This is a genomic window from Nocardiopsis oceanisediminis (assembly GCF_048595525.1).
Classification (GTDB): Bacteria; Actinomycetota; Actinomycetes; order Streptosporangiales; family Streptosporangiaceae; genus Nocardiopsis_A; species Nocardiopsis_A oceanisediminis.
In genome coordinates, this window is record NZ_JAFMZJ010000001.1 from 4,190,633 (window position 1) to 4,303,559 (window position 112,927).

The window sequence follows — 112,927 nt, forward strand, 5'->3', positions numbered from 1 at the left end:
CGTCTCCCCGGTCATCCGGGTGAAGCCGAGCAGGCCGTCGGGGTCCATCTCCAGGGTGGCGCCGATGATCCCGTCCACGTCCCCGCCGGAGCAGAAGCCGCGTCCCCGGCCGCGCAGCACCAGCGCCCGCACGTCGTCCCGGTGCGGCAGCTCCAGCAGCAGGTCGCGCAGGTCGGCGTAGACGTCGAAGGTGAGCGCGTTGAGCCGGTCGGGCCGGGTGAACTCCACCGTGGCCACGCCGCCGCGCAGCGACAGGTCGAAGTGCTCCCAGGAGTCGGTGAAGGGCGCGGACGCTCGGAACGGGCTCACTGCTGGACGCCTCCTCCGTCGAGGACGATGGTCTGGCCGTTGACGCAGCCCGCGGCCTCGGAGGCCAGGTAGCCGACGGCCGCGGCGACCTCCTCCGGCTCCACCAGCCTGCCCAGGGGCGCGGCGCCCGCCAGCGCGCGCTCGGCCTCCTGGGCGCTGCGCCCGGTGCGCTCGGCGATCCGGGCCGCCGACCGCTCGGTCATCGGGGTGCGGACGAACGCCGGGCAGACCGCGTTGCAGGTCACCCCGGTTCCGGCGACCTCCGCCGCGGTCGCCCGGACCAGGCCCACCAGGGCGTGCTTGGCCGCGGTGTAGGCCGCCGTGTAGGGGGTGCCGACCAGCCCGGCGGTGGAGGCCACCGCGACGATCCGGCCGCGGTCCCGCTCCCGCATGCCGGGCAGCACCGCCCGGGTGAGCAGGAACGCGGTGGTGGCGTTGGCGGCGAAGTGCTCGTTCCAGGAGGCCGCCGAGGTCCGGTGCAGCGGCGCCGATTCGGCCGCGCCGGCGTTGTTCACCAGCACCTCCACCGGGCCGTCCAGCCCGGCCAGTGCCCGCTCCACCTGCTCCTCGTCGGCGGCGTCGCAGACCGCTCCGCGCACGCCCGAGCCGTCCAGGTCGCGTTCGAGCCGGGCGAGGCGGTCGGCGTCCCGCCCCAGCGCGACGACCCGCAGCCCGGCGCGGGCCAGCAGCGCGCACACGGCGCGGCCGATCCCGCCGGCCCCGCCGGTCACCACGGCGATCCGCGCGGCGCTCTCCATGGGGCGCACGCTATCACTCGATCATGACCCCCGTCATGAAACCGACATGAAACGGCCGCCGGCGTCCGCGGCGGCCGCCCCGCCCGGAACCCGGACGGACCGCCGCACACCGGCCGCGAAGCCGCCGGCGATTACCGGGAACCCCGTGCGCCACGGGAGACTCCAAGGACCACAGGGCGGGAGAGGCCCGCCCGGCAAGCGAGAGGAACGCCCGTGGAGACGGTTTCCGCCGCCGCGATCACCGAGCGGTTCGGCAGGCTCTTCGACACGCTGGACTCCGACGGCGACGGCGCCATCGACTGGGAGGACTACCAGCGCCTCGTCGACCGCTACACCCGGGGCTACTCCCTGGAGGCCGAGGACCGCAGGACCCAGGCGCTCCGCACCTCCTACCAGATGCTGTGGCTGGAGCTGCTCCGCCACTCGGGGGTCTCCGGGGCCCGCCTCCCGGACCGGGAGGCGTTCGTCCGGGCCATGCACGCGGTGGCCGAGGACGGGAGCCGCTTCAACGCGACCGAGGGCCTGGCCGACGCGGTGTTCGACCTGCTCGACGATGACGACGACGGTTCGATCAGCGAGGCCGAGTACCTCCGGTACGCGGAGGTCCTGGGCGCCGGCGCCGAGATCGCGCGGACCCGGTTCAAGGCGCTGGACACCGACGGCGACGGGTCCATCGGCCGCGAGGAGTTCATCCAGTCGGCCCGGGAGTTCCTCTTCGGGGACGACACCGAGTCCGCGGGCGGCTTCGTCTTCGGGATGGTCTGAGCCCCGGCACGGCCTGAGGGCCGCCCCGCGCGGGCGTCCGCGCCGGCCGGCGGCGCGGATGCGCTCCCCCCGGCCCCGGCGCCGGACCGGCGTCTATCATGGGCCCATGGGTGAACTCGGAATCGCCGGCCTTATCGCGCTGGCGCTCATCATGGCGATCCCCGTCTCGATCTTCGGGGGCTTCGCCGTCTACTCCCTCCGTGTCGCGCGCAAGGGCCCGGAGGCCGTTCTCGCCTCCGCCCGCAAGCGCCGCGAACTGGCCTGAGAGAACGGCGGAGGGCGCCTCCCGTCCCCGGGAGGCGCCCTCCGCCGCGCCGGCCGCACTCAGTCCGCGTCGAAGGTCTCCGGGTCCGGGCCGAACCGCCGGCCCGCATCGAGCCCCGAGACATCCTCCATGTCGGCGCTGCTCAGCGTGAAGTCGAAGACGTCGAAGTTGGACCGGATCCGCTCCGGGGTGACCGACTTCGGGATCACCACGTTGCCCAGCTGCAGGTGCCAGCGGATGATCACCTGCGCGGGCGTCTTGCCGTAGGCCTCGGCGATCTTGACGATGGCCGGCTCGTCCAGCAGGTTCCCCTGGCCGAGCGGGCTCCACGCCTCGGTGACGATGCCGTGCTCGGCGTTGAACCCCCGCAGCTCCGCCTGGGTGAGCCTGGGGTGCAGCTCGATCTGGTCGACCATCGGCGTGATGCCGCCCTCCTCCATCACCCGCTCCAGGTGCGGGGCGTTGAAGTTGGAGACGCCGATGGCGCGCACCCGCCCTTCGGCGTAGAGCCGCTCCAGGGCCTTCCAGGTGCTCACGTAGGCGTCGTGCATCGGCAGCGGCCAGTGGATCAGGTACAGGTCGAGCTGCTCGACCCCCAGCCGCGACAGCGACGCGTCGAAGGCGCGCAGCGCCGGGTCGTAGCCCTGGTCGCGGTTCCACAGCTTGGAGGTGAGGAAGACGTCGTTCCTGGGCAGCCCGGAGCGGCGCAGCGCCTCGCCGACGCCCTCCTCGTTGCCGTAGGCGGCCGCGGTGTCGATGCTGCGGTAGCCGGCCTGCAGCGCGGTGCCGACCGCGTCGACGACCTCGTCGCCGCCCACCTGCCAGACGCCGAACCCCAGCTGCGGCATCCGGACCCCGTTGCCGAGCGTGACCTCAGGCATCTCGAACATGCTCTTCTCCCCCGTTGCGGTCGTTCGTCCGCCGCCCCTCGGCCCGCCCCTGCGGAACTCCTCCGGCGAGCGCGCCCCCGGCGCCCCCGCCACCCGCTCCGCCGGGCCCCTCGCCCTCCCCTGGCGGCCGGCCTCGGGCCCGACGCCCCACCTTGCTTCGAAATCACCGCCGGCCGCAACCGGAGCGGTCCGCTCGACACCCGTATGTGACCTGCTCGTCCTGTTTCCGAATCATTCCGTCATCCGGTAGACGACGCCGATCACCACCTCGTCCTCCGGGTGGGCCCCGGGAACCGCGCCGGGGAACTCCCCCGCGGCCCCGCACCGCACCGCGAACGGCGCCCCGGGCCACCGCTCCTCGATCTCCTCCGCCACCGAGGTCCGCCCGGCCGCCGCGGCGGTCTCCCGCTGCCCCGGCGTCTCCAGCTCGTCCTTGGGGTACCTCCGCGACACCGCGGCCACGAACCGCGCCTGCCGGGGCAGCACCCCCCGCCCCAAAGCGTCGAGCACCGCCACCTGCTGTTCTCTGCTTCGCTCCATGCTTCATCATGCCTCGCACGTCGCGCATTGTCACGACGGCGGCCACGCAGAGCGACGTCCCGGCACCGCCGCCCCCGCCCGCACACGTCACGGGAGCCCCTGGGAATGCGGTAGAGTCGTCCCTGTCGGCAGGCGGCGCACGGCGCCGCGGCGGGCACACGGGACGTAGCGCAGTTTGGCAGCGCACTTGACTGGGGGTCAAGGGGTCGTGGGTTCAAATCCCGCCGTCCCGACAGAGCGGTAGCGGTTCAGAAAGAGGTTCGCCGGTCGGCGGGCCTCTTTCTTCGTCTCCGGTGGGGTTGAACCGGGGCCGGGCGGGCCGTTGGCCGCGCGGGCCCGCAGTTCATCCCCGTGCTGGAGCGGATGCGGGTGCGCGGACCGGTGGGCCGCCCCCGCACCCGGCCCGGCGCGGCATCGCCACCCGCTCTGACAAGACCCCCGAGAGCTGTCCGGCCGGTCTCCGTCTCCGTGCCTGCATGAGCTGGATCAAGGACCTCATCCGAGCCGATCAATGACCACGACTCCCTACAGGGCCTAGCGGCGTTCCGGTACCAACGCGAGCACCCGGGCCCCGAGGGACTCCAGGGGGCCTCGGGCGAACCTGCGCGACCACATCCCGGCGGCGACGACCAGGACCAGGGAGATCGCGCAGTAGGCGGCCACGACCGACGCACCGATCACGAACGGCCCGGTCCCCCGCAGCAGCCCCGCCAGCCCCAGTCCCCAGCCGTAGAAGACCACCGACCCCAGCAGGTTCTGCAGGACGTAGCAGCTCAGTGCGGTCCGGCCCACTGCGGTCAGGGAGCGGACCACCGGCCCGTTCCCGCGCGCCCGGTCCATCAGCCACCCGGCCAGGCCCACGTACCCGAGCATCAGCAGGCCGGAGAAGGCGTACCGGTGCGCCGTGCCGAGCTCGGGGACCACCGATCCCAGGACGCACAGCGGTAGCCCCAGGCCCAGCCCCCAGGCCAGTAGCCGGCCCCGGATCCGCTGCCCTTCCGCGGAGTCGCCGAAGACGCCCGCCCGGTGGAGCCGCACCCCCAGCAGGAACAGGAAGAGGGTCATGGGGAAGGCCACGAGGATCTCGGCGCGCGTGCCCAGGAAACCCGACCACCGCTCGGCCACCTGGGCGGGGTAGGTGCCCTCGATGAAGAGGAGCTCCTCGCCCCCGACCGACAGGGGCCCGGGGTCATCCGCCGGGAACAGGGCGAACATCAGGGTGAACGCGCTCATGAGGGTGAGGTTCACCCCCAGCGCGGTCCACATCACCACCGACCGCACCCTCTCCGAACGCCCCAGCAGCCACACGACCACCAGAGCGGTGACGGCGTAGCCCATGAGGACGTCCCAGGCGAACAGCAGCACGGTGTGCAGTGCGCCCTCGACCAGCAGCAGGACCTGGCGCCACCCGTGGCGGCCGGGCCAGCGCCGACCGTGTGCGGCGGCAGAGCGGTACTGCACGGCGAGGCCGATGCCGAACAACATCGCGAGCATCGCGTAGAACTTGCCGTTGACCAGCGGGTCCAACACCGCCCTGAGGGCGCCCTCGGGCGCCACGCCGGGCAGGAAGAGCCAGACATTGACCGCGAGGGTGCCCAGGATGGCGACTCCCCGCAGCACGTCCAGGAGCGGCAGCCGGGAGCGGGACACGGGTCGGTCTTCGGATCGGGCCTGTGAGGCCCCGGATTCGGTTTCCATACCCGGCAGCCTTGGGGGTGCGGGGCCCAGCACGCGTCGCCCGAACGGCAGATGCGGCCCCTTATGCCGTTCGGCATACGACGGACGACGCGCCATGCACCACCATGAGGGGATGGAGACGACCCGGACCCGACCGGATTCGGGAGCGCCGCACCGCCGTCGGCACCGATCGCCCTCCCCCGCCCTCGACGTCCTGATCGCGGCGGGCTGGGCGGTGGCGGCGTTCGCCTGGTGGGGGATTCCCGACCCTGCCGCCGCACCGTGGTGGGCGCCGCCCCTGGCCGTGGTCTGCGCCTGCCTCCCTCTGGTGTGGCGGCGCCGGTACCCGGTGGCCGTGGCCCTGGCCACCGGCACCGCGGCGCTCACGGCCGCGGTCCTCCTCGGCGCGGGCGCCCCCATGCCGGAGGCGCTGGCGGCCTTCGCCGCCGGGTCGGCCGTTCTGCACCGGGCCCCGGCCGCCCTGGTGGGCGCGCTCTCCGTGCCGTGGATCCTGACCCTGTTCACCCTGAGCACGGAGCGACCGGAGGCACTGTGGGGGAGTCCGCAGCAGATCGTGATGATCGCCCTGACCGGGACCCTGCCCGCGCTCGTGGGCCTGCTCCTGCGCATGCGCGCCGAACGCGCCGGGCAGCGGCGCAGCGACGAACGCTCCCGGATCCAGCGCGAGCGCGCCCGGGAGCGGGTCCGGATCGCCCGGGACGTGCACGACATCGCCGGGCACCACCTGAGCGCGATCCGGCTGCTGGCCGTGGGCGGCCGCGAGTCGCTGCGCGGGCCCCAGGCCGACCCCGACCGGGTGCTGTCGGCGATCGCCGACACCGCCGGGCGGGCGGTGGCCGAACTACGGGAGCTGCTGGAGCCCCTGCGCGAGGAACGGTGGGAGGAGCCCCCGCCACCGCAGGTGCGCTTGGCGGACCTGCCGCGGTTGGCCGAGGCGGTGGAGGGGGCCGGCCTGGTCGTGGACCTGGTACCGCCTCCGGAGATGAACGTGGAGGTCCACCCCCGGGTGGCGGAAGGCGTCTACCGGATCGTGCAGGAGGCCCTGGGCAACGTGCTGCGGCACTCCTCCGCCCGTCGGGTGCAGGTGCGCCTGTCCCGGCAGGGCTCGGACGCGCTGCTGGTGAGCGTGGCGGACGACGGCGACCCCCCGCCGGGGCCGCCCGCGACGACCGGCCTGGGCCTGCGGGGGATACACGAACGCGCTCGGGAACTGGGCGGTCGCGCCGAGGCCGGGTTCCGGCCGGGCGGGGGCTGGCGGGTGCTGGCCGTGCTCCCCCTGACGCCCGCCGGCGACGGAGAGGAGGCGCGGACGTGATCCGCCTGCTGGTGGCCGACGACCAGCCTGCCGCACGGGAGGGGCTGCGGCTGCTCTTCGAGGCCGCCCCGGACGTGGCGGTGGTCGGCGCGGCCGCGCACGGCATCGAACTGGTCGCCATGGCGCGGCGGCTGCGGCCGGACGTGGTCCTCACCGACATCCGCATGCCCGGCATGGACGGGGTTGCGGCGGCCCGGGAGCTGGCCCGGCTGGACCCGCCGCCGCCCACGGTCATGCTGACCACCTTCGACCTGGACGAGTACCTGTTCGGCGCGTTGCAGGCGGGGGCAGCGGGGTTCCTGCTCAAGGAGAGCGAACCGGAGCTGTACATGATGGCGGTCCGGGCGGCGGCCCGCGGCGAGGGGGTGATCGACCCGCGTGTAACGCCCCGGCTGGTCGACCGGTTCGCGCGGACCTCCCCGCGGACACCGCCGCCCCGCGCCCGCGACCTCACCGCCCGGGAACGGGAGGTCCTGGGCCTGGTCGCGCGGGGGCACGGCAACACGCGCATCGGCCGGGAGCTGGGCATCACACCCGGCACGGCCAAGGTGCACGTGGCCCGCATCCTGACCAAGCTCGGGGTGGCGAGCAGGGTGCAGGCCGCCCTGTACGCCTACCGGTACGGTCTGGTGACCTGGTCCGACACCGCCGAGGAGCTCTGAGCCCCGATGCCCCCGGTACCGAGGCGACCTGGTCGCGCACCACCGGCGCCCCGGGCCCCTGCCGCGGAACCGGCCCGCACCCGACCACCGATTGGAGACCGGCCGGGTGGCTCGCGGGGGTCTTGCCGCGGCGGGTGGACGCAGGCCCGTTTCCTCGTCGGCCGACCGCGCGCGGGTCATGGGACTCGGGCTACCGGGCCCGCCCCGGCCGCAGGGGCGGATCCGGCGGATTGACCACGACCCGGCACAGGCCCTAGGGGGCGCCCGGTGCCGGCCCCGCCTCTTCGGGCGGGGGCGCGTCGACGATGGAGGGGAGCAGCCCCGGGAACCGCTCTTCGACTTCGCTCCATCGGACACGGCTCAGCCGGGAGGTGCCCTGCAGCCGCGTCGCCACCAGGCCGCTCTCCCGCAGGGTGCGCAGATGGTGGGAGATCGTCGAGCGGTTGACCGGAAGGTCCAGCGACCCGCACGACCCCTCCCCTCGCTCGACGAGCATGCGGACGATCTGCAGGCGCACCGGGTCGGCGAGCGCCTGGAGCAGAACGCCGATGTCCAGGGTCCGCAGGTCGGGGTGGGGCACCCAGGTGGATTCGCCGGGCGTGCCGGTGCGAGGCGTCATGAGTTCCATTACACCGCACCGATTGTTACGATGCCAATCAAAAATTTCGATGGCCATCGAAATTATCGGCGGCCGTCGAGACCGCCGGGCCCATGGACCCGGGCCCGACCGGCTCCGGGCCCCTCACTCCGCGGAGCCGCTCACCCCCCCTGCCCTGAGGAGTACGCATGTGTGGCATCGCCGGCTGGGTGGACTTCCACCGAGACGTCCGCACCGAGACCCCGGTGCTCGACCGGATGACCGAGACGATGGCCTGCCGCGGGCCGGACGACGCCGGTACGTGGGCCGACGCCCGCGCGGCGCTCGGCCACCGGCGGCTGTCCGTCATCGACCTCGAAGGCGGCCGCCAGCCGATGGCCGCGGACGAGGACGGCCGCCCCCTCTCCTGCCTGACCTACAGCGGAGAGGTCTACAACTTCCAAGAGCTCCGCACCGAACTGGCCGCGCGCGGGCACCGGTTCCGCACCCGCAGCGACACCGAGGTCGTCCTCCGCGGCCACCTGGAATGGGGCGAGGGCCTCGTCGACCGCCTGAACGGGATGTTCGCCTACGCGCTCTGGGACGCCCGCCGGCAGGAGCTGCTCCTGGTCCGCGACCGGATGGGCATCAAGCCCCTGTACTACTTCCCGCTGAGCGGCGGGGCCGTGTTCGGCTCCGAGCCCAAGGCCCTGCTCGCCCACCCGGAGGTTCCCCGCCGGATCGACGCGGACGGCATGCGCGAGGTCCTGGAGATGGTGAAGACGCCGGAGCAGGCGGTCTTCGCCGGCATGCGCGAGGTGCGCCCCGGGCAGATCGTCCGCATCCGGCGGGAGGGCATCACCCGGCGCACCTACTGGGCGCTGGAGGCGCGCGAGCACACCGACGACCTGCGGACCACCATCGCGGCGGTGCGCTCGCTCCTGGAGGACATCGTCGACCGGCAGCTCGTCGCCGACGTACCGGTGTGCTCGCTGCTCTCAGGCGGGCTGGACTCCTCCGCGATCACGGCCCTGGCCGCCAGGCGCCTCGGCTCCGAGCCCGTCCGCTCGTTCTCGGTCGACTTCGCCGACCACGGCACGGGCTTCCGCGAGGACTCGATCCACGGCTCCCCGGACACCCCCTTCGCCCGCGACCTGGTGCGCCACGTCGGCTCCGAGCACAGCGAGATCATCCTGGACAGCGGCGAGCTCGCCGACCGGGAGCTGCGCGCCGCGGTGCTCCGCGCCGCGGACCTCCCCCCGACCTACTGGGGCGACATGTGGCCGTCGCTGTACCGGCTGTTCCAGGAGATCAGGAAGGAGTCCACGGTCGCCCTCTCCGGGGAGTCGGCCGACGAGGTCTTCGGCGGGTACCCCTGGTTCCACACCCCGGAGGCCCTGAAGGCCGACACCTTCCCGTGGCTCGCCGCACCCACCAGGGCGCTGTTCGACGGGAAGGGCCTGTTCTCCCCGTCCCTGCTGGAGAAGCTCGACATGCCCGGCTTCCTCCGCGACAGCCACGCGCAGGCGATGGCCGAGGCCCCGGTGCTGCCCGGGGAAGGCGGGCGCGAGCGCCTGATGCGCCGCCTCACCTACCTCAACCTGACCCGGTTCAACCAGGCGCTCCTGGACCGGAAGGACCGGATGAGCATGGCGGTGGGCCTGGAGGTGCGAGTGCCCTTCTGCGACCACCGGCTGGTGGAGTACGCCTACAACGTCCCCTGGGAGATGAAGTCCTTCGACGGGCAGGAGAAGAGCCTGCTCCGCGCGGCCGTGTCGGACCTGCTCCCGGATTCGGTCCTGAAGCGGGTGAAGAGCCCCTACCCCACCACCCAGGACCCCGGCTACGAGGGCGCTCTGCGGGCGGAGGCCGCGGCGGTGCTGGAGGATCCGGACGCGCCCGTGCTCCCCCTGCTGGACACCGCCGCGGTACGGGCCCTGCTGGACACGCCCCTGGGCGACACCAGCCGCAAGTACGACAGGATGAACCTGGAGACGGTACTCGGCCTGAACGGCTGGCTCTCGGCCTACTCGGTCTCCATCGAGCTCTGATCCCCGCCGGCCGGGGCCTTCCCGCCCCGCCTCCGCCCGGCTCCGAGGCTCCGCCGGGCGGCCGCCCGAACCCCCGCCGCATCCGCCCGCTCACCCCTTGACACAGAACGGAACCGATCAGTACCGTTCTTGCCGAGTGGAAACGGTACCGATCGGTTCCGTTTCGGCGGACGCGGACCGGTCGGCACAAGGACGGCCCCCGGCAGCCTCCTCGGAGCTCCGCATCGAACACCTGACGACCGACACCGCCGGCCGAAGAGGCCGGCCAGGGAAAGGAACGGGTAGCGAATGCTCGGAGACCGATCCGCTCCGGATTCAGCGGCCCAGGCGCGGTCGCGGTGGAGCGTCCTGATACTGGCGTTCGGCACCTTCGCCATCGGCACCTGCGAATTCGTGCTCGCCGGCCTGCTCCCGCAGCTCTCCGCCTCACTCGACGTCACGGTGCCCACGGCCGGCCAGGTCGTCACCGTGTTCGCGCTGACCTGCGCGGTACTGGCCCCGGTCCTGGCCACTGCGACCGCCGGACTCCCCCGGCGGCGAGTGCTGCTCGCCGCGGCCGCCATCTACCTCATCGGCAATGCCGGCACCGCGCTCGCCCCCGATTTCACCGTGCTGCTCATCGCCCAGATGGTGGCGGCGGCGGGGGCCGGCCTGTTCATCCCGACCGCTTCGGTGACCGCGTCGGCCCTGGTCGCCCCGGAATGGCGCGGGCGCGCCATCGCCCTCGTCACCACCGGCCTGACCGCCGCGACGGCGCTCGGAGCCCCCATCGGCACCGTCCTGGGCGGGCTGTTCGGCTGGCGCAGCGCGGTGCTCTTCGTCGCCGCCCTGGCCCTGCTCGCCATGGCGGGGCTGGCCGCGCTGGTGCCCAAGAACGTGAACGCCCCCGCCCCCGAGACGCTGCGCGCCCGGCTCACCCCCCTGGCCGACCGCAGGGTGGTGATGATCCTGGTGACCACCCTGCTCGCGTTCACCGCCGTCTACATCCCCTACACCTACATCTCGGCCGTGTTCGCCCCGGCCACCGGGGGCGACAGCGTCCGCCTCGCCGTCCTGATGTCGCTGGTCGGCATCGTCGGCACGCTCGCCAACTACGTCGCGGGCTCGCTGGCCGACCGCATCGGCAGCCGGCGCGTCGTGGCGGGCGCCCTGGTCTGGCTGGCCGCCGCCCTGCTCCTCATCCCGCTGGCGACCGCGCTGTACCCCGCGGCGGTGCTCATGGTGGTCCTCTACGGCTTCGCCGCATTCGCGATCACCGCTCCGCAGCAGCACCGGCTCATCACCCTGAAGCCCGAGTCCGCATCCGTCCTGATCTCCTTGAACGCCGCGATCCTCTACCTCGGCATCACGATGTCGGGCGTGCTGGGCGGCGCCGGGATCGTGCTGGTCGGGGCCGGGAAACTGACCCTCATCGCCGCCGGCATCGCCCTCGCCGCCCTGCTCATGTCCGAACTCGCCCACGCCGCCGCCCGGCGCCGCGCGCCCCGGGCGGGCGGCGAGAGCGGTGAGGACGGCGGAGAAGCCCTCGAGCGGCCGGAAGCCCCTGCCCCCGGCCCCCGGCCCGTTTAGGCGGCGGTCCCGGCCGCGCCGCGGCCGGGACCGCCGCCCCCGCAGGGCGGGCATGCGTGCGGCCCCCGATCCGCGGATCGGGGGCCGCACGCATGCCCGCTCCCCCTCATCCGCACCGGGAAAATGGGCAAGGCATTTCCTTCGGCTGACTTCCCGGTCCGGTTAATGACAGGCGTCCCCACGCGGAACTCACCGCGAAGACCCGCGGTCGGCAATGGCACCGAGAAGGGATCCGCCCTTTCGAGTCAGAAGATTCCGGAATTGTCAACAGAATGGCCTTACCCGGCCTCGGTATCGCGGAATGCGACCGCGCGGGAATCCGGTCCCCCTTCGCCCCCGCCCCCCTTTTGATCATCTTCGACTTGACCTGCACGCAGGCGATGCACATCCCTGAATTTTGCAGTGCAAACAGATCCGAGCCCTCACACCGAGTGATGATGCCTGCTCGAAGAGGTCTTTACTTTCCTCGCCCACCCGCGTAAAAAGAACACGGCTGTGCGGGACATCGATCCACCGGGTTTGCCCTGACGCAAGCCCGCAAAAGTGTTCCCGCCCCGGTCGGACAAAGGTCACCCGAGTGATACGGAGATCATCTGTCATGGTGAGCAGGTTGATCGATGAGAGCGAGCGGCTGAAGAGCATCCTGGAGCGCCTGAACGAGAAGTCCATCGAGGACTACTACAACCCGTACCGCGTATTCGAATGGCCCGATGAGCTTCCCGGGGAAATGTGGTGGATGACCCCCGAGCTGACCACGACCCACGGGACACCGGTCGCCGATGAGCTGCCGGCCGAACAGCTCTACGCCCTCTCCCGCTATGAAAGCGTTAATTTCTACAGCCTCAACGTCCACGGAATCCGCGAACTGCTGATCGAGGTCACGAAGCGCATCCACACGGCGGACTTCCGAACCCCCTCGGAATTCTTCCACCACTTCATCGGCGAAGAGAACGAGCACATGTGGTTCTTCGCCGAGTTCTGCCTCCGCTACGGCGGAAAGATATACACGCAGCCGCGTGGCGGAGCGGAGACCATTCCGCCGAGCAACGCCGAGAGCCTTCTCGTGTTCTGCCGAATCCTGATCTTCGAGGAACTCGTCGACCACTTCAATTCGAAAATGGCCCTGGACCGGGATCTGCACGAAACGATCCGCCAGGTCAACCGGATCCACCACCAGGACGAGTCGCGGCACATCGCCTTCGGCCGAGAACTCGTCTCCGTCCTCTTCGATGACTTCAAGAAGACCGCGACCGAAGAGGAGATCTCCCAGGTCAGCGACTACTTGAAGCGATACATGGCGTTCAGCTTCGAATCGCTGTACAGCCCTCAAGTCTACCGTGACGCCGGAATCAAGAACCCGCTCGAGGTCCGGCGCCGGCTACTGAGCGACCCCAGAAGGAAAGAATTCGAGCAGCAGGTCTTCCGAAAGACGTTCTCCTTCCTGACCAAGACCGGCCTGCTCGGCGACCGCGACCTGTCCTCCTTTTCAGCAAGCAACTGAAAACCCGGAGAGATCATGGTGAACAGAATATCGAACGGCCTTGCGATCTTCGACCCCGACCATACGGAACTGCTCCGGGAACTGGACGCGGCTTTCGCCGGCTGGGCGGCCGAAGCAGGGGCGGACCAGATATCGGTCCCTCCGGTGTACCCGGTCGAGGACCTGGAGAAGTTCGATGTCTACGACAATTTCCCCCACCTGGCCCTGGTCGCCGGCGCGCTCGCCGACCCGGAGCGGGACAGGCCCGAAGGGCACCGCCTTCCCCCCGACCGACTGGCCGGAGCCCACCTGGGCCTGCCCACCGCCGCCTGCTTCGGCGCCTACCTCTACTTCGAGAACCGGCGGATCCCGCCGTCGACCCTGGTCACCCTGGTCAACCGCTGCTTCCGCAACGAGGAGTACTTCGACGGGCTGCGCAGGCTGCTCGGCTTCCAGATGCGGGAGGTGGTCGCGCTCGGCGACTCCGAGCACGTCTCCGAGGTCCTGGCCGGCTTCACCGGGCGCATCGCCGCGTTCCTCGACGCGCTGGACCTGGAGTACGGCTCCGCCGCCGCGACCGACCCCTTCTTCGACCGCGAGGGCGGGCGCGCGGTACTGCAGCGGCTCCAGGAGGTCAAGCGGGAGTTCATCGTCGACGACCTGGCCATCGCCTCGGTCAACACCCACCGGAACTTCTTCGGGGAGCGGTGCGGGATCACCGCCGGCGACGGCGGGAACGCCTTCACCGGCTGCGTCGCCTTCGGGCTCGAACGCTGGGTGAGCGTGCTCCTCACCCGGTACGGGAGCGCGGAGAAGGCGGCCGGGGCGGTCCGGTCCGCTTCCCCGGGGCCGGGGTGAGCCCCGATGCGGAGCAGAGTGGGGGTGGACCTCGTCCCGCTGGCCAGGGTCCGGCGGATGCTGGACGGCGGCGAAAGGACCGCCCTGGAGCGCATGGTCCGCCCGGACGAACTCGACGAATGCCGGCGCGAGGGGCTGATCGACGTGTCCGCGCTGGCCGGGCGCCTCGCCGCCAAGGAAGCCGTCTTCAAGCTCTTCCTCCGGGGGGACACCGTCCTTCCCTGGACCCTGATCAGGATCTCGGCGCCTGAACGCGCCTGGCCCGAGGTCGAACTGGAGGGGGCCGCCCGCGGCTATGCCCGCGACGCCGGGATCGACGGCCCCATCTCCGTGAGCATCACCCACGACGGCGACTACGCGATCGCGGTCGCCGCGGCCATGTCCGCTCCGGCCGAAGAGAGCCCGCAGCGGATCGCCTAGCCCTTCCCCCGCTCGCCCGGGCCCCGGCCGGCGCGGCCGAGAGCCGCGGGCGGGCTCCCCCCCGCCTCCGAGGAGGACCGACATGCCCGAATCCCCGACCACGGCGTTCGACGAGGTCACCGACTGGGTTCTCGCGAGGAACCCGGAGCGCGAGAGCGTGGGCGCAGACGAGGACCTGGTCGAGAACCGGCTCGTCGACTCCCTCTCCTTCGTCGAGTTCATCTTCACCATCGAGCAGGCCGCCGGCACGGAGATCCCGATGGACACCCTCGACCTCGACGACCTGCGGACCCTGAACAGCATCAGGAAGACCTTCTTCGATGGCCGCGACCCCGCGACCGGCTGAGGACCAGCGAAGGACGGACATGGAAGAGATCTCGTACACCGCCCAGTGGACGGCCGCCGCGCGGGCGCTCGAATCCGAGCGCCCGGAGGGCCGCCTGATCACGGACGAATACGCACGCGGACTCGCCGCCCCCCGCGGGTTCGAGCTGCTGGAGCGCTACAAGGGTGCGGGGGTGGCGGAGTTCATCGCCGTCAGGACCCGCTATATGGACGACTCGGTGACCCGGGCGCTGGCCGGCGGGGGCATCCGCCAGGTCGCCATGGTCGCCAGCGGCATGGACACCCGTCCCTACCGGCTGGACTGGCCGGAGGGGGCCGCGGTCTACGAAATCGACCACGGCGCGCTGCTCGACGAGAAGCGCCGGCGGCTGCGCGGCATCGCCCCCGACCCGGCGGTGCGGACCGTTCCCGTCGCCGCGGACCTCGCGGAGGACTGGCGCACGCCGCTGGCCGAGGCCGGGTTCGACGCCTCCCTGCCGACCCTGTGGGTGGCGGAGGGCCTGCTGTTCTTCCTCACCGAGGAGCAGGCGGCGGGCCTGCTATCGGACCTGGCCCGGGAATCGGCGCCCGGGTCCCTGCTGGCCACCGACATGACGAGCGCATCGCTGCTGAAGCATCCGATGACCCGGCCGTTCCTCGCCGCCCTGGCGGACGACGGCACACCGTGGCGGTTCGGGACCGACGACCCCGCCGGGTTCCTGGCCCGCTGCGGCTGGACGCTGCGCGACCTCAAGCAGCCGGGGGAGCCCGGTGCCGGGGAAGGGCGGTGGCCTTACCCGCCGCCGCCCCGGGACGCCCGGGGGGCGCCGCGGAACTGGCTGGTCCGCGCCTCCCTGGCGGCGCCCGCACCGAACGGGCAGGAGGTCCCGCGGTGACCGCGACCGCCACCATCGAGCGGATCGAGTCGGGCCTGCCCTCCTCCCGGGTGAAGATCGACGACCTGGCCGGGCGGCTGGGCCTCCGGCCCACCGAGATCGGCGTCTTCCGCAAGATCTACGGGCTGGACGAGCTGCGCTACGAACCGGGGGGCGGCCTGCTCGACCTCGTCCTGCCGCCCGCCCGCCGCGCCCTGGAGGCGCTGCCCGCGGGCCGGCGCGTCGACTACGTCGTCTTCGCGCACACCATGCAGATGCTCACCCCGCCCGGGATCGACGCCGCGCCGCTCATCCGCGACGCGCTGGGGCTGCACGGCGCCGAGGCGTTCGCCGTCAACCAGCAGGCCTGCGTGAGCAGCATGGGGGCGATCGACATCACCGCCGAGCTGATGCGCGCCGACCGCGGCCGGCGCGCCCCCGGCGGCTACGGCCTCATGGTCACCGGCGAACGCGCCTACTCCCCCCGGATCCAGCTCATCCCGCACAGCGCCATCATGGCCGAAGCCGCCGCGGCCTGCCTGTTCACCCTCGACGGGCCCGGCGACCCGGTGCTGTCCTACGTCGACCGGGTGCGCGGAGAGTTCGCCGACGGCCTGCTGATGAGCGACGACCAGATCAAGCGGTTCGGGGCCGCATACGCACCGGAGCTGGCCGACGTGATCCGCGCGGCGGTGGCCGAGGCGGGCCTGGAGCCGGCCGAAGTCGACCTGGTCATCCCGCACAACGTCAACACGATCTCCTGGCGGCACGTGATCAAGGAGCTCGAGATCCCGCCCGAGCGGGTGTTCCTGGACAACGTCCCCCGGCTGAGCCACTGCTACTCCTCGGACGTCTTCGTCAACTACACGACGCTCCGCGACGCGGGGCGGCTGAAGGCCGGGCGCCCCTACGTCCTGGCCTCCGTCGGCCTCGGCGCCACCTTCGGCGCCATGGTGGTCAGGCGGTCCGGAACGGGGGCGGCATGAGCGGCTCCGCGACCTCCACCGCCGCGCTCAAGGAAGCCCTCGTCGGCGACCGCGACGCGGAGTTCGTCTGGCTCTGCAACTTCGAGGTGGAGCATGAGTGGGCGCGGGGCCTCCCCGGGCTGCCCGCCGCGCAGGGCGCCGCCGCGCCCGTCGTGCAGCGCATGGAGCAGCTCGGCTCCCTGCTGTCCGACCCCGGGGACCACCTCCTCCTCGGGGCCCCGCTGGACCCCGGCCACCGCCGCTACCTCGAGGAGGCCGGGCTCACCCCCGCGCAGGAGATCCGCGTCGACGGCGCGGACACGGCGCGGGCGGTGCTCGATTCCCCCGCGGTACTGCGGCGGCTGCGCGAACTGGCCGACCGGGGCGCCTACCTGATGCCGATGGGGATGTCCCGGAGCATCGCGGAGATCGCCGCGGCGACCGGCCTCAAACCCGCCGCTCCGGACGCCGACACCGCCCGGCGGGTGAACAGCAAGACCTACAGCAGGGCGCTGGTCGACGAGCTCGGGCTGCGGGCCGTTCCGGGCCGCAGCTGCACCACCGCGGACGGGCTCCGGTCGGCGCTGCTCGGTGATACGGCCGAGGACCCGCCGGTCATCGTCAAGGACGCCTACGGGGTGTCCGGCAAGGGCCTGCTGGTCGTCGACTCGCGGAAGCGGGCCGAGGGCCTGGTGCGGATGGTGGAGCGCAGAGCCGCCCGCACCGGCGACCCGGCCGTGCACGTCGTCGTCGAGCGGTTCCTCCCCAAACGGTTCGACCTCAACTACCAGTTCACCATCGACCGCGCCGGACGCACCCGGCTCGACTTCGTCAAGCGGGCGCTCACCTCCGGCGGCGTCCACCAGGGGCACCTGGTCCCCGCCGGGCTGAGCTGCTCGCACATCGAGGAGATCGGCCGCGCCGCCGAGCTGCTCGGCGGCCGGCTGCACGCCGACGGCTTCTTCGGCGCCGTGGGGGTCGACGCGCTGCTCGGCGCGGACGGCCTGCTGTACCCGGTGCTGGAGATCAACGCGCGGTTGAACATGTCGAGCTACCAGGGCCGGGCGATGGAGCGCTTCCACCGCCCCGGCTCCAGGGCGCTGGCCAAGCACTACGCCCTGCGCCCGCGCCGCCCCATCGGGTTCGCCGAGCTGACGGAGGCGCTGGGCGGCCTGGCCGCGCCGCCGGAGGACGGCCACGGCGCACTCATCGCCTGCTTCGGGACGCTGAACGTCCGCGGCGGGGGGCGGGGCGATTCCGCCCGCCCCGCCGAGGGGCGCCTGTACACGATCCTGTTCGCCCCGGACGGCGAGCGGCTCGCGGAGCTGGACCGGCGCTTCGCCGAGCGGATCGACCGACTCACCGACCAGGAGGCCGGCGGATGACCCGTGAGCACACGCCCCGCGAGGAGGCGGCGGGAGGAACCCCCGCCGCGGAGGAATGGCGGGTCCAGGGCGTCCCGGCGAGCGAGCTCGCCCGCGCGTTCGGCACCCCCCTGTTCGTCTACGACGCGGATGTGCTGGAGGCCGCCTACACCGGCCTCCGCGACCGCCTCGACCCGGCGATCGACATCCTCTATTCGCTGAAGGCCAACCCGAACGTGAGCGTCTGCTCCTACCTCGCCTCGCTGGGGGCGGGCGCGGAGGTCTCCTCGGCGGCGGAGCTGCGCACCGCCCTGTGGGCCGGCGTCCCCCCGGAGCGCATCCTCTACCTGGGCCCCGGCAAGACCCGGCGCGAACTCGAGGAGTGCGCACGGGCCGGGCTGGGCGCCGTGGTCTGCGAATCCCTGGAGGAGCTCCGCGAACTCGACGGGATCGCCGCCGGGCTCGGAGACCGGGAGGTGCCGGTACTGCTCCGCGTCAACCCGGAGTTCCACACCAAGGGCTCGGGACTGGCGATGGGCGGCAAGCCCCGGCAGTTCGGCATCGACGCGGAGGCCCTGCGCGCCGCCGGGGGGCTGATCGCCGGGCTGCGCCGCGCCCGTGTGCAGGGGTTCCACGTCTACATGGGCACGCGGTTCCTCAACGCCGGAGACATCGTGCACAACACCGGGCGGATCCTCGGCACCGTGGCCGAACTGGCCGAGGCCCTGGGCATCGGGCTGAGAACGGTGGACTTCGGAGGCGGGTTCGGCGTCGCCTACTTCGACAACGAGACCGACCCGGACCTCGACGCGCTCACGTCGGGGATCAACCGGGCCGCCCGGGACTTCCTCCGGGACCACCCCGGCTGCCGGCTCATCAACGAGCTGGGCCGCTACCTGACCGCGACTTGCGGCACCTACATGGTGCGGGCGCTCTACGTGAAGGAGTCCATGGGGGAGCGGTTCGTGGTGGCCGACGGAGGGACCAACCACCACATGGCCGCCGTCGGCGTCGGCAGCTTCGTCAAGCGCAACTTCCCCATGCGGGTGCTGAGCCCCCGGCGCCCCGGCGAAACCGGCGCGTACACCGTCACCGGCCCCCTCTGCACGCCCAACGACGTCCTGGGCAAGCGCGTCGTGCTCCCTCCCGTCGCCCCCGGGGACCTGCTCGGGGTCGAGCGCTCGGGCGCCTACGGGCCGAGCGCCTCGCCGGGGCTCTTCCTGAGCCACGGCTTCCCGGGCGAGGTCCTGGTGCACGACGGCACCCCTCACCTGGTCCGCGTCCCCGACGGCGAGGGCGACCTGCTCGCCCGGCAGCGGCTGGTCGACTTCGCCGCCGGAGCGGAGCGGACCGCGGACCCGCTGGAGGAGGCCGCCCGTGGCTGACCCCGGCCGCGCAGGCGGCCGAAGCCCGGGGGCGGCGCGCATCGGCCGCGTCCGGCGCCCGCGAACACCGGAGCCCCGGTTCCGGACACCCACCGCTCTGAGGAGTCGCGCATGACCCGCGAAGAGATCGTCACCGCCGTCAGGAACGCCCTGGGCGCGGTCCTGGAACGCGAGGTTCCGGAGGCCACCGGGGAGACCCGGCTCTTCGACGAACTGCACCTGGACTCCACGTCCGTGCTCGAACTGCTGATGGCCCTCGAGGACTCCACCGGGATCGAGGTGGACCCGGAGGACATCGACATGGACGACTTCGCCACGGTGCACACGCTCGCGTCCTACCTGGAATCGCAGGGCGCCGCCCGATCCGCCGCCGAGCGCGGGTGAGGTGGTGGAGGTGCCTTCGCTGACGTCCGCCTGCGCGGTGGTCTCCCCGGAGGGGGAGACCGCCCCGGGCATCGATGAACTGACCGATTTCTACCGCGACCTCGCCGCGCCGTTCGGCACCGCCGTCGACGCGGAGCGGGTCCGCGCCGGGACCCGCGTCTCGCACCGGGACCTCGCCGACCGGCTCGCCTCGGCGCGGGACCCGCACCCCCCGCCGGGGCTGATCGTCCTCACCCACGCCCTGCCCGACCTGCACCCGTTCACGGCCGTCGCCCCCCGTCTCGACGCCCTGCTGGGCGGCGGCGCCACCGCCTTCGGGATCTCGCAGCAGGGGGTGTCCGGACCGTTCACCGCGCTGCGCCTGGTCGATCGCTTCCAGCGGTCGGGGCGGTGCACGACCGCCGCCGTGGCGGTGCTGGAGCAGTCGACGATGCCCTCCCCCCACCCCCATGCGCCGGCGGGCGGGCTCGTCGACTCGGGGGTGCTCCTGGAGTTCGGCGCCGGCGGCGGGCCGGTACTGGGCGCCGTCGAGGAGTTCGCCCCGTCGGAGCGGCCCGGTCCGCGGCTGGCCGCGCTCGCCGCCGAGTCCCCGGAGGGGACGCTGCTCGTGCTCGGCCCCGGGGTCGACGACGGCGGGAGCGGAACCGCCGACCGGGTGCGCGCCCGGGCGGACACCCACTGCACCGGGATCTGGCTCGCGCTGGCGGAGAACCTGTCCGCCTGGGCGGAGGAGTACCGCACGGTGCTGCTGTGCGACCGGGACCCCGGGTCGGGGCACGGCCACCTCGCGGTGTTCCGCTCCTCCGCCGAGGACTGAGCGCCGGTGGTCCGGATCGGCGTCGATGTCCTGGGCGTCGGAGAACTGGACGGCCTGCTCCAGCGCGACTGGTTCCGCCGCTACGCCTACTCCGGGGCCGAGCTGGCCGAAGCCCGCGGGCACGGCGCCGAGCGCGCCCGCGAGTTCCTCGCCGGCCGGTTCGCCTGCAAGGAATCGGTGGCGAAGGTGCTCGGCTCCGGGTTCGCCGGCGGGATGCGCCCCGGTCACGTGTCCGTCCTGCGCGGCCCCTCGGGGGCTCCGGAGGTCCGCTTGACCGGCCCCGCCGCAGAACGGGCGGCCGCTCTGGGGCTCACCGGGGTCCAGGCGTCCATCGCGCACAAGCGCGGGCTGGTGGTGGCGGTCGCGCTGGGGGTCGCCGGCGGCGCCCGCCCGGGGCCGCCCCTGTCCGCACCCGGCCTGCGCGCGCTGACCGCGGAGGTCGCCCTCCGGGCGGAGGCCCGGTCGGCGCCGCCGGCCGGGCTCGGGACCGACCACGACGACGAGAGGAGAGCGACATGGCGGAGATCCCCGCCGATCGGCCGGACCTCTGGATCCGGTGCCTGAAACCGGAGGCGGAGCCGCGGGCCCGGGTCCTGTTCTGCCCGCACGCCGGCGCGTCCGCCGACGCCTTCACCGCGCTGGCCCGGCGGCTCGCGCCCGGCGTCGAGGGGCTGGCGGCCCAGTACCCGGGACGGCGCGACCGGAAGAGGGAGCCGGCCGTGCGCGACGTCCGGGAGATCGCCGCGGCGCTCGCCGCGGCGGTGCGGCCGCGGGCGGGCCGGCGGCCACTGGTCGTGTTCGGGCACAGCCTGGGGGCGGCCGTGGCCTTCGAAACGGCCCTGGGCCTGAGCGGCGGTGCCGGCGGGCTCGCCCGGCTGGTGGTGTCCGGCCGGCCCGCCCCCGCCGACGGCCTGGGGCTCGCCCCTCCCGCCGGCGACGGCGACATCCTCGCCGAGCTGCGCAGGACCGGCGCCGTTCCGCCGCGGATGCTGGACCGCCCCGCCTTCCGCGAGTCGATCCTGTCGGTGCTCCGGCACGACTTCCACGCCAATGCGGCGTACCGGTGCCCGCCGGGCGAGCAGGTCCCCGTGCCCATCACCTTCCTGCTCTCCTCTGACGACCCCTACGTCGATGGCGAGCGCGCCGCGATGTGGGCGAAGCACACCGCGTCGGAGTTCCGCGTCGCGGCCTTCCCCGGAGGGCACGATTTCCTGTTCGACCACCCCGGGGCCGTTCTGGAAGAGGTCCAGGCGGGTCTGTAGGCGCGGGGCCGTACGGGGGGCGCCGGGGCGGGCCCGGCGCCCCCCGGCTCAGCCGGCGGGGTCGGCCGCTCCCCGGCCGCCGTCGGCTTCGAGCGCCTTGCGCAGCGCCGCCACTTCGAATTCCAGCGCCGCCTTGTCGCTGCGCAGGGACCTGATCTCGTTCAGGAGCGGTTCCAGGTCGGCGCGGGTGAACCGCTGCGGGATGTGCTGAGCGCAGTTCCAGCTGTAGGCCTCGACCCCGATGACCACCAGGCGCTCGACCCGGCCGTCGGTCCGCCGGGCGCACACCCGCTCCGCCAGCGCGGGCTCCTCGTCCAAGGAGCGGACCGCGGCGCGCCCGAAGACCTTGAGGCGGGTCTGCGCCGGATAGTCCATGAAGAACAGCGAGACGCGGTCGTTGGCGCGGAGGTTGCCGTTGGAGATGTACTGGCGGTTGCCGCGCACGTCGGCGTAGGCCAGGGTGCCCTCGTCGACGACGTGGACGAATCCGGGGGGACCGCCGCGGAACTGCACGTAGGGCCAGCCCGTTTCGCCGGCCGTGGCGAAGTAGAAGCCGTCCCGCTCGGCGATGAACGCGGCCTCGTGCGGCCCGAGGGGGTCGGGCTCCTCGCCGCCGAACGCCGGCCGGCCCGCCGCTCTGCGGCCGCCCTCCTCCGCTTGGACCTCGCGCACCGCTTCGGTGAACGCGATCTGCGCGTAGCGCCTCATTCGGAACCGCCCCTCCTGCCGCCGTGCCGGTCCGCCCCCGCGGCCGGGCGGGCCGGAGCCGGGGGCGGCTCCGGCCGCTCCCGCGCCGCCGGGGCCTCCTCGACGCCGGGCGGCCGTTCCATCAGCCCCCGGGCGATCTCCTTGGAGTCCCGGGCGGGAGAGGGGTCCCGTTCGCGCAGGGCGGTGACCGTGGCCCCGTCCATGAGCATCATGAACCGCTGCGCCATCGCCTCATGCCCGCTGACGCCGGCCTCCTTCAGCAGGCCGTCCAGGAAGGCGATCACCAGGTGCTTGTGCCGGACCGCGACCTGGTAGGCCCGGGATTCCGGGTCCGCCACCTCCACCATTGCGTTGATCGAGGCGCAGCCGCGGAACTCCGGGGCCGCGAACTGCGCGCCGAGCGCATCGAAGACCGCGAGCGGGTCCCCGGACTGCGCCTGCACCGCCTCTTCGAGCATGTCCCGCCAGCGGCGGTCGTACCGTTCGATGATCTCTACGACGAGATCGTCCTTGCTGGTGAAGTGGCGGTAGAAGGAGGCCCGGCCGACCCCTGAGACGGACAGCAGCCGGTCTACGCCGACGGCGTGGATCCCATCGCTGTAGAAGAGCTTCTCCGCGGCGGCGACCAGGCGTTCGCGAGCGTGCGTCGGCATGGCCCCACCCTAGCAACGCGAACCCCATAACGGAACCGGTCAGTACCGTTCTTCGGAGGCGCCCCCTGCGGCTGCGCGGGCGGCCTGCCGCTTCCCCCGGCGTCAGCACGGGGGCGATGGCGGTCCGGCGGGTCCGGGGCGAGGCGGGCCTGGGGCCGCGGGGTCGCGGGGTCGAATCCCGCCGTCCCGACGCAGTGCAGAGGGAGGATCCGGCTCTTCCGGGTCCCCTTCTCCGTGTTCGGCCGGGGTGGAGGGGCTCCGCTCTCCCGGCCGGGCCCCGCCCCGTCAGCGTCCTTCGGGGCGGACCGGCTCCACCGCCGGGGCCCTGCGGTGCTCGTAGACCACGCTGGTCTCGACGTCGGCGACCTCGGGGCGCTGGGTCAGCCGGTCGATGACGAAGGCGTACAGGCCGTCGGTGTCGGCCACCGCGACGTGCAGCAGGAAGTCCTGCCGCCCCGACGTGACGAACAGCCCCACCGTCTCGGGCAGCCGCGACACCCACTCCCGGAAGGCCTCGATGTTGCGGCGCGAGGGCGGCCGGATCCGCACCGAGATCATCGCCTGGACCGAGCGCCCCAGCCGCCCCAGGTCGACGTCGGCGCGGTACCCGCGGATGACGCCCTTCTCCCGCAGCGCCCGCACCCGCTCCAGCGACGTCGACGGGGCGACGCCCGCCGCGGCGGCGAGGTCGCGGTTGGTCTGCCGAGCATTCTTCTGCAGCTCCCGCAGAATCAGCCGGTCGAGTTCGTCCAGGTCCACCGAAACCGCCCCTCCGTCGAACTTCGTTCGCCACCGCTTTCGCCATGGCGCATGTTCCTCTAGCGTCGTGCCGGTCCGGCACAGGATATTCGCCGATCTTCCGCCATCCGCACACCAGAGGGGACCACCATGCCCGACCGCCCCACCGCGACCGCCCCCGCGCCGCCCCGCTTCGAGTTCGCGCCGGAGGACATCCGCCCCGACCTGCCCACCCGGGAGAACCGGATCAAGTGGGTGATGCTCATCGACCCGGCCCTGGGCCCCGGCCTGGCCGCCAACACCGCCGGCTGCCTGGCCGCCGCCGTCGGCAAGGAGCTCCCCGCCATCATCGGCCCGGGAGCCGAGGACGCCTCCGGCGCGGACCACCCGGGGCTGCCCTGGACCGGGTGCAGCGTCCTCGCCGCCGACCCCGCCACGCTGCGCGCCGTGCGGGAGAAGGCGCGCACCAAAGCGGGGGTGCACGTCGTGGACATGCCCCGCTCCGCCCAGGCCAGCAGCGTCTACACGCACTACGTGGAGACCCTCGCCGACATCGGCGCCGAGGAGATCGAGTACCAGGGCATCAGCCTGATCGGCCCGCGCAACAAGATCGCCAAGCTCACCGGCCGCCTCCCCCTGCTGACCTGACGGGAGGCACCGAGGCGGCGCACCGCGGGCAGGGCGGCCGCCGGGTCCGCGAGGTGTCCGCCGAGCGGCGCGGCGCCCCCGGAGGGGGGTGCGCTCCCGGCCGTCCGCCGCCCGTCCGCCCGCCGCCGCCCGGCGAAGGGGGGCCGGGGAACCCGGTTCCCCGTTCCGTGTCCGGTCGGCCGCGGAGGGGCTTCACGCCCCCGCTCCCTCCGCCGCCGGTCGCGGCGGGCGGCCACGGTTCAGGCGGGCCGGGCGGGCGGCCCGGGCTCTGCCGGGGAGAGGGGGATCGGGGTGAACATCTCGGGCTCCTCGTCCGGGAAGAGCGCGGTGGGGCCGTACAGCCAGTCGGTGAAGGAGTAGTCGTAGGTGTCGCGGGCGCGCAGCAGGGTGTTGCGCCGCTCGCGGGCGGGGCCGCCGAGGTGCCACAGCTCGCCCCAGGCGCGGGAGGCGGTCAGCACCCGGCGGCAGTGCTCGGGGCGGACGGCCTCGTAGGCGGCGAGCGCGGCGTCCCAGTCGACGGCGCCGCCCGCGGCGCGGTTGCGGGCGGCGTGCTCGCCCAGTACCCAGCCGTCCTCGACGGCCATGACCGCGCCCTGCGCGATGTACTGCAGCGGCGGGTGCGCGGCGTCGCCGAGCAGCACGATCCGGCCGTGCACCCAGTCCATGACCGGGTCGCGGTCGAACATCCGCCACCGCCGGTCCCGCCGCATGAACGGCAGGCCGTCCCGGACGGAGCCGCAGGTCCCGGCGAAGGCGGCGTCGAGCTCGCCGGGCCCGCCCCGGTCCTCCTCCCCGGCCAGAGCCGCGGGCGACTCGAAGACCGCGACCTGGTTGAGCAGTTCGCCGCCGCGCAGGCCGTAGTGGACGAAGTGGCAGCCGGGCCCGACGTGCACCGCGACCTCGCGGGGGTCGGCGGCGCGCGCCCGCGGGTGCCCGGCGGGGACGGTGCCGCGGTAGGCGACGTAGGCCGAGGAGACGGGCCGGTCGCCGATGAGCAGCTCGCGGGCGGCGGAGTGCAGGCCGTCGGCCGCGATCACCAGCCCGGCCTCCAGACTCTCACCGGAGGCCAGGGTGACCCGGGCGCCGCCCGCGGTGTTCCCGTAGGAGTCCACCCGGGCGCCGGTGACCAGGTCGGCCCCGGCGCGCTCGCAGGCGCGCAGCAGCAGGCCGTGCAGGTCGCTGCGGTGGATCACCAGGTAGGGATGGCCGTAGCGGTTCCCCAGGTCCCCCAGGTCCAGCCGGGTCAGCGCGACGCCGTCGACGGCGTCGCGCATGACCATCGACGTGGGGAGGACGCCCAGGCGCTCCGCCTCCCGCAGGAGGCCGTAGTGGTCGAGGATGCGGGTGCAGTTGGGGGCGAGCTGGATGCCGGCGCCGGCCTCGCCGAAGGCCGGGGCGCGCTCCAGCAGGCGGACGCCCAGGCCCTGGCGGGCCAGCGCGAGCGCCGCGCCGAGCCCGCCGATGCCGCCGCCGGCGACGATCACATCGGGTCGGGACATGCCGCACTCCTCAGGGACTGCCGGGTAGGCGAACGGTCCGCCCGGGCCGTCCGGGCGCGGGCCGGGCGATCCGCGGCCGCCTCTTCGGCGGTGGAGGTCTCGGTCACGGAATCAGCGTGCACCGCGTCCGGTGAGAGAGCATCGGGATTCCGGAGAGCAGAACCAAGGGGGCCACGAGGCATGGGCAGACCGCTGAAGACGCCGCCGCCCTACCCGATCGCCGGCGTGGACCGCGCGCTGCGGGCGGCGGCCATCCTGCAGACGGAGGGCAGTGCGACGGTCTCGCAGATCGCCGACCGGCTGGGCATCGCCCGGTCCAGCGCCCACCGCCTCCTGGCGATGCTGGTCTACCGCGACTTCGCCGTGCAGGACGAGGACCGCCGCTACCGCGCGGGGCCGGTGCTGGAACCGGCGGCGCCCTCAGGGTCCCTGGTCCCCCGGCTGCGCGCGGCGGCCCTGCCGCACCTGCGGCGGATCGTCGACCTGCTCGGCGAGACCGCGAACCTGGCGGTGCGCACCGGGGACACCGCGCGGTTCATCGCGGGCGCCGAGTGCCGGCGGGCCCTGCGGGTCGGCTCCCGGGAGGGCATGGTGTTCCCGGCGCACCGCACCACGGCGGGGCTGCTCCTGCTCGCCGGGCTCTCCGCCGGGGAGCTGGAGGAGGTGTACGCCGCCGGGCGCTACCGCGACCGCCCGGCCGACCGGCCGGACCTCGCCCGCCTGCGCACGGAGCTGGACCGGCTGCGGCGCAGCGGGTTCGCCGTCAACAAGGAGCGGTCCGAGCGGGGCCTGACCGCCGTCGGCGTACCGGTGCGCGACCGCGACGGCACCGCGCTGGCCGGCCTCTCCGTGTCGATGCCCAGTGCGCGCTACGACCCGCACCGGCTCCGGTCCCTGGTCGCGGCCTTGAGCACCGCGGCGCGCGCCCTGGAGGGCGACCTGGCCGGGGACCGCTGATCCGCCTTCCCCTCCGGCGCCCCGGCCCCGCCGGAGGTCCTCGTGGGGCCGGCGCCGGGGGCGCCGGCCCGGTTCGGAGGAGGTCCAATGGAGACCCGGCCCGCACCCTCCCCTCAGCGGCCCCGCCGGGGGAGCGGGTCGAGCGGGTCCCGAAGGATTCCGTCCCGTCGGGGTCCTCCCCGCGGCGGGGCGATGCCGGCCCGGAGCGTCCGGGCGGACGCGGCGGCGGACGGCGCGCGCGGACACCGGCGGCGTCCGCGCGGCCCATGTCCGTTCCCGCTGCGGCGGCGGATATAGCGGATACACCGGAGCGAAACCGCTCTGCAGCGGGGGGTGGTGTCCCGCGCCACCCTCCGGTGGTGCCCCGGACCCCGTCGCCGGCGGAGGCCCCGATCCTGCGCGCGAGCGCAAAGTCCCTGCGCGGGAGGCCAAATGCGGACCGGTTCCGCCTGGATAGATTCCGAACCATGAGCCCCTCCCTGGTACACGCCCTCACGTGGCCCTCCGACGGAGCGGACCGGCGGCCGATGCTGTGGCTGCAGAACTGGCTGCACGGCCACGAGGCCGAACTGCGAGCCCGCATCCTCCGCCGGCTCCGCCCCGACGCGGCCGACTCCGAAGGCGCGGCGCGGCCCTCCGAGGCGCGCCGCGCCCAGCTCGTCACGCTCCACCTGCGCACGCTGGCGGAGTACGCCGGGCACCCGCGCGGCCCGGTGCCGGTCCCCTCCGACATCGAACGGCACGCCCGCTCCGCCGGAACGATGCCGGGTTCCACGCTCTCCCCGCTGCTCCACGAGGTCGAGACCGTCCAGTCGGAGGTCTGGCTCCAGCTCACGAAGTCGCTGCGGGACACCCGCCAGGGGCTGTCGGAGGCCGGGCGCACCGCGGTGCTGGAGCATGCGGCGGCGTTCCTCTCCGGCTACTTCCAGGCGGTGGCGCGGCGGATCGCGCTCGTCTACGCGGAGCGCTCCGCCGGGTCACCGGCGGCCGACCGGATCAGCGTCCACGACGTCCTGACCCGGCTGCTGTCCGGTGCGATCGACCAGGAACGCGCCGAATACCTCGTCGACTACGACTTCGGCACCCCGCACGCGGCCTTCGTCGTGTGGAGCGGCACCGCATCCGTGGAGGTGCTGGAGAAGGCCGCGGCGCGCCTGGTCGACCGCGCGGGCCCGCACCAGCAGATCAGCATGCGCGCCTCCGGCAACGCCGTGTTCACCTGGGTGTCCTGCGCCGAGTCGGACCTGCGCGCCGCGCTGGCCGGCCACCGGCTGCCGCACGGCGTGCACGCCGCCTGGGGCACCCGCCACGTCGGTGTGGAGGGGTTCCGCGCGACGCACCGCGAAGCCCTGGAGGCCCGCCGCATCCACGTGGCCGCCGGCCGGTCGGGGATGGTCTTCTTCGAGGACGTCGCCGTGGTCTCGCTGGCGTCCCGGGACCTCCGCGCGTGCAGCGACTTCGTCGAGCGGGAGATCGGCGCCGTCGCGCCGTCGGCCGACCCGTCGGGCCGCCTGCTGGAGACCCTGCGGATCTACCTCGACGAGCGGGCCAGCCCCACCCGCACGGGCCGCCGGCTCAACGTGCACCCCAACACCGTGGTCAAGCGGATCGCGCGCGTCGAGCGGCTCCTCGCCCGCCCCGTCGACCCGGCGAGCCTCACCCTGCGCCTCGCCGTGGAACTCGCCCCCCTCACCCGCCAGGCGGGGGCGGCGGCGGACCCCGCCGCCCCCGCGGACGGGGTTTCCGTCGAGGGCCTTCCGCAATACCCCTGAATCCTTTCGGTCCGTATACTGAACCGCCCGGCGCCGCGATCCGGCGCCGGCGCGAATTCCCGGGTGGCGAACCGATCACCCTGCGCTTCATCAGGAATGAATTGCGCGGACGACAGGACGAAAACCAGGGAACAGGACCGATGCCCACCGTCAGAACCGAGACCACGGCGACAGGCCACCTCGACATCGACGAGGCGTTCGAGACCTGGCATGAGCGCGTCAGTTTCTACCACCACGGCGTGGATTCCGTTTTCCCGGACGGCGTGCGGCGGTTCCAGAGCGACGCACTCCGCGTGTGGACCGACAACCACCAGGTCCTGAGCTGGCATTCCGATGGCGTACGCCACCAGAAGACCCAGCGCCACCTGCGCGAAGCGCCCACGGGCGACCCTTTCCTGCTCGTCTGCAGCTCGGGGACGCTCGTCGTCGAGCAGAGCGGAGAGCAGATCCTGCTGCGGAAAGGGCAGGCGTGCGTGTTCACCATGGCCCGGCCGTTCACGTTCGAGCAGCCGGAGCACTCCGGTGGGCTGGCGCTGTCGCTGGAGCGCCGCCCGCTGGAGACCACGCTGTTCGGGCGGCGGCCGCCGTGTCCGGTGGACCTCGGCACCGGGGTGGGCCGGATCGCCCACTCCATGGCGGCGGGCCTCATCGACCACGCTCCCGAGCTCACCCCCGACGAGTTCGACGCCGTGGCCGAGCGCACCACCGACCTGCTCTGCATGGCCCTGCGCGGGCAGAACGGCATGGCGGAGCCGGGCGGGCGGCTCGCCGAGATCGCCGCGGCGGCCCAGCGCCACGTGCGGCTGCACGCCGACGACCCCGGGCTGCGCGGCGAGACGCTCGCCGCTGACCTGGGCTGGTCGCTGCGGCAGGTGCAGCTGGCCCTGCAGACCGTCGGGACCACCCCGCGCCGGCTCATCAAGGACACCCGGTTGGCCCAGGCCCGGGAGCTGCTCACCGACCCGCGCAACACCTCGATGCCGGTGTCCGAGGTCGCCCGCCGCGTCGGCTTCATATCGGCCAGCACCTTCAGCGCGGCGTTCCGCGACCGCTACGGCGCCTCGCCGCGGCTGCTGCGCAGCGCCCGGGTGAACGCGGGAGACCCGGTGTGACGCCCCGGCCCCGTACCGCCGGCACCGGTGGCTCTCCGCCTCGCCGCGCGGCGCCCGGGTGAGCACCGCGGATCCTGGGGGCGAGGAGGCCCGCGCCGCGCCTCCGCTCCGGCCTCGTCAAACGATGCACCAGCCCGATTCCTCGACCGTGGTTCCGGGCCCGCTCGTGTATTCGATGCCGTTCCACGCTTCCTGTGTCACGTGGTAATCGACCCATCCCGGATAATATTCACACGTATAATATCTCAGCAGCCCCATTTGCTCGTTCCCCACGATCCTCAGGGCCTCCTCGCCCGGCATCGGCTCGCATGCCGATACGCCGTCGGCGATGACGTCGTTCCAGACGTTCGGGCAGCTGTATTCCGCCCATATCCAATCGGGGTCGGAGGCGTCCCCTTCCGAGTAGCACGGCGAATCGGTGAGCGGCCTCCCGTACAGTTCGCTCCCGATGTAGCAGTACTCGTAGCAGTCGGCGGAGCCGTCCTGCAGGCAGCGGGGATCGTTCGCTCCGGTGAGCGGCACCGTCTCCGCGACCGAATCCCACCCCTCGTCGCCGGGGCAGACCTGCGCACTCGTCTCCGGGTCCTGCAGGCAGTCCTCACTGATCGAGTCCTCCTCCTGCTCCCGCTGGTAATCGGAACCGTCGGCGAGGACCTCGGTGAGCGGCTCCTCCGTGGCGTGCACCGACCCCTGCAGCAGCGACGCGGCCAGCACCCCCGAACCCGCGAGCAGCACCATCCCCAGCAGCACCCAGGGAAGCTCGCTCATCCCCCGCGCCGCGATCCAGGGATCACCGGTGAAATTGGCGTGGATCATACGCCCGCCGATGATCAGCAGAGCCAGCACACCGACCAGGACCCCCAGACCCATCACATAACCGAGGACCTCTTCACTGCGCCCGATGAATTCGCCGCTCATCGCCCGCCTTCCACCGTTTCCGTCACACGCTCACACCGCTCTGGTACTCCCAGTGCCAGGGCTCTTCATTGGATCCGCCCTCGCGCATCTGCTCCGGCTGGAACCATCCGTAATTCGCGCTGTTCGCGTTGACCCAGTTGTACCGCTCGCCGCCGAAATGCATTCCGTCGATATCGACGGCGATTCCCAGCCCGTGGTTGCTCGTGCCCGGCCGCGCCGCCGCCGGGTAGCCGAGCCGGGAGTGGAGCTCCACCTGCTTGGCGTAGTCCCGGTAGGCGGCGTTGAGCGGCATCGGGTGTCCGAACTCCGCTTCGAAGGCGTCGTCCATCCGCAGGAAGGCCACCGCGGCGTCGGCGCGGAGGTACATTCCGGGCCGGTCCAGTCCGCACAGCACGTCGGTGGGGATGCGGCCGTTCTCGTAGCCCGCGGTCCGGTCGGCGCCGGTCGCATCGCACTCCCCGTACTGCTGCGGTCCGCTGTACCCGGCCTGCTCGACGGCGGCGCCCTCCGCGGCCCCGGGGCCCGCCATGCCGGTGGTCGCGGAGATGAGCACCGTCCCGGCGATCCCCGAGAGGGTGAGCATCCCGGCCGAGGCGGCGTACTCGGTCCGCGCCTCGCCGCGGTCGCCGCGGCGGCGCAGCCGGCGCCTCCATCCGCGCCCGATCCCGGGCATCACGCGGCGGCACCGCTTTCGGGCGCGGAGGAGGCCACGGTCCACTCCTCACCGCCTTCGAGGATGACGAGCACCTCGTGCACGCCGAGATCGACCTCGGCGCCGCCGTCCACCGGGACGCCGGCCAGGGCGACGGTGAAGTGCACCGAGTCGGCGAGGAGGGAGGAGACGGCGCGGATCTCCGCCGCCCCCTCGGTCTCCCGGCCCTCCCGGTCCAGGCGCTCGGCGCACGCGCCGATCGACTCCAGCACCGGGCCGTCCGGCACGTCGGCGAGCGCGGCGGCCGACCGGATCCGCTCGGCGTAGCGGCCCTCCGCCTCGCCGGGGCGGAACGTGCCGTAGGCATCGGCGTGCAGCAGGGCCGCCTCCGCGGCCTCCCGGTAGCCCTCCTCGCCGAGGGGGAGCACCTCCTCCAGGGAGGGGACGCGCTCGGCTCCCACCGCCTCCGCGGCGCTCTGCGGGGAGGCCCGGTCCAGCGCCAGCCGGCCGAAGCCGACGGCGCCGAGTGCCAGCAGGCCGAACACCGCGGCCACGATGGCGGTCGTACGCATGCGCTCTCCTCCTTCTGGACGGGGCGGCTTCCGGGCGGGCCGCGGCCGGCCCTTCTCGGCCGCGCCGCCGCGGGACGGCGGTCATCCCGGTGTCGGCATCGCCTTCCTTCCGCGCCCGCGCAGCCCGACGGATTCGGCGCCGAACGCCTGGGCCGACCCTTCACCCGAGACCGCGCCGGCGATCGCGCCGAGCAGCCCGAGGGGCTGGACCGCGCCGATCGCGGAGAGCGCGCTTCCCAGGCCCGAGGCCGCGAGCCCGAGCCCGCCCATGGCGAGCCTCCCCAGCGCCCCGGGGGCCGCCCTGAGCAGCCCCATCGCGCTGCCTCCGAGGAACTTCAGCGCCTTCCCGCCGGCCCGCAGGGCGAAACGCCCGGCGGAGCGGAGCAGCGCCCTTCCGCCGGTGCGCAGGGCGATGCCCCCGCCCACGCGCAGCGCGATCCCCGCTCCGGCCGCGATCAGAGGGGCAGCCATCGCCGATCACCGTCCTTTCCCGTTCTGCTCGTTCTCGGATACCGCCCCCGCCGCCGGGGGCCGTTCACACCTGTGTCGCCTCGGGGTAGACCCGGACCGCGCCGACGAACTCCACCCCGGAGTACTCGGAGTATTCGGACACCGTGTCGATGGAGACGGGGCGCTTCGAGTTCGGGGCGTGGATCATCTCCCCGTTCCCGAGGTAGAGGGTGACGTGCCCCGGGTAGATGCTGCTTCCGTTGTCGTAGAAGAGGAGGTCTCCCGGCTGCAGCTCCTCGACGACGAGCCCGCCGGTCTGGAACTTGCGGGCGGGGGCGCTCCACCCGGCGTGGTCCGGGTCGAACTGGCCGGTGGTGACGCGCGGAATGGTGATCCCGGCCGCCGCGTACGCCTGCATGGTGAGGCCGGAGCAGTCGAAGGAGTCCGGTCCCGTCGCGCCCCAGACGTAGGGCTTCCCCAGCTGTTCGCGGGAGTAGGAGAGCACCGCCTCCTGGTGGTCGCCGAGGCCCGGCGGCAGCCACGGCATGCCCGCCGGGGTCGCACCGGGCTCGCACTCGCGGCCGGTGGCGGCGTTGGAGACGTTGGACGCCGTCCGGATGTTCAGCGCCGGCGCGGTCTCCCAGCTGCCGTCCTCGGCGTAGACGGACGCGATGGCCTTGACCTGCTCGACGTACCAGTGCGCGAGGTTGTGCCGGTAGATCGCGCAGTCCAGCGGGTCTTCGACCGCCGGTGAGGCGTTCGCGCACGAGTCCGACGGCGAGGAGCCGTAGTCCGCCTCGGCCCGGCCCTTGATGTAGGCGAGCTTGAACGTCGCCGACATGATGTTGTCCCACGGGTCCCAGGCGTTGACGATCCCGTCGCCGTTGCCGTCGATGCCGAAGTGGCCCGTGCCGAAGACGGAGGGGTCGCCGGGGACCTCCCCCACCTCGTAGGTGTGGGCGCGGTCCTCGACCCTCTCGATCGGCCGGCCGCCCCAGCCGTTGGAGGCGGCCCCGCCGGCCAGGTCCGAGGGGTCGTCCGGGTCCGCCACGCCCATCTGCATGATGCCGGCGGCGCCCCAGGCGTTCCGGGTGCCCTCCTGGACCCCCGAGGGGCTGCCGTCGCCGTGCGCCAGGAACCGGCCGTGGTGCGTCTCCTTGGCGCCGATCGCGGCGATGATCTCGAACGGGACGCCGTAGGCCTCCGATGCCCGCTCGTAGATCGGGAGCAGGTCGGAGGGGATGTCGATCGGGATGCGGACCTCCGTGCCGAAGTTCCCGTTCTCGCCCGAGGAGTCGACGACCGCCTGGTTGCCGTCCCGGTGCGGGGCGATCGACTGCTCCACGTACGAGGCGTTCGACACCCCTCCGGCGGAGACCTCCGCGGCGCCCGCCCCGCACCCGTAGGTCGCGGCATAGCCGACCGATCCGGCGAGGATCAGCGCCGATGCCCCGGAGGAGACCCGCAGCGCGGTGGAGCCGCGGTCTCCGCGCGCCCCGCGCCGGGCCCGCCCCGCCCCTGCGGGCGCGGTCACAGCGCCCCGTCCCCGCCGTCGCCGGAGTCGCCCGCGTCCGCGAACTGGACGTCGTAGACCAGCCAGCGGTCCTCTTCGCGCGCGACCGTGGCCGCGTACTCCTGGATGGGCTCCCCGCCGCCCGCCTCCGCCGCGGAGACCAGGAAGACCACGGAGGTCTCGCCCACGCTGCGGATGCCGCGCACGGCGGCCTCCGCGCGCACCGCCCCCTCCGGTCCGCGCTCCGCGGCCGGGGCGGCGAGCGCCTGCTCCAGCCGGGCCGCGAAGCCGTCGGAGAGGCCGGCCCCCAGGCGCTCCATCCGCTCGGCGGGGGACTCCTCCGGGTCGGTGGTCGCGTAGGCCGCGACGAACTCGGCGGCGACCAGCGCGCCCGCCCGGAGCTCCTCCTCCCGGTGGGGCAGGAGGGCGAGGACGTCGTCGGGGACCGCGGCGGCCTCCTCCGGCCCGGAGGGGGCGGCGGCGGGTCCGTCCGCGGACGGATCCTGCGGCCCCTGGCGCAGGGCGAGGACGCCGAAGGCCGCCAGCAGTGCCACGAGGACCGCCAGCACGCCGACGACGAAGGGCTCGGTGCGCAGCGGTCCGCGGGCCGGGGCGAGGGGAGAGCGGCGCACGCTGCCTCCGATCGGCGTGGGCGGAGAGGAAAAGGGGAATGGGGCCTGCGGGGGCAGGCGAACGAGAACAGGAATACCCGAGCACCCCGCGGTTCGCAATCGCGGCCCATGGCCCGCCGCACACCGAGCGTCTTCTTGGATAACGATTCGCCCAACCGGTGGGGAAGGCGCGCGGAACCGCACTCCGCCGGCCGCGTGTCCACGGGAAACGGGCGGACGCCATTCGAACTCGGGCGGCTCGGCGGGGCGCCACCGAAGGGTGTTCCCGGGCACCACCATTCCCCGGGATCAATGGACCGAAAAAGCGGCCGAATTCACTCACCCAGCGTGATCGGTTTCGATTCCGCAACTTGCGCCGGGCCGCCGCAGGGGTTAGTAATTGTGCCCCGCGGCAGCCGGCGTTCCGGCGCCCGCGGAGCGCGCGGAGCACACCGCAGGTATTCGTTCCGAAGACCCCGCCGAGGCCTTTCCCGGCCCGGGCGGCGCGGCGGCCTCCGTTCCCCCGCCCCACTCACAGAGACAGAAGAGAAACCATGTTGCAGCAACAGACGGCACCTCCCGAGGCCGTCGGCGTGCTCGATGGTCTCACCGCCGACGCGCTGCCGGACTGGACCAGAGAACCCGTCCTCCTCGGCTGCCACGGCGGCGCCGGAACCACGACCCTCCGGGCCCTCCTGGACTCCCCCTGGGACCTGGGCGCGTTCGCCGCCGAGCGGAAGCGCATCGGCACCTACGGCCGCCCCCTCGTCCTGGTGACCCGCAACACCTCGGCGGCCTCGGCGCAGACCGGCCCGGTGCTCGGCGTCCTCGAGGCCAACGGGATCCGGCCGGCCGCGCTGGTCGTGGTCGCCGACGGCGCCGGACCGGAGCCGGCCGAGGCCGCGGCGCGCTTCCGCCTCGCCGAAGAGCGGGTGCTGCGGACCGTGCGCTTCCCCTTCGTCGCCGGCCTGCGCTTCGTCGACACCGCCGACGTGGGCCGGGTGCGGCTGCCCCGCAGGGCGCAGCGGGCCCTGGAGGAGATCACCGCGGCCTGCCGCGACCACGCCGCCCACCTGTTCCTGAACGCTGGAGACGACTGATCCATGGACGGGATCCTTCACCTGGCCGCGGACGCCCTGGCCTCGGCCGCCGCGCTCCCCGCCGACTTCAACTGGAAGAGCGACCCGGACCTCCCCGACTTCGACGGCGAGCACAACCCCATCCAGAGCGTCATCAGCTGGGGCCAGGGCATCATCGTCGTCATCGGGATCATCGGGATCCTGTTCGCCGCGGGGAAGATGGCCGTCGGCAAGTTCGGCCGCTCCGACCTCGCCGCCGACGGCGTCGGCGGGCTGGTCTGGACCGTCATGGGGATCTCGCTGATGCTCGTGGCCATCCCGATCATCAACGCCGTCGCGAACACCGGTTCCTGACGGTGCGCGGCGATCACCGCGGCCCCCGCCGCGCCGCGCGAGGGAGGCGGCTCCCATGACGGGCACCCCGGCCGACGCGCTCGCCGCGGCGGAGGTCCTGCTCCACATACAGACGACCTACGCGCCCGAGCCGCGGCTCCCCGACTTCGGGTTCGGCGGCACGCAGTCCGGCGGCGAAGGGGCGGTCCAGCGCTTCCTCGGCTACGCGCAGGGGGTGGTGGTCGTCCTCGGCGTCATCGGGGTCCTGTACTCCGCGGGGAAGATGGCGGCCGGCCGGCTGGGCCGGTCGGAGGTCGCGGCCGAAGGGGTCGGCGGCCTGGTCTGGACCGTCATGGGCGTCTCCCTGATGCTGGTCGCCATCCCCATCGCCACCGCCCTGACCGGCGCCGGGTGAGTCGTCCGCGGGCCGCCCGGAGCGCCCCGCCCGCACCGCGCGCGCGGCCGGAGGGGCCGCACCGAACCGCACCGACCGCCGGACCGGAGAGGAGGAGGCCGTGGACGAGGAGGAGAACCTCGGCTGGGTCGCGGGATCGCTCCAAGAGGTGACCGAGACGCTCTTCGGCCTGATGCGGGCGAACCCGTTCTACCTGAACACCGAGACCGAGCCCTACTCCCCGGGCGACGCGGTCGGACGCATCACGCCGCAGATCGACCAGGGCTGGCTGCACATCCAGAACATCCTCAACCCGTTCGTCCTCTTCCTCGCGACGCTGGGCATCCTGCTGGCCGCGCTCCGGCTGCTCTGGCAGCGGCGCCTGGACCCGATGATGGACCTCATCCGCGGCCTGCTGACGGTGATCGTCACGACGTTCGCCGGCATCTTCATCGTCACCGTGCTGGTCGCCCTCAGCCGGGCGCTCACCGACATGGTGCTCCATTTCAACCTCGATCCGGCCGAAGTGGACCAGGACCTCCTCGACCGCGCCGCCGAGGTCTACCCGAGCGTGCTGCGCACGGCGATGAACGAGGACGCCGAGAGCGTCGGCTTCGCCGGGCCGGCGGCGCAGGGCGCCATCACCGAGATGGTGGGCCTGGCCGTCATCGTCGGCCTGACCGTGCAGGTGGTGGTGCTGGCGCTGCTGCAGGCCATCATCTACCTCATCGTGTGCGTGCTGCCGCTCGCCGCGGCCAGCACCATGGTGCCCAACCTGCGGATCTTCACCAAGCTCGTGGGCTGGCTGCTCGCCTGCCTGCTGTACAAGCCGCTGATCATGCTGCTGTACCTGTCGGGCCTGGTCCTGCTGGGCATCAACACCGGCGACAACGCGCTCTTCCGCTACCTGCTCGCCGCGGCGATCATGCTGCTCGCGACCGGCGCGCTCCCCGTGCTGATGAAGCTCATGAGCTCACCCGGCATGTGGGCGCTCGCGCTGGGATCGACGTTCCTCGGCGGAGGGGGCGGCGGCTCCGGCGCCGCGACCGGCGGCGCCTCCGGCGAGGGCGCCTCCTCCGACGCGTCGGGGGCCGCCGCGCAGAACACGTCCACCGGCGGTTCCGCCCCGGGCCCGGTCGGCGGTGACGGCGGCGGCACCGGCGCCGAGGCGGCGAACGACCGCGCGGACGCCGTGGAGGCGGGGCTGGGCAACGCCGACTTCGGCTCGGGGGCCGCGGTGCAGACCGCCGGGTTCGCGGACGGCGGGGGCGCCGTCGACGCGGCCGGCGGCCCCGATCCCGCGCTCGGCGGGTCCGGCGGCCCGCTCAGCGGCTCGGCGGCCGCCGGCGGCACGGCGGGAGGCGCGGGAGCGGCCACCGGCGGCTCGGCCGGGGGCACGGGCGCCCTGGAGGCCGGCGGCGCCGTCGCCTCCGCGTCGGAGTCGGCGGTCTCCTCGGAGGTGTCGGCCGCCGAAGGCGGGGACGCCGCTCCCGGCGCCGCCGACGCCGGTTCCGCCCCCGACACCGGTTCCATCGCGGACACCGGGTCCGTCGCCGACTCGGCCCTGGCCGCCGAAGGGGTGGAGCCCGCCGGCCCCGGCCCCGCCCCCGCCGCATCACACGATTCGCCCACGGGCGCTACGGAGGCGTGATCATGGCCCGAACCTACGGCGGCTGGCGCCGCAGACGCAGCATCGGCCTGTTCGGCCTCGGCTTCGGCGGCACGCTGGCGCTGCTGGGCTGCCTCGTGTTCCTCATGCTGTCCGGCCTGTACGCGCCGGCCCTCGCGGTGTACGTGCTCCCGGTGATGGCGGCGGTGTTCGCGCTCGCCGCGGTCCCCGCCCAGGGCACGTCGCTGCTCGGGTTCCTGATGACCCGGTTCCGCTGGCGGTGGGCCTCGATGCTCGGGCACACCCGCTACCGGGCCGGCGTCATGGTGGAGCACCCGCGCGCCCTGCAGCTGCCCGGCATCCTCGCGCCGGTGACGCTGCTGTCGTGCGAGGACGGGCGCGGCGGGCGGTTCGGCATCGCCTGGAACCGCCGGCTCGGCCACATGACCGCCACCATCCGGGTCTCGTCCAACTCGGTGTGGCTCGCCGAGCCGTCCGAGGTGGACGGCTGGGTGGCCAACTGGCACCGCTGGCTGGCCTCCCTCGGCTACATGCAGTGGATCCGCTGGGTGGCGGTCACCGTCGAGTCGCGCCCCGACCCGGGCACGGCGCTGCGGGACGGGGTGCAGGCCGAGATCGACCCGGGCGCGCCGGGCGCCGCCCGCAAGATCGTCGACGACCTGGTGCGGCTGGCGCCGGCCGTGAGCGCGCAGATCGAGACGCGCATCGCGATCACCTTCGATCCGCGCCGGTTCCCCATCCCGCCGAAGAACCGCCTGGAGGCGGCCGCGGAGGTCGGCAGCCACCTCGGCACGCTGGAGAGCAGCCTCTCCGGCGCGGGCGTGACGGTGCTCGGGCGGGCGACGCCGCAGCAGCTCGTGGCCTGCGTCCGGTCGGCGTTCGACCCGGCCGCGCTCAGGGACGTGAACGCCGTGGTGCAGAGCGGCTCGGACGGATTCGAGACCGATGACTGGACCGACGCCACCCCCGTCGAGGCCGATGCCCGGCACGACCACTACACCCACGACAGCGGCACCAGCGTCGCGTGGGTCTGGCAGGAGGCGCCGCGCACGCACGTGACCGGCACCGTCCTCGCCGAGCTGCTCGCGCCGACGCGGTGGACCAAGCGGACGACGCTGCTCTTCCGGCCCTGGCCGGCCGCCGCCGCCGCGCGCGCCCTGGAGGCGCAGAACTCGGCCGCCCAGTACAAGAGCGAGCTGTCCTGGCGGGTGCGGCACCGGGTGAGCGCCCGCGACAGCCAGGACCTCGCCTACGCCCGGCAGGCCGCGCGGGAGGAGACCCGCGGGGCGGGGCTGGTGCAGATGAGCCTGTACACCTGCGCGACCGTGGAGGACCCCGAGCAGCTCAAGCAGGCGGTGGCGCACACGGAGGCGGCGGCCGAGACCTCCCGGATCCGGCTGCGCCGCGCCTGGGGCAGCCAGGACGTCGCCTTCGCCACCACCCTGCCGCTGGGCGTCTGCCCGCCCTTCCTCATCCAGCGCGGGATGGGGTGAGGGCGCCGTGACCGCCACCGAGCACCTGGACCCCGGCCGCCCCGCGGCCGGCGGAGGAGCGGAGGACGCCCCGCGGCGGGCGGAGCGCGACCGCGAGGTCATCGCGCCGCTGTTCGGCTGGCGCCACCGCGGCGGCGGCCTCGCGGCCAACATCCCCAACGCCGTCGAATACCAGGCGACCACCGCGCAGGCGTGCGGCCTGTTCCCCTTCGTGACCAGCAGCAAGCCGCCCTCCGTCGGCACGCCGATCGGGCGCGACCTCCTCTCCGGCGAGGTCGTGTGCATGGACCCGATGGCGTGGCTGCGCGCCGGGCTGGTCACCAACCCCGGCTGCTTCGTGCTGGGGCAGCCGGGCACCGGCAAGTCGACGTTCGTGAAGCGGCTGGTCACCGGCGCCATCGCGTTCGGCTCGCAGGCCATCGTCCTCGGCGACACCAAGCCCGACTACACCGCGCTCATCGCCCACCTCGGCGGCCAGGTGGTGCGGATCGGCCGCGGCCTGGAGCGGATCAACCCCCTCGACGCCGGGCCGCTGGGCGGGGTCATGGACCACCTCGACCCCGTGGAGCGCGAGAAGCTGCGCTGGGAGGTGCGGTCGCGGCGGATCTCCCTGCTGATGGCGCTCTGCACGCTGATCCGGGAAGGGCGGATCGACAACTCCGAGGAGGTCGTGCTCGGCGCGGCGATCGACCTGCTGGACGAGCGCCTGGCCGGGGAGCGCCAGCCGACGGTGGTCGACGTGCTCCGGGTCGTCGAGGAAGGGCCCGAGTCGCTGCGCTCCTTCGCCCGGGCCGACGGCCGGGAGCAGTACGCCGAGCGGGTGGACGCGCTCGTCTTCACGCTGCGCCTGCTGTGCACGGGGTCGCTGGCCGGCGTGTTCGACGGGGAGACCACCTCGCCGCTGGACATGGAGGCGCCGGCGGTCAGCGTCGACATCTCCCGGGTCGGCGCGGCCGGGGACAAGCTGCTCACGGCGGCCATGCTGTGCACCTGGAGCTACGGGTTCGGCATGGTCGACGCGGCCTCGGTGCTCGCCGAGCACGGCCTGATGCGGCGCCGCTCCTACATCGGCGTGATGGACGAGCTGTGGCGCGCGCTGCGCGGGGCGCCCGGCCTCGTCGAGTTCGCCGACTCCCTCACCCGGCTCAACCGGTCCAAGGGCATGGCGTCGGTGATGGTGACGCACTCCCTCAGCGACCTGGAGGCGCTGGCGACCGAGGAGGACCGGGCCAAGGCGCGCGGGTTCGTCGACCGGTCGGCGATCACCGTGCTGGCCGGCCTGCCGCCGCGCGAGCTGGCCTGGGTCAACCGGATCACGCCGATGACCGGGCCGGAGCGCGGCCTGGTCTCCTCGTGGTCCTCGCCGGACTCCTGGCAGCCCGGCGCGCGCCACCCGGGCCGCGGCAAGTACCTCATCAAGACCGGCGCGGAGCGGCTCGGCATCCCGGTGCAGATGTCGCTCACCGCCGACGAGCGCATGCTCTACGACACCGACCAGGCGATTCGGAGGCAGTGACGATGGCGCGCCCCAAACGCCCCACCTACCAGGTCCGCGGCGGCTCGGCCGCCGCGGGCGCCCCTCCCCTGCTGGTCCTGCTGGCGCTGTGGGGGACGGTCGGGCTGTTCTTCCTCGTCTGGCTGTCGGCGCGCGCCGTCGCCGCCCTCCTCGGCGGCGAGGTGGCCCCGTTCGGCGCGGCCTGGGCGGTCGCGCTGGCCACCGGCGACACCGGGGCGGCGTGGCCCGGTGTCCCGTCGGGCCCGGTGTTCGCGCTGTCCGCGGTGCTCGGCCTGGGCGCCGTGCTGGCCGCGTGGTGGGCGCTGGGCCGGCTGCGCAACCGGCTCTACGGCCAGCCCGACGCGGTGACCGCCCTGAACAAGGGGAACGCGACGGTCGGCGAGCTGGCCCGGCCGGAGGCCGCGGAGAAGGCGGTCCGGCTGCGCCGCCGGTCGCTGCGCCGGGCGAAGGGAAGGGCGCTCAAGGACGCCGACGTCGGGCTGGCGATCGGCGACGTCAAGCGGCCGGGCGGCGGGCGGCCCGGTCCGCGGCTCTTCGCGTCCTGGGAGGACACGGTCCTCGCCTACATGGCGCCGCGGGCCGGCAAGACGACGGCGATGGCGATCCCCTACGTGCTCGACGCGCCCGGCCCGGCCCTCGCGACCAGCAACAAGGCCGACGTGTGGGCGGCCACCGCCGAGCTGCGCCGCCGCGCGACCGGCGAGCGGGTGTGGCTGTTCGACCCGCAGTCCGTCACCCACCAGGAGCAGCGGTTCTGGTGGAACCCCCTGGCCGCCGTGCGCACCGTGGAGGACGCCTACCGGCTGGCGGGCCACTTCGTGCTCACCATCGACGACGATTCGAAGAAGGACATGTGGGGGCCCGCGGCGCGCTCCCTCATCTCGCAGCTGACGCTCGCGGCGGCGCTGTCCGGGGAGTCCCTGGCGAAGGTCGGCGAGTGGCTGCACGACACGAAGCTCCCGCAGCCGGTGGACGTGCTCTTCGAGAACGGCTTCACCGCCTACGCCGAGGCGCTGCGGGAGACGCAGAACATCGTCGCCGAGACGCGGGACGGCATCTACACCACCGCCCGCACCGCGGCCCGCTGCCTCGACGACCCGCAGATCATGGCGTGGGTGACCCGGCCGGACGACCCGCTCATGGACGAGTTCGACCCGAAGTCCTTCGTGACGTCGCGCCAGACGCTCCACCTGCTCAGCAAGTCGCGGGCGGCCGCCGCCCCGCTGATCGCGGCGATGACCGACGCGATCTTCCTCGCCGGGGAGGAGGCGTCGGAGGGGCAGGGCGGCCGGCTCGACCCGCCGCTCACCGCCGTCCTCGACGAGGCCGCCAACATCTGCAAGATCGCCGACCTGCCCGACATGTACTCCCACCTGGGGTCGCGGGGCATCGTGCCGGTCACCATCCTGCAGAGCTACAAGCAGGGCGTGCGGGTGTGGACCGAGAACGGCATGGAGGCCATGTGGTCGGCCGCGACGGTGAAGGTGTTCGGCGCGGGCCTGGACGACCACAAGATCGTCGACGCCCTGTCCAAGCTGATCGGCCAGCACGACATCTCCACCACGTCGTTCAGCTACGGCGAGGGCAAGGGCAACCACTCCGTCCAGCTGCGGCGCCAGGAGATCATGCAGGGCTCCGACATCCGCAAGATCGGCAAGGGCGAGTGCCTCATGTTCGCCACCGCCGCCCAGCCGACCCTGCTGAAGATGCTGCCCTGGTACGCGACGAAGCGGGCCGGGGCCGTCTCGGCGGCGATCAAGGCCGCGGAGCGGCGCATCACCGAGGGAGCGCAGGCCCGCTATGCGGGATCGGAACCGTAACCGCGGCCGCCGGCACCGCGCCGCAGGCCGCTCGTTGGAGGACCCATGGCAGACTCCCGGAGGACCCTCAGCCCGTCGGCCGCCGGCGAGATCGACACCGGCCTGACGAGCGGCGCGGGCGACACCGCGTCGGAGACACTGGCCGGCCTCCGCGCCATCTCGCGCATGGGCTCCGTCCTCCTCGGCTGGGCCGCACAGCCCCTGTCGGCCCTCTGGCGGCTGGCCAAGGGGGTGCTCCGGCTGGGGTTCCGAATCCTGCGGGGCGCGTGGAGGGCCGTCCGCGCCCGCCGGGAGCAGGGCATCGAGCGGTCGGTGCGCCCCCTTGAGCGGCGCCGCGAGACGGCGAGGCGCATCGCCTACACGGCCATCGGCCACGCCGACCGGTACGTCGCCGACGAGGAGAGGCGCGAGACCCTGCAGAGCGAGGTGCGCTCCGCTTTCCAAAAGTACGACCAGGCGCTTGAGGGCGACATCGGGAGGCTCAAGGAGCTCGCCGAGGAGCGGCCCGGCCGGTTCGACTTCCGTGGCCGGGCCGAGCTCCGGCGGGAGCTGAAGGAGATCGGCGAGGACGCGAAGGCCCGGCGTACAGAGTTCAACGAAGTGCTCTCAGGCGTCCGCAAGGGCATACGGGAAGCGCGGCGGAGCGCTCCCCCGGACACGGGCGAAGCGCCCACCGCCCCGGAGAACGCCGAGACCTCGGAGCCGAAGGGGGAGCGGGGCCGCGCCACCGGGCGCGGGTGGCTGTCGCGGGCGTGGCGGCGGAGGCGGTCCGGGAACTCCCGGGGAAGAACCGAACGCCGGGGCCCGGAGAAGAAGGAAAGGCCCAGGCAGCGCAATCCGTGGCAGAGGAACGAGCGCCGTCGGGGCACCCACCGGTGAACCGGACCCGCGACGGCCGCCGGCGCCCCGCAGAACCGGTGCGGCCGCTCCCTCGGATCCCTCGGAACCGCTCACGGCAAGGAAGCATCAGCCGAGCCCGGCCCTGCCGGGCCGCCTACCCGCTCACGGAGGACCGATGACACGGCAGACCGGCGGACCCCCGCAGCGGCCCGGCCTCACCGGAGACGAGGCCGACGCCCGCCGCCGCACCCGCGGCGGGCTTCCCGAGGGGTACCTCACCGGGCGGGACGGCGACCGCGGCGGGGGCGGCGACGGCGCCGTCGTCGAGGCCCTCATGCACGCGGCGCTGCGCGCCGGCATCCGGAGGGGCGGGCTGCAGAACTCCGGGCTGCTCGCCGCGGCGGCCCTGCGCGGGGCGCTGTACCGCCGCAGGTGGACCCCGCCCGCCCCGGACCGCCCCGGCCTCGCCCCGGAGACCGTCCAGGCCGGCGTCCCCCTCGTGCGGCAGGGCGACGCCGGCGAGGTGGCCCGCCGGCTGGACCTGGGTCGGGACGAGGTGCAGCGGGTCCAGCGGACCGCCGGCCACGCCGAGGTGTCCGCGGTGCTCCACGACGACGCGGCCGCGTGGCGGCTGGAGCGGCAGGCCCACCTCACCCTCAAGGACGCCGGCCCGGAGCCCGGGACGCCGCTGTCGGGGCTGTGGCGCAGCGCCGCCGCCGACGCCGCCCTGCTGGAGCGCGCGTCGCCCCGCGAGGCGGCGCTCATCTGGTTCAGCGCGTCCCTCTCCCACGACCCCGCGTCCTCGGCGGTGGAGGGCGCCGCGATCGACCGGATCGCCGAGCGCCATCCGGCCCTGTGGTACTCGATCGAGCGCGGCATCGCCCAGGACCCCGGGTTCGACGGCGACCTGCTCTCCGGCCGCGCCGACAAGGCCACCGCCCTCGCCGGCGCCGTGTGGAACGCCGACGGGCGCCCGCTGGAGACGATGGAGGAGTACTTCGCCAAGGCGCTCCCCTGGTTCCGCGACAAGAGGGCCGACCTCAACCTGCTCCGCGACACGGCGGAGGCGGTCGCGGCGGCGGAGGCGGACGGCCTCCTGCCCGCCGGCTCGTCCAGGGCCGTGATCGACGAGGCGCGCCGCTCCGTCCCTGGGTTCTCCGAGGCGCTGAACCGCGCCCGGGAGGACGCCCGCGCCGGCGGAGCGGCGCCGGACGACCGGCTCGCGGCGCTGTCCGCCTTCGACGAGCTGCGCGGCATGCCGCAGCGGGAGCGCGCGGAGGCCGCCGCGCCGCGCGCCGCCGGCGCCGCCGACGCCCGCACGCTGAACACGACCCGCATGGTCCAGCAGGACCACCGGCCGGTCCGGGAGGCGGTGGACGCCGCCCGCCGGCCGGCGCAGGACACCCGGGACCGGCAGGCGGCGCAGGGCGCCCGGGAGCAGCGGACGGCGCAGGACCAGCGGTCGGCGGACCGGCCCTCCGGCCGCGGGGCCGCCACGGCCCCGCGGCCCGGAGAGCGCTCCGCCGCGCGCGGCGGCACCGGGCGCACCCGGCAGCAGGACTCGCACCGGTCCCGGCTGGAATCGCCGCGGGGCCTCGGCGCCGCGGCGCGGACGGGAGCGACCCGCCGGGCCGCGGCCGAGCGCCTGACCCGGCAGGCGAGGGTCCGCAACCGGACGGCCCAGATCCACAAGCGGCGCAGGGCCGCGGCCGCCGTGTGACGGCCGCCGCCCTGTTCTCCGACCGGACACGCACGAACCGAAGGTGGATGCCATGGACAGCGGTACCGATCCTGCAGCGGCGGAGCGCGGCGGAGCGCTCCTCGACCCGTCCGAAGACCCGCCCGCGCGCACCGCCCTGCCGGGCGCGCTCCTCGCCGAGTCGGCCGGCGTCGGCGGCGCCGTGGCGGCCGCGAGCGCGGAGGGCGGCCCCGACCAGGACGCGCAGGCCGACGGGGCGGGTGCGGAGGACCCGCCGCCGGAGCCGGTGTTCAAGAACGTCGAGGAGTTCGTCCGGCTCCGCTTCCTCCCGGTCTACGTCCGGGCCGAGGGCGGCCAGTTCCGCTGGTGCAAGGAGTGGTGGCGGCACGCCGAGGCGGTCTCCCGCTTCCAGGCCCTCTGGCACGCCTGGGAGGTGCTGCGCTGGGAGCCCGGCACCGGCATGGCCATCTGGTACCGGGACCACCTCGACTTCCAGATGAGCATCCTGCTCGGCGACACCGGCCCGTTCCGCGAGTGCACGTCCCGCCGCCACCAGGACCCCCGCCCGCTGCCCGCCGAACCGTCCCCGGAGGGCTGGTTCGAGGACGAGTGGTAGCGCGGGGCGCCCGTCCCGCGCTCCACCGGAAGCCCATCCGTCCGCACCCGTCCGAGGGCGCGCCCGGACGGCCTCCGGGCCGGGCGGAGAGCGCCCTCGTGCGGGCCCGCACCGCTCGGAGACCGCCGGGCATGCGGTCGATCGCCTGAGGCGCCCGGCCGCCGCCGGCCCTGCGCCTTCCGCGGTACGGCCCGGCGCCGCCGCGACCGGTGCGGGAGGCGCCGCGGGGGGGCGGCGGGCCGGGGCGGTGGTGAGGATCTCGGCGCCGGTGCAGGCCGGGGGCGGGCCCGGCCGTGGGGGATCGGTATCGCCCGGCCCTTGATCGCGTCATCGACGAGGGCGCAGAGGTAGACGAACAGCCGGTCGAGGGGCGGCATCGGAACAGGACCTCCGGGCGCGGGAAAAGCCTCTCACTCCTCTCATCGCTCCGGAGGCCCGTCATGCCGACCCACATGACGCGCCTGAGGACGCCGTCCGGGCGAACGCGGAAAAGGCCGCCGGGCCGTCCGCCGCCCCCCGCCGCCCCGGGGCGGGCACCTCGGGCGGCCGGTCGCATATCCGGTGGCCGCTCAGAACGGGGGGAGGCCGGAACGCCCTCCCCCCTGCCCTCCCTCTCGGTGGTCCCGGCGCCCGGAGGCGGGGTCCTCGTCCTGACGTGAAGTAGATGTGGCGGGGCGCACGGCGAGCGGCGGAGCGGACCGGCTGTCCGGCGGCCGGCCCGGTGCGCCCGGCGGGGCCGCCGGACGCACCGGTGTGCACCGTGGCGGGCCGGCGGGGCCGGGGCCTCCGCATCCGCCGGGTCCGGCGAGCCGCCCCGGGGGCGGGCGGCGCACATCACGGCCCGATCATCTGGCGGCGCACCGCCCGTTCACCCGGCCGTCATGCGGCGAGCCACCGGCGTCCGCGCTCCGTCCCCGTTCCTCCGCTGGAATCTCCGGGGGCCGGCGGTGGGCGCCGGCGGAGGAGAAGGCGGATCCGGTGTCACTCGCAACGCTGCTCGCCGTCACCGGCGCGTTCGTGAGCGCGTTCGGCATCGTGGTCGGGGCGACCGCGCTCGGTGCCCGCTGGCTGGGCCGCGCCGACGCCGAGCGGGAGCTCGCCGAGGCGAAGAAGTACGCGATCGCGGTCGACCGCGACCCGCGTGTCGTGGAGTACCGGACGCTGCGCGCGACCACCGCCGCCTACCGCGGCGCCGACCGCCCGGTCGCCGAAGCCGCGCGGCGGGGCTCCGAGATGGTCGACGGCGCGGCGGACGCCGCGGCGGCCCGGTCCCGCTCCGTCCAGGTCTACGGCGAGCGCCTGGACGACGCCGAACGCGCCGCGGCCCGCCTCCCCGACCGGCTGGACCGCCCGCGCCCCCTCCTCGGGGCGGCCGCCCCCCTCCCGGCGTCGATCGGGGCGGCGGTGGAGCGCGCGCGGCGCACTCCCCCGGCGCCGCGCTCCGGACCGGAACCGCCCTCGGCCGGCCCCCGGCCGGGGAGAGGGACGGGAGCGGCCTGATGGCGGTGGTGTTCGGGGCGCTGCTCGGCGCCGTGGTCGCCGGGGGCGTCCTCCTCTTCGCCGCAGGGGTGCGGCTGGCGCGCCGGGGCGGCCGGGCCACCACGGAGCACGGGCGCGCCGGCGCGGAGCGGATCCGCAAGGCGGCCGGCGACCGGCTCATCGAGGCCGTGACCGGGCTCGACGGCGCGCGGGAGGAGCTGGAGCGGGCCCGCTCGGCCGGGACCGTGCGCCGCTCGGCGGACGACTCGCTCGACCGGTGGAAGGGCGCGCGCGCCGGTGCGCTGCGCTCGGCCCAGTCGTTCGAGGCGTTCGCGCAGGACCGGCACGACCCGCTGATCGGGCGGTTCCGCGACGCCGGTGTGCTGGTCTGGGGTTCCGACGGCGTTCCGCAGGTCGACCCGTCCTGGTATCCGCACTCGGCGGCGGGCGACGTGGCGCGGCTGAACCGGCACCTCCGCGGCCTCGAGGAGATCCGCCGGGCGTCGCTGGCCGACGGGGTCGCCGGCCCGCTCGCGGAGCCGGCGCCGGTGGAGCGGGCGACCGTCGCGGCGTGGAACGCCCGGCTGGACGCGCGGCGCGTCGACGAGCCGGAGATCGCGCGCCTGGTCCGCGAGGGGGCGTTCGGCCGCGACCTCCTCGCGTCGCATCCGCCGCGGCGCGCTCCGCGGCCGGACCGGGAGCCCCTGCGCGGGCTCGGGGGGCGGCGGCGGGACCGGGGGCCGGACTGGCTCCGCGACGCGGCGCGGCGGAGCGCGCCCGGGTGAGCGGAGGCCTCGGCGCCGGCGCGGCGGGGCGGGCCGCCCGGACGGATTCCGGGCGGCCCGCCCCGCGGGTCGCCGCCGGCGCCGGCCGGCGGCACCGGGAGGAGCCGGTCAGGCCGACGGGGCGGCCTCCTTGCGGAAGTGCTCCACGTCGGAGGGCTCCCAGCAGTGCACGTTGGTCAGGCCGGGGATGCGGTCCCGGGTGAACACCGGGTCCCTGCCCTCCTTCCGCTGCTCTGTGTAGTCCTTGAGCACGCGGAAGGCGAGCGGTGCCAGCGGCGCCAGCGCGACGAGGTTCACCACCGCCATGACTCCCATGGCGACGTCGGCCATGCTCCAGACGAGGCTCGCGGAGCCGACGGCGCCGAGGAAGGTCATCAGGACGTTGGCCGCGCGGAACCCGTTGACGGCGACCGGGCTCTGCGAGAGGTAGCCGACGTTGGCCTCGCCGTAGAAGGCGTTGCCGAGCACCGAGGTGAAGGCGACCAGGAGGATGACCGCGGTGAGCAGGTGGACCGCCCACGGCCCCAGGGTCGCGGCGAGGGCGTCCTGGGTCAGCGTCGGGCCGGCCTCGGCGTCCCGGCCGACGCCGGAGAGCAGGATGATGAAGGCCGTGGTCGAGCAGACGATGAGGGTGTCGAAGTAGACCCCGAGCGTCTGCACCAGGCCCTGCTTGGCCGGGTGGCTCACCGAGGCGCTGGCCGCGGCGTTGGGCGCGGAGCCGAGGCCGGCCTCGTTGGAGAACATGCCGCGGCGGACGCCCTGGACGACCGCGGTGCCGACCGCGCCGGCGGCGGCCTCGCGCAGGCCGAAGGCCTGGGCGACGATGTCGGCGACCATGGCGGGCACGGCCGTGATGTTCATGGCGATCACGACGAGGCCCATGAGGATGTACAGCGCCGCCATGAACGGCACCACCAGGGACGCGACGTGCGCGATGCGGCGCGCGCCGCCGAAGATGATGGCGGCGGTGGTTCCGGCCAGCAGGGCGCCGAGGGCGATCGGGAGCCAGGTGCCGGTCGCGATGCCGGCGGCCTCCGCGGAGTTGCCGATCGCGCCGGTGATGGTGTTGCTCTGCACCATGGTGAAGACCAGGCCGAACGTCACGGTGATGGTGACGGCGAAGAGGACGCCGAGCCACGGCGCGCGCAGCCCGTACTTCATGTAGTAGGCGGGACCGCCCCGGAAGCCGGTCGCGTCGCGCACCTTGTACAGCTGGGCGAGCGTCGACTCGATGAAGCTCGCGGCGCTGACCAGGAGCGCCATCACCCACATCCAGAAGACCGCGCCGGCGCCGCCCAGGGCGATCGCGGTCGCCACGCCGGCGATGTTGCCGGTGCCGATGCGCGCCGCGGCGGACACCGCGAAGGCCTCGAAGGCGGAGATGGGCTTCCCGCCGTCCTCGGCGGTGTTCCCGGGGCGCTCCTTGATGGCGCGGAACATCTCCGGGATCAGCCGGAACTGCACCAGGCCGGAGCCGAAGGTGAAGTACAGGCTGAGGAGGATGAGGAGGGGGATCAGGAAATAGGCCCAGAAGGCGTCGTTGAAGGCGACGACCCCTGTTTCGAAGGCGTCCACGGGGGGTTCCCTTTCGTCGTCGGCGGAGACCGCGTTGTCTCGCTCCGCGACTGTGCGTGCAGGATTCGGGGAGGCGTGCTCGGCACGCCGGGGTTTTCTGATGACGTTCCGGATGCGCGGGGCGACGGTCCGTCGAGTTCTCCGGCGGAGGCGCCCGGAAGGGGCGCGTCGGGATGTGAGCGCCGCCACCCAGAGAACGACAGCGCGGCGCGTCCGCGCAAACCGCCCGCACCGGTTCCGCGGCGAATTCCGGACCGCCCGGAGACCGATTCCCCGGGCACCCGGCAGGCAGGCCCCGGAACCCTGGGTGACCACCGCCGACGGTGTTCCTGGCCAGACCGCCGGACCGCTTTCCGGAAACCGCTCGGACGCCCTAGGTGTTTCTCTCCCGAGAACACCTTCCACTGGCGCGCGCCGCCACTCGTCCCATCTCTGCGCGGCGCTTTTCGGACATCTTCTCCGCGCATTCGGCTCAGGACCGCCCCCGGAAAGGGGCCGTATTCGCGCACTACAGGGGTGCGGGGCCCTTGCTTTTCTCGGTTACGATTCCCCCGTGCTGAGAATCCGAATAGCTCTGGCCCAGATGAACCCCACCGTGGGCGATCTGGAGGGAAACTGCGACAGCGTCGTCGCCTTCGCCCGGTCGGCGAGCGAAGCTGGAGCCCATATGGCCGTGTTCCCGGAAATGGTGGTGACCGGCTACTCCGTCGAGGACCTCGCCCTGCGGAACGACTTCGTCTCCGCCTCGATCACCGCCACGCACCGGCTCGCGGCGCGGCTGGCCGCGGAAGGGCTCGGCGAGATGCCGTCCGTGGTGGGCTTCCTCAGCCGGCGCGACGGCGGGCGCCCCGGGCCGGGGGCGCCGGCCGGCGCGCCGCAGAACGCGCTGGCCGTGCTCCACCGCGGCGCGGTGCGGCTGGTCGCGGCCAAGCACCACCTCCCGAACTACGGGGTGTTCGACGAGTTCCGCTACTTCGTCCCCGGAGACGCGCTTCCGGTGGTGCGCCTGCACGGGGCCGACATCGCCTTCGCCATCTGCGAGGACCTCTGGCAGGACGGCGGGCCGGTGTCGGCGGTGCGGGAGGCCCGCGCCGGCATGCTCATCACCCTGAACGGCTCGCCGTACGAGCGGCACAAGGACGACGTCCGCCTCGAGCTGTGCGGGCGGCGGGCCCGCGAGACCGGCGCGGCCGTCGGCTACGTCAACATGACCGGGGGCCAGGACGAGCTGGTCTTCGAGGGGGACTCCCTGATCGTCGACGCCAACGGCGAGCTGCTCGCGCGCGCCCCGCAGTTCGAGGAGGCGCTGCTGGTCACCGATGTCGAGCTGCCCGAGGGGCCGCCGGTGGCCGAGCTGCCCGGCACCGCCGCCGGGCGGCCCGTGGTGCGCCACGTCATCCCCACCGCTCCCCCGGCCCCCTACGGGGCGAGCACCCCGGTGCTCACGCCGCGCCCGGACCCGGTGGACGACACCGGGGAGGTGTACCAGGCCCTGGTCACCGGGGTCCGCGACCATGTGCGCAAGAACGGGTTCTCCTCGGTCCTGGTGGACGTCTCGGGCAGCGTGGGCTCGGCGCTGACCGCCGCGATCGCCGCGGACGCCGTGGGCGCGGAGAACGTGCACGCCCTGCTGACGCCGGGGGAGACCACGACGCTGGAGGAGACGGCGGACGCGGAGGACGCGGTGAAGCGCGGAGGCCTGGTGCGCCGGCTGCAGCCGGTCGCCGCCCTCGCGGACGCCTTCCGGACCGAGATCGACGCCGCACCGGGCGCGCTGCCCGCCCTGGAGGACCGGGTCCGGGGCGGGATCGCCGCCGCGATCGCCGCCGAAGAGGGGCACCTGATGCTGGCCACGGCGGACAAGAGCGCACTCGCGATGGGCCTGTGCGGCCACTACGGCGACCCGAACGGGGCCTTCGCCCCGCTGAAGGACTGCTGGGCGTCGCTGGTGCGGGAGCTGGCGCTCGGGAGGAACGCCGCCGCGGCCCGGGACGGCGGGCCCGCGCCGGTCCCGGAGGGGTGCATCGGCCGCCCGCCGCGCCGGAGCGCCCCGGGGGACGGCCCGCCGCTGCCGGAGCAGCGGCTGCTCGACGCGCTGCTGGAGTCCTACATCGGCACGGACAAGGGGGTCCGGGCGCTGATCGCGGACGGCTTCCCGCCGGACCTGGTCCGCCGGGTGGTGCGCCTGGTCGACCGGGCCGAGCACATCCGCCGCGCCTACCCGCCCGGCCCCAAGATCACCCGCCGCAACCTCGGCCGCGACCGCCGGCTCCCCATCACCAGCCGCTGGGCCTGACCGCACCGCCGGGCCGGCCGCCTCTCCCGGGGCGGCCGGCCCGGCCGGGTCAGACCAGCCCGACCCCCAGCAGCACGGCCCCCGCCACGGCGCACACCAGGGTCGCGCACCGCCACACGACCATGGTGCGCGCGGTCGCCCGCCGCTCCTCGATCAGTTCGGCGAACTCCTCCTCGATCTCCTCCCGCCGCGCTTTCACCCGCGCGCGGATCCTTTCGGCCTCCTGGTCGATCGCGTCAATGCGCAGCAGGCGCGGCTTCACGTACGCCTCGCTCTTCTCATCGGGATCTCCGGCACGCATCGTGCGCACGACCTCAGTGGCCGCGCGCTCCTTCTGCGCCACCAGCGCCACCTGCTTCGGCAGCGCCTCTTCCGCCTCGAGGCAGATCCGGGCGTCGCGCCGGTTCTTCAGGTCGAGGGCGGAGCGCGCCAGGACGTCGCGCCCCAGACCGGTGAGGAGGGCCAGCACGAGCCCCACTCCTCCGAGGTAGACGGCGAGAAAGAACCATTCAGTCATGTGAACACTCCAGTGTTTCCCGGCCCCGGAGAGGTCCGCACACTCCCGGTGACCTTCCCGGCCTTCTCACAGCACCTTCCCCGGATTCTTCTTTCCAGCCAGCCCTCCCGGAACCCCTGCCCTTCTGGACACCTCTCCGAACGCCTTTTCATCCTTCCTCTTTGCCTTTTCCTTCTTTTTTTCGACCCTTTCTTCTCGTTTGGTCTTTTTCTCTTCCTTCGAACCGGGGTCGCCTCCAGGGTGTGAATAGGGGCTGCGCAGTACCCTTCTGACCGCCGACGCGACCCTGATCCTCGGCGACTTGGCGACCCCCAAGACGGACAGAATGAAGCCGTGCCACCCGTTCCTCTTCGCAACATCGGCGACATCGGAAGGATAGCCGGACAGAAGGGTGTCCATCCAACGCTTAGAATCGGGAAGTCGCCCTTTTTTTTCGACATCGTCAAGGGTGATCTCGGGGAGCCCGAGATCCGGAGGCGAATACGCGGCGATCGCCGGTTCAACCGTATTCCTCGAACGCACCATTCCGCGAAGATAGTTCTCGTAATGGGGAACGTCTTCGCGCGCCACCAGGGTCCGGCGCAGAAATCTACTTTTCACGGGCCGCACGACGATGTCTTCAGGGCGACTCCTCTTCATATCCTCCCAGTCCATGGAGACCGCACCGATCTTCTTCAGCCTCCGCGCCACTCCGACAACCGCCTTCAGTTTCTGAAGATAGCTGCGAAGAGCGGCATTCCCTTGAGCGGTATAAGCGGCCACTTCACCATAGGCGTTTTTAGTGTCAGTCGGGTGGCCGCTCTTCTTGTTGTATACCTCTGTGTTGTGTTTCCAGGTGGCCGCGACCGCGTCCAGCCAGTTGAGCGCCCGGCTGTGCCTCAGATGGGCCCGTTCCCGCTTGAGGCTCAGGATCGTCGGGATCGCCGCCGCCGTTCCCACCAGCGCACCTATGATGAGCGGAACCGCCACAGTGGTCAGGAAAAAGAACATGCCCCGGGTCCTCCCTCATCCCGCCTGCGACACGGCGATGGCGACCGATGAGGAGCACAGAACGGCCGCGGCCGCACCGGAGAGCAGCAGAGGTACCAGCCGGGCCCCTCGGCCGGCCCGGTCATCGGGCGCCCCGGCGCCCGATCGGACCGCCTCCCTCTCTTCCGGTGCCGCCTCGGGCACCGCGCCGGGGTCCACCGGCGCGAGCCGTTCCCGCAGCTCTTCGGCGGCTTCCTTCTCCCCGGCCCCTTCCGAACCATCGGCGGCGGCCCGCGGAAGGCGCGCCGCATCGGTCACGGCCCTGTTCAGGACCCTTCTTCGCGCCTCGACCACCAGCGCCTTCTCCTCCACCGCCCTCCCGGCGGCCATGATCCGCGCGCCTTCGCGCGCCCAGCGGAGCGGACGCGACATGCCTCCGCGGACCGGATGCCCTTTCCTGGCGGCGAACAGATGCATGGCGGCGTGGGACGCCAGAGCGAACGACAGTAGGAGCGCCCCCGCGGCTATTCCGATCTCGATGGCGATCACCTCCTCTGAGGATGTGGTGCTCTACCGAGGACGCTCATCGGCTTCTCGGCCTGTTGGTCATCGGAACCGGCCCCCCCACCCGGAAGCCCGCCCTGGTGAGCCGGTCCTTCTTCTCCCAGCTCGAGCGGCCGCCGGCCGTGGCCTCCTTGGTGACGCTCCAGGCCATCTTCCTCGTCCGCTTTGTTCCGTGGTACAGCTCGCTTCCGTGTTCCGCCGCCGCGGCGTCCAGCCCGGCGATCGCGGCCCTCGCGTTGTGGGGAGTCTCAGTGAACTGGCTGCTGTCCACCGACAGGTACTTCTCCGGCATCGCGTCGAGCTCCGCCTCCTTGGCCTTGAGAACTCCGTGCTGGGCATGATTCGATTCCTGGACGTCCCGAAGCCTGGTCCTCTGATACATCAAAGCCACTGGAAAAGCGAGAAGGAATCCGATGGCCATATTGGCGGCCACCTGGACCAGGATGGGAACATTGGCAAAATTGAAAAATGCAGCCTCCAGAGCTCCGATTATGTCCATTCATCCACCTCGGTCTCCCCCTTTCCATTCGATCCGCTGCACCGGCGCCGCTCACCGAGCGGCCCCTCTCTCCGTCCGGTCCGTGCACACCTCTTCCGAGCGGCCGAGGTCGTCGGCGGTGTAGACCGCGACGACGCGGAAGCAGTAGTCGACCTCGGGGTTGAGGCCGGTGACCTCGGCCTCGGAGGCGCCGGGCGGGGCGTGGGCCATGGTCTGGGGGTCCCGGCCGCCGGGGCCGCCGACGATGTAGTGCGGGACGTCGGCGCCGGGGGCGGGGGTCCAGGTGAGGGCGGCGCTGATGGTCCCGTCGCGGATCTCCACCTCGGCCGGCGCGCCCGGTGCCGCCGACGGCTCGGCGGAGCGGTCGGCCTCGTCGGCCAGCGCACGCGCCACCTCCTCCTCGGCCGCGCGCTCCTCGGCCGCCCGCTCCTCCCCTGCCGCGCGCTCCTCTGCGGCCCGCTCCTCCTCCTGGGCCGCCGCGCTCGCGCCGCCCTCCGGCTCGCCGCCCCCGGCGAGGAGCACCACGGTGCCCGCCCCCGCCACCACGACGACCGCCGCGGCGAACCCGGCCAGCGGCAGCACCCTGCGGGGCCGGCGGGCCGCGGGGTCCTCCGCGTCCGACCAGCGGACGGGGCCGCCGCCCGTATCGCGCTCGGCGGCGGAGAGGTCCGCCTCCTCCGGCTCCGCGCCCCGTCCGCGGTCCCGGCCGGCCGCGGGGCCGGGGGCCGGTGCGGGGACGGCGGCCGGGAGCGCGGGCGCCGTGCGCTCCGCCGTCGCCGGGTCCGCGGCCGCCCCGCTCCCGGCGGAGCGGGGGCCGTCTTCGGCGCCGGTGTCGGCCCAGTGCGGGAGCGGCCCGGGGCGCGGCTGCGGCTCCTCCTCCCGCCGCAGGATGCGGGCGAAGCGCGCCGCGCTCTCCGGCCGCGCCGCCGGATCGGCGTCCAGCGCGTGCGCCAGCGCTCCGGCCAGCCACTCCGGCGCGTCGCCGCGCGGCACCCGGGGCGCCGGGAAGCCCAGGACCCGGCGGGCGTAGGCGTCGGGGTCGACCGGGTCCCCGTCGTCGGCGAAGGGGAGGCGGCCGGCCAGCAGGAACCACAGGGTGGAGGCCAGCCGGTAGACGTCCGACGCCGCCGCGGGCGCATCGCCGCGGAACTCCTCCGGCGGCACGTGGCCGACGGTGGACGGCCCGTAGAGGGCGGGCGGGAACGGCTGGTCGGCGGGGAGGGCCGCGCCGAAGTCGATCAGCGCGGCGCCGAACCGGGTCCACAGCAGGTTCTCCGGTGCCACCGCGTGGTGGAGCAGGCCGTGCCGGTGGACGGCCTCCAGCGCCTCGGCGATGCGGGCGCCGACCGCGGCCGCCTCCTCCGGGGCGAGCGGGCCGGAGCCGGCGAGCACGTCGGCGTAGCTGCCCCGGGGGCTCTCCTCCATGACCGCGTAGGGAGTCCCGGACGAGGTGACCCCCTGCCGCAGCGGGGACAGGACCCCCTTCTGGGAGGAGAGCATCCTCCACCGCTCGATCTCGTCGCGGCCGGGGGCCGGCGCGGTCAGGATCTTGACCACGACGGGGGCGTCGTTCGCCTCGCCCTTCGCCCGGTACAGCTCCGACTCGCGGCCGTGGTGCAGGAGCACCGCAGAGTGCAGCCCGAGCTCCTTCCACGGGTCCTTGCGGACGGCCCGCCTGCGCAGGGGCATGGACCGGCTCCTTCCGATCGGACGTGCGGCTCGATGGTCGTCGCGGGCACCGTGTCCGGTGCCCGGTGGCGGGGCGGCGGGCGGGGCGCCGCGCCGCGGGGGGCGGAGCGGCGCGGTCACGGCGGGCGGTGCAGCAGCGGCCGCGGGTCGGCCCACCAGAGCAGCCGGCGGCGGAGCGGAAGGCTCCGGCGCAGCGCGCGCGTGTAGGCCCGCACCTCGTCCACCGCGCGCCGGGCGGTGTCCGCGTCGACGCCCCGCTCGGCCTCGGGGGCGAAGGCCAGCGTGTTGACCGCGCCGCCGACGCTCCACTCCCGCTCGCCGCCGGGCTCCGGGGGGAGCCTGCGGTCGGCCGCCGCCACGACCTCCGCGACCGTGGCCGCCGCACCGGGGGAGGCGCCGGAGAGCCACAGGGCGTCCCGCAGCTCGCGCCAGGCCCCGGCGATCCGCGCCGGGGCCGACCGGTGGTGCAGGCGCCGGTGCCGGTGGATCGCCCGGGCGGCCGCGATGAGCGCCGCGATCACCAGGATCGACGCGGGGACGGCGGCGACGGCGGCGGCCGCCGCGCGCCAGGCGAAGCCGACGTCGAGGTAGGCGCCGGTGGTGCGGAAGAAGGAGTCGTCCGGCTCCTCGCGGCCGCCGGAGGCCCCGCCGTCCTCCCCGCCGCCGGCCCCGGGCATCTCGCTGAGGGGGGTGGCGCCGTTCTGCTTCGGGTCGCCCGGTGTGGCGTCGAACGGCGCCCAGCCGACGCCGTCGAGGTACACCTCGCCCCAGGCCACCGCGTCGCCGGTGCGGACCAGTCGGGTGCCGCCGCCGTCCGGCACGCCGGGGCCGAACCCGACCACCACCCGGCTGGGCAGCCCGGCCGCCCGCGCCAGCAGGGCGAAGGCGCTGGCGAACTGCTCGGAGGTGCCCCCGCCGGCGCCGCCCTCGCCCGGTTCGACGAGCAGCCGGTCGAGGGTGGCGTAGCCGTGTCCGCCGGGGGCCTCGGGGTCGTATCCGTAGCGGGAGCGCAGGTAGCCGGCGAGGCGGTTCGCGCGCTGGTAGGGGGTGGCGTCCTCGACCAGCGCCGCGATGGAGCGGAGCTGGCCGGGGGCGCCCTCGGGGAGCCGGAGGTGGCGTTCGAACCGGTCCGGGTCGGGCGCTTCGGCGGCGGCCAGCGACTCCTCGTCGTAGGAGGGCACGGTGCCGGTCGCGGTGTAGCCGAGCCCGTCCAGGGCGCCGTCGGCCCCCGCGGCGCGCACGGTGAAGGACGCGGGGTCGTAGGCGACCGGCGTCCCCTCGACCCGGTGCGGCACCCCGGCGACGGGCAGCCAGCCGCCGGGGAGGCCGTGCACCTCGACCTCGACCGAGCGCTCCTCGCCGCCGGGGACGAGCGCCTCCGGCTCGGGCAGGACCTCCGAGCTCGCCCGGTAGGCGCGGTCGGGCTGCCAGGTGATGCCGTCGAACTCCGAGAGCGTGACCCAGCGCAGGTCGGTGGGTTCGTCCACCGCGACGCTCAGCAGCGGCCGGTCCGGTTCGGCCGCCCACTGCGGCAGGTGGCTCAGCGGGCTGACGCCCTCGGTGTCCTCCTCCTCGGGTGCGGCCGCGTCCCGGAGGTCGGCGGGCGCCACGGAGCTGCCGTAGAGCGCCAGCGGGCCGATGTAGGTCGTGGCCGCCGCGCTCACCGCCACGACGGTGGAGACCGCGGCCAGGCGGCGGAAGCGCTCCGCCCCTCCCCCGGCGCGGGGGGCCCGGCGGGCGCCCGCCGCGGAGGCGCCGGCGCGGGGCGGCCCGGTGGAGGCGAGGACGAGGACGGCGATGGAGGCGAGCGCGTACAGCGCCACCGGCCCGTAGGCGTGCGGCGCGTCCGGCCCCTTGAGGACGGTCGCCCCCGCGAGGGCCGGCAGGGAGGCGGAGGCCGCGAGCAGCGGCCGCCCGCCGCGCAGTGCGGGGACCGCCGCCGCCGCGCAGAGCCATCCGGCCAGCGCGGGCAGGGCGAGCAGGTCCACCGTGACGGCGGACGGCACCGCCGTGGTGATGATCCGCGCGCCGGAGTTGGCCACCGCGTCGAGCGTCGCCGCCGCGACCGGGGTGACCGGCCCCGGGGCCGCGGCCGCCAGCGCGGCCACCCCCGCGACGGGCAGGGGCAGCGGGAGCAGCAGCGCGGCGGGCGCGGCGAAGCCGCGCAGGGCCAGCGCCGTCAGGGGGACGGCCGCCAGGGGCCACAGGGCGAGGATCGCCGCGGCCCGCAGCGGGTCGGTGTAGATCGGCGCGAGGGCGAGCGCGGGGGCGGCCGCGGCGGCGGCCAGCGCCGCGTACGCGGCGGCGGTTCTCACCCGGCCCATCCCCGCCCCCAGCGCGCGGCGAGGTCGTCGGCGTCGAAGGCGCTGACGACGGTCGCTCCGGGCAGCCCGGCGAGCGGCGCGCCGAACTTGCGCAGCGCGACCACGACCAGCCGCGGGTAGCGGTCCCGCAGGCCGCAGAAGCGGTGCGCCTCGGCCGTGGTGAGGGAGGCGCTGACGAGCACGGCGGTGTCGGCGGAGGGCCGCTCCCACAGTCGGCGGAACTCCGCCGACGGGTCGGTGCGCGGCTGCGGTTCGGCCTCGGCGAGCAGGTCGAGCAGCGGCCCCAGGTGCCCTCCGCCCTCCCGGGAGGCGCCGCTGACCAGGCGCAGTTCGCACGCCCAGCGCTCGTGGACGGCGGCCGCGCAGATCGCGGCCGCGGCGCCGGCCACCTCGTCGAGCGCGTCCCGGTCGCCGCCCGCCGCACCGGAGCGGTCGTCGACGACGACGGTCAGCCGGGTGTGCACGGTGTCGGCGTGCTCGCGCACCATGAGCCGGCCGTGGCGGGCCGTGCTGCGCCAGTGGATGTGCCGGACGTCGTCCCCGGGGACGTACTCCCGCAGCCCGTGGAACGCGGCGCCGCCGATGCGCCCGCCGTCCTGGCCGCCCTGCGGGTCCTCGACGGCGCCGGCCGGCATGGCCTGCGGCATGCTCCACCGCGGGTGGATCCAGACCCGGTCGCGGCCGCCGCCCGAGCGGACCGCCTCCACCAGGCCCAGCGGGTCGCGCCGCAGCAGCGCGACCGGCCCGAGTTCGAGCGTCCCGCGCCGTTCGGCGGGGACGCGGTAGACGCCGACCGCGCTCTCGGCGCCCCCGTCGACGGCCACCGCGAACCACTCCGTACCGCCGGGTCCGCGGACCCGGTCGGCGACGGTGTGGGCGCGCCGGCCCGGCCCGCCTCCGGAGACCGCGAGGCGCACTTCGACCTCGTCGCCGGGGGCGACCCGGTCCAGCGGCACCGAGCGGCTCACCTCCATCGGGCGCAGCCGGCCCACGAGGGCCGCGGCGAGCAGGAGGACGGCGAACGCGGTGCCGCCCAGCACGATGAACTCCCGGTGGCCGAACCCGAACCCGGCCGCGGTGAGCAGCGCGGACGCCGCCAGTACGGCCCAGCCGCGCCGGGTCGGGCGCGCCCGGCCGCCGTCCGCGCCCGCCGTCGGCGCGCGCACCTCACGCCTCCGCCGCGGCGGCGGGGTCGGGGGCCGGGACGTCGCCGAGGAGGTCGGCGAGGAGGGCCTCGGCCGAGCGCCCGCCGACGGCCGCACCGGGCGCGAGCACCAGGCGGTGCGCCCAGACCGGGCCGACCAGGCCCTTGACGTCCTCCGGTGTGGCGTAGCCGCGGCCGTCGGCGGCGGCGAACGCGCGGAGCGCGCCGACGAACGCCCGGGTGGCCCGCGGCGAGACGCCGACGCGGACCTCCCCGTGGGCGCGCGTCGCCTGCGCGATGCGCAGGATGTAGTCGAGCAGGGCGTCGTGGACGAACACGCGCTCCGCGGCGGCGCGCAGCGCCTCCAGCTCGCCGGCGGCGGCGACCGGGGCCAGTTCCTCGGGCCGGCGCAGCGCCCCGCCGCGCATGACGGCCAGTTCGGCGCCGGTGTCGGGGTAGCCGAGGGACAGCCGGATGAGGAACCGGTCCAGCTGCGCTTCGGGCAGCCGGTAGGTGCCGTCCATCTCCACCGGGTTCTGCGTCGCCACGACCAGGAACGGCCGGGGCACCTCGCGCGCGGTGCCGTCGACGGTGACCCGGCGCTCCTCCATGACCTCCAGCAGCGCCGACTGGGTCTTGGGCGAGGCGCGGTTGATCTCGTCGGCGATGACCACGTTGCCGAAGACCGGGCCCGGGTGGAACCCGAACGTGCGGGTTTCCTGGTCGTAGACGGGCACGCCGGTCACGTCGGAGGGCAGCAGGTCGGGGGTGAACTGGATCCTCCGGCAGGTCCCGCCGGTGACCGCGGCGACGGCGCGCGCCAGCGTCGTCTTGCCGACGCCGGGCACGTCCTCCAGGAGGAGGTGCCCTTCGCAGATCAGCGCCACCAGCGCGAGGCGCACGGCGCCGTCCTTGCCGACGACGGCCTCGCCGATCGCGTCGGCGAGCGCGCCGATGCGGGCGGCGGCCTCCTCGGGAGGCGGCGCCTCCCCCGGTCCGTGCCCGCTCTCGAGCAGTGTCGATTCGGTCATGTCTCCCACTGGTCCCTGATCCCGCCGCACCGGCCCGCGGGTGCTCGGCGCACCGCGGGGCGCGGTCATCCCCCGCTCTGCTCCGGCGCGGCCGCCCCGCCCGCGGGCGGCTGCTCGGGGGCGGGCCGCTCCACCGGAGGCTCCTCCGCGGGCGGAGGCTCCGGCGCGGGCTCCTCGACCGGCGGCTCCTCCACCGGGGGTTCCTCCACGGGCGGAGGCTCCGGTGCCGGCTGCTCCACCGGGGGCTCCTCCGGGGCGGGCTCCTCCAACGGCGGCTCCTCGACCGGCGGCTCTTCGGGGGCGGGCTCCTCGACCGGGGGCTCCCCGGTCGGCGGCTCCTCGGCCGGAGGCGGCTCCTCCTCGGCCGGGGGCTCCTCGACCGGCGGCTCTTCGGGCTCGGGCTCGGGCGCGGGGCCCGGCCACCCGGGCAGCTCCGGGCCCTCCTCGCCGGGCTGTCCGGGCGGCTCCTCACCGGGCGGTCCGGGCTCCTCCGGAGCGGGTTCTCCCGGACCGGGAAGTCCGGGCAACTCAGGCGGCTCCGGCAGCTCGAGTCCGGGGCCCTCCGGGCCGGGGAGACCGGGGCCGTCCGGCCCGGCCGGCGGTGCGGGGGGCGCGCCCTCCTCGGGGGCCTGCTCCCCTTCGGGCCGCGCGGGCGGCGCGCCGGAGCCCTCCTCGGCGCCCTCCCCCTCGCCCTGCCCGGTGTCGCGCTCCTCGTCCTCCGGCCGTGCGGGCGGCCCCTCCGCGAGCAGCTCCCCCTCCTCGTCGGGGGTGCTCGCGTCGCCGAGGTCGGGCCGCTCGGGGGCCTCGGCGTCGGGCCCCTCGACGTAGTGGTCGCCCTGCTCGCTCGGCGCTCCGGACTCTCCCCCGCCGCCGTCGCCCTCCTCGGGCTCGGGCTCGTACTTGCTGACCTCGCGCACGCTGCCGTCGGCGCCGACGATCAGGGCGAGTTCGGAGGAGGGCGCGTTGATGAAGAGGTGCTCGTCGCGCAGTTCGAGGTGGAGCTCGCCGGTGTCGCCGCCGGGCACGTCGATCCGGCCGTTCTGGGTTCCGTCGGCCGCGAACTCGCGGACGGCGCCGTCCGCGGGCTGGGGGACGTAGATGCGCCCGGCGAAGGCGAGGGCCGGTTCGGGCTCCGCGCCGTGCACGGCCACCTCGGTCGCGCCCAGGTCGCCGTCGAGGCCGCCGACGGCGATGACGCGCCCCGCCTCGGGGACGGTGATCGGCGCGGGTCCGCCCCGCGTGCGCTCGGGCATCTCGGCGCCGGCCAGCGGCACCGGGGAGTCGACGGAGCGCGGGCGGCCGTCGCCGGCGCGGGTGATGGTCCCGGTGCCCCGGTCGGCGACGAGGACGCCGGTGTCGAGCACGGTCGCCACCAGGTCGGCGCCGGGCTCGCCCACGGCGACGCTGTCCACGGCCTCCGGCCGCCCCTTCCCCGCCGTGTCGACGGCGACCGCCGTCCCCTGCGACGGGACCGCGAACCAGAGCAGGCCGTCCCCGTCGAACGCGCCCCCCGCGATCGGGCCCGACACCCGCAGCGGTTCGCCGACCGGCCGCAGGGTCTCCGGGTCGACGCGGCGGACCTCGCCGGCGTCGCGGTCGATCACCACCGCGCCCTTCGGGCCGAAGACCAGGTGGTGGTCGGCCCCGGCCCGGGTGGTGCCCGAGTTCTCCAGGCGGACGAGGTCGATGGAGGTCATCGTTCCGGTGGCGAGGTCGTGCACGACGACGTGCTCGCCGTTCTGCGCGAGGCGCACCGGGTGGCCGGAGGCCTCCTGCACTCCCTGGGCGAGCTCCACGCGCCCGCTGTGGGCGTTGACGCGGGCGACCTCGCCGGTGGCGCTCCACAGCCAGGTGGACCCGTCCGACAGCTCGTCCCAGTGGCCCACCGCGCCCACGCCGAAGAAGGCGGTGCCGACGAGGCCGGCGGCGATGGTGGACACGGCGCCGACGGTCGCGACCCTCGCGGGCGACGACCGCCGCGCGGCGGTTTCGTCGTGCACAGCGCCTCCTGCTCATGGGACGGGTCCGGACACCGGGCCCGCTCCCCCGCCGGAGGCCCGGCAGCCGGTCCCGGAAGGGGGATCCCGGTCCCGGCGTCGGCGACGCCGGATCCGGCCGGGACCGGCAGGAACGGACCATACACACGGACCGGCCGGAGGAAGGGGGAGGCGGCCGCCCCGGTGGCCAACCGCAACAATGGGAATGGCACGGCGCCACCGGGCGGTGTCCCGAAGCCCCACCGGAGCACCGGGGACCCGCTTTTCCGATCCGCTGGACCCCGCCGCCGGCCGGTCCGGAATCCGTCGGCCGCGCGCCCGCCCCGGCGGCCCGCTCCGGGTCAGCGCGGCGCTCTGAGCCCGGGGTGGTCGCTCCAGCGCGGCCGCACCTGCTCCGCCCCCTCCCGCCGGGTCGGCCGCGCCGCCCTGCCGGGCCGCGCCCGCGGCGGACCGCCCGGCGGCGGGCCCGCGACCCGCCAGAGGTCGCCGCGCTCGCCCTGCATGGTGTGGCGGGCCGCCGCGGCGCCGGTTCCGGGCATCCGCGGCGGGAGCGCGCCGACCGCCTGCACCAGCGCGCGGGCACCGTGGGTGTAGGTGAACCCCTCGAGGTAGCGGGCGAGCTCCGCGGCCGTGCGCAGCCGTTCCTCGCGGGCGCGCGCGGCGCCGATCAGCGCCCGGGTCCAGAGGTCGTGGCGGCCGTGCATGACACCGCTCCAGCTCCACGGATCGGAGCCGGCGCCCGCCTCGGCGTGCCATCGGGGCGCGGCCGACGCGAAGAACCCCGCGTCGTCGACGACGCACGCGCCGAACTCCGCGGCCCGGCCGCGCCGCGGATCCCGCAGGAACCAGGCGAACCCGGACTCCGACGTGGCCAGGACGGGGCGGCCCATCATGGCGGCCTCCGCCGCGACCAGCCCGAACCCCTCGTTCCACGACGGGAGGATCAGGACGTCGCAGTCCCTGATGTCGGCGTCGATCACACGGTCGTCGGTGGTGAGCGGGCGCACGTCGAGGATGCCCGGGCGGCCCGCGATGGCGTTCGCGGCGCGGCGGCGCCCCTCCACGTCGCCCTCGGCGTATCCGCGCATGGCCAGGCGCACGTCGTGGCCCATCCGGCGCGCCGCGACGACCGCGCGCATCGCCGTGTCGGCGCCCTTGAGCGGGCTGTCCAGGCCGCCGAGGAGCAGGACCCGGAACGGCGCCCCGGGCGCCGCGGGGCGCGGCGGCCCCGCGCCGGCGGCCGCGTCCGCCCCGGGAATGAGCTCGTGCGTGTTCACGGCGTATCCGCGCAGCTCCTCGCCGATGGTGTGGCGGAGCTCCTCGGTGAGCAGCGGCCCCACCCCGACCGCGAGGTCCACCCGCTTCCAGGTGGCGACCTCCGCGCGGCGGGTCGGGGCGATGGTCTCCGGTCTCCCGATGACCTCGGGCAGCCGCTCCATCGCCGCGTGCGAGAACGCCACCGCGCGCGCCCGGGGGAAGAAGCGGTCGCGCAGGTCCGCGGCGGCCCCTCCGGTCAGGTGCGTGTGGCCGATGATGATGTCGAAGCCCTCCCCCGCCGGTGCGAGCCCCATCCGGTCGAGTCCGGCGCCGGCGGCGAGGCGGCGGATCTCCCGGGCCACCGACATCGGATCGCGCTCCCCGCCCGGCACGGCCGGGACCTCGGCGATGCGCACCCCCGGATGGTCCGCCACCGGGGGAGCCGTGAGCAGGGTCACCCGGTGCCCGAGCTCGGCGAGCGCGATCGTGATCCGCCGGTTGAACTCGAAGAGCCCGCCGTCGCGGGCGCTGCGGTGGCACAGCACGAGGATGCGCTTGGGTTCCATCGCCGCTCCGATCGCAGGGGGCACCGCACGCCGCAGGGCCGCGGCGGCCCTGCGGCGCCCGGCCGCCGGGGGTGCCGGGGAGGCGGTTCCGCGCCTGCTTCACCGCGCGAGAGCGCCGCGGTCCAGGCGGTCACCGCGGAGCCGGGGAGAACCCCGTCATTCTGGCACCGGATCACGGCGGAGGGAACGGTTCCCGGAGCCGGTCGGGCCCGCCGCCCTCGCCGCACGGGGGGGGCGGTACGGAACCCGCCCGCCCGGCGGGCGGTACCGGTGGGGGCAGGCCGCCGGCGGACTCCTTCACCGCGGGCTCTCACCCGTGGACGAACCGGTGCAGCTCCACGATCGCGATGGTGGAGAACAAGGCCGGCGGAATGACGAGCACCGCGCCGACGACCGCGCCGACCGCGCCCGCCAGGAAGAACCCGCAGCACGCATTGGGCACCCGGTCGTAGACCGAGCGGGCGCACCGGGCGCCGGCCCCTCCCGCCGGCGTTCCCCCCAGTGCCGCACCGACGGCGTACACGAAGAACAGCGGGAGGGAGACCAGCAGGGAGAAGCTCGCCACGGCGAGCAGGACGACGGTCCTCGGATAGGACCGCCATGTCTGTACGGGGCCGGTCAGGCCGCGCAGCCAGGCGGCCGCCGGCGTGGCCGAGGCGAAGCCGGCCAGAACCAGGGGCGTACCGGGAAGAGGGGCCAGGGGGTGGATGTGACCGCTCGCCATGGCGGCACTGGCCGCCGCGCCTGCCAGGGTGAACAGGACCAGGCAGTCGCGCGGCGCGGACCGCGGCCACCGCCGCGGGGAGACCGCCACCACGGCGGCGCTCAGCACCGCCCCGGCGGCGGCCCCCCAGGACGAGGGGTTCGGGGTCGGGATGGATCGTCGGCACCTCCCGAAGTCATGCGCTGCGGCTCCTCCCTTTTCGACCGGCGCGTGGACCGCCCCCCTTTTTTTACTGTGCGGGGCCGGGCGGAGGTGTCGGCGGGGCCGTCAGCAGGCCAGTGGCCGCGTCGGTGAGGGCGGTGGCGAACTCCTCGGGGTCCGGGGCGCCCGGGGCGGTGAGGCGCTGTTCGAGGTCGGCGAGGGAGGTGATGATCAGCCGGCCGGCCCAGCGGGGGCGGAAGCGGCATCCCGGTTCGGCCAGGAAGGGCAGCCGGTCCGCCAGCAGGCCGCCGATGGCGGCGGCCTCGTCCAGGCCGGAGATCTCCGACAGCGCGGCCGTGTCGTGGCCGGTGTGCTCGAACACCCGGTGCAGGAAGCGCACGTAGTGGCTGCCGGGGCGGGCCGCCTGTTCGGCCAGGGGGCGGACCAGGGCCTCGACCAGGCCGCGCGGGCCGGCGGGGCGCTCCCCCTCCAGGGCCCGGAGGAGTTCGCGGCGGCGCGCGCCGATGACCTCCTGCCGGTGCCGGAAGACGGCCCTGATCAGCTCGTCCTTTCCGGTGAAGTGGTACTGCACCGCGGCCGTGTTCCGCTGGCCCGCCGCCTTGCCGATCCGCCGCAGCGACGTGGCGCCGATGCCCTCCACCGCGAACAGCCGCTCGGCCGCGAGCAGGATCGCCGTCTCCGTGGACACCGCCGCCTCCCCGTCCGCTCACCGCCCGCCCCGCTCAGGGTGCCCGGTTCCGCGGAGGGCTCCCGCCGGGGGGTGTCCCGACCATTAAAGCGTGTGTTTTAATCGGCCGCCAGAGCAGGCTCCGCACCCGGACGCCGGCGTGCCGGTGCGGCCGGAGCGGCGGCGCGGCCGGCGAGAGGAGACGAACGCCATGGCCCACCCCCCGCCCAGGAGGCCGCCCTCCCCCGGAGAGCCCGGCCGGGACCGCCTCGAGTACCCCCCGCTCCCCCGCCCCCGGGACGGCGCCCCCGACGTGGTCGTCATCGTCCTCGACGACCTGGGGTTCGCCCAGACCTCGGTCTACGGCTCGGACATCGCCACCCCGAACATCGACCGGCTCGCCGCGGGCGGCCTGGCGTACAACCGGTTCCACGTCACCGGCATGTGCTCGCCCACCCGCGCCAGCCTGCTCACCGGCCGCAACCACCACGCGGTCGGCATGGGCTTCCTGGTCGACCTGCCCATCGCCCACCCGGGGTACAACGCGCGCGTCCCGCCCTCGGCGGCGCCGCTGCCCCGCGTCCTCCGCGACGCCGGGTACTCGACCATGGCCGTCGGGAAGTGGCACCTGACCCCGCGCTGGGAGCGGTCCGCGTCCGGCCCCTTCGACCGCTGGCCGCTGGGGTTCGGCTTCGAGCGGTTCTACGGCTTCCTCCAGGGCGACGCCAACCACTGGGCGCCGTGGCCGGTCCGCGACAACCACTACACCGAGCCGCCCCGCGGCCCCGGGGAGGGCTACCACCTCAGCGAGGACCTGGTCGAGTCCGCCCGGCGGATGATCACCGACCAGCGGAACGCCGCTCCCGGCAAGCCGTACCTGCTCTACCTCGCCTTCGGCGCGATGCACGCCCCGCACCACGTGGCCCCCGCATGGACCGAGCCCTACCGCGGCCGGTTCGACCAGGGCTGGGAGCGCTGGCGGGAGGAGGTCTTCGCGCGCCAGACCGCCGCCGGGATCGTCCCCCGCGGCACGGAGCTGCCGCCGCGCCCGCCCTGGGTGCCCGAGTGGGACGCCCTCCCCGCCGAGGAGCGCCGCGTCCTCGCCCGCATGCAGGAGGTCTACGCCGGCTTCCTCACCCACACCGACGCCCAGATCGGGCGGCTCCTCGACTTCCTGGAGGAGGCGGGCCGGCTGGAGAACACCCTGGTCCTGCTCCTCTCCGACAACGGCGCCAGCGCCGAAGGGGGCGTGCAGGGCACCTCCAACGAGCACCGGTTCTCGTCCCGGATGGCCGACACCGCCGCCGACAACCGGGCGCACCTGGACGGCTGGGGCGGCCCGGACACCTACCCGCACTACGCCTGGGGCTGGGCGTGGGCCGGCAACACGCCGCTGCGCCTGTGGAAGCGGTACACCTGGCTCGGCGGCACCCGCGCCCCGCTGATCGCGCACTGGCCGCGCGGCATCGCCGGCCCCGGGCGGATCAGCGGCCAGGTGTGCCACGCGGTGGACCTGATGCCGACGGTCCTGCAGGCGTGCGGCGTCCCGGCCCCGGAGCGGGTGGACGGGGTGGAGCAGCGGCCGGCCGACGGCCGCAGCCTGCTCCCGACCTTCCGGGACCCCGGGGCGCCCGAGGAGCCGCGGACGCAGTACTTCGAACTGCTCGGCTCGCGGTCGATCGTGCACGGCGGCTGGAAGGCCACCACCGACCACGTCTCCCGGGGCGTCGCGGACGAGGAGCGGCTCCTGCTCGGCAGCCGCGACTTCGCCACCGACCGCTGGTCGCTGTTCCGCCTGGACGACGACTTCGCCGAGGCCCGGGACCTGGCCGACGACCACCCGGAGACCGTCGCCGAGCTGGAGCGGCGCTGGTTCGCCGAGGCGGAGCGGAACGGCGTGCTGCCGCTCAACGACGCCCTGCAGGACCGCCTCGCCGCGATGGTGCCGCCCGCGTACGGCATCCCGCAGCGGGGCCGCTACCTGCCCGGGGGCGGGCCCGTGCACGACGAGGCGCTCCCCCCGCTGTTCGGCGGGTTCACCCTCACCGCCGACGTGGAGGTGCCGGCCGGGGGCGCGGACGGCGTGCTGTGCGCGCTGGGCGACCGGACCGGGGGCTTCGTGCTGCACTGCGCCGGCGGGCGGCTCACCCTGGTCTGCTCCCGGGCCGGCGACCTCGACCGGGTGGCCGCCCCGGAGCCGCTGGAGCCGGGGCGGCGGAGCGCGGGCTTCGCCTACGACCCCCGGGCCGGGGAGTTCCGCCTGCTGCAGGACGGCCGGGCGGTGGCCTCGGTGCCGCTGGGCGGCGCCTTCCCCCTGGTCTTCCAGCACGGGGGCACCGGGCTGTGCATCGGCTACGACCGGGGGCTGCCCGTGGACGGGTCCTACCGCCCGCCGCACCCCTGGACCGGGACGGTCCACGAGGTGGTCGTCGACGCGTCCCCGGGGCGCCCCCGCGACGCGGCGGAGGAGGCGCGCATCGCGCTGCACGGCGACTGAGCCGCCCGGCGCGGGCTCCGTCCGATGGTCCCGGCCGGGAGCGTCGGACGGAGCGGGGCGCCCCGCCGGAGCCGCGCCGTGCGCGCGGGCGCCGGTTCCGGCCCCGGGGCCCTTCCACCGGCGGCCGGGGCCGGCGCGGAAGGCGCGGGCGGCCGCTCCGCCGGCCGGTCCGGGCGGCCCCGCTTGCCCTGCGCCCTCAGCCCCCCGCGTCCCGTCCGGCCGGCAGCGTCCTGCGCCCGTAGGCGGCAAGCACCAGGGCCGGGCCGAACATCACCGCGCCGTAGACCGCCGAGGGGACCGCGTAGGCGAAGTCCCCCAGCAGCGTGCCCCCGATGAGCATGCCGAGGGCCGCGTTCTTCATGCCCAGTTCCAGCGCGAGCGTGAGCCGGTCCCGCCGCGGGGCGCCGACCGCCGCGCCCAGCAGCCAGCCCAGCGCGGCGCCGCCGATGTTGAGCAGGACGACGACGAGGCCGGCCTGGCGGAGGTAGTCGGGGACGTCCTCGCGCAGGGCCAGCCCCACGCCGAGCACCATCAGCCCCAGCGCCGCCCCGGCGGCCAGCGAGAACGGCCGCTCGACGCGGGAGGCCAGCGCGGGCCGCCGGTACCGGACCGCCATGCCCAGCAGCACCGGGGCGACCACCGTGGCCAGCATCCGCCCCACGGTCTCCCCGGGCGGCGGCACCACCGCCCCGACGTCCTGCTCCAGCGCGAGCAGGGTCCACAGCGGGAGCGTCGCGACGGCGGCCAGGCTGGCGGCCACGGTCAGCACGACCGACAGGGCGACGTTGCCGCGCCCCAGGAAGGCGCAGAGGTTGGACATGGTGCCGCCGGGCAGGGCGGCCGCGATCACCAGCCCGACCGCGATCTCCGGGGGCGGCCGGAACAGGACCGCGAGCAGCAGCCCCAGGAGCGGCACGGCCACCAGCTGGCCGACCGAGCCCGCGGCGAGCGCGCGCGGCGAGCGCAGCTCCCGGCGGAAGTCCCCGGGCGTCAGGGTCAGCCCGATCCCGGTCATGATGATGAACAGCGCGATCGGCATGCCGACCCCGACGGCCAGGGACTCCTGGTCCACCTGCGGCTCCCCACTCCGGTGGGCCCGCGCCGCCGCCGTCCGTTCCCGGGCCGGCACGGGCCGAGTCGGACTCCGCCCCGGCCGCCGGAGCCGTCCGGTCGCCGCGGGCTCGCACCTCGGAGCTGGAGCGCCATGCTAGACCGCGCCCCGGCGGGCGGATAGGGGGCCTTCCGGCCGGGACCCGCCGCACGGCGGCGGCCGCCGGAGGCGCGCCGCCCCTGAACCGCGCCTCCCTCATCTGCGGTTTCGGGGGCGCCGCGACCGCCGACCGCCTCCCTGAGCGGGCGGCGCCGGGCCGTACCCCGGAAGAAGGGGGACGAAATGCGCGCGGCCGGTGACTCCCCGTGGCCACAGTGGGCCAGGCCCCCCTGTTGCGGATCGATCACCCTCTGCATCAGAGTCGGTGACCGAGGCCGCGGGGCGCGCCGCGCCCGCCAGGGCCTCCGCCCCGCCGGGACTCTTCGGCGACCCCCTTCGTTTGGAGGACGGATGGACTTCGACCCCGCCAGGCTCACGGCCTTCGAGCTCCGCAACGAGTACCAGACCCTGCGCCTCAAGGTGCGCCTCAACGACGAGAAGGACCCCGACACCGAGGACTTCCCCATCCAGACCACCCGCACCTACCAGGTCGTCTACCACGACGCGGACAACACCTCCATCCGCCTGGACGGCGCGGACATCCAGCAGCTGGACCTCAACGACGGCAGCGCCTCCGACGACATGAACATGCCCCGCAGCGGCGACAAGTACAACCCGGCGAACACCGTCCGCTACGTCGCGGGGCACGACGCCGCCGGCAACACCTGGCAGCTCGCCGACTTCACCAGCGGCGTCGTCGGCGACGGCCAGGACCACGACGGCATCGACTCCGGCCCTCCGGCGAAACTGACGACCACCGTCTCCGAGGACGGGACCCGGCTGCGGGTGACCATCGCACCGCAGTGAGGCGCCCGGTTCTCCGGGCCCGGTAGGGGGCCGGCATCTGCTCGGCACCGGGGATGAGGAGCATGTCGGCGTCGGTGAGGCGGGTGGGCCCGGTCATCGGAATCCCTCGCCGTGGCGGGGTCGTCGCCGGTCCGGGCCGCGGCCGCCGGTCGGCCCCGGCCGCCCGGTGCTCTGCCGGGGCCGGGGCGGATCTGCGCGGCGCGCGGTTCAGGCGGCGGGCGCGTCCTTCACCAGGCGCTTGGTGGTGCGGCGGAAGGCCCAGATGACGACCACCGCGGCCAGGGCCGTCAGCGGGAAGCCGGTCACCGTGTCGGCGATGGCCAGACCGGTGGTGGAGTCGGCGAGGTAGAGCCACTGGCGCACGGCGAACCGGCCCGCGAAGACCGCCGTCACCGTGAGGGTGGCCAGGTCGTGGGCGAGCAGGCTGGGGCGGTCGGCGCGCCAGCCGTGCCCGCCGCCGTGCATCGCGTTCCAGATGCTCCCGGTCAGCGGCCGGCGCACCAGCAGCGAGCCCAGGGTGAGCACCGCGCCCGCCAGGGACGCCCAGATCCCGATCAGGAAGAAGTCGTTGGCCGATCCGGTCCAGGCCGACACGGCTCCGGCGGCCGCGACGCCGAACACGCCGCCCATCGCCGTCATGAAGGCCTCGCCGCGCCACATCCGGAACACCGCCAGTGCCCCGGCCGCGGCGAGGGCGACCCCGATCGCCACCGGCAGCGCGACGAACGGCACCGCCGCCGCGAACCCCACCACCGGCAGCGCGGAGTAGACCATCCCGGAGGGCCCGCCCATCCCGTCGAGCATGGCCCGCTTGATGTCGACGGGCTGCCCGGCCGCGGCGCCTGCGCCGCCGGCCCCGCCGGTGCGGTCGTCGGTCTCGGTCACTGCGTCCTCCCAGGGGGTGTGCGGGCCGGCGGTGCTCTGCGGTTCGGTGCGGTCGCGCTGGGTCGTGGCCATGCTCTGATTCCAGCAGCGGGCGCCCCTGACCGGCAGGGCGGCCGCGTCACCTCCGCGCCGTGACGTTTCCACCGCGGAGGCATGACGTGGTGTCACTGGCGGCCCGGAACACGGCGGGCCCCCTCGCCGGACGCGGCGAGGGGGCCCGAGGGAAGAGCGGGGGTCAGGGGCGGTCGGACTTCACCCCGCGCAGGAACGCCGCCCACTCCCCGGACGGGAAGGAGAGGTGGCCGAGGCCGCGATTCTGCGTGTCGCGGACGGCCGCTCCGCGCTCAGGGACCGGGGCGAACTCCACGCACGCTCCACCGGTGTCGTTGCTGTGGCTGGACTTGCGCCAGTTCAGGCCGGGGGCCGTCATTCGAACTCTCCGCGATCGGACTTCACCCCGCGCAGAAACGCCGACCACTCCCCGGACGGGAAGGAGAGGTGGCCGAGGCCGCGATTCTGCGTGTCGCGCACCCCCACCCCATTGCTTTCCAGGTAGGACGCTTCCACGCATTCACCACCAGTGCTATTACTGTAGCTCGACTTCCCCCAACCAGGGGAGAATGAAATTCCCTCACTCATTTAAATTCCTTCCAGACATCAGAAATCAAACGCCGCGACAGGCTGAGAGGAAGCGCCGCACCTTGCAGGTTCGCGAAATGGCGCAGATAGTCGTTCACCATCTCGCTTTGCTGTGTGGCGTCTCCCGTCCTCCGAGTCTCCACCCAGAGAAGTGACCCTCCGTCGATCTCGTAGAGAACGAAGTCGTTGGAAAGGCCGGGGTGCCCCACGGTGTCGAAGGGGATCACCTGGAACTGAACCACAGGGTAGGGGCCATCGGTCACTGCGAGCAGGCGGTCGAGCTGGTCCCGCATGACCGAGTCTCCCCCGACGGGGCGCCTCAGAGCCATCTCGTCCACCACGACGAGCAGGCGCGGCGGATCGTCTCCCGTGAGAAGCGCCTGACGGTCGATGCGCGCGGCGGCCAGCTGCTCGATGCGGGACTGCGGCTCGGCGGGGAGCCCGGAGCGGAGCAGGGCCCGAGAGTAGTCCAGGGTCTGAAGCAGGCCGGGGATGAACAGGGCCGCATACTGCCGAATTTCCTTCGCGGCCCTCTCCCGGGCGGCGGCCTCGCGAAACCAGGGCGGCAGCACCTCGACCCTGGCGGACCCGTCCCAGGCTCCTTCCAAGATTTTTTTAGTGCCGAGAGCCCTGTCGATCTTCACTATATGCGACCGTTTTATCCCCCGTTGTCCGCGCTCCATTGCACTCAACATGGAGCCGGATATGCCGGTCGCCTCAGATAGATCATCCAGGGAGAGCCCGGCTTTCTCCCGCTCAGCGCGGATCTGCTTGCCCAGCCGCGACCATCGCGCACTCTCCTGACTCACCATAGCCACACTCAACCACCAGGCAGCCACTCCTGTCCACACCCAATTAGTGGCGACTGTCGAACTTCGTGAAAGTTATGGCTGGTCAGCGCCTTGTAGCGACAGTGTGGCCAAACACGAAAGCGACCCTGCCGGTGAGCACACACCGCCAGGGCCTCGCCCCCGACCTGAGGAAGCCAGGTGAGGACCGTGAAGAACACTAGCGCCCGACTCACCCCGCACAACCACTTTCCGCAACATTCCGCCGTATTCCGGTGCAGTCTGCCGGGAAAGCGCGCCTATGTGGCCCGGGCCCGGAACTGGGCCGCCGCGGTCATCGACCAGCGCACCGACGCCGGACCCGAGACCGCCCACGCCGCCGAGCTGCTGGTCAGCGAGGCGGTCACCAACGCCATCCTGCACACCGCCACCGGCGCCCCCGGCGGGAGCTTCACCGTCGTGCTCAGGACCTCCCCCGGCGCCGTGCGCGTCGAGGTGCACGACGCCGGGGGTGCCGCCACCGCGCCCCGCCCCCTCTCCCCGCTCCCCGACTCCGAGCACGGGCGCGGAGTCGCCCTGATGGCCGCCTTGGCCCAGGAGTGGGGCGTCCTCTCCGGCCACCGCCTCCGGGGCGTCTACTTCGTGCTGCACACCCGCCCCGCCGGGGCGGGCCGGTGAGCCGGGTGCGCCGCCCCCGGGCGGGAGCCGGCTGACAGCGGCGCCGAAAAGAAGGGCCTCCCATGGCCGTGCGGCCCCGCCGGAGTCCTCCGGTGGGGCCGCACGGCCGGTGGGGGCCGGTCCGTCAGGCCGGGGCGAACGCGGCCGCGTAGTCGCGGGCGAAGTCGGCGATGTCGCGCGCCGGGCGCCCGGTGAGGTCGGCGACCGAGGTGTGCACTTCGGCGGCCTCGCCCCTGGCGTAGTGGGCGTAGTCCTCGACGAGGCCGTCGAGCTGCCACTGCGGGAGGACGCCGGCCAGCGCGGCGGTGAACTGCTCGGCGGGCGCGTCGCGGAAGGCGACGTCCCGCCCGGTGGCGGCGGAGAGCGCCTCCGCCATCTCCGCGTGGGTCACCGCGCGGGGCCCGGTCAGCGTGTAGGTGCGGCCGGTGTGCCCGGTTTCGGCCAGCACCGCCGCGGCGGCCTCCGCGATGTCCCTGGTGTCGATGGCGCTGACCGCGGCGCCGCCGATGGGGGCGGCGAACCAGCCCTGCGCGATGGTGCCGGAGAAGGCGAGCAGCCCCTGCATGTAGAGGTTGGGGCGGAGCACCGTGTGGTCGAGGCCAAGCCGCCGCACGTGCGCTTCGACCTCGGCGTGCCAGCGCAGGAACCGCACCGGCGAGTCGGTGTGCGCCGCGTACTGCGAGAGCAGCACCAGCCGGTCCACCCCGGCCTCGCGGGCGAGGTCGGCGAAGCGGATCTGCAGGGCGGCGGCGTCCTCCGCCGAAGGGCTGTTCAGGAAGGCCGCGTCGACGCCTTTCAGCGCGTCGGCGACCGCCTCCGGGTCGTTCAGGTCGGCGACGGCCCTCTCCGTGCCGGGGACGGCGCGGTCGGCGGGGCCGCGGACCATCGCGCGGACCGCGATGCCGCGCGCCTGCAGTGCGGGGACCAGTGCGGATCCGATGGTCCCGGTCGCTCCGGTCACGAGTACGGTCGGGGTGTCCATGGCGGTGGTTCCTTTCTGCCGATACCGGCTGGGTGGTCGTGCGGGTCAGTGCGCGTCCGCGCCGGCGCGGGGCCGCCGCGTCCGGGCGCCGGGGAGGAGCACCAGGGCCAGGGCGATGAGGACGAGCCCGGCCTCGCCGAGGAACGCGACGGTGAAGTCGATGTCTCCGCGGGCTCCGCCGGCGCCGATGGCGAGCCCGGCGAGGGCGGCGAGCCCGACCGCGCCGCCCAGCTGCTGCGCGGCGTTGACCAGCCCGCTGAGCAGCCCTGATTCGCCTTCCGCGCCGTCCCGTACCGCCATCGCGATGGCGTTGACGAGGCTGAGGCCCAGGCCGGTGCCGATCAGCAGGAAGGCGCCCAGCAGGCCGGCGGAGAAGCCGCCGGTCGCCGGGTCCAGCAGCAGCCAGAGGAAGCCGGCGAGCAGCAGGGCGAGGCCGGCCGGGAGCGCGCGGTGCAGCCCGATGCGCTTGGCCAGCAGCGGCGCGGCGGCGCTGCCCGCGATGATCGTCCCGGCGATGGGGATCTGGCTCAGCCCGGCCGCCGACACGGTCATCCCGAGCACTTCCTGCTGGTAGAGGGGGAGGAAGAAGAAGAGGCAGACCATCGCGGCGCCGAGCAGCAGCACCACCGCGCTCGCCGTGACCACCGGCCTGCTGCGGAAGACGCGGAGCGGGACCAGGGGGTGGGTGGAGCGGTGCTCGGCGACCGCGAACGCGGTGAGGGAGGCGGCGCCGAGCGCGAGGCCGGCGACGGTGCCGGGGGCGCCCCATCCGGCTTCGGCGGCGGAGATCATGCCGAGCGCGAGGGCGGAGATCCCGGTGGTGATGGTGGCGGCGCCGATCAGGTCGAACCGGCCGGGCCGCCCCGGGACCGCCGGCACCGAGCGCCACACCGCGATCGCGCTGGCGATGCCGATCGGCACCGGGGTCCAGAACACCGACTGCCAGCCCAGCATCCCGGTCAGCGTGCCGCCGAGGAAGACGCCGAAGAGGCTGCCGGCCCCCGCCACCGCGCCCCAGAGGCCCATCGCGCGGGTGCGCTCGGCCGGGGAGGGGTGCAGGGCGAGCACCAGCGCGAGCGCGGACGGCACCACGACCGCGGCCCCGATGCCCTGCCCGATCCGCCCGGCGATCAGCATCGGCCCGCTGGCGGCCAGCGCGCAGAAGGCCGAGGCCGCGAGGTAGACGGCCATCCCGGTGAGGAAGACCCGCCGGCCGCCCAGCACGTCGGCGAGGCGTCCGCCGAGCAGCAGCAGGCCGGCGAAGGCGACCAGGTAGGCGTTGACGACGACGGCGAGCTCGGCGGCGCTGAGGCCGAGGCCCTCGCGGATCGCCAGCCCGGCGAGGTTGACCATCGAGCTGTCGAGAATGACCAGGAACATGGAGGTCGCCAGGCCGGCCACCGCCGCGCCCCGCGGTATCCGCGGTCGGGCGGGCACCGCTTCGGGTGCGGTTTCACTGCTCATCGCTGCATCCTCCGTCGGGGCTTCGGTTCCGCGTTCCGGCGGCGGGGCACCGGGGCCGTCCCGTTCCGCCGTGTTCCGACGATCGCGCGGAAGCGCCCCCGCTCGCGTCGGTGAGAATCACCTACTCCCGCGCGGCGCCGCCTACCCCGGCCCCGTCCGGCCCGCCCGCCCCCGGAGCGGGTCTCCGGCACGCGCCGCGCCGCCGGGCTCCGGGCCGCCGCGCGTGCGCCGGGAGCGCCGGCCGGACCGGGCGGGGCCGGCTCCCGCCCCCGTCCGCGGTCCTCTGTCCACAGGCCGGAGAACCGCCCTGTCGGCGGCCCGCCCGGATCCCTACCGTCGGGGGCATGGACACGATCTCTCCGCCCGCGCCCTCCTGCTCCCCCGCCGGCCCCGCTCCCGAACCGGGAGCGGTCCGGTCGGGTGCGCCCCGCCCCCGACCGGACCGCCTCCGGGCGGGGGGGCGGGGCCCGGGGGAACGCCGCGCGGCCCTCCCCCTCCGCCCGGCCGCCGGGAGGTACCGCCCCGGACCGCGCGCCGCCGCCCGGCGGGGTACGGCCGCTCCGCCGCCCTGGCCTGCGGCCGCCCTCCGCCCCGACCGGGGCGCATGCCCTCCACCGGCGAGCCGTGCGGAACCCCGGGCACGGAGAAGGCGTCCCGGAGCGGCACCGCCCGCACCCCCTCCGTACCGCCGCCTTCCCCTGGGCCGCCGCCCGGAGGGAAGGCCTCCAGGGCCGGGCGGTCGCCGGGAGGGGGCGGCGGTCCCGGCATCGGCACGGGGGCGGGAGCGGCGGGCCGGGCCCCCGGGTCCGGCCGCGGCCGACCCGCCCTCGGCACCGCCCCGTCCCGGCGCGGTGCGGCGGTGCCGGGCGCGCATAGGGTCGGTGCCATGTCCACGACGTCCCCCCGCCCACTCGTCGGCCGGCGCGAAGAGACCGACCGGCTCCTCGCCCTCCTCGGCTCCGCGGAGCGGGGGCGGGGCGGCGCGCTCGTCCTCCGCGGCGAGCCGGGCATCGGCAAGAGCGCCCTGCTGGACCACTTGGAGCGCGCGGCCCCGGAGGGGTTCCGGATCATCCGCGCCTCCGGGGCGGAGTTCGAGGCGGAGCTGGCGTTCGCGGCGCTGCACCAGCTGTGCGTGCCGGTGCTGGACCGCATCGACGGCCTGTCGGCGCCCTACCGCGACCCCCTCCTGGTCGCGTTCGGGCTGGCCGGCGGCGCACCGGACCCGTTCCGCACCGGCCTGGCCGCGCTGGAGCTGCTGGCGGCCGCCGCCGCGGAGCGCCCGCTGCTGTGCATCGTCGATGACGCGCACTGGATGGACGCCGCCTCGGCGCGGGCGCTGACCTTCCTGGCCAGGCGCATCTCGGCGGAGCCGATCGCGATGGTGTTCGCCGCCCGCGACCGGGACGCCGCCCACGGGCTGGACGGGCTTCCCGGGCTGGCGGTCGGCGGCCTGGGCGACGCGCACGCGCGCGAGCTGCTGGCCGGGGAGAGGACCGCGACGCTCGACGAGCGGGTGCGCGACCGCCTCCTCGCCGAGGCGCGGGGGAACCCGCTGGCCCTGATCGAGCTGCCGAAGGCCGGCGGCTTCGCGCTGCCGACGCCGTCGCCGGTCGCGGGCCGGATCGAGCGGAGCTTCCAGACCAGGATGGCGGGGCTCCCCGCGGAGGCGCGGCGGCTGCTCATCCTCGCGAGCGCCGACCCCACCGGCGACCCGGGCCTGCTCTGGGAGGCGGCCCGGCGGCTGGGCATCGACATGCCCGCCGCGAGCGCCGCCGCCGAGGCGTCCGGGCTGGTGCGCTTCGACACGCGGGCGCGGTTCTGCCACCCGCTGGCGCGCTCGGCCGCCTACCGCGCGGCCGAGCCGGAGCCGCGCCGCGCGGCGCACCGGGCGCTGGCCGGGGCCACCGACGCGGCGGCCGCACCGGACCGGCGGGCCTGGCACCGCGCCCAGGCCACCGCCGGGCCGGACGAGGAGGTCGCGGCGGAGCTGGAGTCGTCGGCGTCGCGCGCGCAGGCGCGCGGGGGCGTGGCGGCCGCCGCCGCGTTCCTGCAGCGGGCGGCGGCGCTCTCGCTCGACCCCGGGAAGCGGACCGAGCGCACGCTCGCGGCCGCGCGGGCCACCCTGGAGGCGGGCCTGCCGGACGCGGCGGCCGACCTGCTGGCCGGGATCGACACCGAGGTGCTGGACGACGGCCGGCGCGCCTCGGTCGACCTGCTGCGCGGGCAGGTCGCGTTCGTCGGCGACCCGGACGGGGCCGCCAGCGGCCCCGGGTTCATCCTGCGGGCGGCGCAGCGGCTCGCCGCCGGCGATCCGGAGCGGTCGCGCGCCTGCTTCGTGGCGGCGCTGGAGATGGGGCTGGTCGTGAGCAGGGCCGCCGGGGTGGCGGAGCGGGTGCTCGACGCGGCCCGCTCGGCGCCGCCGGCACCGGAGCCGGACCTCCTCGACGCGCTGGTGCTGCTGCGCACCGAGGGGCACCGCGCGGCCGTGCCGGCGCTGCGCCGGGCGCTCGCCGCCGGCGGCGCCGGGTGGACCCGGGTGCCGGCGCTGGCCACGGTGCTCGCGGGCGAGCTGTGGGACATGGACCTGCACGCGGCGGTCCTGGAGTGGCTGGTGCGGACCGGGCGGGAGACCGGGTCGCCGATCACCGTCCGGCTCGGCCTGTCGCAGGAGGCGCTGTCGGCGGCGCTCACCGGCGACTTCGGCCGGGCGATGGCCGCGATCGCCGAGGAGGAGGCGATCGCCGACGCCCTCGGCGACGTGCCGCAGCTGTACCCGAGGGTGCAGCTGGCGGCGATGCGCGGCCGCCGCGCGGAGGCGCTCGATCTGTTCGCCGAGGCGGAGAGGCGGGGCACCGGCCAGCTGGCCGCCCGCCCCCACCTGCCCGCGGCCGTGCTCCACAACGGCCTGGCCGAGTACCCGGCGGCGCTGGAGGCGGCCCGGCTCGCCGCGGAGGACGGCGGCCTCTACTCCGCGGGCACCGCCCTGCCCGAGCTGGTGGAGGCCGCGGTGCGGTGCGGCGAGGACGCCGTCGCGGCGTCGGCGCTGGAGTCCCTGCTGGAGCGCACGGAGCCGTCGGGCACCGGCTACGCCCTCGGGGTCGCGGCGGGCGCGCGGGCGCTGGTCGGCGGCGCGGAGGACGACTACCGGGAGGCCATCGGGCACCTGTCCGGCACCCCGCTGCTGCCGGACCTCGCCCGAGCGCACCTGCGGTACGGGGAGTGGCTGCGCCGTGCGGGCCGCCGCCGCGACGCTCGCGAGCAGCTGCGCACCGCGCACGAGCGGCTGTCGGACATCGGGATGGAGGCGTTCGCCCTGCGGGCCGCGAACGAGCTGCGCGCCACCGGGGAGGCGGCCCGCAGCCGCTCCGAGCACGCCCGCGACCGGCTGACCATGCAGGAGCTGCACATCGCCCGCCAGGTCGCGACGGGGGCGACGTCGAAGGAGGTGGCCGCGCACCTGTTCCTCAGCCCGCGCACGGTCGACGCCCACCTGCGCAGCATCTTCCGCAAGCTCGGCATCACCTCGCGCAGGCGGCTCCGGGACATGCCCGGCCTGGAGTGAGGCGGGCGGCGTCCGGGCGCGGCCGCCTCCCCGCCGCGGGGCGCCACCGGGCTCGGCCCGCCTCCACCGGCCCCGGGAGCACCGCTCCCCGGGCCGGTGCGGCACGCGGGAGGGGCGGACGGACCGGAGTCCTTCCGCGCCCTCCGCCCGATCCGCCGGCGACCGGGAAGAGCCCGGGAAAGGCGCCTCTGGAGACGGGGAAGAGCGGACGCGGGAGGGCCGGGCCTCGGGGCGTCCTGCGATGGCCCCGGCCGTGTTCCGGTGCGCCGCGGCCTCCCTGCGGGCCGCCGGCCCGGCCGGGACGCGCTCCCGGGTGCGAGCGGCCGCCGCCCCGGACCACCGGTCGGGGGGGTCCCCGGGGGCGGCCGCCCGCGATTCCCGGAAACCCCCGCGAGCGACCGGTTGCGACACTTAGACTACGCAGCGTACGAATCCGGCCGGCACAGAGGAGCAGGCACACTCACATGGCGTCCTTCACGCTGCCCGACTTCTACCTCCCGCACCCCGCCCGGCTCAATCCGAACCTGGAGCGCTCGCGCGCGCACAGCACGGACTGGGCCCGGCGGACGGGCATGCTCGACGCCCCGGCGCCCCGAGGGGGCACCGTCTGGGACGAGGCCGGGCTGGCGGGCATGGACTACGCGCTGATGTGCGCCTACACCCACCCCGACTGCGACGGTCCCATGCTGGACCTGATCACCGACTGGTACGTGTGGGTGTTCTTCTTCGACGACGACTTCCTGGAGCGGTTCAAGCACACCCGCGACCGCGCCGGGGCCCGGGAGCACCTGGACCGCCTGGAGCTGTTCATGGCAGCGGAGGGGCGGGAGGCGCCCGAGCCGCGCAACCCCGCCGAGGCCGGCCTGGACGACCTGTGGCGGCGCACCGTCCCGCTGATGTCGGAGGGGTGGCGGCGGCGCTTCACCCGGAGCACGCACAACCTCATGGCGGAGTCGATGTGGGAGCTCGACTACATCGAGCGCGGCCACGTGGCCAACCCGATCGAGTACGTGCAGATGCGGCGCAGGGTCGGGGGCGCGCCGTGGTCGGCCGGCCTGGTGGAGTGCGCGGTCGGTGCCGAGGTGCCCGAGGCGATCGCCGGGACCCGGCCGATGCGGGTCCTCTCCGACGCCTTCTCCGACGCCGTGCACCTCCGCAACGACCTGTTCTCCTATGAGCGCGAGGTGGAGGAGGAGGGGGAGAACTCCAACGCCGTGCTGGTCTTCGAGCGGTTCCTCGGCTGCTCCGTCCAGGAGGCGGCGGACCTGGTCAACGAGCTGCTGACGTCCCGGCTGCTGCAGTTCGAGGACACCGCGGCGAACGAGGTCGCGCCGCTGCTCGCCGAGTACGCCGTCCCGCCGGCCGAGCAGGCCGGCGTGGCCGCCTACGTCAAGGGCCTCCAGGACTGGCAGTCGGGCGGGCACGAGTGGCACGCCCGCTCCAGCCGGTACATGAACGGCGGCGGCGCCGCGCCCGCACCGGGCGGCCTCCCCGGTCCGGGCGCCGCGGTGGGCGGGGCGGCCTCGGTGGTCTCCTCTCCGGCGCCGCGGCGGCGGGCCCGGCAGCACTCCGTGCGCCTGTTCGAGCCGGTGGGGCACCTGCCGCTGCCCGAGATCCACATGCCCTACGCCTTCCCCACCAGTCCGCACCTGGAGGCGGCGCGCACGCACTGCCTGGACTGGGCGGAGGAGATGGGCATGTTCGACGCGATGACCGGCGTGCCGTTCGCCAGTGTGTGGAGCAGGGAGCGGATGGCCGGCATCGACCTCCCGCACTGCGCGGCGATGATCCACGCCGAGGCCGGCGTCGAGCAGCTCTTCCTCTCCTCCGACTGGCTGGCCTGGGGCACCTACGGCGACGACGTCTACCCGGTGGTGTTCGGCGCCGGCCGCAGCCTCGCCGCGGCCAAGGCCTACGACGAGCGGCTGGCGCTGTTCATGCCGATCGACCTGGGCGACGTGCCGGAGCCGGCCGACCCGCTGGAGCGCGGCCTGGACGACCTGTGGCGCCGCACGGCGGGCCCGATGCCGGAGCCGGCCCGCCGGCGATTCCGCGACGCGGTGCGGGCGATGACCGCCAGCTGGCTGTGGGAGCTGGACAACCAGATCCGGCACCGGGTGCCCGACCCCGTGGACTACGTGGAGATGCGGCGGCAGACGTTCGGCTCCGACATGACCATCTCCCTGGCGCGGCTGGCGCGCTGGGACGAGGTGCCGCAGGAGGTCTACCGGAGCCGGGTGATGCACGAGCTGTCGACCGCGGCGCAGGACTACGCGGCCTTCGTCAACGACCTGCACTCCTACCAGAAGGAGGTCGAGTTCGAGGGCGAGTTCCACAACATCGTCGCGGTGCTGGAGAACTTCCTGGACGTGGACCGGATGCGGGCCCGCGACATCGCCAACGACCTGATGACGGCGCGGATGGAGCAGTTCGAGTACCTGGTCGAGCACGGGCTGCCGGAGCTGTTCGAGGAGTACGGCCTCGACGACACCGCGCGCGAGGCGCTGACCCGCCAGGCCGACGAGCTCAAGGACTGGATGTCGGGGATCCTGGAGTGGCACCGCAAGTGCGTGCGCTACCAGGAGGCCGAGCTGCGCCGCAGCCGCGCCCGCGACGCCTCCGCCCTGGTGTCCGGCCCCACCGGCCTGGGCACGTCGGCCGCGCGGCTCGCCTCGTCGCTGCGGGCGCGGCGCGGGAGCGGCGCCGGGACGCCCTCCGGCGCCCCTTCGTGACGCGGCCGCCCCGGGCCCCCGGTGCGGGGCGGGGCGGCGGCCCCGCCCCGCTCCCCGCGTTCCCGCCCGGCCTCCGCGCCCGGCGCGGGGGCCGGGCGGCGCGCCGCTACTGCTCGGCGCACCACTCGCCGTCCTCGAACAGCGCGGTGAAGCCCGACTCCGTGCCTCCCGGGCCGGTGATCACCGCGGAGGACGAGCCTTCGGTGTCGAAGTGGACGCTCACCAGCTCCCAGGTCCGGTCGGGCCCGGAGTAGATCGAGTAGATCGTCGACTCCCCGCCGCACGCCATCCCGTCGGCGGCGCCCTGGTCCTCGTCGTTCACCGCCGCGACGTAGTCCTCGGCGAAGGCCCGGAGCGACTCCTCGTCGGCCTGCGTCGGTTCCGGCTCGGAGGACGGGCCGCCGCTCTCCGGGCCGGAGCCCGGCTCCTCCGCGTCCCCGTCCGCTCCGGAGCAGGCCGCGCCGGACAGCAGCAGCCCGGCGACCGGGAGCACCGCCCACCCGGACCACCGGAACGGGGATCTTCCACTCGAACGGGACATCGCTCTTCCTTCCACCCGCCTCGGACCGTCCCCAGAACACTAGAGGGCGCCCTCGGGGAGAGGAGGGGTCGATGCCGGAAAAGCGGACGGCCCGGCCCCTGGGGGACCGGGCCTCCCGGCGGGCGGGGAGCGCGGACGGGGCGGCGGGGCCGGAGGCCCCGCCGCGATGCCCTAGGAGGCCGGGGCCCCGCCCGCCTCGGCGCCCTCGGCGCGCATCCAGACGGTGCGCTGGGGGAAGGGGATCTCGATGCCCGAAGCGTCGAGGGACTCCTTGACCCGGCGGCGCAGCTCGCGGGTGACGCCCCACTGCTCCAGCGGAGCGGTCCGGACGGCCATCCGGACGAGGACGCCGTCGGCGTCCAGGGACTGCACGCCCCAGATCGCCGGCTCCTCCAGCAGGATCCCCTCGAACGCCGGGTCCTTGTGCAGGTTCCGGCCGGTCTCCTCCAGGACGGTGTAGACCTTCTCCAGGTCGGACTCGTAGGCCACGGAGACGTCGAGGACGGCCCGGGCCCAGTCCTGGCTGTCGTTGCGGACCCGGAGGATCTCGCCGTTGCGGATGTGCCACAGGCCGCCGTTGAGGTCGCGGACCTGGGTCAGCCGCAGGCCCACGTTCTCCACCGTGCCGACCGCCTCGCCCAGGTCGACGGAGTCGCCGACGCCGTACTGGTCCTCGACCATGATGAGCATGCCGGCCAGGTAGTCGGCGACGAGGCTCTGGGCGCCGAAGCCGATCGCCAGGCCGACCACGCCCGCGCTGGCCAGCAGCGGGCCGAGGGCGATGCCGACCTGGTCGAGGACCATCGCCAGGGCCGTCACCGCGATGACGATGGTCACGAAGCTGCTGAGCACCGAGCCGATGGTGCGGGCCCGCTGCTGGCGCCGCTCGGCGGCCCGGGAGGAGTCGCGCTGCAGGACCGCGGGGCCGCGCGGGGACCGGCGCCGCTCACCCTCCCCCTCGGAGGGCTGCAGGATGCGCTCCACGATGCGCGCGATCGCGCGCTTGGCCACGGCCCGCACGATGAACGCGCCCAGGACGATCAGCAGGATCCGCAGCGGAACGCCCACCAGCAGCCCCGCGTTGGCCCCGACCCAGTCGGGGACGGCGGCCGCCTGGTCTGCGGCGCTACTGCTCAGCACTTCGGAGGACACGGGCGATGCTCCACTCCACTCGACGGATGACCGGGGAAGACGGTACGTGCGGTGCTCGGCGCGGGTCAAAGCGGCCGGGGCGGCACGGCGGTGGAGCGGGAGTCCGCGCGGGGCGGCCGCGGGCGGCCGGTGAGGGGGCGGGAGCCCCGAACCACCGGTGGGCGGCGCCGGAATCCCCCGGGCCGCGGCGTTGACGGCGGCCTCCTTGCCGCGCAGCTCGCGGACGAGGATCAGGGGCGCCCCCTCCGCCGCCGGCTCCGTCGCGGCGCAGGTCCGCAGGTCGAGGACCGCGCGCGGGTGACCATGGTGGAGAGGTTCGCGATGGCGCCCCCGCCCCTCCCGCAGGGTTCACGGAGTCCGCGCCGATGTCGCGGAGGCGCCGCCTCCGCTCCTCCGGTCCGCCGTCGACCTGCCGGCCGTTGGCCGCCGTCCAGCCGAGGTGGATCTCCTATGATCCGGCCGACGTCCATCCGGCCGGGCACGCCCAGCGGGTTGAGCACGATCTCGACCGGGGTGCCGTCCTCCATGAACGGCATGTCCTCCTGCAGCAGGATCTTGGCGATGACGCCCTTGTTCCCATGCCGGCCGGCTTGTCCGGATCGCTGATGGGAGAGGCCCGCCCCGGGCGATGATCTTGACGTTGCGGGGGCATCAGGGCGCCCTGATGGCCCCGCAACGTCAAGATCATCGGGGGAGGGGCGGGGAGGCGGGTGTTCTTCTGCGCCCGCCGCCTTTTCCCGCCAGCGATCTAGGCGAGCAGCCCCCGGGCGATCTCGCGGGCTTCGAGCAGCAGCCCCTTGCCGTGCACGCCCTGGTGGGCGAAGGCCCCTTCGAGGAGCAGGAAGAGGTGGCGCGCCAGGCGGCGCGCCTCCCCCGCGGAGGGGCGCTCCTCGGCGATGAGCTCGCCGATCCGCTCCTCGATGGAGCGCTTGTGGTAGCGGATGATGGCGTACGCCGGGTGGTCCGCCGGCAGCTCGGCCGCCGCGTTGAGGAAGGCGCACCCGCGGGTGACGGTCCGGGCGTCCTCGGCGTAGACGTCGAAGAAGGCCAGGGCGCGGGGCGGTTCCGCGGCGGCGGTGCGCTCCTCCAGCCGCCGCCACCACTCCCGGTGGCGGGCGTCCAGGTAGGCGGCGACCAGGGCGTCCTTGGAACCGAAGTTGTTGTAGAGGGTGCGCTTGGTCACCCCGGACTCGGCGGCGATGGTGTCCACGCCCACCGCGTGGATGCCCCGGTCGTAGAAGAGGTCGGAGGCCACTTCGAGGATCCGCCGCGCACCGCGGGTCAGGTCGTGAACGGTCGCCGTCTCGCGCTGCACGCTCTCCACCTTGACTTTCACAGGTCTGTATAACTAGCCTGGGCCCGCACTATACAGATCAGTGTAGGGGTGCTGCGCCGGAAGGGCCCGGGCGCGCGTCCGGAGTTCCGCCGGGGCCGCGGCGGGCTCCGCGGCCGCCGCACGGCGCCGGCGCGGCCCGCCGGGCGCGTGCGCCGCGGCCGACCGTCCCTCCCCCGGTCCCCTCCCAGGGCCCGGCGGGAGCGCGTTCGCGCCGGCCGGCGCACCTGCGGTGAACCCTCCCGCCGAAGCGCGCGCCCACCGGACACCCCTGCCGGCGGTACCCCCGCCGGGGAGGCCGGCCTGGCCGATCCGCCAGGCCGGCCTCCCCGGCGTTCTGCTGTGCGCCGGTCCCGCCGCGCCGGGCCGCCCGGCGCGGCTGATCGCCATATCGCCTATGAGCAAGGAGAGTACGTGGCTTCCCCAGCCGACACAGGACCGAGACCGAACCCCCTGGCAGCAGCCTGGCGCAGCCTCTCCAAGCCGGTCTTCCTGCCGGCTCTGCTGATCATCCTCACCGCGCTGGCGGCCGCCACCTGGTACGGGGCCGCCTACGGCGACGACGCCGCGACCGCCTTCACCGGCTTGCGGAACCGCATCGGCGAGACGATCGGCTGGTGGTACGTCCTGGTCGTCACCGGGTTCCTGATCTTCGCGTTCTGGGCCGCGCTGTCCAAGGTGGGCAGGATCCGCCTCGGGCGGGACGACGAAGGGCCGGAGTTCTCGCTGTTCTCCTGGTTCGCCATGCTGTTCTCCGCCGGCATGGGCATCGGACTCGTCTTCTGGGGCGTGGCCGAGCCGCTGACCCACCTGACGGCGCCGCCGGCGATCTCCGGCCTGGAGCCGGGGAGCCCGGAGGCCGGGCGCGCCGCCATCGGGCACGCCCTGTTCCACTGGGGGCTGCACGCCTGGGGCATCTACGTCGTGGTCGGCCTCGGGCTGGCCTACATGTCCTTCCGCCGCGGCCGCCCGCTGTCGGTCCGCTGGCTGCTCGAACCGGTCTTCGGCCGCAAGCTCATCGAGTCCTGGGTCGGCCACGCCATCGACGTCTTCGCCATCGTCGGCACCATCTTCGGCGTCGCCACCTCGCTGGGGCAGGGCGCCCTGCAGATCCAGGCCGGCCTGGCCCACCTGGGCTGGTTCGACCCCTCCAGCACCCTGCTCGTGGGGCTGGTGGTGCTGGTCACCGGCGTGGGCACCATCTCGGTGATCACCGGCCTGAACAAGGGCCTGCGCTGGCTCTCCAACGCCAACATGACGATGGCCGCCCTGCTGGCGCTCTGCGTCCTGCTGGTCGGGCCGACCGTCTTCCTGCTCCGGTCCCTGGTGCAGAACACCGGCGAGTACATCCAGGTGCTCCCGGAGCTGATGTTCGTCACCGGTGCCGGCGCCGGCGACGAGTGGACGCTGAACTGGACCCTGTTCAACCAGGGCTGGTTCCTCAGCTGGGCGCCGTTCGTGGGCATGTTCATCGCCCGCATCTCCCGCGGCCGCACCATCCGCGAGTTCATCCTCGGCGTGATGCTGGCGCCCACGGCCATCGCGGTCATCTGGTTCACCGTCTTCGGCAGCACCGGGGTCCTCTACCAGCTGCGGGACGGCTCGATGGTCGGCGCGGACGGCTCCATCGACACCGACACCACGCTGTTCCTCCTCTTCGAGAACCTGCCGGGGGGCGGCCTCCTCGCCGCCGGGCTGTCGGTGATCGCGATCGCGGTGATCGTGCTGTTCTTCGTGACCTCCGCCGACTCCTGCGCCCTGGTCGTCGACGTCCTCTCGCACGGGGGCCGCACCGAGACGCCGCGGGCCACCCGCGTGTTCTGGGCCGTGGTCCTCGGCCTGGCCGGCGCCCTGCTGCTGCTCGCCGGGGGCGAGGCCGCGCTCACCGTGCTGCAGGTCAGCTCGATCGTCGGCGCGGCTCCGCTCTCCGTCGTCTACGCGCTCGCGGTGGTCGCCCTGGTGCGGATGTTCCGCTACGAGACGGCGACCATGCCCCGCTACGTGAGCATCCGCCCGCAGGCCACCCCGTCCGCGCTGGTCTCGACCGCGCGCCGGGAGGCCGACAACGAGGAGGAGCTGCAGCGCAACCTCCGCGACCTGCTGAGGGCGCAGAGCAGCGGCGCCCGGCCGCGCGGCCCCCTCAAGAGCGCCTCCGCCGCGCTCGGCGGCCTCGACGCCGGCGCGGGCCTGGAGCCGGCCGCCGCGCCCGCGGTGAACGGCGCGGACTCCGCCACCGTGCTGGCCGTCCACGACATCCCGGCGCATGCCGTCACCGTGGACACCGGCACCGGCACCATCCAGTGGGACGAGGAGTCCCACCTCCAGGACCCCATCGCGGGCGAGGTGTTCGACACCCCCGAGTTCACCGCCTCGGCCGCCGGGGCCGAGTACGAGTCGGAGAGGCTGCTGGAGAAGTACGCCCCGGAGGGCTCCTCGGAGGGCGGCCGCTGAGCGGGCCGGGCGGGGCGCCGAACCCCGTGTGAGGCGGGGGCGCTCCCGGGACCGGTCCCGGGGGCGCCCCCGGCGCCTCCGCGGGGGCGCCCGGTCCGCACCGGGCCCCGGCCGGTCAGAGGAGGCCGGGGGCCCGGTCCCGGGGGGCGGGGGCGGTGATGTCGATGACGTGTCCGCAGCGCGCGAGGGTCTCGCCGCGGTGCGAGGAGATGAGCACGGTGCCGTCGAAGCCGGCGATGGCGTCGGAGACCGCCTGCTCGGTGGCGGGGTCGAGGCTGGCGGTCACCTCGTCGACGAGGAGGACCCGGGGGCGGCGGACGAGGGCGCGGGCGAGGCAGAGGCGGGCCCGCTGGCCGCCGGAGAGGCGCACCCCATCCTCGCCGAGGTCGTCGTCGAGGCCGATCCAGTCGGCGGCGCCGACCTGTTCGAGCACGGCGGCCAGGTCGCCGTCGGGGCGCGGTTCGGCGCCGCGGAGGAGGTTGTCGCGGACGGTGCCGTGGAACAGCGTGGCGTCCTGGTCGACCAGGGCGACCGCGCGGCGCAGGGACGCGTCGTCGATGTCGGTGAGGGGGACGCCCCCGCCGTCGGCGGCGACGAGTTCGACGGCGCCGGACGCGGGGTCCCAGAGGCGGGCGGCGAGTGCGATGACGGTACTCTTGCCCGCCCCGGAGGGGCCGGCGAGGCCGGCGTGCTCGCCGGGGGCGATCTCGGCGGACCAGGAGGCGAGGACCGGCGGCCGGCCGTCGTAGGCGAAGGAGACGTCCCGGAACCGGAGCCCGAGCGGCCCGTCGGGCGGCCGCCGCGGGGCGCGCGGGGCGGCCGTCACCGGGGGGCGGCCGATGCCGGCGGCGACGCGGTCGGCGGCGGCGACGAGGGGGTGCAGCCGGGTGAGCGTGGTGGTCGCCTCGGTGACCGCGGCGACCCCGGTGACCGCCAGCGCCACGAGGGCGGGCAGGACGGCCGGGGAGGGCCCCGCGCCGGCGCCGCCGGTGAGCACCCCCGCGGCGGCGGCGATGACGCCGATGACCACGGCGGTGACGATGAGCTCCCGGACCGCGTCCACCAGCTGCGCCAGCAGTTCCCGGCGGCGCGTGATCGCGGCGGCGCGCCCGGTGGCGGCGTCGGTGTCGGCGATGATGCGGGGGGCCAGCCGGTAGGCGAGCACCTCGCGGAGGGCGCCGAGCGCGTCGACGATCCGGGCGGACAGCGCCGACCGCTCGTGCTGCTCCTGCTCGCCCAGGCGCCGCGCCGTCCGCGCCCAGTACAGCGAGGTCGTGGCGATGGCCGCGCTGCCGGCGAGCATGACGGCCGCGGCCTCCGGGAGGAGGGCGCCCGCGGTGGCCGCGGCGGCGAGGAAGACGGTGGCCGAGGCGCCGAGCTGGGCGATGGTGTGGGCGTAGAAGAACTCGAGCTTCTCGATGTCGCCCATGGCGACGGCGGCCGCGCGCCCGGAGTGCTCGCGGCGGCGCCCGGGGACGCTGCGCGCGTAGGCGTCGAACAGCGCCATCCGGAGCCGGGCCAGGACCCGGTAGGCCAGGGCGTGGGAGACGTCCATCTCGCGCCAGGTCAGGACGGTGCGGAGCAGGACGAGGACGAGGACGGCGATCCACCAGGCCGGTCCGGGCGGCGTCCGCTCGGCGACGGCGTGGCCGACCGCCCACGCGGTGAGCACGGTGAGGGCGGCCAGGGCGAGGGCGCTGGCGGTGCCGACCAGGTAGCTCCAGAGCATCCCGCGCCACTCGGGGCGCAGGGCCGGCAGCAGGGCGCGGAGGGTCCGCAGTGCGGAGGCGGTGTTCACGGGGCGCTCTTCTCCAGCCGCCCGGCGCCCAGGCGCAGCACGTCGGGGACGCCGGCGAGCGTCTCGGGGCGGTGGCTGATCATGATGACGATGCGGTCGCGGGCGACGCGGTGGAGCGTCTGGACCACCTCCGCGGCGCGGGCCGCGTCCAGGGCGCTGGTCGGCTCGTCGACGAGGAGGACCGGGCGCCGCGCGAGGAGGGCCCGGGCGAGGGCGAGGCGCTGGCGCTGCCCGCCCGACAGGTCGGCGCCCGCTTCGGCGACCTCGGTGTCGAACCGGTGCGGAAGGCCTTGGATCTCGTCGAGGATCCCGGCCGCCCGGCACGCCTCGGCGATGTCGGGCTCCTCCGCGGCCCCGGCGGCGGTGAGGTTGTCCCGGACGGTCCCGGCGAAGAGCACCGGGCGCTGGGAGACCACCGCGATGTCGTCGGGGCGCACCGGGCGGCCGTCGAGGGTGATGCGGCCGGTGTCCGGGGTGAGGAGGCCGAGCAGGAGGTCGAAGAGGGTGGACTTGCCCGCGCCGGACTCTCCGACGATCGCGGTGAGCGTTCCGCGCCGGGCGGTCAGGGTGAGGCCGCTGAGCACGTCGCCGCGGGCACCGGGGTAGCGGAAGCCCAGGTCCGAGACGCTCAGTACCTCCGCGCGGCCGCCCGCGGCCCCCGGGCGCGGCGCGGGGCCCCCGGGGCCGGGCGCCGGGGCGTCCCGCCCGGTTCCGGGGGCGAAGGCGCCGATCCGGGCGAGGCCGGGGACGGCGGTGAGCCCGAGGAACCCGGAGTGCCAGTGCCGGGAGAGGTCCCGGATCGGTCGGAACGCCTCGGAGGCGAGCAGGAGGACCAGGTAGACCTCGACGGCGGGGGCCTGCCCGGTGGCGGCGTGGCCGATGGCCGCGATCGCCGCGGCCGCGATGCCCCCCTGGACGGCGAGGTCGACCACGGCGGTCTCGGCGAGGGAGGCCCGCATGACGCGCTCGGTGGCGCGGCGCAGCGCCTCGGACCGGGCGTCCAGCCGCCCCCGGGTCCCGGGCACGTCGCCGAGGGTGCGCAGGGCCGCCATGCCGCGCAGGGATTCGAGCAGGTCGGCGCTGAGGGCCTCGTAGCCGTCCCAGTGGTCGAGCCCGCGCCGGGCCGTCATCCGCTTCCAGGCCATGGGCCCCAGCAGCGCCAGCACGACCCCCGCCGCGACGGACAGCGCCGCCGCCGGGGAGAGGGGCAGCAGCAGGGCCGCGACGAGCGGGCAGGCGATCAGCACCTGCGCGACGGCGGGGACGTACTTCGAGACGTAGGCGTCGGTCCCGTCGATGCCGTCGCTCAGGCCGGCCCGCGTCGAGCCGTCCCGGGCGGCGGTGTCGTGCAGCCGCTCGGGCGCCAGCGCGGCCCGCATCGCGCGGCGGCGGAGGGCCTGCCGGACGCGGCCGCCCAGCCCCGCGGCGGCGGAGGTCTGGGCCAGGGAGAGCAGCATCCGCGCCAGTGCGAGCGCGACGATCAGCGACAGCCCGGCGAGCACGTCCTGCGGGTGCCCGCGCAGCGCCGCCGACATCGACCAGGCGATGGCCGCGGCCTGGCCGAGGTGGGTGGAGAAGACGAGCACCAGCAGCGCGGTGCTCCACGCCAGCGCCGCGGGGAAGCGGGCCGCCTCCCGCCAGAGCTCGCGGACGATCATCATGGTGCGCTCCCCTCCGCCGTGCCCGGCAGCATCGCCAGGGCGTGCACGATCCAGCGGCCCCGGGCCGCGCTGAAGCCGGACACCGGGCGGCAGCGCCACCGCCCCGACAGGGCGCCCGCGTAGCACAGGCCGGCCGCGGCCCGGTGGGCCCGCCACAGCGCGCCGGCGACGGCGGCGGCCGGGGCGTCCGCCGGGACGGACCACGCCTCCAGGCGGTGGGCCCCAAGGACCCACGCCTGCCCGGACGCCGCCGCGGCGTGCCCGGTTCCGGGTGCGGGCGGCCGGCGCCGGGCCTCGGCGGCGAACTCGCCGATGGCCGGCGACCGGCGGGCGGCGAGGGCGGCGCGGCGCTCGGGGTCCGGTGTCCACGCCGCCGGCAGCTCGACGGCCGCGAGCGGGATCTCCGGGGCGAGGCCGTGCCCGAGCCAGCGCTCGTGCTCGGCGGCGCGGGGCACGCCGAGCAGCCTGCGCAGCGGTGCGCCCGGCCCGAGCCGGGTCCGGGCGGGGTCCGCGCGGACCAGGAACTCCGCGGCGGCGAGCGCGTAGGCGGTGTCGGCGATCCACAGCGGCCAGGCCCGGTGCCGGTAGCGGCCGAAGCTGCGGCCCGGCTGCACGGTCAGGACCAGGTGGGTCCCCGCCCCGTGCCCGCCGGCGGGGCCGGTGTCCCAGCCCGCGGCCCGCTCGGCGCCGGCGTCGCGGCGGAGCAGCGCGCCCTGCTCGTGGTCGTAGACGTACCGCCCCTCTTCCAGGGCGCCGCCGGGGCCGGCGACCAGGTGGGTCTGGACCGGGTAGGCGCCGCCGGCGGAGGGCACCGGGCGCCTGCGGACGCCGGTGGCGGTCCCGTCGGGGCGGCGGTGGTACCCGTCGCCGGACCAGAGGCCGGTGAGCAGGTCCCGCTCGCGGTCGGGGGCGGCCGTGCGGGCGGCGCCGAGGGCGCGCCACCGGTTGGCCCGGGGCCCCGGCGGGAGCGCCGGGCCCGGGGGTTCGGCGGTGAGTGCGCGGGCCAGGGCGGGGGGAAGGCCGGGCGGGTCGGGGCGGCGGTGCGGTCGGCGGGCCGGGGCGGCCGGGTGGTCTGCGGAGAGCAACGGGGGGCCTTACATGTGCGGGGGCGGGAGGAGGGTGAAGTCGGAGGGGCCGCCGCTCCACTCCGTGCGCCACCGGCGCTCCAGGGCCGCCTCGCGGAAGCGGGGCATGCCGAGGTAGGCGAAGGCGGCGGGGGCGTTGGGGACGAGCCCGGTGATGAGGGTCCGCACCACGCGCAGCGGCGTCCGGCGGATGTCGGCCGTGGTCAGGTCGCGGGTGAGGATCCGGTGGCCGCGGTGGGCCAGGCGCCGGTAGACCTCGCCCATGTCCACCGGTTCCAGGTCGGTGATCGGCCGGGTCCCCAGGGCGGGCTCGGTGAAGCGCCGGGCCTCCGCGTGGACGCGCGGGTCGAGCCAGAGCTGGACGTGGGCGCCCAGGTCGACGATGTCGCGGTACTGCTCGCCGGCGGCGTCGCGGTAGGAGGCGTCCTCGCGGAAGTCCAGGTAGAGGCCGCGGGCCATCAGGCCGTGCTCGACGGCGCGGAACACCCACCCGTCGGCGGCGGTGCACCCCTGGGTGTACACCCAGGTGTGGACGGCTTCGAGGACCGCCTTGCGGGCGGCCCGGACCGGGTCGCAGGAGGCGGAGAAGCCTGCCGCGTACAGGCCGCGCTCCCGGTCGTGCACGAGCGCCGCGACGGCGGGGGCGAACTCCGAGGGCATGGCCGCCAGGAAGACGCGGAGGGAGCCGCCGCGGAGGTCCTCCTCGAGGCCGGGGACGCTCGCGGGGTCGATGCCGAAGGCGGGGCCGTCGAGGTGCCACCAGAGTTCGAGGGCGTCGCGCTCGATGATCTCCAGGACCCCGCGGTCCCGGGCGTCGTCGCTTCCCCGGCCGGTGGCGATGCCGGCGTAGTTGAGGTGGTGGATGCGGGGGAGGCCGCGGAAGCGCGACTGCCGCCAGTTCAGGTAGACCAGCGACGCGGGCACCCAGGTCCGGGCGCCGTCCAGGCCGGCGCAGCGCGCCCACAGGGTCGGGGTGTCCTCGGTCTGCCGCCGGTAGGGGAACCCGTCGCGGGCGTACTGCCAGGGGGCGAAGGCCGGCAGGTCCGCCAGTGCGATCGGGTCGGCGCCGGCGGCCGCGAGCTCGGCGCGCGAGGCGACGCGCAGCTCGTCCTCGGGGAGCCGGGCGGGGAGCCAGTTGCCGCAGTAGCGCTCGACGCCCTCGGCGATCGCGGCGATCCTCGCCTGGGCGGCGTCGCCGAAGGAGGTGCCCAGCGAGACGCGGTCGGCGGGCCACTCGCCGAGCCGGCGGGCGTCGGAGACGGCCGCGGTCATCGCCAGGTAGGACGGCGGCGCGCCGTCCGGCTTCGGCACCTCCCGGACGGAGCGGATGATCCCGCATTCGGGGTCGACCAGCGCCTCCACGGGCAGCCGGGGCTCCCCGGCGCGCGGTGCGGCGGGGGCCGCGGCGTCCTGCCGCGGCGCGGGGCCGGCGGTTCCGGTCAGGGGCATGGGGAGGTCCTTAGGGTTGCAGGTGTCTGGAACCGGGGTTTCGGCGCCCGGAGGGGCCGGGTGCGGCCGATGAGGTGTCCGCCTTCGAACGACCCGAGAGGACCGGCCGCCCGGCCCCTCCGGGTTCTCCGGCCGCTGATCGGGATCCGCGTTCGATCGCCGTCCAAGGAGCGGGGGCGAGAAGCACCGGAGGGCGCTGACGGCCCCGGCTCGCAGGAGAGGCGGTGCGGTGCGGGCGCTGTTCCGCGGCGACCGGGTGCTCACCCTCCCGGTACCGGCCGCCCGGGCGGGTGGACACGGTCATCGGAAATCCTTTCGTGGCGCCAGGTCCCGGTCTGGGGGTCGAGGAGCGAGCGGGTGCGCGCCCCGGCGGCGGGCGCGAGGACGCGGGTCCACTCCGCCGCGGTGCCGGGCAGCCCGTTCGCGGCCAGCCACGGGTCGATGACGCGGGAGAGCCCGCCGGCGGCGGTGATGCGGGCGCGCAGGCCCGGGTCGGCGACGCCGGCGGCGAGGCCGTGGCCCCAGGGGCCGCCGGCGAAGTGGCTCGCGGCGCTCCAGGCGCGTGCCAGGCGCCGGGCGTCGGCGTGGAAGAAGTCGTCATCGCCGCTGACCACCAGCAGCGGGGCGGTGATGCGGCGGTAGCGCGATCGCAGGTCGGTCCGGTGGGAGGTCCACAGCCGCCGCCAGCCCGCGAGCGCCTCCGGCGGCCAGTCCCAGTCCTCGGCGGCCTCGATGGCGCCGCGCTCCCGGGCGTGCGCGGTCCGCCGGTCGAGTTCGGCGGGGGGCAGCGGGGGTGCGGAGCGGCCGGTCCGCCCGTGCTGGTGCCACCAGCCGATCCGGTGCCGGATCTGCGGTTCGCCGTCGGTGTTCCAGGCGGTCTCGGCCAGGCCGAGGGCGGGGACGAGCGCGATGACCGCGGCGACGGGCGGCCCGGCCCCGGCGGCGGCGCGCGCGGCCTCCAGGGCGGTGTGGGCGGCGTAGGAGGCGCCGAAGAGGACCACGGGGAGCCCGGGGTGCTCCGCCGCCGCCTGCGCCAGGAAGGCGCCGCCGTCCTCCTGCTCATGGGCGTAGGGGGACCACCGGCCCTGGGACCGGTACCGTCCGCGCACGTCCTGCACGAGGCAGTGGTATCCGCGCTCGTTCCAGGAGCGGGCGATCGGGGCGTGCAGGCCGGCGCCGTAGGGGGTGCGGATCAGCACGATGCCCTCGGGGCGCGCGCATTCCCACCACAGCCCGCGCAGGAGGGTGCCGTCCGGCGCCGTGCTCCGGTGGTCGCGTCCGCGGTCCGGTGTCATGACGGGCGGTCCGGCCGCTCCGCGAGGGGCGGCGGGGCGTCGTAGCCGAGGACCGGGTGCTCGCTGATCTCCCCGGTGGCGGCGGCGAACCTCCACAGCGTGCCGCGGTATCCGTCCAGGGTGTCCGCCTGCCGCGCCCAGGCGAGGGCGACGGTGAGGATCCGGGCCGCCAGCAGTGTGCGCGCCGGGAGGGGGAGTTCCCCGGCCGGGGCGGCGGAGGCGCGCTGCCAGGCGTCGAGTCCGCGGGGTGCGGGGCTCGCCGCCAGGCGGCGCCGGCGGACCTGCTCCGCGGCGGGGTCGCCGGGCGAGACGCAGACCGGGTCGACGAAGCAGACCTCGCCCTCCCGGTAGCCGCGCAGCCAGGCGGTGCCGCGTCCGGGAAGGGTGTCGAGCAGGTCCCATCCCGCGCGTTCGGCGGGCGAGTCGGCGTAGGCGATCACGAGGTCCCAGGGGTGTTCTCCGCCGGCGGCGGGCAGCTCCGCGCCGCCGGGGAAGCGCGCGGGGGCCGCGCCCCACCCCGCCAGCGCGTCGGCCAGTGCGTCGGCGACCGCGCCCCGGCCGACCAGGGCCGTGTTCCGCCGGGCGCTCGGCCAGCGGCGCTCGGCGTCGCCGTCCTCGCGCTCGGCCGTCTCCGCGGCGAGCCTCTCGGCGTACGCGCGGGCCGCCTCGCCCCCGGCCGGCGTTCCGGCCTCCGGGGCGCCGGCCAGGGCGCCGATGAGGCCGGGCGGGGGGTTCTGCAGCCGGAGGAAGCGGCCCGAAGCCGTGCGCACGACTCCGGTCCCGTCGCGCTCGACGAGCGCGTCGGCGCCGCTTCCCGGGACTCGGGCGATGGGGTGTTCCGGGGCCATGTCCGCCTCTCGAAAGGGCCCGGTCGGGCGGCGCGGGGCCGCCCGACCGGGGATCGGTTCCGACCGTCGGCGCCGCGGGCGGCGCGCTCAGGCGGTGTCGGTCAGGTGTCGGTCAGTCGAAGGGGTTCTCGACGAGGGCGTTGGAGTGCGAGGCCGACAGGTGCGCCAGCTGCTCGGTCTCCTCGATCTCGGCGGTGACCCGCTGGTCGTCGAAGGGGTTCTCGACGAGGGCGTTGGAGTGCGAGGCCGACAGGTGCGCCAGCTGCTCGGTCTCCTCGATCTCGGCGGTGACCTGCTGGTCCATGGCGTTGTCCTCTCTTCACGACGAACGTGTCGACCGGTGTGCGCCGACACGTGCCCTCAGGGGAGCATCGGGCACTCTACTTGATAACGGTTTTCATTTCCAATAGCGTCCTCCCCATGACCGTGGATCAGCTCTTCGTGGCCGACTACCGTGCGGGCCGCACCTACACCCTCGACGGCGGCGGCGTCCGCGCACGCGGCGCCGGCGTCCTCGCCGAGCACGCCGGCGTCCTGGCCCTCCCCGGCGACGGCGCGGCCGGCGCGGAGTGGGCGTTCGTCGACGACCGGGCCGGGGCGCTGGTGGTGCTCGGGCCCGGCGGCGAGCGGCGCGTTCCCGTGGCCATCCCCGGCGAGCACCTCGCCTGCGACGCCTCGGGGCGCTACGTGCTGGTGACCACCGGCCTCGGCGCGAACGCGGCCCCGTGGAGCGACGTCGCCACCGTCGTCGACCTGCGGGCCGGCGAGTCCGTGCGGTTCCGCTCGCGGACCGGGGAGCCCGGGGCCCTGGTCGTCCCCGACCAGGCCGGCGGCGAACCGGCGGCCGTGCTCCGCCACCGCGAGCCCGGAGCCGTCGAGGCGATCCCCCTCGCCCGCTGCCTCGACGCCGGCCCCCACGTGCCCGCGATCGCCGGCATCTCCGCCGGCGGGATCGCCGACGACGGCCACGGCGACGTCGTCGACCAGCGGACCGGTATCGCGGCGACCGCGACGAGCCGGGGCCTGGAGCGGTTCGTCGTCGACCGCGGCGCGCCGCGGATGATCGGCACCGTTCCCTGGCCGGTGCCCGGTCGCGCCTTCTACCTGCGCTTCGACCCGGACACCGGCCGCGCCGTGGGCGTGGTGCGCGGCGGCCCGGCCTCCCCTTCCGCCTGGACCGAGTGGACCAACCACCTGGTCGACATCGACCTGTCCAGCGGCGACGCGCGCTCCCTGGAACTGCCGCCGGGGCTCGCGTTCCGCTTCGCCCTCGGCGGGGGCAGGGCCGCGGTGGCGACGGTCCACCCCGCCGGGGACGAACTGACGCTCGTCGAGCGCGGCGGGCCGCGGCCGCACACGCTGTACCGGAGGCCGCTCCCCGCGATGTCGCGTCCGCCGGCGGCCGGGCACCCGCCCTGGGACCCGGTGGGCGAGGCCCCCGCGCAGCGCCGGGCCGTCGCCCTCGACCCCTCGGGCACCACGGCCGCGGTGACCCGCGGCGGCGACGCCGAACTCCACCTGGTCGGCGAAGACCGGTTCGACACCGTCGGCATGCCCGGCCCGCTCGACGAAGGCGGGCACCTGCACTGGCACGGCGGCGGCTTCGACCCCGTCGGGCGGTAGGCGATGGCGGACACCCCTTCCCCGGCCCCTCCGGCGGCCGCCCCCGACCTCGACGCCGCCCTGGCGCGCTGGGAGCGCCACGGCCGCCCCGGCCTCCCCGACCGCGGCTTCGCGCTCAGCAGGCTCCCGGGCCGCTCGCGGCAGGGCATCTACCGGGCGGGCGACGGCTCGCCGGTGCTGGAGCCGGACGGGCACATCCTGCTCATGGCCCCCTCTCCGGACGGGCGCCGCATCGCCCTCCAGCTGGCCGGGCGCGCGGACGAGGACGCCGCCCTGGCCCTCCTCGACACCGCCACCGGCGCCCTGCGGACCTACCCGGAGGTCCGCTGCCGCTACGACCCCGTGCTCTGGAGCGGCGACTCCTCCCGCGCCGAGCTCGCCGCCTCCGGGTCGGGCCGGATCGCCGCGCTCGACGCGGCCACCGGGCGGCTCCGGACCTCCGCCGCACCGGCCGGCGCGCGGCTGCGGTACTTCCCCGGCGGGGCGCGGGGGGTGCTCGCCGAGAGCCGCCCCGGCGCGCCCACCGCCCTCACCGACCTGGCCACCGGCGCCGGGCTCGGCGCGTTCCCCGCCGTCACCCGGGTCGCGGCCTACGGGGACGGCGGCGCCCTGGTCGGAAGCGGGGCGCGCCTGCACGCCGTCGACACGCGCAGCGGCGCCGAGCTGTGGTCCTGGGCCGACCCCTCCCTCCGGATCACCTCCTTCGCCGTGCTCGGCGAGGAGGTCCTCGCGGCCGGCGTGCGCGCGGGCCGCAGCGTCCTGGTGCGCATCGTCCGGGGGGCGGTCGCCGACGACCGCCCGGTGTCCTACGGGGGCGCCCCGGCCGTCGCGAGCGGCGTGGGCGCCGACGCCGGCCGGTTCCTCGTCCTCGTCGAGGGCCCCGCCCTCCCCCCGCGGGTCGTCGAGGCCGGCGGGCTCCAGGGGGGCCGGCCCGCCGCGGCCGCGCCGGCCTCCTCCGCGCGGACCGAGCGGTACGCGTTCACCGCCGACGACGGGGCGGAGGTGCCCGTCGTGATCACTTCGCCGGCCGGCGCGACCGGGCCCGCCCCGCTGATCCTGACCTGCTACGGCGGCTTCGGCGTCCCGAGCCTGGCCACGTTCGAGCCGACGGTCCCGGCGTGGGTCGGGCACGGCGGCCGGTACGCGATCGCGCAGATCCGGGGCGGCGGCGAGCACGGCGCGGCGTGGCGCGAGGCCGGCCGGGGCGCCGCCAAGGAGCGCGGCGTCGCCGACCTGGCCGCCGCGGCGCGCGGGCTCGCCCGCGCCGGGCTCACCCGGCCGGACCTGCTCGTCCTGGCCGGCGCCTCGCACGGCGGCACGGTGGCGGCCGCCTGCGCGCTCGGCTCCCCCGGCCTGTGCGCCGGGGTGGTCAGCACCGCCGCCCCGCTCGACCTGCTCGACCTGGGCTCCCATCCGCTCGGGCGGCACTGGATCGCCGAGTTCGGCGCCCAGGGCGGCCCCGAGGCGGCCGAGCGCCTCCGCCGGATCTCGCCCCTGCACCTCGCCCGGGGCCTCGCCCCCGGCACCGCCCTCCCCCGCTTCCTCGGCATCGTCCTGGAAGAGGACTCCCGGGTGGCCGCCGCGGACACCCGGGCCGTGGTCGAGGCGCTGCGCCGGGCCGGCGGCGACGCGGACCTGTGGTGCGCGCCCGGGACCGGGCACGGCGGCAACCACCTCGACGGCCTCCACCGGTTGGGGGCCGCCGTCCTCGGCTTCGCCGCCGCCGCGACGCGGCCGGCGCCGACCACCCCCTCAACGGCCGGAAAGGGCTTCTGACTCCATGCAGGAAACGACCAGCGGAAACCCCGGGGTGAAGCCCCCGGACCGCTCCCCCGTAGCAGCGAGACCGGAGCGGGGCGCCGGCGGCGCCCCGCCCGCCGCCGCGGCCGCGCCCCGCCGGCGGGGCGCGCTCGCGGTCCGCGTACTCGTCCCCGCCCTGTCGCTCGCGCTGGCGGCCCTCCTGCTGCTCTCGACGAGCATCGGCACCATCGAGGTGGCGCCGGCGGACGCGTTCCGGATCATCACCGGGCACCTGGTGCCCGGGATGCCGTGGATGTCGGACGGATCGCTGACCCCGGTGCAGGACAGCGCCGTGTGGCGGTTCCGGCTGCCCCGCGCCCTGCTGGCCGCCCTGACCGGTGCCGCGCTCGCCCTGGCCGGCGCGCTGATCCAGGCGGTGGTCCACAACTCGCTCGCCGAGCCCTACATCCTCGGCGTCTCGGCCGGGGCGGGGGCCGGCGCGGTCTCCTACATCGTCCTGGGGATCGGGATCGGCTCCCTGGGCATCGGCGCCTCCGCCTTCGCCGGCGCGCTCCTGGCGACCGGCGCCGTGTACCTGCTCGCCCGCAAGAACGGGCGGATCGCCCCGCAGCGGCTCATCCTGGCCGGCGTCGCGCTCGGCTCCCTGTTCAGCGCGGTGACCAGCTACCTCACCATCACCACCGACGCGCAGAACGTGTTCGGCATCATGTTCTTCCTGCTCGGCTCGGTCTCGGCCGCCACCATGGGCCACCTCGCCCTCCCGGCCGCCGCGCTGGCCGCCGTCGGGCTGTTCGCCGCCTTCCGCGCCCGCGCCCTCAACGCCCTGCTCGTCGGCGACGACGCGGCCGCCTCCCTGGGCGTGAGCGTGAACCGCCTCCGGACGACCGTGCTGGCGGCCTCGGCGCTGCTGACCGGCGCGGTCGTCGCCGTCTCCGGCGGGATCGGGTTCGTCGGGCTGATCATCCCGCACATCGCGCGGATCATCGTCGGCTCCGACCACCGGAAGATGCTGCCGGTCGCCGTGCTCTCCGGGGCGGTGTTCCTCGCCGGCTCGGACCTGCTCGCCCGGACGCTCGCGGAACCCTCGGAGATCCCGCTCGGCGTGCTGACCGCCCTGGTCGGCGCGCCGTTCTTCCTGTGGCTGCTGCGGCGCGACCGCGCCGAGGGCGCGGGGGCGGGCCGATGAGGGTCGACATCGAGGACCTCGGCGCGCACCGGGGCGGCCGGCCGGTCGTGTCCGGGGTGAGCGTCTCCGTCCCCTCCGGCACGGTCCTCGGGCTGCTGGGGCCCAACGGCAGCGGCAAGTCCACCCTGCTCCGCGCCGTGTCGGGCATCGCGTCCCCGTCCTCGGGGCGGGTGCGCCTGGACGGCGCGGACATCGCGTCGCTGAGCCGCAGGGAGGTCGCCCTGCGCGTGGCGGTCATGACCCAGGAGCACAGCGAGGAGTTCGAGATCCCCGTCCTCGACATGGTCCTCCTCGGGCGCATCCCGCACGGGCACGGCTTCGGCCGCGACACCGGCCGCGACACCGCCGTCGCGATGGAGGCCCTGGACCGGGTCGGCGGCGCGGAGCTGGCGCACCGCTCCTTCTCGGCGCTGTCGGGGGGCGAGCGGCAGCGGGTGCTGTTCGCCCGCGCGCTGGCCCAGGAGACCCCCGTCCTCGTCCTGGACGAGCCCACCAACCACCTCGACATCGCCCACCAGCTCGAACTCCTCGACCTGGTCCGGACCGCCGGCAGGACCGCGGTCGTCGCCCTGCACGACCTGAACCTCGCCGCGCGCTCCTGCGACGCCGTCGGCGTCCTGGCCGGCGGGCGGATGGCCGCGCTGGGGGCGCCGGAGGAGGTCCTGACCACCGGCCTGATCCGCTCGGCGTTCGACGTCGACTCCACCGCCGTCGCCCACCCGGACTCGGGCCGGCGGCACTTCATCTTCGACTCCCGCACATCCACGCGGCGCCGCGAAGACGCGGCCCCGACCACCCCGTCCCCGGAAGGAATCACCCTCCCATGACCTGCGACCCGTCCTCCTCCGCCCCGGCGAGCCGCCCCCGCCGCCGCCCGTCCGCACTCGCCGCCGCCGCGGCCCTGCCGCTGGTGCTGTCCGCATGCGGGACGGGGGTCGCCGGCGCCCCGGACGCGGCCGGCGGCTCGGGCGAGGCGGTGGAGATCACCAACTGCGGCCGCGAGCTCTCCTTCGACGCCGCGCCCACCGGAATCGTCGGCATGATGCCCTCGCAGACCGAGCTGCTCGTCCGCCTCGGGGCCCTGGACTCCCTGGTCGGCCAGGCTCAGACGGAGGTCTCCCCGCTGCCGGACGACATCGCCGAGCAGACCGCCGACGTCCCGGTGCTCAGCACCGACGCCCCGCCGGCCCGCGAGGACCTCCTCGCCGCCGCCCCCGACCTCGTGGTCTCCCCCACCGAGTACGAGTTCACCGCCGAGCAGGGCTTCGCCGGCATCGACCAGCTGAAGGAGAACGGCGCCCAGGCCTACGTCGCCACCGGCGGCTGCCTCGACCGCCGCAGCACCGCGGAGGTCACCGACCTGCTGACCGACATCGAGGACCTCGGCGCGATCCTGCGCGCCCCCGACAGGGCCGAAGAGCTCTCCCGGGACGCAGAGGAGCGCCTGTCCGCCGTCGAGGCGGCCCTCGACGGCGTGCCCCGGCTCACGGTCGCCCAGGTCTACGTCGACGGGAACACGCTCCAGGCGATCGGCGCCGGGATCGAGGCGGACATCATCGCCACCGCCGGCGGGGAGAACGTCTTCGACCCGGACGCCCCCGAGTTCGCCGACTTCTTCGCCGCCGAGATCACCCCCGAGGAGATCACCGCCCGCGACCCCGAGGCCATCGTCTTCAGCGTCTCCGGCCCCGAGTCCGAGAAGCGCACCCGGGACCACCTGGAGGAGACCTTCCCCGACGTGGCCGCCGTGCGGGACGACCGCCTCATCGCCGTCCCCAAGAGCGACCTGTTCCCCGGCACCCTCGGCAACATCGACGCCGTCGAGCACATCGCCGGAGAGCTCTACCCCGACGCCTTCTGATCCCGGAGGGGCTCCTCTCCCTCTCTCCCTCCCCTCCGGACCGGCGCGGGGGCCGGGACGCCCGGCCCCCGCGCCGCCTCCCCGCGGCCAGGGGCCGGGCGGGAGGGCGGCCGCGCCCCGGCCGCGCGCCTTTCGGGCGGCCGCACCCCGCCCCCCATTCCATCGGGTTATGGATGCAGGTATTGGACGTGAATAAGGGCGGGCGGCGAGGATGGACCGAGCGAATCGGCGGCAGATCGCCGATGAAAGGGAGAATTTCGTGTCCGTTCTGATGCTCAGATACCGAATGGCCGACGAGGGCGCGGCGGAGGCCGTCGAGGCGATCGAAGCGGCCTTCCCGGAGGCGCGGCGCCCGCAGGCGGCCGCCGCCGAGTGGGCCGCGGGGGGCGAACCGGCGCCGGACCCCTTCGGGGGCCTCGGCGCCCACCGGGTTCTCGGCTGAGCGGGGCGCACCCATGTCCGTCCTCTATGTGATCGTCACCGCCACCACGATCGCGGCCAACGCCGGGGTCGCCATCGCCGACTTCGCGAAGGCGAGGTTCGTCCTCGCGAACTCGGCCGAGCTGGACCTACCGCAGTCCTGGCTTCCGCTGCTGGCCGCGCTGAAAACCGCCGGGGCCGCCGGACTCGCGGCCGGGCTCCTGGGCGCCCGGTTCATCGGCATCGCCGCCGCGACCGGGCTCGTCCTCTTCTTCGTCGGCGCCCTCATCGCCCACTTCCGCGCCCGCGTGTTCCACAACATCGCCTTTCCCGGCGCCTACCTCGCCCTGGCCGCGGCCTCCCTCGTCCTCGCCATCGCGCAGTGAGCGCCGCGGCCCCGCGCACGCGGGCGGAGGCCGGGCACCGCCGGGATCCGGTGGTCCGCGGCCTTCGGCGAGTGGCCGCGGAGGCCCGGGGAGGCGCGTCCCGGTGAGCCGGGGAAATCGAACCCGCGAAAGAACGGGCCCCCGCCCTTCGAAAAGAGAAGAAACGGGATTCCCCTCGACCACCGGAGGGCGCGCCTCCCCGCCCCCCTTTCCGGACTCGCAGCGGACGGAGAACCGATGGGCGCGCCGCGCGGAAGGGCGCCTCTGGGCGGGCTCCCCCGCGCGGGCGGTCCCGGGAGCGCCCGGCGGGACCGGCGGGGGCGTCCGCCCCGGAGTGCGGCATATGCGCGGTGGCAGGGGTTTCATCTATTCTCGGTCCGAGCAGATCCCGGTCGGAGGCGGGCCTCCGGCGCACGAGGCGCCGGGCTCTCTCGGCGCGGGATGACTTCCCCCTTGCGCATTGAGGTAGATGTCCTTATGACAGACGGATCGTCCTCGCCCGCCCCGGCCGGTTCCGGCCAGGCACCGCAGATCGACACCACCCTGGCCCATTCGGCCCGGATCTGGAACTACTGGATGGGCGGCAAGGACAACTACCCGATCGACCGGGAGGCCGGCGACCAGGTGATCGCCTTCTTCCCCGAGATCGTGGACCTGGCCCGGACCAGCCGGGAGTTCCTCATCCGGGTGGTGACCTACCTGGCCCGCGAGGCGGGGATCCGCCAGTTCCTCGACATCGGCACCGGGATGCCCACCGCCAACAACACCCACGAGGTGGCGCAGGCGATCGCCCCGGAGAGCCGCGTGGTCTACGTGGACAACGACCCCCTGGTGCTCGCGCACGCGCGCGCCCTGCTCGTCGGCTCCCCGGAGGGCGTCACCGACTACATCGACGCCGACCTGCGCGACCCCGACGCGATCCTGGAGCGGGCCGCGGAGACCCTGGACTTCGACCGCCCCGTCGCGCTGATGCTGATGGGGATCCTGGGGCACATCCCCGAGGACGACATCCTGCCGATCATCCGCCGGCTCATGGACGCCCTGCCCTCCGGCAGCCACCTGGCGATCTACGACGGCACCGACACCAGCGAGGCCTACAACGCGGCCATCGCGGTCGGCAACGAGAAGGGCGCCGTCCCCTACCTGCTGCGCAGCCCGGAGTCGATCGCGGCCCGCTTCGAGGGCCTGGAACCGGTGGAGCCCGGCGTGGTCCCCTGCCCGCTGTGGCGCCCCGGCCCGGTCGAGGTCGGCACCCGCCGCGGAATGGACCAGTACGGCGGGGTGGCCCGCAAGCCCTGACCCCGGCCGACGCGCCGCCGGCCCCGGGACCCATGGAGCGCCCGGGTTCACCGCTTGGCCGGAAGCGGCCCTGAACCCGCTGTGAGCAGCGGGGACGCCGTACCCTCGGCGGAGGTCCGCGGCGGAGGGGCGGGAGAGCGATGGCCGGTTCGACGAAGAGGGCGAAGGGGGTCCTGCGCGGGCGTCCGCGCAGGACCGCGCTGACCGCCGCGGCGGTGGCGCTCGCCCTGGCGGCCGCCGGGCTGGGGGCGGTGCTGCTCCGGCCGGGCGGCGCCGGCGGGCCGGAGTTCTCGGTGAGCCCCGAGGCCTACCTGGACACCGCCGGCGACCTCGGCATGGAGGAGGTGCTCGCCGTCGGGTTCCGCGGCGACTCCGCGGTGGTCATGGGGACCTTCCTGCACGGCCGGCTGCGGTTGGCGGTGGTGGACGCCGGGAGCGGGGAGCCGCGCTGGGTGCGCGACACGGGCACGCTGATCGACGCCGACGCGGTGCTGGGCGGCGCCGAGTCGGTCGGGCCGCTCGCGTTCGGCGAGGTCTCGGCCCCGGTGCTGACCGGAGCCGGGGACGACTGGTCGGTGGTCGTGCCCTACGCCGTCACCGGCCGGGAGGGCGACGTCGGCGACATCACCCTCCTCGAGGCCGGGGAGCAGGGCGTCGCCGCCCTTTCCGGCTCCGACGGCTCCGTCCGGTGGAAGCGGGAGACGCCCGGTGTCCCCCGCGTTCTGGACGGGGCCGGCGGCACGGTCCTGGCCGGCGCCGTGGCCTCCGGGACCGGGGAGGTGACCTCGCTGGCCCTGGACGCGGAGGACGGCGGCGCAGTGCTCTGGGAGCACGAAGGGGACTGGGTGCACCGCCTGGCCGGGGACACCGCGCTCGGTGAGTCCGCCCCCGCCGGCTGGGAGCCCGGTGCGGACGCGACGACCGAGGGGCGCCGGGTCTTCGCGCTCGACGCCCGGACCGGCCGCCCCGCGTGGGACCTGGACGGGGTGTTCTCCGAGTCGGGCGTCGAGGACGCGACGGAGGGATGGGCGGTCCTGTACGCCGTCCCCCGCGAGGAGGGGGCGCCTGCGCGGACCGCGGTCGTCGCCACCGGTTCCGGCGAGGAGGCGCGCTCTCCCCGCAGCCGCCTCGGGACGGGGTCCCCCAGCTGCGCGGCCGGCGAGGACTCCCTGCTCGTCTGCGCGCAGGACGCCCACGGCTCGTTCGAGCTGGTCACCTTGGCCCCCGGCGAGTCCGGGGTGGAGCGGAGCACAGAGGTGACGGGCCTGGATCCGGGTGCCGCGGACGGGCTGCGGGTGCACGCCGTGTCCGGCGGGCGGATCCACCTGACGGCCTCCCCCGGGGACGGGGAGGAGGCCGGGACGGCGTCCTTCGTGATCGACCGCTCCGGGGCGGTCCTGGCCGAGGACCTGCCGGGGGAGGTCGTCGCGGCCGCACCGGACGCCATCGCCGTCGACCCCGACCCGTCGGACGGCACCGGGCGGATCGCGTTCCACCGCACGGCGGACGGAGGCGCCCCGCCCTCCCCGGAGGCCGGCACCGCGCCTGAGGCGGAGCCGATGCCGATCGAGCGGGCGCCCCGGCTCGCCGTCTCCACCTCCGGAACCGCGGCGCCGGACCGCGCCGACGCCGACGTGGACCTGCGCCGGATCCACGACGCGGTCCTCGCCGGCGGCTCCCTGGTCTACGCGGGCGAGGACGGCGACGGCCTCCTCGTCTCGGCCCTCGACCCGGACACCGGGGAGGAGCGCTGGACGCTCGGCGGCGAGGACGGGCCCGACGCGGTCGGCACCCTCGGGGCGGGTTCGAGGAGGCTGGCCGTCGCCGGCGGGGACGGCGGCGTCCTGCTGGTCCCGCACGGCCTGGACGGCGGGGGGAACGGGGTGTCCGCGGTCTCCGCCGGGGACGGGGAGGTCCTCTGGACGGCGCCGCTCGGCGGGGGCTCCGGCTTCCTCGACCACCTCGTCGGGTCCGAGGAGGACCTGTTCGCGGTGGGCAGGATCGACTACGGGGACTCCTCCGTCGCCGCGGCCCGTTCCGAGGTCCGGGAGCTGGGCTCCGGGCGCCTCGTGCACACCGAGGAGGACGCCGAGGCCTTCGGGATCGGCGGCGGCGTCCTGGTGGTCGAGCGGCGCACCCCGCCCTACGGCTCCGGCCCGGACCGCGCGCCCGCCGAGGACGTGGCGGGCGTGGACCCCCGCACCGGCGAGGAGCGGTGGAGCCTGGACGGCCGCTACGAGCGGCCGCGGGTCGCCGAGGTCGCCGGGGACCGGGCGGTGCTGGTGGTGCACGGCGGCGGCACCGCGGTGCTGGACCCGGCCACCGGGGAGGAGGTCGCGTCCTCGGCCACCCGGGCGGACCGCTGCTCGGGCACGGCGGAGCCGCTCCTGGTCTGCCGGGCCGGGGCGGCCGGGAGCAGCGGCGACGGCGGCACGCTCCCGGTGGTCGTGGAAGCCGGCGGCGCGGAGGCGTCGATCCGGCTGCTGCCGGGGCTCCCCGCCCCGGAGGGCCTGGCCGGCGTGGAGCGGTGGATGTTCGCCCGCGACGCGGACGCCCCTGGAGGCGGGGCCGGAGAGGGCTCCTACCGGATGCTCGACGCGCACGGCCGCCCGCTCCGCGGCGGCCTGCCGGGGCGGGCGATCTCCGCCGACGGCGAGCACGTCCTCCTCCTCGACGGCGAGCTCGGCGAGCTCTCCTCGGCAGGAGCCCGGATCACCGTGCACCGCCGGGGGTGACCTCCCGGTACGGGGCCGGGACCGGCGGGCTCCGCCTCTCCGGCGCACGCCGGGGAGGGGAGCGGGGCCGGAGTGCGGATGGGGTCCGCCGGCCGGAGGCCATGGAACCGCGCGGCATCGGGGTCCTCCTGGCGCCGGCCGAGGAGCCGCACTTCGGCCGGACGGCCGAGCGGCCGCACCCGACGCCGGCGCGGATCAGTCGGCCGGTCGAGACCCGCTGTTCGAGCGGAGCAGCCGCGGGGTGGCGCGACGCCCCTCGGCCGGCGGCCGGACGAGAGGCTCCGGCCCGTCCACCGCAGCCTGCATGAGGTCCCGGACCGGGCCGCGGTGGCCGCCCGCGGGAGGTGCGGGGTCCTGCGGGTGGGCATGCCCCCATCGCCGCGGTGCCGCCCCGCGGCCGCGATGACGGCCGTCTGTCGGATCCTGCCGCCGCTCCCGCCCGGCCCCCTGCGGGGACCTCATCGCGGGCTGTCGGAGGGCTCTGCTCCGCGTCGGCCGGTAGGGCGGCGGCGACCTGGAGCGCGGTGGCGTACCGGCCCCGCGGTCCGGTGCTGCGGGCGGGGGCGTGGCAGACTCGTCCCGTCCGGTTCGCGGCCGGATGCCGGAGTCCGGCCCCGCGGTGAGGAGAGCGCATGGACGGCGATCCGCACATCCACGTCCAGGCGAAGGTGATGCAGGACGACGCCGCCGTCCGCAGCATGCTGGCCTCTTCCTTCGGCCTGGCCGGCGACCTGCCGAGCCATGTCGCCACCGGGTGCGGGCTGCAGGCGCCCCGCGCGATGACCTCCTCCGAGCCGAACCGCGTCACCTGCCTGCCCTGCCGCGAGCACGCGCAGGCCGAGCACCTGCGCCTGGCCGAGCAGGTCGAGCGGCTGAGCCGGATGCCCGGATCGATCATCGGCCCCGCGCAGGCCGAGCTCGCCGCCGAGCGCCACCGCGACCTGGCCAGGAGGTTCTCCGGCGCGGAGGACTGATCCGGGGCCGGCGCCCCGCCCCGGTGGCGCCCCTTGCGGCACCGGGGCGGGGCTTCCGGCGCGGCGAGCGGTCGCGCCCGCGCTTCCGCCCCGGCCGCCGGCGCCCACCGGGATGGGCGGCGGGGCCGGGGGCGCGGGTCGGGTGGCCGGAGGAACCCGCGGGGCCGTCCGGGCGGCGCGCCCGCCGCCCGAACGGACGGCGGGGCCGGCCCGGAGCGCGGGTCAGGCCCGCTTCTCCACCCCCAGTTCGGCCAGGAGCGCCTCGATCCGGCGGGCGATCTCGTCGCGGATCGGGCGCACCTCCTCCAGCGGGCGCCCGGCCGGGTCGTCCAGCTCCCAGTCGAGGTAGCGGCGGCCGGGGAAGACCGGGCAGGCGTCGCCGCAGCCCATGGTGATCACCACGTCGCTGGTGCGCACCGCGTCGGGGGTGAGGACCTTGGGGCGCTCTGCGGTGATGTCGACGCCGATCTCGGCCATGGCCTCCACGGCCACGGGGTTGACCTGCTCGGCCGGGGCCGAGCCGGCCGAGCGCACCTCGACGGCGTCCCCTGCGAGGCGGCGCAGGAGGCCCGCGGCCATCTGCGAGCGGCCCGCGTTGTGCACGCAGACGAAGAGCACGGCGGGTGTTGCGGACATGGTCGTCTCTCCTCGGTCGTTTCCGGAGGGCGCCGGCGCTCAGCGCCGGCCGGCGGGGAAGCGGCGGCGCCAGGCCAGGGACACGTAGACCAGGCCGATGAGGACCGGGACCTCGATCAGCGGGCCGACGACCCCGGCCAGCGCCTGCCCGGAGGCGGCGCCGAAGGTCGCGATGGCCACGGCGATGGCCAGCTCGAAGTTGTTGCCGGCCGCGGTGAAGGCCAGCGTGGCGGTCCGGTCGTAGCCCAGCCCGATCGCCTTGCCCAGGGCGAAGGAGCCGAACCACATGACGGCGAAGTAGGCCAGCAGCGGGACGGCGATCCGGGCCACGGCCAGCGGGTCGGAGGTGATCGCCTCGCCCTGGAGCGCGAAGAGCAGGACGACGGTGAACAGCAGCCCGTACAGCGCCCACGGGCCGATCCGGGGCAGCAGCTCCGACTCGTAGCGCTCCCGGCCCATCCGCCTCTCCCCCAGGCGGCGGGTGAGGAACCCGGCGACCAGCGGGACGCCGAGGAAGACCGCGGTGTTGGCGGCGATCTGCCAGGCCGACACCTCCAGGCCCCCGGTGTCCAGCCCCAGCCACCCGGGAAGCAGGTCCAGGTAGAACCAGCCGAGCAGGCCGAAGACGGCTACCTGGAAGACGGAGTTCAGCGCGACCAGCACCGCGGCGGCCTCCCGGTCGCCGCAGGCCAGGTCGTTCCAGATGATGACCATGGCGATGCAGCGGGCCAGGCCGACGATGATCAGCCCGGTGCGGTACTCCGGCAGGTCGGCCAGGAAGAGCCAGGCCAGGGCGAACATGACGGCCGGGCCCAGCAGCCAGTTGAGCGCGATGGAGGAGAGCAGCAGCCTCCTGTCCCGGGTGACCGAGCCCAGCCGGTCGTAGCGGACCTTGGCCAGCACCGGGTACATCATCACCAGCAGGCCGAGCGCGATCGGCGGCGAGATCCCGCCGACCTCCAGTGCGGCCAGCCCCGCGCCCAGCCCGGGCAGGAGGCGGCCGAGGCCGAGGCCGGCGGCCATCGCCAGCAGGATCCACACCGCCAGGTAGCGGTCGAGGAAGGAGAGGCCGCCGGCGACCGGCGCCTTCGCGGGGGAGGTGTCGGTGCCGGCCATCAGCAGGCCCTTCTGGGCCGGCCGCCGGCGCGCGCGGCCTCGGCCAGGCCGGCGAGGCCGGCGGAGAGCCCGTCCAGCGCCTCCGGGCGCAGCCGGTAGTAGGTGAACCGGCCGCACGGCTCGGTCTCGACCAGCCCGGCCTCGCGCAGTACCCGCAGGTGGTTGGAGAGGTTGGTCTGCCGGGCGCCGGTCTCGGCGATCAGGTGCGTGGTGCACAGCGTCTCGGCGGAGAGCAGCTGCACGATCCGCATCCGGAGCGGGTCGGCCAGCGCCCGCAGTACATCAGTATCGACTGATATCAGCATGGGATGATGATAACCGGGGCGGGGCCGGGCTCCGACCGGGGGCTCCGGTCCCTCTCCGCAGGCGGGAGGAGCGGGACCGCCGCTCCGGCCCCGCCCCCCCTTCATCCGGCGGGCACTGCTCCGGCGGCCGCTACTCCGGCAGGTAGTACGGCCGGTTCTGCACCGCGACCGGGGGCATGTGGTGCACCCAGGCGCCGGCCGGCTGCACGCCCTTGACCACGTCGATGAAGTCCTTGACCTTGCCGTAGGCGGCGCCGGTCCCCGGGGTGACCACCACCCTGCCGGTCTGGCCGCTCAGGTCGTACCACCGGTAGGGCCGGAAGACGTTGAGCGGGGCGGCGAGCGCCCGGTACCCGGAGTTCCCGTCCTTCCGGCTGCCGAACTCGGTGAACGGCGCGGCGCTCACCTCCTTCTCGGGGAGCTTCCGCAGGTCGGCGGTGAAGGCGAAGTGGACGTCCTTCGGGTCGAAGCCGGTCCCGCCCTTCTTCCCCGCCTCGCCGCAGACCACCTTCCAGGTGTCGTACCAGACCACCTTCCACGTCCCGTTCTCCTTCACCGGGGTCCCGTTGGGCACCGGCAGGGTGACGTCGAAGTCGGCCTTGAACTTCGGCTCGTTGAACAGGGCCACGCCGGCGTCGATCGCGGGCTGGGCGTCGCAGGGCACGTGCACCCGGCAGAACCCGAGGCTGCGCGTCTGGTCCTCGCCGGCGGCGTACTGCTCGTACGTCAGCTTCGGCACCCGGGCCTTCAGCGCGGTGGGGTAGGAGACGACGTTGAGCTCGATCTCCTGGGTGACCCCGGTGCCGTGCGCGAACTGGGCGAAGTAGACCTGGTAGTTGAAGGAGAGGCAGGCCTTGCCGTCGAACTCCGCGGGGCTCAGCTTCCCCTTCGCCGGGAAGGACTCCAGCAGCTTCGCGGCCTTCGCCGTGTCGACCAGGTAGTCGACGCCGATGTTGATGAAGGTGCCGTAGAAGAAGGGGAGGTCGAACCCGTCGGGGATGCTCGGCAGGACGCCGCCCTCGGTCGCCGCCCGGTCCAGTGTGTCGGTCATGCGAACTGCTCCCTCGTCTGGGGGACGACGGCCGACAGGTCGATGGGCGCGCCGGGTTCCCGGTCGATCGCCTCGATGTTCTGCTCGACCCCGTCCCGGGCCTCGTCGAAGTGCTTCTGCTCGAGTTCGAAGGTGGCGCTGGCGAAGGTGTTCTTCTGCGCGGGGTCGGGGTGCGGGTTGCGGTAGAGCCGCTCGGCCCGGTCGCGCAGCTCCAGCATGGTGGGCACGGCCAGGCACATCAGGCGCGGCCACCAGTTGAACGCGGCGTGCAGGTAGCTGAGCAGCCTCGCGTAGCTCTTGTTGAACTCGACCGCCTCGGCGTAGACCCGGCTCTCGCCCTCGAACCTCTTGTAGTCGGCGACCTTGGAGTCGCCGTTGATCGGGTAGGCGTCCTCCCAGGTGACGTCGAGGAGCGGCCCGCTGGGCGGCGTCCTCGGGGTGTCGTGGCGGCCGTAGGCCCGCCCGGTGCGGATCTCGTTGAACCGGAAGTAGTGCGCGAGCTGGCGCTCCTCGCCGAAGAACCGGTCGTCGCTGTCCCAGATCGAGTCGTCGGCCCCCTCGCCCTGCTCGCTGATCACCTCGATCGCGGTGAGCGCGCTCTTCAGATCGGTGACGGGGAACGCCTCGCCGCCGGAGTTGTAGAAGTCCTCGGGCCCCACCTGCAGGTGGGGCTTGCCGGTGAACACCTTGGACTCCCCCTCCTTGGCGACGATGGCGCGGAGGCCCTTGCCGACGGTGTCGTAGAACTGCCCGATGGAGGTCCACCCGTCGCCTTCCTGGGACGGCACCAGCGAGCGGGGCCGCTCGATGGCCAGGAAGGTGTCCAGGGCCTCCGGGGAGAAGTGCCGCAGCCCGATGGGCGGCAGCTTCTTGCTGCTGAACGGGAGCTGGGCCGGGTACTTGGTGACGAACTCCGGGTGGGCGACGTTCGGGTTCCCGCCGACCGCGTTGAGCAGGTTGGCGGCCAGCGTCATGTGCAGCATCTCCTCCAGGACGACGCTGCGGATGGCGTAGTAGGCCAGCCGGTTGGTCTCCGGGCGGATGGTGTACATCCCGGTCATGTAGACGGGGATGGTCAGGTGCTCCACCTCGATCGCGGCCTGCAGGTATGTGCGCAGTTCCTTGATGTTCCCGGGCGGTTTGAACCCCTGGGCGTCCAGTTCGAGCGCGGTGATCACGCCGGCACCTCCGTCTTCCGGTCCCGGGGCCGGGGCAGCACGGCCCCGTGCAGTTCGGCCAGGTCCTGGTGGATGCGCTCGGCGCTGCGCAGGGCCAGGGCGGCCATGGTGAGGGTGGGGTTGCTGGTGCCGATCGACGGCATGCTGCCGCAGCCCGCCGCGTAGAGGTTGGGGTGGTCGTGGGTGCGCTGGTAGGAGTCGACCACCGAGTCGGCGGCGTCATCGCCCATGATGTGCGTGCCGGCGCCGTGGCCCGCGCCGTGGTAGGCGAGGTGCACGGTCCCGTTCTGCCCCTGGTGCTCGAAGTGGCCGAGCGGCGGCACCCCGCCGATCGGGCGGAAGTCGGTGTGGTTCTGCGCGCCCATCGCCGCGAAGATCTTCCCGGCCACCAGGTAGGCGGCGTACACCCCTTTTCGGGTGTGCTCGTCCAGGTCGTATTCGATGACGGGCCGCGGGTTGCCCAGCGCGTCCCGGTACTTCGACGGCTCGATGGTCACCTTGTTCTCGACGCTGGCGGCCTGCTCGACCGCGCACTGGA

General features: G+C 75.1%; 104 protein-coding genes and 1 tRNA gene (2 of these 105 cut by a window edge). 52 read left to right on the forward strand and 53 right to left on the reverse strand.

Going from position 1 to position 112,927, the window contains the following annotated elements:
• On the reverse strand, positions 1-309 hold the 5' portion of the coding sequence (locus tag J0910_RS18675) for an enoyl-CoA hydratase family protein (RefSeq protein WP_420159822.1). Its footprint begins 519 nt before the window's first position; the window shows 309 of its 828 coding nt (coding positions 1-309); the start codon lies at positions 307-309; its stop codon lies beyond the left edge, outside the window.
• The gene (locus J0910_RS18680; RefSeq protein ID WP_420159823.1) at positions 306-1,067 is read right to left on the reverse strand and encodes an SDR family NAD(P)-dependent oxidoreductase; all 762 of its coding nucleotides are present in this window, start codon (positions 1,065-1,067) and stop codon (positions 306-308) included. Before J0910_RS18680 ends, J0910_RS18675 begins: the two co-directional genes overlap by 4 nt.
• Positions 1,068-1,280: 213 nt before the next feature.
• Here J0910_RS18680 and J0910_RS18685 point away from each other — a divergent pair, with 213 nt between their 5' ends.
• Together J0910_RS18685 and J0910_RS18690 are read left to right on the forward strand one after the other, a co-directional pair.
• Positions 1,281-1,832: an EF-hand domain-containing protein gene (locus J0910_RS18685; protein WP_420159824.1), complete on the forward strand. Its 552-nt coding sequence runs from the start codon at positions 1,281-1,283 to the stop codon at positions 1,830-1,832.
• A 106-nt stretch (positions 1,833-1,938) separates the two neighbouring features.
• Positions 1,939-2,097, forward strand: a complete 159-nt coding sequence (locus tag J0910_RS18690; protein ID WP_420159825.1) for a hypothetical protein — start codon at positions 1,939-1,941, stop codon at positions 2,095-2,097.
• Between the two features lie 59 nt (positions 2,098-2,156).
• On the opposite strand, the gene J0910_RS18695 is transcribed toward J0910_RS18690, so the two are convergent.
• Both J0910_RS18695 and J0910_RS18700 read right to left on the reverse strand, forming a co-directional pair.
• The gene (locus J0910_RS18695; RefSeq protein WP_420159826.1) at positions 2,157-2,987 is read right to left on the reverse strand and encodes an aldo/keto reductase; all 831 of its coding nucleotides are present in this window, start codon (positions 2,985-2,987) and stop codon (positions 2,157-2,159) included.
• 231 nt (positions 2,988-3,218) lie between these two features.
• Positions 3,219-3,527 carry a hypothetical protein gene (locus J0910_RS18700; protein WP_420159827.1) on the reverse strand — a complete coding sequence of 103 codons (309 nt, stop codon included), beginning with the start codon at positions 3,525-3,527 and terminating at the stop codon, positions 3,219-3,221.
• A gap of 159 nt (positions 3,528-3,686) precedes the next feature.
• Between J0910_RS18700 and J0910_RS18705 the strand changes: the two genes are divergently transcribed.
• Positions 3,687-3,760, forward strand: a tRNA-Pro gene (locus J0910_RS18705).
• 301 nt (positions 3,761-4,061) lie between these two features.
• Here J0910_RS18705 and J0910_RS18710 read toward each other — a convergent pair.
• Entirely contained in the window at positions 4,062-5,225 is a 1,164-nt protein-coding gene (locus J0910_RS18710; protein ID WP_420159828.1) for a DUF418 domain-containing protein, read from the reverse strand.
• A gap of 112 nt (positions 5,226-5,337) precedes the next feature.
• On the opposite strand from J0910_RS18710, the gene J0910_RS18715 reads away from it, so the two are divergent.
• Both J0910_RS18715 and J0910_RS18720 read left to right on the forward strand, forming a co-directional pair.
• Positions 5,338-6,540, forward strand: a complete 1,203-nt coding sequence (locus J0910_RS18715) for a sensor histidine kinase (RefSeq protein WP_420159829.1) — start codon at positions 5,338-5,340, stop codon at positions 6,538-6,540.
• A complete protein-coding gene (locus J0910_RS18720; RefSeq protein WP_420159830.1) occupies positions 6,537-7,202 on the forward strand; it encodes a response regulator in 666 nt (221 codons plus the stop codon). The genes J0910_RS18715 and J0910_RS18720 overlap by 4 nt, the downstream gene beginning before the upstream one ends.
• Before the next feature lie 253 nt (positions 7,203-7,455).
• Here the strand turns inward: J0910_RS18720 and J0910_RS18725 are convergent, their stop codons facing one another.
• The gene (locus J0910_RS18725; protein WP_420159831.1) at positions 7,456-7,821 is read right to left on the reverse strand and encodes an ArsR/SmtB family transcription factor; all 366 of its coding nucleotides are present in this window, start codon (positions 7,819-7,821) and stop codon (positions 7,456-7,458) included.
• A 167-nt stretch (positions 7,822-7,988) separates the two neighbouring features.
• Between J0910_RS18725 and asnB the strand changes: the two genes are divergently transcribed.
• From asnB to J0910_RS18795, 14 genes are all read left to right on the forward strand, one after another.
• A complete protein-coding gene (asnB, locus tag J0910_RS18730; protein ID WP_420159832.1) occupies positions 7,989-9,830 on the forward strand; it encodes an asparagine synthase (glutamine-hydrolyzing) in 1,842 nt (613 codons plus the stop codon).
• Positions 9,831-10,118: 288 nt separating this feature from the next.
• Positions 10,119-11,399 (forward strand): MFS transporter, encoded by a 1,281-nt coding sequence (locus J0910_RS18735; protein WP_420159833.1) that lies wholly within the window; start codon positions 10,119-10,121, stop codon positions 11,397-11,399.
• A 601-nt stretch (positions 11,400-12,000) separates the two neighbouring features.
• Entirely contained in the window at positions 12,001-12,900 is a 900-nt protein-coding gene (locus J0910_RS18740) for a diiron oxygenase (RefSeq protein ID WP_420162019.1), read from the forward strand.
• Between the two features lie 15 nt (positions 12,901-12,915).
• Positions 12,916-13,737, forward strand: a complete 822-nt coding sequence (locus J0910_RS18745) for a class-II aminoacyl-tRNA synthetase family protein (protein ID WP_420159834.1) — start codon at positions 12,916-12,918, stop codon at positions 13,735-13,737.
• Positions 13,738-13,743: 6 nt separating this feature from the next.
• Positions 13,744-14,157 carry a holo-ACP synthase gene (locus tag J0910_RS18750; RefSeq protein WP_420159835.1) on the forward strand — a complete coding sequence of 138 codons (414 nt, stop codon included), beginning with the start codon at positions 13,744-13,746 and terminating at the stop codon, positions 14,155-14,157.
• Positions 14,158-14,239: 82 nt separating this feature from the next.
• Positions 14,240-14,503 (forward strand): acyl carrier protein, encoded by a 264-nt coding sequence (locus J0910_RS18755; protein ID WP_420159836.1) that lies wholly within the window; start codon positions 14,240-14,242, stop codon positions 14,501-14,503.
• 19 nt (positions 14,504-14,522) lie between these two features.
• A complete protein-coding gene (locus tag J0910_RS18760; protein ID WP_420159837.1) occupies positions 14,523-15,377 on the forward strand; it encodes a class I SAM-dependent methyltransferase in 855 nt (284 codons plus the stop codon).
• Positions 15,374-16,342, forward strand: coding sequence for a 3-oxoacyl-[acyl-carrier-protein] synthase III C-terminal domain-containing protein (locus J0910_RS18765; RefSeq protein ID WP_420159838.1), 969 nt, complete (start codon positions 15,374-15,376; stop codon positions 16,340-16,342). Before J0910_RS18760 ends, J0910_RS18765 begins: the two co-directional genes overlap by 4 nt.
• Positions 16,339-17,706, forward strand: coding sequence for a preATP grasp domain-containing protein (locus tag J0910_RS18770; RefSeq protein ID WP_420159839.1), 1,368 nt, complete (start codon positions 16,339-16,341; stop codon positions 17,704-17,706). The genes J0910_RS18765 and J0910_RS18770 overlap by 4 nt, the downstream gene beginning before the upstream one ends.
• On the forward strand, positions 17,703-19,070 hold the full coding sequence (locus tag J0910_RS18775; RefSeq protein WP_420159840.1) for a type III PLP-dependent enzyme: 1,368 nt from the start codon (positions 17,703-17,705) through the stop codon (positions 19,068-19,070). The genes J0910_RS18770 and J0910_RS18775 overlap by 4 nt, the downstream gene beginning before the upstream one ends.
• A gap of 111 nt (positions 19,071-19,181) precedes the next feature.
• On the forward strand, positions 19,182-19,454 hold the full coding sequence (locus J0910_RS18780; RefSeq protein ID WP_420159841.1) for an acyl carrier protein: 273 nt from the start codon (positions 19,182-19,184) through the stop codon (positions 19,452-19,454).
• A 10-nt stretch (positions 19,455-19,464) separates the two neighbouring features.
• Complete coding sequence (locus J0910_RS18785) at positions 19,465-20,271, forward strand: hypothetical protein (protein WP_420159842.1); 807 nt, start codon at positions 19,465-19,467, stop codon at positions 20,269-20,271.
• A gap of 6 nt (positions 20,272-20,277) precedes the next feature.
• Entirely contained in the window at positions 20,278-20,835 is a 558-nt protein-coding gene (locus J0910_RS18790; protein WP_420159843.1) for a holo-ACP synthase, read from the forward strand.
• Positions 20,787-21,533: a thioesterase II family protein gene (locus J0910_RS18795; protein WP_420159844.1), complete on the forward strand. Its 747-nt coding sequence runs from the start codon at positions 20,787-20,789 to the stop codon at positions 21,531-21,533. The genes J0910_RS18790 and J0910_RS18795 overlap by 49 nt, the downstream gene beginning before the upstream one ends.
• 48 nt (positions 21,534-21,581) lie before the next feature.
• Here J0910_RS18795 and J0910_RS18800 read toward each other — a convergent pair whose 3' ends face one another.
• The 3 genes from J0910_RS18800 to J0910_RS18810 form a co-directional block, all read right to left on the reverse strand.
• Positions 21,582-22,241 (reverse strand): pyridoxamine 5'-phosphate oxidase family protein, encoded by a 660-nt coding sequence (locus J0910_RS18800; protein ID WP_420159845.1) that lies wholly within the window; start codon positions 22,239-22,241, stop codon positions 21,582-21,584.
• Positions 22,238-22,894, reverse strand: coding sequence for a TetR/AcrR family transcriptional regulator (locus tag J0910_RS18805; protein ID WP_420159846.1), 657 nt, complete (start codon positions 22,892-22,894; stop codon positions 22,238-22,240). Before J0910_RS18805 ends, J0910_RS18800 begins: the two co-directional genes overlap by 4 nt.
• A gap of 285 nt (positions 22,895-23,179) precedes the next feature.
• Positions 23,180-23,653 carry an Lrp/AsnC family transcriptional regulator gene (locus J0910_RS18810; RefSeq protein ID WP_420159847.1) on the reverse strand — a complete coding sequence of 158 codons (474 nt, stop codon included), beginning with the start codon at positions 23,651-23,653 and terminating at the stop codon, positions 23,180-23,182.
• 129 nt (positions 23,654-23,782) lie between these two features.
• On the opposite strand from J0910_RS18810, the gene J0910_RS18815 reads away from it, so the two are divergent.
• A complete protein-coding gene (locus J0910_RS18815) occupies positions 23,783-24,280 on the forward strand; it encodes a DUF2000 domain-containing protein (protein ID WP_420159848.1) in 498 nt (165 codons plus the stop codon).
• 239 nt (positions 24,281-24,519) lie between these two features.
• Here the strand turns inward: J0910_RS18815 and J0910_RS18820 are convergent, their stop codons facing one another.
• Complete coding sequence (locus J0910_RS18820) at positions 24,520-25,779, reverse strand: FAD-dependent monooxygenase (RefSeq protein ID WP_420159849.1); 1,260 nt, start codon at positions 25,777-25,779, stop codon at positions 24,520-24,522.
• A gap of 180 nt (positions 25,780-25,959) precedes the next feature.
• On the opposite strand from J0910_RS18820, the gene J0910_RS18825 reads away from it, so the two are divergent.
• The 3 genes from J0910_RS18825 (at position 25,960) to J0910_RS18835 (ending at position 29,620) form a co-directional block, all read left to right on the forward strand.
• On the forward strand, positions 25,960-26,736 hold the full coding sequence (locus tag J0910_RS18825) for an IclR family transcriptional regulator (protein WP_420159850.1): 777 nt from the start codon (positions 25,960-25,962) through the stop codon (positions 26,734-26,736).
• A gap of 467 nt (positions 26,737-27,203) precedes the next feature.
• A complete protein-coding gene (locus tag J0910_RS18830) occupies positions 27,204-28,508 on the forward strand; it encodes a PucR family transcriptional regulator (protein ID WP_420159851.1) in 1,305 nt (434 codons plus the stop codon).
• 140 nt (positions 28,509-28,648) lie between these two features.
• The gene (locus tag J0910_RS18835; RefSeq protein WP_420159852.1) at positions 28,649-29,620 is read left to right on the forward strand and encodes a helix-turn-helix transcriptional regulator; all 972 of its coding nucleotides are present in this window, start codon (positions 28,649-28,651) and stop codon (positions 29,618-29,620) included.
• Positions 29,621-29,737: 117 nt separating this feature from the next.
• Here the strand turns inward: J0910_RS18835 and J0910_RS18840 are convergent, their stop codons facing one another.
• The 6 genes from J0910_RS18840 to J0910_RS18865 all read right to left on the reverse strand — a co-directional run bounded on the left by J0910_RS18840 (position 29,738) and on the right by J0910_RS18865 (position 34,357).
• Positions 29,738-30,538 (reverse strand): hypothetical protein, encoded by an 801-nt coding sequence (locus J0910_RS18840; RefSeq protein ID WP_420159853.1) that lies wholly within the window; start codon positions 30,536-30,538, stop codon positions 29,738-29,740.
• A 22-nt stretch (positions 30,539-30,560) separates the two neighbouring features.
• Positions 30,561-31,211 carry a M15 family metallopeptidase gene (locus J0910_RS18845; RefSeq protein WP_420159854.1) on the reverse strand — a complete coding sequence of 217 codons (651 nt, stop codon included), beginning with the start codon at positions 31,209-31,211 and terminating at the stop codon, positions 30,561-30,563.
• A complete protein-coding gene (locus J0910_RS18850) occupies positions 31,211-31,762 on the reverse strand; it encodes a hypothetical protein (RefSeq protein WP_420159855.1) in 552 nt (183 codons plus the stop codon). The genes J0910_RS18845 and J0910_RS18850 overlap by 1 nt, the downstream gene beginning before the upstream one ends.
• Positions 31,763-31,843: 81 nt before the next feature.
• A complete protein-coding gene (locus J0910_RS18855) occupies positions 31,844-32,233 on the reverse strand; it encodes a hypothetical protein (RefSeq protein ID WP_420159856.1) in 390 nt (129 codons plus the stop codon).
• A 64-nt stretch (positions 32,234-32,297) separates the two neighbouring features.
• Positions 32,298-33,746, reverse strand: a complete 1,449-nt coding sequence (locus J0910_RS18860; RefSeq protein ID WP_420159857.1) for a C40 family peptidase — start codon at positions 33,744-33,746, stop codon at positions 32,298-32,300.
• Positions 33,743-34,357 carry a hypothetical protein gene (locus J0910_RS18865; protein WP_420159858.1) on the reverse strand — a complete coding sequence of 205 codons (615 nt, stop codon included), beginning with the start codon at positions 34,355-34,357 and terminating at the stop codon, positions 33,743-33,745. Before J0910_RS18865 ends, J0910_RS18860 begins: the two co-directional genes overlap by 4 nt.
• A 533-nt stretch (positions 34,358-34,890) precedes the next feature.
• Here J0910_RS18865 and J0910_RS18870 point away from each other — a divergent pair.
• The 12 genes from J0910_RS18870 (at position 34,891) to J0910_RS18925 (ending at position 48,020) form a co-directional block, all read left to right on the forward strand.
• Complete coding sequence (locus tag J0910_RS18870) at positions 34,891-35,436, forward strand: hypothetical protein (protein WP_420159859.1); 546 nt, start codon at positions 34,891-34,893, stop codon at positions 35,434-35,436.
• Between the two features lie 3 nt (positions 35,437-35,439).
• Positions 35,440-35,769: a hypothetical protein gene (locus J0910_RS18875; RefSeq protein WP_420159860.1), complete on the forward strand. Its 330-nt coding sequence runs from the start codon at positions 35,440-35,442 to the stop codon at positions 35,767-35,769.
• A gap of 55 nt (positions 35,770-35,824) precedes the next feature.
• Entirely contained in the window at positions 35,825-36,163 is a 339-nt protein-coding gene (locus tag J0910_RS18880) for a hypothetical protein (RefSeq protein WP_420159861.1), read from the forward strand.
• A 100-nt stretch (positions 36,164-36,263) separates the two neighbouring features.
• On the forward strand, positions 36,264-37,793 hold the full coding sequence (locus J0910_RS18885) for a hypothetical protein (protein WP_420159862.1): 1,530 nt from the start codon (positions 36,264-36,266) through the stop codon (positions 37,791-37,793).
• Positions 37,794-37,795: 2 nt separating this feature from the next.
• Complete coding sequence (locus tag J0910_RS18890; RefSeq protein ID WP_420159863.1) at positions 37,796-39,265, forward strand: SCO6880 family protein; 1,470 nt, start codon at positions 37,796-37,798, stop codon at positions 39,263-39,265.
• Positions 39,266-39,272: 7 nt separating this feature from the next.
• Positions 39,273-40,781: a hypothetical protein gene (locus J0910_RS18895; protein WP_420159864.1), complete on the forward strand. Its 1,509-nt coding sequence runs from the start codon at positions 39,273-39,275 to the stop codon at positions 40,779-40,781.
• 2 nt (positions 40,782-40,783) lie between these two features.
• Complete coding sequence (locus tag J0910_RS18900) at positions 40,784-42,601, forward strand: type IV secretory system conjugative DNA transfer family protein (protein WP_420159865.1); 1,818 nt, start codon at positions 40,784-40,786, stop codon at positions 42,599-42,601.
• Between the two features lie 45 nt (positions 42,602-42,646).
• The gene (locus J0910_RS18905) at positions 42,647-43,480 is read left to right on the forward strand and encodes a hypothetical protein (RefSeq protein WP_420159866.1); all 834 of its coding nucleotides are present in this window, start codon (positions 42,647-42,649) and stop codon (positions 43,478-43,480) included.
• 136 nt (positions 43,481-43,616) lie between these two features.
• Positions 43,617-45,161 (forward strand): hypothetical protein, encoded by a 1,545-nt coding sequence (locus tag J0910_RS18910; RefSeq protein WP_420159867.1) that lies wholly within the window; start codon positions 43,617-43,619, stop codon positions 45,159-45,161.
• A 52-nt stretch (positions 45,162-45,213) separates the two neighbouring features.
• A complete protein-coding gene (locus J0910_RS18915; RefSeq protein WP_420159868.1) occupies positions 45,214-45,756 on the forward strand; it encodes a DUF4913 domain-containing protein in 543 nt (180 codons plus the stop codon).
• Positions 45,757-46,734: 978 nt separating this feature from the next.
• Entirely contained in the window at positions 46,735-47,256 is a 522-nt protein-coding gene (locus J0910_RS18920) for a hypothetical protein (RefSeq protein ID WP_420159869.1), read from the forward strand.
• Positions 47,256-48,020 (forward strand): hypothetical protein, encoded by a 765-nt coding sequence (locus J0910_RS18925; protein ID WP_420159870.1) that lies wholly within the window; start codon positions 47,256-47,258, stop codon positions 48,018-48,020. The genes J0910_RS18920 and J0910_RS18925 overlap by 1 nt, the downstream gene beginning before the upstream one ends.
• A 108-nt stretch (positions 48,021-48,128) precedes the next feature.
• Here J0910_RS18925 and J0910_RS18930 read toward each other — a convergent pair whose 3' ends face one another.
• Positions 48,129-49,595, reverse strand: coding sequence for an alanine/glycine:cation symporter family protein (locus J0910_RS18930; RefSeq protein ID WP_420159871.1), 1,467 nt, complete (start codon positions 49,593-49,595; stop codon positions 48,129-48,131).
• Between the two features lie 553 nt (positions 49,596-50,148).
• On the opposite strand from J0910_RS18930, the gene J0910_RS18935 reads away from it, so the two are divergent.
• Entirely contained in the window at positions 50,149-51,891 is a 1,743-nt protein-coding gene (locus tag J0910_RS18935) for a nitrilase-related carbon-nitrogen hydrolase (protein ID WP_420159872.1), read from the forward strand.
• Between the two features lie 49 nt (positions 51,892-51,940).
• Here the strand turns inward: J0910_RS18935 and J0910_RS18940 are convergent, their stop codons facing one another.
• From J0910_RS18940 to J0910_RS18995, 12 genes are all read right to left on the reverse strand, one after another.
• Entirely contained in the window at positions 51,941-52,408 is a 468-nt protein-coding gene (locus J0910_RS18940; protein WP_420159873.1) for a hypothetical protein, read from the reverse strand.
• Positions 52,409-52,474: 66 nt separating this feature from the next.
• Positions 52,475-53,398 carry a LapA family protein gene (locus tag J0910_RS18945; protein ID WP_420159874.1) on the reverse strand — a complete coding sequence of 308 codons (924 nt, stop codon included), beginning with the start codon at positions 53,396-53,398 and terminating at the stop codon, positions 52,475-52,477.
• 15 nt (positions 53,399-53,413) lie between these two features.
• Entirely contained in the window at positions 53,414-53,926 is a 513-nt protein-coding gene (locus J0910_RS18950) for a hypothetical protein (RefSeq protein ID WP_420159875.1), read from the reverse strand.
• A 34-nt stretch (positions 53,927-53,960) separates the two neighbouring features.
• Positions 53,961-54,440 (reverse strand): hypothetical protein, encoded by a 480-nt coding sequence (locus J0910_RS18955; protein ID WP_420159876.1) that lies wholly within the window; start codon positions 54,438-54,440, stop codon positions 53,961-53,963.
• A 51-nt stretch (positions 54,441-54,491) separates the two neighbouring features.
• A complete protein-coding gene (locus tag J0910_RS18960; protein WP_420159877.1) occupies positions 54,492-56,129 on the reverse strand; it encodes a protein kinase domain-containing protein in 1,638 nt (545 codons plus the stop codon).
• 116 nt (positions 56,130-56,245) lie between these two features.
• Positions 56,246-58,444 (reverse strand): transglutaminase TgpA family protein, encoded by a 2,199-nt coding sequence (locus tag J0910_RS18965; RefSeq protein ID WP_420159878.1) that lies wholly within the window; start codon positions 58,442-58,444, stop codon positions 56,246-56,248.
• Entirely contained in the window at positions 58,441-59,619 is a 1,179-nt protein-coding gene (locus J0910_RS18970) for a DUF58 domain-containing protein (RefSeq protein ID WP_420159879.1), read from the reverse strand. Before J0910_RS18970 ends, J0910_RS18965 begins: the two co-directional genes overlap by 4 nt.
• 1 nt (position 59,620) lies before the next feature.
• Positions 59,621-60,628, reverse strand: a complete 1,008-nt coding sequence (locus J0910_RS18975; protein WP_420159880.1) for an AAA family ATPase — start codon at positions 60,626-60,628, stop codon at positions 59,621-59,623.
• A gap of 65 nt (positions 60,629-60,693) precedes the next feature.
• A complete protein-coding gene (locus tag J0910_RS18980; RefSeq protein ID WP_420159881.1) occupies positions 60,694-62,628 on the reverse strand; it encodes an NHL repeat-containing protein in 1,935 nt (644 codons plus the stop codon).
• 338 nt (positions 62,629-62,966) lie between these two features.
• Entirely contained in the window at positions 62,967-64,448 is a 1,482-nt protein-coding gene (locus tag J0910_RS18985; RefSeq protein WP_420159882.1) for a glycosyltransferase family 4 protein, read from the reverse strand.
• Between the two features lie 310 nt (positions 64,449-64,758).
• Positions 64,759-65,280, reverse strand: a complete 522-nt coding sequence (locus J0910_RS18990; protein WP_420159883.1) for a hypothetical protein — start codon at positions 65,278-65,280, stop codon at positions 64,759-64,761.
• A 121-nt stretch (positions 65,281-65,401) separates the two neighbouring features.
• Positions 65,402-66,022, reverse strand: a complete 621-nt coding sequence (locus tag J0910_RS18995) for a TetR family transcriptional regulator (protein WP_420159884.1) — start codon at positions 66,020-66,022, stop codon at positions 65,402-65,404.
• A 190-nt stretch (positions 66,023-66,212) separates the two neighbouring features.
• On the opposite strand from J0910_RS18995, the gene J0910_RS19000 reads away from it, so the two are divergent.
• Positions 66,213-68,498, forward strand: a complete 2,286-nt coding sequence (locus tag J0910_RS19000; protein ID WP_420159885.1) for an arylsulfatase — start codon at positions 66,213-66,215, stop codon at positions 68,496-68,498.
• Between the two features lie 196 nt (positions 68,499-68,694).
• On the opposite strand, the gene J0910_RS19005 is transcribed toward J0910_RS19000, so the two are convergent.
• A complete protein-coding gene (locus J0910_RS19005) occupies positions 68,695-69,570 on the reverse strand; it encodes a bile acid:sodium symporter family protein (RefSeq protein WP_420159886.1) in 876 nt (291 codons plus the stop codon).
• 489 nt (positions 69,571-70,059) lie between these two features.
• On the opposite strand from J0910_RS19005, the gene J0910_RS19010 reads away from it, so the two are divergent.
• Complete coding sequence (locus J0910_RS19010) at positions 70,060-70,515, forward strand: hypothetical protein (protein ID WP_420159887.1); 456 nt, start codon at positions 70,060-70,062, stop codon at positions 70,513-70,515.
• Between the two features lie 207 nt (positions 70,516-70,722).
• Here J0910_RS19010 and J0910_RS19015 read toward each other — a convergent pair whose 3' ends face one another.
• The 4 genes from J0910_RS19015 to J0910_RS19030 all read right to left on the reverse strand — a co-directional run bounded on the left by J0910_RS19015 (position 70,723) and on the right by J0910_RS19030 (position 72,851).
• A complete protein-coding gene (locus tag J0910_RS19015; protein ID WP_420159888.1) occupies positions 70,723-71,472 on the reverse strand; it encodes a DUF3159 domain-containing protein in 750 nt (249 codons plus the stop codon).
• 163 nt (positions 71,473-71,635) lie between these two features.
• Positions 71,636-71,830 carry a DUF397 domain-containing protein gene (locus tag J0910_RS19020; RefSeq protein ID WP_420159889.1) on the reverse strand — a complete coding sequence of 65 codons (195 nt, stop codon included), beginning with the start codon at positions 71,828-71,830 and terminating at the stop codon, positions 71,636-71,638.
• Positions 71,827-71,967: a DUF397 domain-containing protein gene (locus J0910_RS19025; RefSeq protein WP_420159890.1), complete on the reverse strand. Its 141-nt coding sequence runs from the start codon at positions 71,965-71,967 to the stop codon at positions 71,827-71,829. Before J0910_RS19025 ends, J0910_RS19020 begins: the two co-directional genes overlap by 4 nt.
• 68 nt (positions 71,968-72,035) lie before the next feature.
• The gene (locus J0910_RS19030) at positions 72,036-72,851 is read right to left on the reverse strand and encodes a helix-turn-helix domain-containing protein (RefSeq protein WP_420159891.1); all 816 of its coding nucleotides are present in this window, start codon (positions 72,849-72,851) and stop codon (positions 72,036-72,038) included.
• Between the two features lie 186 nt (positions 72,852-73,037).
• Here J0910_RS19030 and J0910_RS19035 point away from each other — a divergent pair, with 186 nt between their 5' ends.
• Complete coding sequence (locus tag J0910_RS19035; protein ID WP_474646596.1) at positions 73,038-73,505, forward strand: ATP-binding protein; 468 nt, start codon at positions 73,038-73,040, stop codon at positions 73,503-73,505.
• A gap of 124 nt (positions 73,506-73,629) precedes the next feature.
• Here J0910_RS19035 and J0910_RS19040 read toward each other — a convergent pair whose 3' ends face one another.
• Together J0910_RS19040 and J0910_RS19045 are read right to left on the reverse strand one after the other, a co-directional pair.
• Positions 73,630-74,487 carry an NmrA family NAD(P)-binding protein gene (locus J0910_RS19040; RefSeq protein ID WP_420159893.1) on the reverse strand — a complete coding sequence of 286 codons (858 nt, stop codon included), beginning with the start codon at positions 74,485-74,487 and terminating at the stop codon, positions 73,630-73,632.
• A 45-nt stretch (positions 74,488-74,532) separates the two neighbouring features.
• Positions 74,533-75,951, reverse strand: coding sequence for an MFS transporter (locus tag J0910_RS19045; protein WP_420159894.1), 1,419 nt, complete (start codon positions 75,949-75,951; stop codon positions 74,533-74,535).
• Positions 75,952-76,837: 886 nt separating this feature from the next.
• On the opposite strand from J0910_RS19045, the gene J0910_RS19050 reads away from it, so the two are divergent.
• Positions 76,838-79,513, forward strand: a complete 2,676-nt coding sequence (locus J0910_RS19050; RefSeq protein WP_420159895.1) for an AAA family ATPase — start codon at positions 76,838-76,840, stop codon at positions 79,511-79,513.
• Between the two features lie 464 nt (positions 79,514-79,977).
• Complete coding sequence (locus J0910_RS19055; protein WP_420159896.1) at positions 79,978-82,245, forward strand: terpene synthase family protein; 2,268 nt, start codon at positions 79,978-79,980, stop codon at positions 82,243-82,245.
• 106 nt (positions 82,246-82,351) lie between these two features.
• Here the strand turns inward: J0910_RS19055 and J0910_RS19060 are convergent, their stop codons facing one another.
• From J0910_RS19060 to J0910_RS19075, 4 genes are all read right to left on the reverse strand, one after another.
• Positions 82,352-82,786 (reverse strand): hypothetical protein, encoded by a 435-nt coding sequence (locus J0910_RS19060; RefSeq protein WP_420159897.1) that lies wholly within the window; start codon positions 82,784-82,786, stop codon positions 82,352-82,354.
• A gap of 171 nt (positions 82,787-82,957) precedes the next feature.
• Positions 82,958-83,938, reverse strand: coding sequence for a mechanosensitive ion channel family protein (locus J0910_RS19065; protein ID WP_420159898.1), 981 nt, complete (start codon positions 83,936-83,938; stop codon positions 82,958-82,960).
• A 230-nt stretch (positions 83,939-84,168) separates the two neighbouring features.
• The gene (locus J0910_RS31320) at positions 84,169-84,474 is read right to left on the reverse strand and encodes a hypothetical protein (RefSeq protein WP_474646597.1); all 306 of its coding nucleotides are present in this window, start codon (positions 84,472-84,474) and stop codon (positions 84,169-84,171) included.
• 212 nt (positions 84,475-84,686) lie between these two features.
• Complete coding sequence (locus J0910_RS19075; protein ID WP_420159899.1) at positions 84,687-85,253, reverse strand: TetR/AcrR family transcriptional regulator; 567 nt, start codon at positions 85,251-85,253, stop codon at positions 84,687-84,689.
• Positions 85,254-85,685: 432 nt separating this feature from the next.
• Between J0910_RS19075 and J0910_RS19080 the strand changes: the two genes are divergently transcribed.
• On the forward strand, positions 85,686-87,722 hold the full coding sequence (locus J0910_RS19080; RefSeq protein ID WP_420159900.1) for a BCCT family transporter: 2,037 nt from the start codon (positions 85,686-85,688) through the stop codon (positions 87,720-87,722).
• 115 nt (positions 87,723-87,837) lie between these two features.
• On the opposite strand, the gene J0910_RS19085 is transcribed toward J0910_RS19080, so the two are convergent.
• The 7 genes from J0910_RS19085 to amiA form a co-directional block, all read right to left on the reverse strand.
• Positions 87,838-89,520 carry an ABC transporter ATP-binding protein gene (locus J0910_RS19085; RefSeq protein ID WP_420159901.1) on the reverse strand — a complete coding sequence of 561 codons (1,683 nt, stop codon included), beginning with the start codon at positions 89,518-89,520 and terminating at the stop codon, positions 87,838-87,840.
• Complete coding sequence (locus J0910_RS19090) at positions 89,517-91,181, reverse strand: ATP-binding cassette domain-containing protein (RefSeq protein ID WP_420159902.1); 1,665 nt, start codon at positions 91,179-91,181, stop codon at positions 89,517-89,519. Before J0910_RS19090 ends, J0910_RS19085 begins: the two co-directional genes overlap by 4 nt.
• A complete protein-coding gene (locus J0910_RS19095; RefSeq protein WP_420159903.1) occupies positions 91,178-92,266 on the reverse strand; it encodes a nitroreductase family protein in 1,089 nt (362 codons plus the stop codon). The genes J0910_RS19090 and J0910_RS19095 overlap by 4 nt, the downstream gene beginning before the upstream one ends.
• A 9-nt stretch (positions 92,267-92,275) precedes the next feature.
• Positions 92,276-93,715 carry a YcaO-like family protein gene (locus tag J0910_RS19100; protein ID WP_420159904.1) on the reverse strand — a complete coding sequence of 480 codons (1,440 nt, stop codon included), beginning with the start codon at positions 93,713-93,715 and terminating at the stop codon, positions 92,276-92,278.
• 260 nt (positions 93,716-93,975) lie between these two features.
• Positions 93,976-95,010, reverse strand: a complete 1,035-nt coding sequence (locus J0910_RS19105; RefSeq protein ID WP_420159905.1) for a CocE/NonD family hydrolase — start codon at positions 95,008-95,010, stop codon at positions 93,976-93,978.
• Positions 95,007-95,858, reverse strand: coding sequence for a hypothetical protein (locus J0910_RS19110; protein WP_420159906.1), 852 nt, complete (start codon positions 95,856-95,858; stop codon positions 95,007-95,009). The genes J0910_RS19105 and J0910_RS19110 overlap by 4 nt, the downstream gene beginning before the upstream one ends.
• Before the next feature lie 112 nt (positions 95,859-95,970).
• On the reverse strand, positions 95,971-96,162 hold the full coding sequence (gene amiA / locus J0910_RS19115) for a streptamidine family RiPP (RefSeq protein WP_420159907.1): 192 nt from the start codon (positions 96,160-96,162) through the stop codon (positions 95,971-95,973).
• A 116-nt stretch (positions 96,163-96,278) separates the two neighbouring features.
• On the opposite strand from amiA, the gene J0910_RS19120 reads away from it, so the two are divergent.
• The 10 genes from J0910_RS19120 (at position 96,279) to J0910_RS19165 (ending at position 108,103) form a co-directional block, all read left to right on the forward strand.
• Complete coding sequence (locus tag J0910_RS19120; protein ID WP_420159908.1) at positions 96,279-97,481, forward strand: hypothetical protein; 1,203 nt, start codon at positions 96,279-96,281, stop codon at positions 97,479-97,481.
• A gap of 3 nt (positions 97,482-97,484) precedes the next feature.
• On the forward strand, positions 97,485-99,257 hold the full coding sequence (locus J0910_RS19125) for a prolyl oligopeptidase family serine peptidase (RefSeq protein ID WP_420159909.1): 1,773 nt from the start codon (positions 97,485-97,487) through the stop codon (positions 99,255-99,257).
• A gap of 4 nt (positions 99,258-99,261) precedes the next feature.
• A complete protein-coding gene (locus J0910_RS19130) occupies positions 99,262-100,428 on the forward strand; it encodes a FecCD family ABC transporter permease (protein WP_420159910.1) in 1,167 nt (388 codons plus the stop codon).
• Positions 100,425-101,255: an ABC transporter ATP-binding protein gene (locus J0910_RS19135; protein WP_420159911.1), complete on the forward strand. Its 831-nt coding sequence runs from the start codon at positions 100,425-100,427 to the stop codon at positions 101,253-101,255. Before J0910_RS19130 ends, J0910_RS19135 begins: the two co-directional genes overlap by 4 nt.
• On the forward strand, positions 101,252-102,289 hold the full coding sequence (locus J0910_RS19140; protein WP_420159912.1) for an ABC transporter substrate-binding protein: 1,038 nt from the start codon (positions 101,252-101,254) through the stop codon (positions 102,287-102,289). Before J0910_RS19135 ends, J0910_RS19140 begins: the two co-directional genes overlap by 4 nt.
• A 271-nt stretch (positions 102,290-102,560) precedes the next feature.
• Positions 102,561-102,731, forward strand: coding sequence for a hypothetical protein (locus J0910_RS19145; protein ID WP_420159913.1), 171 nt, complete (start codon positions 102,561-102,563; stop codon positions 102,729-102,731).
• Positions 102,732-102,744: 13 nt separating this feature from the next.
• Positions 102,745-103,095, forward strand: coding sequence for a DoxX family protein (locus tag J0910_RS19150; RefSeq protein ID WP_420159914.1), 351 nt, complete (start codon positions 102,745-102,747; stop codon positions 103,093-103,095).
• 477 nt (positions 103,096-103,572) lie between these two features.
• Positions 103,573-104,394, forward strand: coding sequence for an SAM-dependent methyltransferase (locus J0910_RS19155; protein ID WP_420159915.1), 822 nt, complete (start codon positions 103,573-103,575; stop codon positions 104,392-104,394).
• A 140-nt stretch (positions 104,395-104,534) separates the two neighbouring features.
• The gene (locus J0910_RS19160; RefSeq protein WP_420159916.1) at positions 104,535-107,129 is read left to right on the forward strand and encodes an outer membrane protein assembly factor BamB family protein; all 2,595 of its coding nucleotides are present in this window, start codon (positions 104,535-104,537) and stop codon (positions 107,127-107,129) included.
• Between the two features lie 632 nt (positions 107,130-107,761).
• Positions 107,762-108,103 (forward strand): hypothetical protein, encoded by a 342-nt coding sequence (locus tag J0910_RS19165; protein WP_420159917.1) that lies wholly within the window; start codon positions 107,762-107,764, stop codon positions 108,101-108,103.
• Between the two features lie 222 nt (positions 108,104-108,325).
• Here the strand turns inward: J0910_RS19165 and J0910_RS19170 are convergent, their stop codons facing one another.
• From J0910_RS19170 to J0910_RS19195, 6 genes are all read right to left on the reverse strand, one after another.
• Positions 108,326-108,739 carry an arsenate reductase ArsC gene (locus J0910_RS19170; protein ID WP_420159918.1) on the reverse strand — a complete coding sequence of 138 codons (414 nt, stop codon included), beginning with the start codon at positions 108,737-108,739 and terminating at the stop codon, positions 108,326-108,328.
• 39 nt (positions 108,740-108,778) lie between these two features.
• On the reverse strand, positions 108,779-109,855 hold the full coding sequence (gene arsB, locus J0910_RS19175; RefSeq protein ID WP_420159919.1) for an ACR3 family arsenite efflux transporter: 1,077 nt from the start codon (positions 109,853-109,855) through the stop codon (positions 108,779-108,781).
• Positions 109,855-110,160 (reverse strand): ArsR/SmtB family transcription factor, encoded by a 306-nt coding sequence (locus J0910_RS19180; protein WP_420159920.1) that lies wholly within the window; start codon positions 110,158-110,160, stop codon positions 109,855-109,857. The genes arsB and J0910_RS19180 overlap by 1 nt, the downstream gene beginning before the upstream one ends.
• Positions 110,161-110,290: 130 nt before the next feature.
• Positions 110,291-111,211, reverse strand: coding sequence for a hypothetical protein (locus tag J0910_RS19185; RefSeq protein WP_420159921.1), 921 nt, complete (start codon positions 111,209-111,211; stop codon positions 110,291-110,293).
• On the reverse strand, positions 111,208-112,389 hold the full coding sequence (locus J0910_RS19190) for a ferritin-like domain-containing protein (protein ID WP_420159922.1): 1,182 nt from the start codon (positions 112,387-112,389) through the stop codon (positions 111,208-111,210). The genes J0910_RS19185 and J0910_RS19190 overlap by 4 nt, the downstream gene beginning before the upstream one ends.
• Positions 112,386-112,927, reverse strand: the 3' end of a protein-coding gene (locus J0910_RS19195) for a GMC oxidoreductase (protein WP_420159923.1). Its footprint extends 1,420 nt past the window's final position; the window shows 542 of its 1,962 coding nt (coding positions 1,421-1,962); its start codon lies off the right edge, out of view — the gene reads right to left on this strand; its stop codon occupies positions 112,386-112,388. Before J0910_RS19195 ends, J0910_RS19190 begins: the two co-directional genes overlap by 4 nt.

What these genes read in the sequence shown, in the direction of transcription:
- J0910_RS19110 (WP_420159906.1), bottom strand. Translation starts at nt 95,858, where the DNA reads ATGGCCCCGGAACACCCCATCGCCCGAGTCCCGGGAAGCGGCGCCGAC.
- J0910_RS18875 (WP_420159860.1), top strand. Translation starts at nt 35,440, where the DNA reads ATGGACGGGATCCTTCACCTGGCCGCGGACGCCCTGGCCTCGGCCGCC.
- J0910_RS18905 (WP_420159866.1), top strand. Translation starts at nt 42,647, where the DNA reads ATGGCAGACTCCCGGAGGACCCTCAGCCCGTCGGCCGCCGGCGAGATC.
- J0910_RS19180 (WP_420159920.1), bottom strand. Translation starts at nt 110,160, where the DNA reads ATGCTGATATCAGTCGATACTGATGTACTGCGGGCGCTGGCCGACCCG.
- J0910_RS19145 (WP_420159913.1), top strand. Translation starts at nt 102,561, where the DNA reads ATGCTCAGATACCGAATGGCCGACGAGGGCGCGGCGGAGGCCGTCGAG.
- J0910_RS18890 (WP_420159863.1), top strand. Translation starts at nt 37,796, where the DNA reads ATGGCCCGAACCTACGGCGGCTGGCGCCGCAGACGCAGCATCGGCCTG.
- J0910_RS31320 (WP_474646597.1), bottom strand. Translation starts at nt 84,474, where the DNA reads ATGCCGTTCATGGAGGACGGCACCCCGGTCGAGATCGTGCTCAACCCG.
- J0910_RS18755 (WP_420159836.1), top strand. Translation starts at nt 14,240, where the DNA reads ATGCCCGAATCCCCGACCACGGCGTTCGACGAGGTCACCGACTGGGTT.
- J0910_RS18695 (WP_420159826.1), bottom strand. Translation starts at nt 2,987, where the DNA reads ATGTTCGAGATGCCTGAGGTCACGCTCGGCAACGGGGTCCGGATGCCG.
- J0910_RS18795 (WP_420159844.1), top strand. Translation starts at nt 20,787, where the DNA reads ATGGCGGAGATCCCCGCCGATCGGCCGGACCTCTGGATCCGGTGCCTG.
- J0910_RS19000 (WP_420159885.1), top strand. Translation starts at nt 66,213, where the DNA reads ATGGCCCACCCCCCGCCCAGGAGGCCGCCCTCCCCCGGAGAGCCCGGC.
- J0910_RS19155 (WP_420159915.1), top strand. Translation starts at nt 103,573, where the DNA reads ATGACAGACGGATCGTCCTCGCCCGCCCCGGCCGGTTCCGGCCAGGCA.
- J0910_RS18715 (WP_420159829.1), top strand. Translation starts at nt 5,338, where the DNA reads ATGGAGACGACCCGGACCCGACCGGATTCGGGAGCGCCGCACCGCCGT.
- J0910_RS18840 (WP_420159853.1), bottom strand. Translation starts at nt 30,538, where the DNA reads ATGAGCGGCGAATTCATCGGGCGCAGTGAAGAGGTCCTCGGTTATGTG.
- J0910_RS18825 (WP_420159850.1), top strand. Translation starts at nt 25,960, where the DNA reads ATGGGCAGACCGCTGAAGACGCCGCCGCCCTACCCGATCGCCGGCGTG.
- J0910_RS19010 (WP_420159887.1), top strand. Translation starts at nt 70,060, where the DNA reads ATGGACTTCGACCCCGCCAGGCTCACGGCCTTCGAGCTCCGCAACGAG.
- J0910_RS19130 (WP_420159910.1), top strand. Translation starts at nt 99,262, where the DNA reads ATGCAGGAAACGACCAGCGGAAACCCCGGGGTGAAGCCCCCGGACCGC.
- J0910_RS18770 (WP_420159839.1), top strand. Translation starts at nt 16,339, where the DNA reads ATGAGCGGCTCCGCGACCTCCACCGCCGCGCTCAAGGAAGCCCTCGTC.
- J0910_RS18780 (WP_420159841.1), top strand. Translation starts at nt 19,182, where the DNA reads ATGACCCGCGAAGAGATCGTCACCGCCGTCAGGAACGCCCTGGGCGCG.
- amiA (WP_420159907.1), bottom strand. Translation starts at nt 96,162, where the DNA reads ATGGACCAGCAGGTCACCGCCGAGATCGAGGAGACCGAGCAGCTGGCG.
- J0910_RS18910 (WP_420159867.1), top strand. Translation starts at nt 43,617, where the DNA reads ATGACACGGCAGACCGGCGGACCCCCGCAGCGGCCCGGCCTCACCGGA.
- J0910_RS18815 (WP_420159848.1), top strand. Translation starts at nt 23,783, where the DNA reads ATGCCCGACCGCCCCACCGCGACCGCCCCCGCGCCGCCCCGCTTCGAG.
- J0910_RS18975 (WP_420159880.1), bottom strand. Translation starts at nt 60,628, where the DNA reads ATGACCGAATCGACACTGCTCGAGAGCGGGCACGGACCGGGGGAGGCG.
- J0910_RS19120 (WP_420159908.1), top strand. Translation starts at nt 96,279, where the DNA reads ATGACCGTGGATCAGCTCTTCGTGGCCGACTACCGTGCGGGCCGCACC.
- J0910_RS19045 (WP_420159894.1), bottom strand. Translation starts at nt 75,951, where the DNA reads ATGAGCAGTGAAACCGCACCCGAAGCGGTGCCCGCCCGACCGCGGATA.
- J0910_RS18830 (WP_420159851.1), top strand. Translation starts at nt 27,204, where the DNA reads ATGAGCCCCTCCCTGGTACACGCCCTCACGTGGCCCTCCGACGGAGCG.
- J0910_RS18735 (WP_420159833.1), top strand. Translation starts at nt 10,119, where the DNA reads ATGCTCGGAGACCGATCCGCTCCGGATTCAGCGGCCCAGGCGCGGTCG.
- J0910_RS19100 (WP_420159904.1), bottom strand. Translation starts at nt 93,715, where the DNA reads ATGCCCCTGACCGGAACCGCCGGCCCCGCGCCGCGGCAGGACGCCGCG.
- J0910_RS18985 (WP_420159882.1), bottom strand. Translation starts at nt 64,448, where the DNA reads ATGGAACCCAAGCGCATCCTCGTGCTGTGCCACCGCAGCGCCCGCGAC.
- J0910_RS19050 (WP_420159895.1), top strand. Translation starts at nt 76,838, where the DNA reads ATGTCCACGACGTCCCCCCGCCCACTCGTCGGCCGGCGCGAAGAGACC.
- J0910_RS19060 (WP_420159897.1), bottom strand. Translation starts at nt 82,786, where the DNA reads ATGTCCCGTTCGAGTGGAAGATCCCCGTTCCGGTGGTCCGGGTGGGCG.
- J0910_RS18945 (WP_420159874.1), bottom strand. Translation starts at nt 53,398, where the DNA reads ATGTTCTTTTTCCTGACCACTGTGGCGGTTCCGCTCATCATAGGTGCG.
- J0910_RS18805 (WP_420159846.1), bottom strand. Translation starts at nt 22,894, where the DNA reads ATGCCGACGCACGCTCGCGAACGCCTGGTCGCCGCCGCGGAGAAGCTC.
- J0910_RS18915 (WP_420159868.1), top strand. Translation starts at nt 45,214, where the DNA reads ATGGACAGCGGTACCGATCCTGCAGCGGCGGAGCGCGGCGGAGCGCTC.
- J0910_RS18745 (WP_420159834.1), top strand. Translation starts at nt 12,916, where the DNA reads ATGGTGAACAGAATATCGAACGGCCTTGCGATCTTCGACCCCGACCAT.
- J0910_RS19055 (WP_420159896.1), top strand. Translation starts at nt 79,978, where the DNA reads ATGGCGTCCTTCACGCTGCCCGACTTCTACCTCCCGCACCCCGCCCGG.
- J0910_RS18850 (WP_420159855.1), bottom strand. Translation starts at nt 31,762, where the DNA reads ATGCGTACGACCGCCATCGTGGCCGCGGTGTTCGGCCTGCTGGCACTC.
- J0910_RS19030 (WP_420159891.1), bottom strand. Translation starts at nt 72,851, where the DNA reads ATGGTGAGTCAGGAGAGTGCGCGATGGTCGCGGCTGGGCAAGCAGATC.
- J0910_RS19040 (WP_420159893.1), bottom strand. Translation starts at nt 74,487, where the DNA reads ATGGACACCCCGACCGTACTCGTGACCGGAGCGACCGGGACCATCGGA.
- J0910_RS19015 (WP_420159888.1), bottom strand. Translation starts at nt 71,472, where the DNA reads ATGGCCACGACCCAGCGCGACCGCACCGAACCGCAGAGCACCGCCGGC.
- arsB (WP_420159919.1), bottom strand. Translation starts at nt 109,855, where the DNA reads ATGGCCGGCACCGACACCTCCCCCGCGAAGGCGCCGGTCGCCGGCGGC.
- J0910_RS18940 (WP_420159873.1), bottom strand. Translation starts at nt 52,408, where the DNA reads ATGACTGAATGGTTCTTTCTCGCCGTCTACCTCGGAGGAGTGGGGCTC.
- J0910_RS18775 (WP_420159840.1), top strand. Translation starts at nt 17,703, where the DNA reads ATGACCCGTGAGCACACGCCCCGCGAGGAGGCGGCGGGAGGAACCCCC.
- J0910_RS18955 (WP_420159876.1), bottom strand. Translation starts at nt 54,440, where the DNA reads ATGGACATAATCGGAGCTCTGGAGGCTGCATTTTTCAATTTTGCCAAT.
- J0910_RS18750 (WP_420159835.1), top strand. Translation starts at nt 13,744, where the DNA reads ATGCGGAGCAGAGTGGGGGTGGACCTCGTCCCGCTGGCCAGGGTCCGG.
- J0910_RS18870 (WP_420159859.1), top strand. Translation starts at nt 34,891, where the DNA reads ATGTTGCAGCAACAGACGGCACCTCCCGAGGCCGTCGGCGTGCTCGAT.
- J0910_RS18900 (WP_420159865.1), top strand. Translation starts at nt 40,784, where the DNA reads ATGGCGCGCCCCAAACGCCCCACCTACCAGGTCCGCGGCGGCTCGGCC.
- J0910_RS18845 (WP_420159854.1), bottom strand. Translation starts at nt 31,211, where the DNA reads ATGCCCGGGATCGGGCGCGGATGGAGGCGCCGGCTGCGCCGCCGCGGC.
- J0910_RS18700 (WP_420159827.1), bottom strand. Translation starts at nt 3,527, where the DNA reads ATGGAGCGAAGCAGAGAACAGCAGGTGGCGGTGCTCGACGCTTTGGGG.
- J0910_RS19170 (WP_420159918.1), bottom strand. Translation starts at nt 108,739, where the DNA reads ATGTCCGCAACACCCGCCGTGCTCTTCGTCTGCGTGCACAACGCGGGC.
- J0910_RS19105 (WP_420159905.1), bottom strand. Translation starts at nt 95,010, where the DNA reads ATGACACCGGACCGCGGACGCGACCACCGGAGCACGGCGCCGGACGGC.
- J0910_RS18835 (WP_420159852.1), top strand. Translation starts at nt 28,649, where the DNA reads ATGCCCACCGTCAGAACCGAGACCACGGCGACAGGCCACCTCGACATC.
- J0910_RS18960 (WP_420159877.1), bottom strand. Translation starts at nt 56,129, where the DNA reads ATGCCCCTGCGCAGGCGGGCCGTCCGCAAGGACCCGTGGAAGGAGCTC.
- J0910_RS18760 (WP_420159837.1), top strand. Translation starts at nt 14,523, where the DNA reads ATGGAAGAGATCTCGTACACCGCCCAGTGGACGGCCGCCGCGCGGGCG.
- J0910_RS18925 (WP_420159870.1), top strand. Translation starts at nt 47,256, where the DNA reads ATGGCGGTGGTGTTCGGGGCGCTGCTCGGCGCCGTGGTCGCCGGGGGC.
- J0910_RS18855 (WP_420159856.1), bottom strand. Translation starts at nt 32,233, where the DNA reads ATGGCTGCCCCTCTGATCGCGGCCGGAGCGGGGATCGCGCTGCGCGTG.
- J0910_RS19020 (WP_420159889.1), bottom strand. Translation starts at nt 71,830, where the DNA reads ATGACGGCCCCCGGCCTGAACTGGCGCAAGTCCAGCCACAGCAACGAC.
- J0910_RS19185 (WP_420159921.1), bottom strand. Translation starts at nt 111,211, where the DNA reads ATGACCGACACACTGGACCGGGCGGCGACCGAGGGCGGCGTCCTGCCG.
- J0910_RS19135 (WP_420159911.1), top strand. Translation starts at nt 100,425, where the DNA reads ATGAGGGTCGACATCGAGGACCTCGGCGCGCACCGGGGCGGCCGGCCG.
- J0910_RS19165 (WP_420159917.1), top strand. Translation starts at nt 107,762, where the DNA reads ATGGACGGCGATCCGCACATCCACGTCCAGGCGAAGGTGATGCAGGAC.
- J0910_RS18710 (WP_420159828.1), bottom strand. Translation starts at nt 5,225, where the DNA reads ATGGAAACCGAATCCGGGGCCTCACAGGCCCGATCCGAAGACCGACCC.
- J0910_RS18820 (WP_420159849.1), bottom strand. Translation starts at nt 25,779, where the DNA reads ATGTCCCGACCCGATGTGATCGTCGCCGGCGGCGGCATCGGCGGGCTC.
- J0910_RS18800 (WP_420159845.1), bottom strand. Translation starts at nt 22,241, where the DNA reads ATGAGGCGCTACGCGCAGATCGCGTTCACCGAAGCGGTGCGCGAGGTC.
- J0910_RS19140 (WP_420159912.1), top strand. Translation starts at nt 101,252, where the DNA reads ATGACCTGCGACCCGTCCTCCTCCGCCCCGGCGAGCCGCCCCCGCCGC.
- J0910_RS18725 (WP_420159831.1), bottom strand. Translation starts at nt 7,821, where the DNA reads ATGACGCCTCGCACCGGCACGCCCGGCGAATCCACCTGGGTGCCCCAC.
- asnB (WP_420159832.1), top strand. Translation starts at nt 7,989, where the DNA reads ATGTGTGGCATCGCCGGCTGGGTGGACTTCCACCGAGACGTCCGCACC.
- J0910_RS19160 (WP_420159916.1), top strand. Translation starts at nt 104,535, where the DNA reads ATGGCCGGTTCGACGAAGAGGGCGAAGGGGGTCCTGCGCGGGCGTCCG.
- J0910_RS19150 (WP_420159914.1), top strand. Translation starts at nt 102,745, where the DNA reads ATGTCCGTCCTCTATGTGATCGTCACCGCCACCACGATCGCGGCCAAC.
- J0910_RS19125 (WP_420159909.1), top strand. Translation starts at nt 97,485, where the DNA reads ATGGCGGACACCCCTTCCCCGGCCCCTCCGGCGGCCGCCCCCGACCTC.
- J0910_RS18680 (WP_420159823.1), bottom strand. Translation starts at nt 1,067, where the DNA reads ATGGAGAGCGCCGCGCGGATCGCCGTGGTGACCGGCGGGGCCGGCGGG.
- J0910_RS19090 (WP_420159902.1), bottom strand. Translation starts at nt 91,181, where the DNA reads ATGATGATCGTCCGCGAGCTCTGGCGGGAGGCGGCCCGCTTCCCCGCG.
- J0910_RS18880 (WP_420159861.1), top strand. Translation starts at nt 35,825, where the DNA reads ATGACGGGCACCCCGGCCGACGCGCTCGCCGCGGCGGAGGTCCTGCTC.
- J0910_RS18690 (WP_420159825.1), top strand. Translation starts at nt 1,939, where the DNA reads ATGGGTGAACTCGGAATCGCCGGCCTTATCGCGCTGGCGCTCATCATG.